This window comes from Sphingosinicella sp., assembly GCF_013911755.1.
Taxonomy (GTDB): Bacteria; Pseudomonadota; Alphaproteobacteria; order Sphingomonadales; family Sphingomonadaceae; genus Sphingosinicella.
The window spans coordinates 57,290-172,632 of the sequence record NZ_JACESP010000003.1; the positions used below are offsets into that span (position 1 = coordinate 57,290).

General features: G+C 64.2%; 103 protein-coding genes, 2 tRNA genes and 1 pseudogene (2 of these 106 running past the window's edge). 61 read left to right on the top strand and 45 right to left on the bottom strand.

All coding sequences use genetic code 11. The features are described 5' to 3' along the window. Positions 1-1,451, top strand: the 3' end of a protein-coding gene (locus H2052_RS03365) for an indolepyruvate ferredoxin oxidoreductase family protein (RefSeq protein ID WP_293778080.1). It extends 2,005 nt beyond the left edge of the window; 1,451 of the gene's 3,456 nt are visible here — the last part of the coding sequence; its start codon lies beyond the left edge, outside the window; it ends in the stop codon at positions 1,449-1,451. Between the two features lie 60 nt (positions 1,452-1,511). On the opposite strand, the gene H2052_RS03370 is transcribed toward H2052_RS03365, so the two are convergent. Further along, complete coding sequence (locus H2052_RS03370; protein WP_293778082.1) at positions 1,512-1,844, bottom strand: hypothetical protein; 333 nt, start codon at positions 1,842-1,844, stop codon at positions 1,512-1,514. Positions 1,845-1,949: 105 nt separating this feature from the next. On the opposite strand from H2052_RS03370, the gene proC reads away from it, so the two are divergent. Then, positions 1,950-2,753 (top strand): pyrroline-5-carboxylate reductase, encoded by an 804-nt coding sequence (gene proC / locus H2052_RS03375; protein ID WP_293778084.1) that lies wholly within the window; start codon positions 1,950-1,952, stop codon positions 2,751-2,753. On the opposite strand, the gene H2052_RS03380 is transcribed toward proC, so the two are convergent. Beyond that, positions 2,750-3,244, bottom strand: a complete 495-nt coding sequence (locus H2052_RS03380; protein ID WP_293778087.1) for a MarR family transcriptional regulator — start codon at positions 3,242-3,244, stop codon at positions 2,750-2,752. The genes proC and H2052_RS03380 overlap by 4 nt on opposite strands. Positions 3,245-3,505: 261 nt before the next feature. On the opposite strand from H2052_RS03380, the gene H2052_RS03385 reads away from it, so the two are divergent. The 3 genes from H2052_RS03385 to H2052_RS03395 all read left to right on the top strand — a co-directional run bounded on the left by H2052_RS03385 (position 3,506) and on the right by H2052_RS03395 (position 7,980). After that, positions 3,506-3,715 (top strand): hypothetical protein, encoded by a 210-nt coding sequence (locus tag H2052_RS03385; protein WP_293778090.1) that lies wholly within the window; start codon positions 3,506-3,508, stop codon positions 3,713-3,715. Between the two features lie 108 nt (positions 3,716-3,823). Next, positions 3,824-6,652, top strand: a complete 2,829-nt coding sequence (locus tag H2052_RS03390; RefSeq protein ID WP_293778093.1) for an SLBB domain-containing protein — start codon at positions 3,824-3,826, stop codon at positions 6,650-6,652. A gap of 50 nt (positions 6,653-6,702) precedes the next feature. Further along, complete coding sequence (locus H2052_RS03395; RefSeq protein WP_293778095.1) at positions 6,703-7,980, top strand: nucleotide sugar dehydrogenase; 1,278 nt, start codon at positions 6,703-6,705, stop codon at positions 7,978-7,980. Here H2052_RS03395 and H2052_RS03400 read toward each other — a convergent pair. Then, positions 7,975-8,712 carry a YdcF family protein gene (locus tag H2052_RS03400; protein ID WP_293778098.1) on the bottom strand — a complete coding sequence of 246 codons (738 nt, stop codon included), beginning with the start codon at positions 8,710-8,712 and terminating at the stop codon, positions 7,975-7,977. The two genes, H2052_RS03395 and H2052_RS03400, sit on opposite strands and share 6 nt — an antisense overlap. 5 nt (positions 8,713-8,717) lie before the next feature. Further along, positions 8,718-9,716, bottom strand: coding sequence for a GDP-mannose 4,6-dehydratase (locus H2052_RS03405; protein WP_293778101.1), 999 nt, complete (start codon positions 9,714-9,716; stop codon positions 8,718-8,720). A gap of 127 nt (positions 9,717-9,843) precedes the next feature. On the opposite strand from H2052_RS03405, the gene H2052_RS03410 reads away from it, so the two are divergent. From H2052_RS03410 to H2052_RS03430, 5 genes are all read left to right on the top strand, one after another. Next, positions 9,844-10,896 (top strand): MraY family glycosyltransferase, encoded by a 1,053-nt coding sequence (locus H2052_RS03410; RefSeq protein ID WP_293778103.1) that lies wholly within the window; start codon positions 9,844-9,846, stop codon positions 10,894-10,896. Positions 10,897-10,985: 89 nt separating this feature from the next. Next, positions 10,986-11,060, top strand: a tRNA-Gln gene (locus H2052_RS03415). Between the two features lie 283 nt (positions 11,061-11,343). Then, positions 11,344-13,497: a TonB-dependent receptor gene (locus H2052_RS03420; protein WP_293778106.1), complete on the top strand. Its 2,154-nt coding sequence runs from the start codon at positions 11,344-11,346 to the stop codon at positions 13,495-13,497. A gap of 12 nt (positions 13,498-13,509) precedes the next feature. Beyond that, entirely contained in the window at positions 13,510-14,334 is an 825-nt protein-coding gene (locus H2052_RS03425; RefSeq protein WP_293778109.1) for a DUF4440 domain-containing protein, read from the top strand. 40 nt (positions 14,335-14,374) lie between these two features. After that, positions 14,375-17,062, top strand: coding sequence for a LuxR C-terminal-related transcriptional regulator (locus H2052_RS03430; protein WP_293778112.1), 2,688 nt, complete (start codon positions 14,375-14,377; stop codon positions 17,060-17,062). A gap of 38 nt (positions 17,063-17,100) precedes the next feature. Here the strand turns inward: H2052_RS03430 and H2052_RS03435 are convergent, their stop codons facing one another. Continuing rightward, positions 17,101-17,808, bottom strand: a complete 708-nt coding sequence (locus H2052_RS03435; protein WP_293778114.1) for a type 1 glutamine amidotransferase domain-containing protein — start codon at positions 17,806-17,808, stop codon at positions 17,101-17,103. A 211-nt stretch (positions 17,809-18,019) separates the two neighbouring features. On the opposite strand from H2052_RS03435, the gene H2052_RS03440 reads away from it, so the two are divergent. From H2052_RS03440 to H2052_RS03460, 5 genes are all read left to right on the top strand, one after another. Then, positions 18,020-19,042, top strand: coding sequence for a Rieske (2Fe-2S) protein (locus tag H2052_RS03440; protein ID WP_293778116.1), 1,023 nt, complete (start codon positions 18,020-18,022; stop codon positions 19,040-19,042). 10 nt (positions 19,043-19,052) lie between these two features. Next, positions 19,053-19,814 carry an FAD binding domain-containing protein gene (locus H2052_RS03445; RefSeq protein WP_293778118.1) on the top strand — a complete coding sequence of 254 codons (762 nt, stop codon included), beginning with the start codon at positions 19,053-19,055 and terminating at the stop codon, positions 19,812-19,814. Next, on the top strand, positions 19,811-20,284 hold the full coding sequence (locus tag H2052_RS03450; RefSeq protein ID WP_293778121.1) for a 2Fe-2S iron-sulfur cluster-binding protein: 474 nt from the start codon (positions 19,811-19,813) through the stop codon (positions 20,282-20,284). Before H2052_RS03445 ends, H2052_RS03450 begins: the two co-directional genes overlap by 4 nt. Next, entirely contained in the window at positions 20,281-22,611 is a 2,331-nt protein-coding gene (locus H2052_RS03455) for a xanthine dehydrogenase family protein molybdopterin-binding subunit (protein ID WP_293778123.1), read from the top strand. The genes H2052_RS03450 and H2052_RS03455 overlap by 4 nt, the downstream gene beginning before the upstream one ends. 65 nt (positions 22,612-22,676) lie before the next feature. Continuing rightward, positions 22,677-24,446 (top strand): CocE/NonD family hydrolase, encoded by a 1,770-nt coding sequence (locus H2052_RS03460; protein WP_293778126.1) that lies wholly within the window; start codon positions 22,677-22,679, stop codon positions 24,444-24,446. Between the two features lie 3 nt (positions 24,447-24,449). Here the strand turns inward: H2052_RS03460 and H2052_RS03465 are convergent, their stop codons facing one another. Further along, entirely contained in the window at positions 24,450-25,586 is a 1,137-nt protein-coding gene (locus tag H2052_RS03465) for an aminotransferase class I/II-fold pyridoxal phosphate-dependent enzyme (RefSeq protein ID WP_293778129.1), read from the bottom strand. Between the two features lie 178 nt (positions 25,587-25,764). Here H2052_RS03465 and H2052_RS03470 point away from each other — a divergent pair, with 178 nt between their 5' ends. Both H2052_RS03470 and ettA read left to right on the top strand, forming a co-directional pair. Continuing rightward, the gene (locus H2052_RS03470; RefSeq protein WP_293778131.1) at positions 25,765-26,775 is read left to right on the top strand and encodes a polysaccharide deacetylase family protein; all 1,011 of its coding nucleotides are present in this window, start codon (positions 25,765-25,767) and stop codon (positions 26,773-26,775) included. Positions 26,776-26,819: 44 nt separating this feature from the next. After that, positions 26,820-28,502, top strand: coding sequence for an energy-dependent translational throttle protein EttA (gene ettA, locus H2052_RS03475; protein WP_293778134.1), 1,683 nt, complete (start codon positions 26,820-26,822; stop codon positions 28,500-28,502). Between the two features lie 9 nt (positions 28,503-28,511). Here the strand turns inward: ettA and H2052_RS03480 are convergent, their stop codons facing one another. Genes H2052_RS03480 through H2052_RS03490 form a run of 3 tightly spaced genes read right to left on the bottom strand, consistent with a single transcriptional unit; the run spans position 28,512 to position 31,641 of the window. Further along, positions 28,512-29,174, bottom strand: coding sequence for a TadE/TadG family type IV pilus assembly protein (locus H2052_RS03480; protein WP_293778137.1), 663 nt, complete (start codon positions 29,172-29,174; stop codon positions 28,512-28,514). Next, positions 29,171-29,779 carry a TadE/TadG family type IV pilus assembly protein gene (locus H2052_RS03485; protein WP_293778139.1) on the bottom strand — a complete coding sequence of 203 codons (609 nt, stop codon included), beginning with the start codon at positions 29,777-29,779 and terminating at the stop codon, positions 29,171-29,173. Before H2052_RS03485 ends, H2052_RS03480 begins: the two co-directional genes overlap by 4 nt. Positions 29,780-29,787: 8 nt before the next feature. Then, positions 29,788-31,641 (bottom strand): pilus assembly protein TadG-related protein, encoded by a 1,854-nt coding sequence (locus H2052_RS03490; RefSeq protein ID WP_366484193.1) that lies wholly within the window; start codon positions 31,639-31,641, stop codon positions 29,788-29,790. A 91-nt stretch (positions 31,642-31,732) separates the two neighbouring features. Between H2052_RS03490 and H2052_RS03495 the strand changes: the two genes are divergently transcribed. After that, positions 31,733-32,371, top strand: a complete 639-nt coding sequence (locus tag H2052_RS03495) for a squalene/phytoene synthase family protein (RefSeq protein WP_293778142.1) — start codon at positions 31,733-31,735, stop codon at positions 32,369-32,371. Positions 32,372-32,434: 63 nt separating this feature from the next. After that, positions 32,435-32,872, top strand: a complete 438-nt coding sequence (locus H2052_RS03500; protein ID WP_293778144.1) for a histidine kinase — start codon at positions 32,435-32,437, stop codon at positions 32,870-32,872. Here H2052_RS03500 and trmFO read toward each other — a convergent pair. Continuing rightward, positions 32,869-34,197 carry a methylenetetrahydrofolate--tRNA-(uracil(54)-C(5))-methyltransferase (FADH(2)-oxidizing) TrmFO gene (gene trmFO, locus H2052_RS03505; RefSeq protein WP_293778446.1) on the bottom strand — a complete coding sequence of 443 codons (1,329 nt, stop codon included), beginning with the start codon at positions 34,195-34,197 and terminating at the stop codon, positions 32,869-32,871. The two genes, H2052_RS03500 and trmFO, sit on opposite strands and share 4 nt — an antisense overlap. Positions 34,198-34,274: 77 nt before the next feature. Here trmFO and H2052_RS03510 point away from each other — a divergent pair, with 77 nt between their 5' ends. From H2052_RS03510 to H2052_RS03530, 5 genes are all read left to right on the top strand, one after another. Beyond that, on the top strand, positions 34,275-35,537 hold the full coding sequence (locus H2052_RS03510; protein WP_293778147.1) for a glycosyltransferase: 1,263 nt from the start codon (positions 34,275-34,277) through the stop codon (positions 35,535-35,537). A 31-nt stretch (positions 35,538-35,568) separates the two neighbouring features. Next, a complete protein-coding gene (locus H2052_RS03515) occupies positions 35,569-35,796 on the top strand; it encodes an AbrB/MazE/SpoVT family DNA-binding domain-containing protein (RefSeq protein WP_293778149.1) in 228 nt (75 codons plus the stop codon). Beyond that, the gene (locus H2052_RS03520) at positions 35,793-36,200 is read left to right on the top strand and encodes a type II toxin-antitoxin system death-on-curing family toxin (RefSeq protein ID WP_293778151.1); all 408 of its coding nucleotides are present in this window, start codon (positions 35,793-35,795) and stop codon (positions 36,198-36,200) included. Before H2052_RS03515 ends, H2052_RS03520 begins: the two co-directional genes overlap by 4 nt. Before the next feature lie 78 nt (positions 36,201-36,278). Then, on the top strand, positions 36,279-38,978 hold the full coding sequence (gyrA, locus tag H2052_RS03525; protein ID WP_293778153.1) for a DNA gyrase subunit A: 2,700 nt from the start codon (positions 36,279-36,281) through the stop codon (positions 38,976-38,978). Further along, entirely contained in the window at positions 38,975-39,343 is a 369-nt protein-coding gene (locus H2052_RS03530; RefSeq protein WP_293778156.1) for a DUF952 domain-containing protein, read from the top strand. The genes gyrA and H2052_RS03530 overlap by 4 nt, the downstream gene beginning before the upstream one ends. On the opposite strand, the gene H2052_RS03535 is transcribed toward H2052_RS03530, so the two are convergent. Beyond that, entirely contained in the window at positions 39,297-39,938 is a 642-nt protein-coding gene (locus tag H2052_RS03535) for a lysoplasmalogenase family protein (RefSeq protein ID WP_293778159.1), read from the bottom strand. The genes H2052_RS03530 and H2052_RS03535 overlap by 47 nt on opposite strands. 217 nt (positions 39,939-40,155) lie before the next feature. Here H2052_RS03535 and H2052_RS03540 point away from each other — a divergent pair, with 217 nt between their 5' ends. The 9 genes from H2052_RS03540 to H2052_RS03580 all read left to right on the top strand — a co-directional run bounded on the left by H2052_RS03540 (position 40,156) and on the right by H2052_RS03580 (position 48,972). Beyond that, a complete protein-coding gene (locus H2052_RS03540) occupies positions 40,156-41,439 on the top strand; it encodes a tetratricopeptide repeat protein (protein WP_293778162.1) in 1,284 nt (427 codons plus the stop codon). Positions 41,440-41,534: 95 nt separating this feature from the next. Then, the gene (gene modA / locus H2052_RS03545) at positions 41,535-42,302 is read left to right on the top strand and encodes a molybdate ABC transporter substrate-binding protein (protein WP_293778165.1); all 768 of its coding nucleotides are present in this window, start codon (positions 41,535-41,537) and stop codon (positions 42,300-42,302) included. After that, the gene (gene modB, locus H2052_RS03550; RefSeq protein WP_293778167.1) at positions 42,302-42,991 is read left to right on the top strand and encodes a molybdate ABC transporter permease subunit; all 690 of its coding nucleotides are present in this window, start codon (positions 42,302-42,304) and stop codon (positions 42,989-42,991) included. The genes modA and modB overlap by 1 nt, the downstream gene beginning before the upstream one ends. Then, the gene (locus H2052_RS03555; protein ID WP_293778170.1) at positions 42,981-43,598 is read left to right on the top strand and encodes an ATP-binding cassette domain-containing protein; all 618 of its coding nucleotides are present in this window, start codon (positions 42,981-42,983) and stop codon (positions 43,596-43,598) included. The genes modB and H2052_RS03555 overlap by 11 nt, the downstream gene beginning before the upstream one ends. 64 nt (positions 43,599-43,662) lie before the next feature. Next, positions 43,663-44,085, top strand: coding sequence for a flagellar biosynthesis repressor FlbT (locus H2052_RS03560; protein ID WP_293778173.1), 423 nt, complete (start codon positions 43,663-43,665; stop codon positions 44,083-44,085). Positions 44,086-44,178: 93 nt separating this feature from the next. Continuing rightward, the gene (locus H2052_RS03565; RefSeq protein WP_293778176.1) at positions 44,179-45,723 is read left to right on the top strand and encodes a M28 family peptidase; all 1,545 of its coding nucleotides are present in this window, start codon (positions 44,179-44,181) and stop codon (positions 45,721-45,723) included. A gap of 61 nt (positions 45,724-45,784) precedes the next feature. Beyond that, positions 45,785-47,257, top strand: a complete 1,473-nt coding sequence (gene guaB / locus H2052_RS03570) for an IMP dehydrogenase (RefSeq protein WP_293778178.1) — start codon at positions 45,785-45,787, stop codon at positions 47,255-47,257. A gap of 9 nt (positions 47,258-47,266) precedes the next feature. After that, positions 47,267-48,433, top strand: a complete 1,167-nt coding sequence (locus H2052_RS03575) for an RsmB/NOP family class I SAM-dependent RNA methyltransferase (protein ID WP_293778181.1) — start codon at positions 47,267-47,269, stop codon at positions 48,431-48,433. 38 nt (positions 48,434-48,471) lie between these two features. Continuing rightward, entirely contained in the window at positions 48,472-48,972 is a 501-nt protein-coding gene (locus H2052_RS03580) for a tetratricopeptide repeat protein (protein WP_293778184.1), read from the top strand. Here H2052_RS03580 and rsmA read toward each other — a convergent pair. The 4 genes from rsmA to lptD form a co-directional block, all read right to left on the bottom strand. Next, complete coding sequence (gene rsmA, locus H2052_RS03585) at positions 48,965-49,816, bottom strand: 16S rRNA (adenine(1518)-N(6)/adenine(1519)-N(6))-dimethyltransferase RsmA (protein ID WP_293778186.1); 852 nt, start codon at positions 49,814-49,816, stop codon at positions 48,965-48,967. The genes H2052_RS03580 and rsmA overlap by 8 nt on opposite strands. After that, on the bottom strand, positions 49,809-50,795 hold the full coding sequence (gene pdxA / locus H2052_RS03590) for a 4-hydroxythreonine-4-phosphate dehydrogenase PdxA (protein WP_293778188.1): 987 nt from the start codon (positions 50,793-50,795) through the stop codon (positions 49,809-49,811). The genes rsmA and pdxA overlap by 8 nt, the downstream gene beginning before the upstream one ends. Before the next feature lie 10 nt (positions 50,796-50,805). Next, positions 50,806-52,128, bottom strand: a complete 1,323-nt coding sequence (locus H2052_RS03595) for a peptidylprolyl isomerase (protein ID WP_293778191.1) — start codon at positions 52,126-52,128, stop codon at positions 50,806-50,808. Between the two features lie 138 nt (positions 52,129-52,266). Next, positions 52,267-54,486: an LPS assembly protein LptD gene (lptD, locus tag H2052_RS03600; RefSeq protein WP_293778193.1), complete on the bottom strand. Its 2,220-nt coding sequence runs from the start codon at positions 54,484-54,486 to the stop codon at positions 52,267-52,269. Positions 54,487-54,637: 151 nt separating this feature from the next. Here lptD and H2052_RS03605 point away from each other — a divergent pair, with 151 nt between their 5' ends. The 5 genes from H2052_RS03605 to ndk all read left to right on the top strand — a co-directional run bounded on the left by H2052_RS03605 (position 54,638) and on the right by ndk (position 60,847). Beyond that, positions 54,638-56,128: a leucyl aminopeptidase gene (locus H2052_RS03605; RefSeq protein WP_293778195.1), complete on the top strand. Its 1,491-nt coding sequence runs from the start codon at positions 54,638-54,640 to the stop codon at positions 56,126-56,128. Further along, positions 56,125-56,580: a DNA polymerase III subunit chi gene (locus tag H2052_RS03610; protein ID WP_293778197.1), complete on the top strand. Its 456-nt coding sequence runs from the start codon at positions 56,125-56,127 to the stop codon at positions 56,578-56,580. Before H2052_RS03605 ends, H2052_RS03610 begins: the two co-directional genes overlap by 4 nt. A gap of 126 nt (positions 56,581-56,706) precedes the next feature. Further along, positions 56,707-58,185: a hypothetical protein gene (locus tag H2052_RS03615; protein WP_293778200.1), complete on the top strand. Its 1,479-nt coding sequence runs from the start codon at positions 56,707-56,709 to the stop codon at positions 58,183-58,185. A gap of 50 nt (positions 58,186-58,235) precedes the next feature. Continuing rightward, positions 58,236-60,290 carry a DUF3857 domain-containing transglutaminase family protein gene (locus tag H2052_RS03620; RefSeq protein ID WP_293778202.1) on the top strand — a complete coding sequence of 685 codons (2,055 nt, stop codon included), beginning with the start codon at positions 58,236-58,238 and terminating at the stop codon, positions 60,288-60,290. A gap of 134 nt (positions 60,291-60,424) precedes the next feature. After that, the gene (gene ndk / locus H2052_RS03625; protein WP_293778204.1) at positions 60,425-60,847 is read left to right on the top strand and encodes a nucleoside-diphosphate kinase; all 423 of its coding nucleotides are present in this window, start codon (positions 60,425-60,427) and stop codon (positions 60,845-60,847) included. Between the two features lie 3 nt (positions 60,848-60,850). Here the strand turns inward: ndk and H2052_RS03630 are convergent, their stop codons facing one another. The 3 genes and pseudogenes from H2052_RS03630 to purM all read right to left on the bottom strand — a co-directional run bounded on the left by H2052_RS03630 (position 60,851) and on the right by purM (position 63,469). Next, a complete protein-coding gene (locus H2052_RS03630; RefSeq protein ID WP_293778206.1) occupies positions 60,851-61,456 on the bottom strand; it encodes a hypothetical protein in 606 nt (201 codons plus the stop codon). After that, positions 61,446-62,382, bottom strand: a pseudogene (gene purN, locus H2052_RS03635) (phosphoribosylglycinamide formyltransferase). Before purN ends, H2052_RS03630 begins: the two are co-directional and overlap by 11 nt. Then, positions 62,375-63,469, bottom strand: a complete 1,095-nt coding sequence (gene purM, locus H2052_RS03640) for a phosphoribosylformylglycinamidine cyclo-ligase (protein WP_293778208.1) — start codon at positions 63,467-63,469, stop codon at positions 62,375-62,377. The pseudogene purN and the gene purM overlap by 8 nt, the downstream one beginning before the upstream one ends. 70 nt (positions 63,470-63,539) lie before the next feature. On the opposite strand from purM, the gene H2052_RS03645 reads away from it, so the two are divergent. Genes H2052_RS03645 through H2052_RS03665 form a run of 5 tightly spaced genes read left to right on the top strand, consistent with a single transcriptional unit; the run spans position 63,540 to position 70,284 of the window. Beyond that, positions 63,540-64,841, top strand: a complete 1,302-nt coding sequence (locus H2052_RS03645; protein WP_293778210.1) for a heavy-metal-associated domain-containing protein — start codon at positions 63,540-63,542, stop codon at positions 64,839-64,841. Continuing rightward, the gene (locus H2052_RS03650; RefSeq protein WP_293778211.1) at positions 64,838-65,932 is read left to right on the top strand and encodes an AI-2E family transporter; all 1,095 of its coding nucleotides are present in this window, start codon (positions 64,838-64,840) and stop codon (positions 65,930-65,932) included. Before H2052_RS03645 ends, H2052_RS03650 begins: the two co-directional genes overlap by 4 nt. Beyond that, a complete protein-coding gene (locus H2052_RS03655) occupies positions 65,929-66,567 on the top strand; it encodes a chromosomal replication initiator DnaA (protein WP_293778214.1) in 639 nt (212 codons plus the stop codon). The genes H2052_RS03650 and H2052_RS03655 overlap by 4 nt, the downstream gene beginning before the upstream one ends. Next, positions 66,551-68,716, top strand: a complete 2,166-nt coding sequence (locus H2052_RS03660; RefSeq protein ID WP_293778216.1) for an RNA degradosome polyphosphate kinase — start codon at positions 66,551-66,553, stop codon at positions 68,714-68,716. Before H2052_RS03655 ends, H2052_RS03660 begins: the two co-directional genes overlap by 17 nt. Positions 68,717-68,772: 56 nt before the next feature. After that, positions 68,773-70,284: a Ppx/GppA family phosphatase gene (locus tag H2052_RS03665; RefSeq protein ID WP_293778218.1), complete on the top strand. Its 1,512-nt coding sequence runs from the start codon at positions 68,773-68,775 to the stop codon at positions 70,282-70,284. Between the two features lie 135 nt (positions 70,285-70,419). Here the strand turns inward: H2052_RS03665 and rnd are convergent, their stop codons facing one another. Continuing rightward, positions 70,420-71,583 (bottom strand): ribonuclease D, encoded by a 1,164-nt coding sequence (gene rnd, locus H2052_RS03670; protein ID WP_293778220.1) that lies wholly within the window; start codon positions 71,581-71,583, stop codon positions 70,420-70,422. 102 nt (positions 71,584-71,685) lie between these two features. Between rnd and aspS the strand changes: the two genes are divergently transcribed. The 3 genes from aspS (at position 71,686) to H2052_RS03685 (ending at position 75,368) form a co-directional block, all read left to right on the top strand. Then, positions 71,686-73,473: an aspartate--tRNA ligase gene (gene aspS / locus H2052_RS03675; protein ID WP_293778223.1), complete on the top strand. Its 1,788-nt coding sequence runs from the start codon at positions 71,686-71,688 to the stop codon at positions 73,471-73,473. A gap of 4 nt (positions 73,474-73,477) precedes the next feature. Beyond that, complete coding sequence (locus H2052_RS03680) at positions 73,478-74,272, top strand: polyphosphate kinase (RefSeq protein ID WP_293778226.1); 795 nt, start codon at positions 73,478-73,480, stop codon at positions 74,270-74,272. 70 nt (positions 74,273-74,342) lie between these two features. Then, positions 74,343-75,368: a hypothetical protein gene (locus H2052_RS03685; protein ID WP_293778229.1), complete on the top strand. Its 1,026-nt coding sequence runs from the start codon at positions 74,343-74,345 to the stop codon at positions 75,366-75,368. 36 nt (positions 75,369-75,404) lie between these two features. Here the strand turns inward: H2052_RS03685 and greB are convergent, their stop codons facing one another. Both greB and H2052_RS03695 read right to left on the bottom strand, forming a co-directional pair. Then, the gene (greB, locus tag H2052_RS03690; protein ID WP_293778232.1) at positions 75,405-75,890 is read right to left on the bottom strand and encodes a transcription elongation factor GreB; all 486 of its coding nucleotides are present in this window, start codon (positions 75,888-75,890) and stop codon (positions 75,405-75,407) included. Positions 75,891-75,894: 4 nt separating this feature from the next. Further along, entirely contained in the window at positions 75,895-77,952 is a 2,058-nt protein-coding gene (locus tag H2052_RS03695; protein WP_293778235.1) for a lytic transglycosylase domain-containing protein, read from the bottom strand. Positions 77,953-78,053: 101 nt separating this feature from the next. Between H2052_RS03695 and dapA the strand changes: the two genes are divergently transcribed. The 7 genes from dapA (at position 78,054) to H2052_RS03730 (ending at position 83,260) form a co-directional block, all read left to right on the top strand. Further along, positions 78,054-78,935, top strand: coding sequence for a 4-hydroxy-tetrahydrodipicolinate synthase (dapA, locus tag H2052_RS03700; protein WP_293778238.1), 882 nt, complete (start codon positions 78,054-78,056; stop codon positions 78,933-78,935). Further along, positions 78,935-79,420, top strand: coding sequence for an SsrA-binding protein SmpB (gene smpB, locus H2052_RS03705; protein ID WP_293778240.1), 486 nt, complete (start codon positions 78,935-78,937; stop codon positions 79,418-79,420). Before dapA ends, smpB begins: the two co-directional genes overlap by 1 nt. 8 nt (positions 79,421-79,428) lie before the next feature. Next, positions 79,429-80,001 (top strand): DUF2062 domain-containing protein, encoded by a 573-nt coding sequence (locus H2052_RS03710; protein ID WP_293778242.1) that lies wholly within the window; start codon positions 79,429-79,431, stop codon positions 79,999-80,001. Next, positions 79,973-80,617, top strand: coding sequence for a sulfite oxidase-like oxidoreductase (locus tag H2052_RS03715; protein WP_293778244.1), 645 nt, complete (start codon positions 79,973-79,975; stop codon positions 80,615-80,617). Before H2052_RS03710 ends, H2052_RS03715 begins: the two co-directional genes overlap by 29 nt. Before the next feature lie 104 nt (positions 80,618-80,721). Beyond that, the gene (locus H2052_RS03720) at positions 80,722-82,755 is read left to right on the top strand and encodes a M13-type metalloendopeptidase (protein WP_293778246.1); all 2,034 of its coding nucleotides are present in this window, start codon (positions 80,722-80,724) and stop codon (positions 82,753-82,755) included. A gap of 47 nt (positions 82,756-82,802) precedes the next feature. Further along, positions 82,803-82,879: transfer RNA gene (locus H2052_RS03725), tRNA-Pro, on the top strand. A gap of 183 nt (positions 82,880-83,062) precedes the next feature. Beyond that, a complete protein-coding gene (locus H2052_RS03730; RefSeq protein WP_293778450.1) occupies positions 83,063-83,260 on the top strand; it encodes a hypothetical protein in 198 nt (65 codons plus the stop codon). Positions 83,261-83,321: 61 nt separating this feature from the next. On the opposite strand, the gene H2052_RS03735 is transcribed toward H2052_RS03730, so the two are convergent. Next, entirely contained in the window at positions 83,322-83,915 is a 594-nt protein-coding gene (locus tag H2052_RS03735) for a PEP-CTERM sorting domain-containing protein (RefSeq protein WP_293778248.1), read from the bottom strand. Positions 83,916-84,106: 191 nt separating this feature from the next. On the opposite strand from H2052_RS03735, the gene H2052_RS03740 reads away from it, so the two are divergent. After that, the gene (locus H2052_RS03740) at positions 84,107-84,265 is read left to right on the top strand and encodes a hypothetical protein (RefSeq protein WP_293778250.1); all 159 of its coding nucleotides are present in this window, start codon (positions 84,107-84,109) and stop codon (positions 84,263-84,265) included. 9 nt (positions 84,266-84,274) lie between these two features. Here H2052_RS03740 and H2052_RS03745 read toward each other — a convergent pair whose 3' ends face one another. From H2052_RS03745 to H2052_RS03765, 5 genes are all read right to left on the bottom strand, one after another. Continuing rightward, positions 84,275-85,126: a restriction endonuclease gene (locus H2052_RS03745; RefSeq protein WP_293778253.1), complete on the bottom strand. Its 852-nt coding sequence runs from the start codon at positions 85,124-85,126 to the stop codon at positions 84,275-84,277. A 76-nt stretch (positions 85,127-85,202) separates the two neighbouring features. Beyond that, positions 85,203-85,379, bottom strand: a complete 177-nt coding sequence (locus H2052_RS03750) for a hypothetical protein (RefSeq protein ID WP_293778256.1) — start codon at positions 85,377-85,379, stop codon at positions 85,203-85,205. A gap of 691 nt (positions 85,380-86,070) precedes the next feature. Beyond that, positions 86,071-86,649: a recombinase family protein gene (locus tag H2052_RS03755; protein WP_293778259.1), complete on the bottom strand. Its 579-nt coding sequence runs from the start codon at positions 86,647-86,649 to the stop codon at positions 86,071-86,073. 273 nt (positions 86,650-86,922) lie between these two features. Continuing rightward, complete coding sequence (locus H2052_RS03760; RefSeq protein WP_293778261.1) at positions 86,923-87,348, bottom strand: hypothetical protein; 426 nt, start codon at positions 87,346-87,348, stop codon at positions 86,923-86,925. A gap of 116 nt (positions 87,349-87,464) precedes the next feature. Beyond that, on the bottom strand, positions 87,465-88,136 hold the full coding sequence (locus tag H2052_RS03765; RefSeq protein WP_293778264.1) for a hypothetical protein: 672 nt from the start codon (positions 88,134-88,136) through the stop codon (positions 87,465-87,467). 83 nt (positions 88,137-88,219) lie between these two features. Here H2052_RS03765 and H2052_RS03770 point away from each other — a divergent pair, with 83 nt between their 5' ends. Next, complete coding sequence (locus tag H2052_RS03770) at positions 88,220-88,411, top strand: hypothetical protein (protein WP_293778267.1); 192 nt, start codon at positions 88,220-88,222, stop codon at positions 88,409-88,411. Here the strand turns inward: H2052_RS03770 and H2052_RS03775 are convergent. From H2052_RS03775 to H2052_RS03815, 9 genes are all read right to left on the bottom strand, one after another. Then, positions 88,408-88,779 (bottom strand): hypothetical protein, encoded by a 372-nt coding sequence (locus H2052_RS03775; protein ID WP_293778269.1) that lies wholly within the window; start codon positions 88,777-88,779, stop codon positions 88,408-88,410. The two genes, H2052_RS03770 and H2052_RS03775, sit on opposite strands and share 4 nt — an antisense overlap. Next, entirely contained in the window at positions 88,769-89,140 is a 372-nt protein-coding gene (locus tag H2052_RS03780; protein ID WP_293778271.1) for a hypothetical protein, read from the bottom strand. The genes H2052_RS03775 and H2052_RS03780 overlap by 11 nt, the downstream gene beginning before the upstream one ends. Beyond that, complete coding sequence (locus H2052_RS03785; RefSeq protein WP_293778273.1) at positions 89,137-90,159, bottom strand: hypothetical protein; 1,023 nt, start codon at positions 90,157-90,159, stop codon at positions 89,137-89,139. The genes H2052_RS03780 and H2052_RS03785 overlap by 4 nt, the downstream gene beginning before the upstream one ends. Continuing rightward, complete coding sequence (locus tag H2052_RS03790; RefSeq protein ID WP_293778274.1) at positions 90,156-90,677, bottom strand: DnaT-like ssDNA-binding protein; 522 nt, start codon at positions 90,675-90,677, stop codon at positions 90,156-90,158. The genes H2052_RS03785 and H2052_RS03790 overlap by 4 nt, the downstream gene beginning before the upstream one ends. Positions 90,678-90,848: 171 nt before the next feature. Next, positions 90,849-91,748 (bottom strand): major capsid protein, encoded by a 900-nt coding sequence (locus H2052_RS03795; RefSeq protein ID WP_293778277.1) that lies wholly within the window; start codon positions 91,746-91,748, stop codon positions 90,849-90,851. Between the two features lie 22 nt (positions 91,749-91,770). Then, the gene (locus H2052_RS03800; RefSeq protein WP_293778280.1) at positions 91,771-92,109 is read right to left on the bottom strand and encodes a hypothetical protein; all 339 of its coding nucleotides are present in this window, start codon (positions 92,107-92,109) and stop codon (positions 91,771-91,773) included. 11 nt (positions 92,110-92,120) lie between these two features. Beyond that, the gene (locus H2052_RS03805) at positions 92,121-93,383 is read right to left on the bottom strand and encodes a hypothetical protein (RefSeq protein ID WP_293778283.1); all 1,263 of its coding nucleotides are present in this window, start codon (positions 93,381-93,383) and stop codon (positions 92,121-92,123) included. A gap of 103 nt (positions 93,384-93,486) precedes the next feature. Continuing rightward, positions 93,487-95,175 (bottom strand): terminase large subunit, encoded by a 1,689-nt coding sequence (locus H2052_RS03810; RefSeq protein WP_293778286.1) that lies wholly within the window; start codon positions 95,173-95,175, stop codon positions 93,487-93,489. 764 nt (positions 95,176-95,939) lie between these two features. After that, positions 95,940-97,706, bottom strand: coding sequence for a DUF6538 domain-containing protein (locus H2052_RS03815; protein WP_293778289.1), 1,767 nt, complete (start codon positions 97,704-97,706; stop codon positions 95,940-95,942). A gap of 253 nt (positions 97,707-97,959) precedes the next feature. Between H2052_RS03815 and H2052_RS03820 the strand changes: the two genes are divergently transcribed. Next, complete coding sequence (locus H2052_RS03820) at positions 97,960-99,441, top strand: serine hydrolase domain-containing protein (RefSeq protein ID WP_293778292.1); 1,482 nt, start codon at positions 97,960-97,962, stop codon at positions 99,439-99,441. A 117-nt stretch (positions 99,442-99,558) separates the two neighbouring features. After that, positions 99,559-100,440, top strand: a complete 882-nt coding sequence (locus tag H2052_RS03825) for a winged helix DNA-binding protein (RefSeq protein ID WP_293778294.1) — start codon at positions 99,559-99,561, stop codon at positions 100,438-100,440. Between the two features lie 12 nt (positions 100,441-100,452). Here the strand turns inward: H2052_RS03825 and H2052_RS03830 are convergent, their stop codons facing one another. Then, positions 100,453-101,217 carry a DUF1134 domain-containing protein gene (locus tag H2052_RS03830; RefSeq protein ID WP_293778452.1) on the bottom strand — a complete coding sequence of 255 codons (765 nt, stop codon included), beginning with the start codon at positions 101,215-101,217 and terminating at the stop codon, positions 100,453-100,455. 229 nt (positions 101,218-101,446) lie between these two features. On the opposite strand from H2052_RS03830, the gene H2052_RS03835 reads away from it, so the two are divergent. Beyond that, entirely contained in the window at positions 101,447-102,217 is a 771-nt protein-coding gene (locus H2052_RS03835; RefSeq protein ID WP_293778296.1) for a helix-turn-helix transcriptional regulator, read from the top strand. Between the two features lie 27 nt (positions 102,218-102,244). Here the strand turns inward: H2052_RS03835 and H2052_RS03840 are convergent, their stop codons facing one another. After that, complete coding sequence (locus H2052_RS03840; RefSeq protein ID WP_293778298.1) at positions 102,245-105,814, bottom strand: hydantoinase B/oxoprolinase family protein; 3,570 nt, start codon at positions 105,812-105,814, stop codon at positions 102,245-102,247. 9 nt (positions 105,815-105,823) lie between these two features. Continuing rightward, complete coding sequence (locus H2052_RS03845; protein WP_293778301.1) at positions 105,824-106,045, bottom strand: hypothetical protein; 222 nt, start codon at positions 106,043-106,045, stop codon at positions 105,824-105,826. A 76-nt stretch (positions 106,046-106,121) separates the two neighbouring features. Here H2052_RS03845 and H2052_RS03850 point away from each other — a divergent pair, with 76 nt between their 5' ends. Next, complete coding sequence (locus tag H2052_RS03850) at positions 106,122-106,463, top strand: ribose-phosphate pyrophosphokinase (RefSeq protein WP_293778304.1); 342 nt, start codon at positions 106,122-106,124, stop codon at positions 106,461-106,463. Position 106,464: 1 nt separating this feature from the next. Here the strand turns inward: H2052_RS03850 and H2052_RS03855 are convergent, their stop codons facing one another. The 4 genes from H2052_RS03855 to H2052_RS03870 are packed head-to-tail and all read right to left on the bottom strand — an operon-like array spanning position 106,465 to position 110,398. Continuing rightward, on the bottom strand, positions 106,465-107,361 hold the full coding sequence (locus tag H2052_RS03855; protein WP_293778307.1) for a neutral zinc metallopeptidase: 897 nt from the start codon (positions 107,359-107,361) through the stop codon (positions 106,465-106,467). Between the two features lie 57 nt (positions 107,362-107,418). Next, positions 107,419-108,663, bottom strand: coding sequence for an adenosylmethionine--8-amino-7-oxononanoate transaminase (locus H2052_RS03860; RefSeq protein ID WP_293778309.1), 1,245 nt, complete (start codon positions 108,661-108,663; stop codon positions 107,419-107,421). After that, positions 108,660-109,277: a dethiobiotin synthase gene (gene bioD, locus H2052_RS03865; protein WP_293778312.1), complete on the bottom strand. Its 618-nt coding sequence runs from the start codon at positions 109,275-109,277 to the stop codon at positions 108,660-108,662. Before bioD ends, H2052_RS03860 begins: the two co-directional genes overlap by 4 nt. Then, positions 109,274-110,398 (bottom strand): 8-amino-7-oxononanoate synthase, encoded by a 1,125-nt coding sequence (locus H2052_RS03870; protein ID WP_293778315.1) that lies wholly within the window; start codon positions 110,396-110,398, stop codon positions 109,274-109,276. The genes bioD and H2052_RS03870 overlap by 4 nt, the downstream gene beginning before the upstream one ends. 416 nt (positions 110,399-110,814) lie before the next feature. On the opposite strand from H2052_RS03870, the gene H2052_RS03875 reads away from it, so the two are divergent. Further along, positions 110,815-111,465: a fasciclin domain-containing protein gene (locus H2052_RS03875; RefSeq protein ID WP_293778317.1), complete on the top strand. Its 651-nt coding sequence runs from the start codon at positions 110,815-110,817 to the stop codon at positions 111,463-111,465. A gap of 670 nt (positions 111,466-112,135) precedes the next feature. Here H2052_RS03875 and H2052_RS03880 read toward each other — a convergent pair. After that, positions 112,136-112,609 (bottom strand): DUF2721 domain-containing protein, encoded by a 474-nt coding sequence (locus H2052_RS03880; protein ID WP_293778319.1) that lies wholly within the window; start codon positions 112,607-112,609, stop codon positions 112,136-112,138. A gap of 139 nt (positions 112,610-112,748) precedes the next feature. Here H2052_RS03880 and H2052_RS03885 point away from each other — a divergent pair, with 139 nt between their 5' ends. Then, a complete protein-coding gene (locus H2052_RS03885) occupies positions 112,749-113,192 on the top strand; it encodes a hypothetical protein (RefSeq protein WP_293778321.1) in 444 nt (147 codons plus the stop codon). 80 nt (positions 113,193-113,272) lie between these two features. On the opposite strand, the gene uvrA is transcribed toward H2052_RS03885, so the two are convergent. Beyond that, positions 113,273-115,343 carry the 3' portion of an excinuclease ABC subunit UvrA gene (gene uvrA, locus H2052_RS03890; RefSeq protein WP_293778323.1) on the bottom strand. Its footprint extends 854 nt past the window's final position, so 2,071 of the gene's 2,925 nt are visible here — the last part of the coding sequence; its start codon lies beyond the right edge, outside the window — the gene reads right to left on this strand; it ends in the stop codon at positions 113,273-113,275.

Genomic DNA, 115,343 nt, shown 5'->3' on the forward strand with positions numbered 1-115,343 from the left:
ATTTCTCCTGCCTCAAGGGCTTCTGCCCCAGCTTCGTCACCGTTGAAGGCGCGCAGATCAAAAAGGCGAAATCGGCAGATGTCGACCTGTCGGACGTGCCGCAGCCGGTGCTGAACGCGCCTGGCCATGGCTACAACATCTTCGTCACGGGCATCGGGGGCACCGGCGTGCTCACCATCTCAGCGCTGCTCGGAATGGCCGCGCACTTGGAAGGCAAGGCATCGACCACCGCGGACATGGCCGGCCTCGCGCAGAAGGGCGGGGCGGTCTACAGCCACGTCCGCCTCGCCGATCGAAACGACCAGCTCCTCAGCCCGCGCATCATCGCGGGTTCGGCGGACCTCGTGCTCGCCTTCGATGCCGTTGTGGCTGCGGACAAGGCTGCGCAGAACCTGATGCTGCCGAACCGCACGGCGGTGGTCGCGAACGCGAACATCTCGCCGGTCAGCGACTTCGTGCGCGACCGCGATCTCGATTTCCAGCACGCCGCCATCGAGCGCGCGATCCGCAAGGCCGCGAACCCGAACGCCACCACCTTCGTGAAGGCGGACGAAATCGCCACCGCGCTGCTCGGCGACGCCATCGGCACCAACATGCTGATGCTCGGCTATGCGTGGCAGCAGGGGCTTGTTCCGCTCGCACTCGCCAGCATTGATGCCGCCATTGATCTCAATGCCGTTGCCGTACCCTTCAACAAGCGTGCTTTTGCGCTCGGGCGGTTGCTCGCGCACCGGCCGGATAAGGTGATGGCGATGGTCGAGGACGCGAAGGGCCCGGCGCCCGAGCCGCTTTCCGAAACGCTGGACGATCTGATCGCCCGCCGCGTGAAAGACCTCACCGCCTACCAGAATGCGGCCTACGCTGATCGCTATGCTGCCCGGATCGCCGCCGTGCGCGCCGCCGAACAGGCTGCGAACCCGGGCTCGGAGTGCCTGACCCAGGCCGCGGCCCGGTCGCTCTACAAGCTGATGGCTTACAAGGATGAGTACGAGGTCGGCCGTCTTTATACCGATGGCCGTTTCGCCGCGGCGATCGGGCAGCAGTTCGGCGGCGACTACAAGATGAAGGTGCAGCTTTCCCCGCCGCTGTTCGCGCGGCCGGATCCGCGTACTGGGCGGCCGAAGAAGTATGAATTCGGCGCGTGGATCATACCGATGTTCAAGGTGCTGGCGAAGCTCAAGGGCCTGCGTGGAACGCCGTTCGACATCTTCGGCTATTCGCAGGAACGCAGGGGCGAGCGCGCGGCGATTCCCGCGTTCGAGGCCGATCTCGATCGCCTGATCGCCGGTCTCCGCGCAGACAACGTCGCGCTCGCCACGTCGATCGCATCGCTGCCGCTCGATGTGCGCGGCTATGGGCCGGTCAAGGAAGACGCGGCGAAGAAGGTTGCGGCGCGCGCCGCCGCACTATGGGCGAAATGGCCGGGCGAGGCGCTTCGGCAGGCGGCCTGAACAAAAAAAGGCCCAGTGCGTCAATGCGCACCAGGCTTTTTCTTGAGGTGAGACCGCAGTTTATTGATCGGCAGCGTCGCGAACGGTATCGGCGTTGTCTTCCATGGCATCGGCCTTGGCTTCACCCTGCTCGCGCACGGCTTCAGCCTGATTCTCCATCGACTGTTCGGTAGTCGAATCGACCCCGTCCAGCGTCGGGTCCATGGTATCGGCGGTGTCTTCCATCTGATCGGCCTGTGCATCCGCGCTGTCGCGCATCGTGTCGGCCTGATCTTCGATGGCGTCGGCGCGGTCTTCCGCCTTCTCCTCTGTCGGGCTGTTGCAGGCGGCTAGTCCGCTGAAAGCCGTCAGTGCCGCAGCCGCGGTGGCGATTCGAAAAACCCTGGATTGCATAGCGATCTCCTTATGCTCGGTCCCCCCATAACAACGCGCTGCCCCGTTGGTTCCGAAAGTCGCGATTGCGGTCGTGGTCCGGCCCGGTTATGGAGCGCATCGACTATGCAGAACGAGAACAAAATTCGAACGCTGTGGTTGATCGGCTGCGGCAACATGGGGAGCGCGCTGCTGGCGCGTTGGATCGGTGCTGCCGAAACGATCGTGGTCGTTGATCCGGGTTCGCCGCAGTTGCCGGAGGGTGTCGAGCATCTTTCCGCCTTGCCTGTGGGGGTGCTGCCGCGCCCCGATATGGTGGTGCTGGCCGTGAAGCCGCAGATCGCGCCGGCCGCACTTGCGGGGCTTCCGGCGCTTGTCGGGCCCGAAACGGTCGTCGTCTCCATCATGGCCGGCACGATGCTCGCCGATCTTGCCGCTTTCACGGGCGAAGCCGTGCCCGTCCGCGCCATGCCCAACACGCCGGCATCCGTCGGCAAAGGGGTGACTGCGCTTTACGCCAATGGGCTTTCCGACGAAGCGCGCGTCGCGGTCGACGCACTCTTCGAACGCACCGGCGCGGTCGTCTGGCTTGAAGCGGAAAACCAGTTCGACGCGGTCACTGCCGTCTCCGGCTCCGGCCCGGCCTACGTCTTCCGTTTCATCGAAGCCCTTGCCGCCGCCGGCGAGGCCGCGGGTCTCCCTTCTGAACTCGCCGAGAAGCTCGCCCGCGCAACAGTCGTGGGCGCAGCCGCTCTTGCCGAAGCTGATCCGCGCAGCCCGCGTGATCTCCGCGCCGCGGTCACTTCGCCGGGTGGCACGACGCAAGCTGGCCTTGAGGCGCTCGATGCTGATCCCGGCCTCCCGGCACTGGTCCGCGCCGCCGTCCGCGCCGCTGCAGGCCGCTCGAAGGAACTTGCGGAAGGGCGTTAATCGTCCTGCTGCAGCTCGGCTACCGCTTCGCGCAGATCAGGCGGCAGTAGCCCGCGTAGAACCGCCCAGAAGCCGCCCACCGCTTGCTGCCCGGCTTCTGCGTAGGCCTCTGCCATGCGCCTGCGAAGAAGATCGAAGAGTTCATGCTCGAACGCCTTGCCCGCATCAGTCAGAAAAAGCCGGCGCTGTCTTCGGTCCCGCTCGCCGACCTTTTGCTCAACAAGTCCGCCATCCTGAAGATCCGTCAGCACCCGCCCAAGCGATTGCTTGGTGATGTCAAGCAGCCGCAACAGCCCCGAAACAGTCAGCCCCGGCTGGCGCGCCACGAAATACAGCGCGCGGTGATGCGCGCGGCCATAGGGCGTACCGGCGAGCTTGTCGTCAGCGCGCTTGATCAAGCTGGAATAGCCGAAATACAGAAGCTCGATGCCGCGGCGAACCTCGGCCTCGCGAAGAAACAGCGGTGACGGCGGCAAAAAAGAGTCAGCCATATTGACGCATCTTGCATGGATCGCGTCTCGGGAGAAGGTGGGAAAACTCAGTACGCACCTGTCATGATCGTGGTGCAAACAACCGGGGGCGTGTGAGCTGAGTCACACTTCAGCCTTAAAACTGAACCTCCAGCCGGAATGATTGTTTAACGACTTGATTTCGTAATACTTGCGCTTTAGTTGGGCCTCGGTTGGGGAATGCAATTCGATAGATAGAGAGAGACCGGGATTATATCTCGGCCCCAAGCGCAGGCATATGGTATGAAATTGCGTGTTCAGGCTCTGACGGCACTCGTTATTTCTGCCGCCTTCATCATCACGCCATCTCCGGTCTCGCAAGGTCAGGCGAGCAGTGCTTCTCAGCGCTATCACGCAGACAAGGGCCTTTATAGTATGGCTCGTGATGAAGTGGACTTGGAGCGCGTCGATGACGAGGCGCTGAAAGCCGTCGAAACCCTTCTTTTGGATTGAGCCGATCCGCGCTAGCGTCTGTCTCGATATGGGACCGGGGCGAGTTGACGGGCATTTCTCGCCTATCTATCAGGCATGATAATCACTTTGATCGGGAGAGGGCTGGGCATGGCAATCGTGCGCGCGGCGTCGAGTGCAATACATGCTTGGGCGGTGGGAGCGGTGCGGCGATCTTTGCCCGCGGCCCTGCTCCTCGGGCTCGCGTTTCCCGCCGCGGCACAGGTTGATCCGCGTGTTATCGAACAGCTGCAGGGGCGGCTGCAGGGCACGCAGGATGCTGGCGCGCAGGTCGATCAGGCGCGCGAACAGAGCGGCCGCATCACATTGCCGTCGAACACGGACCAGACGAGCGAAGAGCGCGAACTCCGCCGCCAGCAATCGCGGATTCAGCTGAATTCCCTCTACCTGCCTTCGCCGGTCGAGCGGCAGTATCGGGAGCGGCTTGGGGACCCGTCGCTTCGGCAGTTCGGCTACGATCTTTTCCGCGTTTCCGAGGGCGGCTCCGGTCCTGTCACCGGCGAGGTATCCGATGGTTACGTGCTGGGGCCGGGCGACGAGTTGGTTGTCACGTTTCAGGGCGCCACCAATGCAAGTCAAAGCGCACGCGTGGCCCGCGATGGCCGGCTGATCGTCGGCAGCCTGCCGCCCATCCGCGCTGCGGGCAGGACGCTGGGTTCGGTGCGCACGTCGCTCTCCGAAGCGACGCGTCAGAACTTGCTCGGCACCGACGTGTTCGTGTCGCTGGGGGGCGTGCGATCAGCGACCGTGCTTATAGGCGGCGAGGTCGAGCGACCCGGCCAGTATCAGGTCACGGCAATGTCAGATGTGGCGAACGCGATCGCGCTCGCGGGCGGCATCCGCAAGGCAGGCAGCCTTCGCAACATCCGTCTCGTCCGGGGCGGCGTGACACGCAGCGTCGATCTCTATGGCCTTCTTGGGATCGGCACTGCATCGCGCATCCGCGTGCAGGACGGCGACCGCATCGTGGTGCCGGTGGTCGGCAACACGGTTGCCGTTACGGGTTCCGTTGCGCGGCCGGGGATTTACGAGCTTCGTGGGTCGGCGAGCGTCAGCGATGTCCTCGCTTATGCTGGCGGCGCACTTTACCCCCGTGGATACCAGATTTCGATCAGTCGCATCGGAGAGGATGGGCGCGAGGTTTTCGTGCGTCCGCAGGGAACGGCCGCCGCGATCTGGTCGGGTGACGGCGTGCAGGTGCAGTCGGGGAGCGCCGGTGCGGCGTTCGACCGGGTCGTGCTGGCAGGCCATGTGCGCAATCCCGGTCCGCGCGCACTTGCCGCCGTTCCGACGCTTGGAGATTTGATCGGGCGGCCCGAGGATTTGCAGCTTGGGACCTACATGCCGATGGCCATCATCGTGCGCCGGAATCCGCTCACGGGTATGCGCAGCTACGAGGCTGCGGACCTTCGTGCGGCGCTCGATCGAAGTCGGCCGGTCGCCCTTCGCGGGGATGATCGGGTTTATGTGTTCAGCGCCGACGACATCGCCTTCCTGAATTCCAGCGCCACACGCCAGATCATTCTGGGCCAGGAAAACCCGAAACCGCAATGCTTCGCGCTGGAAAAGCTCGAGAGTCTTGTAGCGGATACGCAGTCGCCCCGTTTCAACGTGATTACGCGCGGCACGATCACTGTGGAACGCGAAGGGCGCGACGTTGCCGCGAGCGCCGGACGCGCGCTCACGGGTGCCGGCGCGAGCGGGTCTAATGAATCTCTGGAGGTCGTCCGTACCCAGCCCATGCAGGGGTATGAGAGGGCAGACCGCACGGCGCGTGACGAGAACGATCCAAACCAGCGAAACGATCGATACGAAAGCAACGGTCGGAACCAAGGCATTGAGGCGGATTACGACAAGCTCTCGCGCAGGAACCAGGAGTGCCCGCCGATTTTCGAGGAGGTGCCCGAGCTCTTGCCCGTCCTGATCGAGCACAGTGTCAGCGTTGGCGGGGCCGTTCGTCGGCCAGGCGCCTATCCCGTGGCGGAGTCCATCTCCGCCGATGCGCTCGTCTCCGCTTCCGACGGCGTTATGGCAAACGTGCGCGATCCAATGCTGGATATCACGCCGGCGAGCGGGCCGTTCACGCGCTATGAAATGGTACGGGGCCAGGAGGAACGGCTTGCCAACGTTCTCGTAAGCGCCGGCGACGATATTCGCGTGACAGCGAACAATTCGGCTTACGAAGCCGGCGCGGTGTTGCTGACCGGCGAGTTCAACAGCCCTGGTCTTTACACGATCCGAAAGGGCGAGCGGCTTTCCGAGTTGATGGCCCGCGCCGGCGGTCTCACCGATCAGGCCTATCCCTACGGCGGTGTCTTTACGCGCAGGAGCGTTCGCGAACAGCAGCAAGTGGGCTTTCAGCGTACCGCGCGGGAGCTCAACACATCGCTCCTTGCGCTGGCAGCGCAGGAGAACGTGAACGGGCAATCGATCATCGCTGCGGGCGATCTGATCAAGACCCTGTCGGAGACGGAGGCCGTCGGGCGCATGGTCGTCGAGGCCGATCCGCGCGTGCTTGCCCAGCGCCCGGACCTCGACCCCATTCTCGATGGCGGCGATACGCTGCATATCCCGAAGAAACCGACCTATGTGCTTGCTCTCGGCGACGTCTCCAATCCGGGTGCGGTTCAGTTTCAGCCCGGGAAGTCCGTTTCGGACTATGTCGCCGAAGCCGGCGGAACGCAGTCCACAGCCGATGATGGCCGTGTTTTCCTCGTCTTGCCGAATGGCAGCGCGCAGCCGGTCCGGTCCAGCTTCTGGCGGCGGTCCAACGTCGTCGTGCCGCCGGGCAGCACGATCATCGTGCCGAAAAACCTGCAGCCGCTGCGGACTCTCGGCATCGTTCGCGATGTTGCAACCATTTTCGGGCAATTGGCGACAGCCGTCGCCTCCGTCGCGATTCTGGCGGACCGGAACTAACCAGCTGCAGCGGGCGCGTTGCCCGCCGCCGAACCTGTGGGAAAGAATGCATGAGCCTTGATGCTGCAACGAAGGTGGTCGTCGTCGGCCTCGGCTATGTCGGTTTGCCGCTCGCAGTGGCGCTGGCGCGCCACTTCGACACGACGGGTGTCGATATTAACGCCGCCCGCATCGCCGCGCTGAAACAGGGGCATGACGCGACACGCGAGATCGACGGCGACACGCTGAAGGCCAGCAGCCTCAAATATGCCTCCGATATGTCATCCTGCGCGGATGCTGCCTTCATCATCGTGACGGTCCCGACGCCGGTCGATGGCGCCAACCAGCCCGATCTTGGCCCCGTCGAGGGCGCGACGCGCGCGCTTGCGGCGGCGATCGACACCACGTCAAAGCCCGTAATCGTCTACGAAAGCACAGTCTATCCCGGCGTCACCGAAGAGATTTGTGGCCCGCTCATCGAGAAGGTGTCGGGCCTCAAGCAGGGCAAGGATTTCTTCCTCGGCTACTCGCCGGAACGCATCAACCCGGGCGACCGCGAACACACGGTCGACAAGATCATCAAGGTGGTTTCGGGTGAGAGCCCCGAGGTGCTCGACAAGGTGGCGGCGCTCTACAACAAGGTCACGACCGGCGGCGTGTTCCGTGCCGCCTCGATCAAGGCGGCTGAGGCGGCAAAGGTCATTGAAAACGCGCAGCGCGACATCAACATCGCCTTCGTCAACGAGATTACGCAAATCTTCCAGAAGATCGATCTTTCGGTTTATGACGTGCTCGATGCGGCCGGCACCAAGTGGAACTTCCTGCCCTTCCGTCCCGGCCTCGTCGGTGGTCACTGCATCGGTGTCGATCCCTATTACCTCAGCTACAAGGCGCAGCAGCTTGGTCAGCTTCCGCGGGTCATTCTCGCGGGCCGCTCGATCAACGACAGCATGGGTGCCTATGTTGCGGATCAGGTTCATGATCGGCTGCGCAAGGCCGGCGACATTCTCGTGATGGGGCTCACCTTCAAGGAAGACGTTCCCGATCTTCGCAATTCCAAGGTTGTCGATGTCATCGAACGTCTGAAGTGGCTCGGCCACAACGTCACGGTGCACGATCCGCTCGCGGACCCTGCGGAAGCCGTGCACGAATATCACCTGTCGCTTGATCCCGATGCGCTCTCGCGCCGCTACCATGCGGTGGTGCTCGCGGTTCCGCACGCCGAGTATCTGACGATGGACGCTGCTGCGATCGGCGGTCTTGTGAAGGACGGCGGCCTTGTCGCCGACATCAAAGGCGCGTTGCGCGGCAAGGCCTTGCCCGCCGGCGTCGCCCGTTGGCAGCTATAGGCGGCCGCTCAGCCGATACCAGGCGATGCCCACATATTCGTGCAGTGCAAGGTCTACGCGCTCGACATTCTCGATGAACGCGGGCGAGAATTGAAGGTCGCTTGTCTGGCGGTCCACGGCGTAGGCAACTGCATCGACGCCCACGGCTTTCATGCAGGCCATCGCACGCGGCATATGGAAGCCTGATGTGACGAGCAGTACGCGCTGGTCGGGAAGGGCTGCTGCAATCCCGCGCGCATTGGCGCAGGTGTCGAGTGTTCCCGCGATCTTGCCGATGCGCCCCTGTGGCAGACCCGCCCGGCGCCAGTAGTCGGCCGTCCAGTCGACATCGCTGCTGCCGTCGTGGGTTACACCGCCGACGATCCAGATCTTCGCTTGCGGATAGGACTGCGCGAGCGCGAGCGCCTCGCTCACTCTTTCGCCGTGCGAGCCGACTTCCAGCGAGCCCGTCAGCGCCGAGGCGCGCAGCTTTTCCGCGCCGGCGAGCACCGCCACGGCGTCGATCCGGTCGGGAAGAACGGCTGGACGCGGATACGCGGTTTCCAGCCGGCTCATCAGCCAGTTCCCCGTCGGCAGAATGGCGAACAGGATGGTCCAGAGTGCCAGAAGCGTGACCGTGATGCGCGCAGACCGCAACGCGCCGCCAAGCAGAAAGATCGCGGTGAGCAGTGTCAGCCAGACAAACCAAGCTGCGGGGCCGAAAAGCGCCCAAAGCAGGTAGTTCAGCGACACGCCCGTCAGACGCCGTGATACGTACGGAACCAGTCGACGAAGCGGGGTATACCCTCCTCGATCGAGGTCGTCGGATGGAAGCCGAGATCGCGCTCGATCGCGGAAATGTCGGCGAACGTGTCCTTCACGTCGCCCGGCTGCATCGGCTCGAACTGCTTGATCGCGTTCTTGCCGACAGCCTTTTCGAGCACCGCGATCATATGCATCAGCTCTTCGGAGCGGTGGTTGCCGATGTTGTAGACGCGGTGCGGGTTCACCGACCCGCCGGCCTTCACACTGCCGTCGTCGGGCGGCGGATTGTCGAGGCACGCGACGATGCCCGAGACGATGTCGTCGACGTACGTGAAATCGCGGCGCATGTCGCCGCTGTTGAACACCTTGATCGGCTCGCCCTTCAGGATGGCGTCGGTGAACAGCCACATCGCCATGTCCGGCCGGCCCCACGGTCCGTAAACCGTGAAGAAGCGCAGGCCCGTTTGTGGCAGACGGTAGAGATGGCTGTACGTCTCGCTCATCAGCTCATCGGCCTTTTTCGTTGCGGCATAGAGCGAGATCGGCTGGTCGACGCGGTCCTCCACAGAGAACGGCAGCTTCTCGTTCTTGCCGTAAACCGATGATGACGAGGCGTAGACAAGGTGCTCGACACTGTCCGAATGGCGCGCATATTCCATCAGGTTGAGGTGCCCGACGAGGTTCGAATGCACGTAGGCGTGCGGGTTCGTCAGCGAGTATCGGACGCCCGCCTGCGCACCGAGATGGGCGATCCGTTCGACACGGTGCGGCGCAAGCGCGGCTTTCAACCCTTCGAAGTCCGCGAAGTCCTGCTCGACGAAGGTGAAGCCGTTGTGCCGCCGCGCCAGCTCGGCGATGCGGTCGCGCTTCAGCGTCGTGCTGTAATAGTCGTTGACATTGTCGATCCCGATGACCCGCTCGCCGCGCGAAAGCAGCCGTTCCGAAAGGTGATAGCCGATGAAACCTGCGGCTCCGGTCACGAGAAAAGTCATTAATTCATCCTGCGTAAAGGCGAGCCGTTGCACTTCGGGGCTGCATTGAGGGGAGTTAGCGTAGCGCTGGCCAGGCCGCAACGGTAAGGTCGGCGGACGCTGATGAAAAAGGGGTCGGTGCACGGCGATGACTGCGATGACTCTGAATATGCTTTGCGCTGCCTTGGGCGTCGTGATCGCGCTTTTCGTGGGGCAGAATGCGAGCCGTATCGGCGGCCTGCTGGGGCTCCTCGACTATCCCGATCCGTTTGGCGGCCGCAAGCGCCACGCCCGCGTCACACCGCTCGTTGGGGGCCTTGCCGTGGTGCTGGCGTTCGAAGCCTCGGCGCTGCTGCTCTATCACCTTCTCGCTAGGGATTCCGCGCTGCTCGACTGGCAGATTCTATGTTTCGGCTTCGCGGTTGGAGCGATGGCGCTCGTCGGCCTCGCGGACGATCGCATGGGCCTGTCTCCCGTCGTCAGATTGGCGCTGACATCGTTCGTTCTCGTCCTGACGATCCTTGAAGTGCCCGACCTTCGCGTGGATTTCCTGCGCTTCGCCGGGGTCGACCAGCTCATCCTGCTGCCCGCGTGGGCGTCGGTGCTGTTCACGCTCGTCTGCCTCATCGGGCTTCTGAACGCGGTCAACATGGCGGACGGCAAGAACGGCATCGTGCTCACGCTGTCGTTGATTTGGACGGCGGTGCTCTTCGCCCGCAATCCACAGCCCTTCGATCCGCTGCTGTTCGGCATCGCCGGCAGCCTCGTCGTCATGCTCTGGTTCAACATGAAGGGCGCGCTTTTCCTTGGGGATGGCGGCAGCTACGGTATTTCGGCGATTTTCGGACTGCTCGCCATCTATGCCTACAACCACAGCTTCGCGACCTTTGATGCGGGGCAGGTGGCGCTGCTGTTTCTGGTTCCCGTGCTTGATACGGTCCGGCTGATGGCGTGGCGTATTGCACAGGGCCGTAGTCCGTTCTCAGGCGATCGCAACCATCTGCATCACTATCTGCACGCGCGTTGGGGGTGGCCGGTGGGTCTCGCCATCTACGCGGCGTTGGCGGCGCTGCCGAATTTCCTCGGCGTGCTATTTCCGGCCTACAGCCTTGCGCTCCTTGGCCTCGGCGCTGTCATGTATGTGGCGACGCTCTTCGTGTCGACACGCGGCGGCACGGTTCGCAGCGGCGTCAGCGCCTGAAACAAAGCCTCGCGCACCTCTTTCCAAAGCCGAAGCAGCGGCTATAAGAGCGGCCGCACACACGGCATCGGCCGTTTCAAGCGGCGCATTGGGGCGTAGCCAAGCGGTAAGGCAGCGGTTTTTGGTACCGCCATGCGGAGGTTCGAATCCTCCCGCCCCAGCCAAGCGTTTTCAAGCACTTTCGCTAAAGCCGCCCAAGCGATTCCGCGGAAGGGTTCGCGGCACGGATGAACGGGTTTGGGCGGCGATGGTCTCGTGCTCTGCCCACTTTCATCACCTCTCTCCTGCTCCTATCCGTCCGGATAGGCGGGAACCCGTATGATTTGTTCCCAAAAGATAGGATGAGCCTCGCCCCGCCCTCGGGTTAGAACCAAGGTCGCCGAACAGAGGACGCAGAACAGTCCAAGCGATCGGGAGCATCGCCGGCGGATGCGGAGGGGAAGTGGGATGCGGAGCCAATCTAGCCTGAACTATACGTGCGCCTGCCTTTTGGCTGGCGTTTCGACCATCGTCGCCGTGCCGGCGTGGGCGCAGGAAGCAAGCAGCGAAACCGCTGCGCATAGCGGAGAGGTCGAACAGATCGTCGTCACGGCGCGCAAGCGTGAGGAGCGCGTACAGGACGTACCGGATTCGATCAGCGTCTTTACCGCCGCAGCGCTCGAAGCGACGCGCGTCGACAATGTGAAGGACGTGGCGCTTCGCGTGCCCAACCTCTCCATCGTCGAGGCGCAGCAGCCGGGTGTCGCGCTGCTCACGATCCGCGGTGTCGGCCAGGCGCGCAACGGCGAGCCGCCGATCGCGGTCGTTGTCGATGGCGTGCAGCTCAGCAACGCTTACCAAATCACGCAGGACCTGTTCGATATCGAGCGCATCGAGGTTCTGAAGGGGCCGCAGGGCGCGGTTTACGGCCGCAACGCCATCGGCGGCGCGATCAACATCACCACCAAGCAGCCGACGAACGATTTCGAAGGCTTCATCCAGGGCAGCTACGGCACGGGGCAGGACTGGCGCCTTTCCGCCGCGATCAGCGGCCCGATTGTTCCCGATAAATTGCTGTTCCGCCTGGCCGGGTCGCTGCGCGATTTCGATGGCGACATCGAAAGCGTCAACGCGCCGCGTTCCAAGGAAGCGAACTGGGCGAAGGACAAGAACATCCGCGGCAGCCTGCTGTTCACGCCGTCGGATGTCGTCTCGGTCGATCTGCGCTATTCGCGGCTCGAAACCGAAGCGGGCGCGGCGTGGTACGCTTCCGTGCCGCCCGGCGGCGACATTAACGAGCCGCGTCCTTACATCGGCGACTATCCCTCGTGGGCGGAGCGGATACTGAACGATGCCTCCGCGAAGGTGGATATCGATCTCGGTGCTGCAACGCTTACGTCGGTCACGGCCTATTCGAAGGTCTCGTCGTACATCGACGAGGAACTCGATCTCAGCCCGCTTGACGGCATCATCGGGCAGCAGACGCTGAAGACACACAATTTCAGTCAGGAGCTGCGGCTCGCCTCCACGGGCAACACGCGCTTCAAGTGGCTCGCTGGCCTCTACTATCTGAAAACGCGCCAGAAACTCGATACGGAAATTTTCCTCGGCGCGGACTTTCTGCCGCTGTTCGGCCTGCCGCCGGAACTTGCGCCGCTCCTGTTCGCGCAGAGCCGTTCGACCGATCACAACAAGGCATACGCGGCGTTCGGGCAGGTCTCCTACCGCTTCGATATGGGCCTCGAGCTCACCGGCGCGCTGCGCTACGACGTGGACGACAGGAATCAGATCGATCGTGCCGCACCGGGGCTGCCGGAATATGATCGGACGTTCAAATCCCTGCAGCCGAAGGTTTCGGCGACATGGTTCTGGAACGACGATTCGATGGTCTACGCGACCATCGCCAAGGGTTTCCGCAGCGGCGGCTTCAATCCGCTCGATATCATCACGCGCTCCTACGACAAGGAAGAGAACTGGAACTACGAGGTTGGGCTGAAGGCGAGCGCGTTCGATCGCAGGCTGACCCTCACCAGCGCCGTTTTCTACACGCGCATCAAGGATCGTCAGGTCTACACGCTCGACGTCAACAACTCGGCGCAGACGCTCACGAACCCGATTCCGAAGTCGGAAGTCTACGGCTTCGAGGCGGAGGTGATCGCGCGACCGGTGCCCGGCTTCGATCTGTCGGCCTCCATCGGCTACACGGATTCGAAGATCATCAGCTACGACACGTCGGTCTTCGCGGGTCTTCCCTCGGCGGGTGATTACACCGGCAACAAGCTGCCGCAGATGGCGAAGCTCTCTTATGCCTTGGGCGCGCAGTACGAGCACGAGTTCGGCGACGACATGTCGATCACCCCGCGCGTGGAGCTGAACGGCTCCAGCGGCGCTTATTACTGGGAAGTCGACAACACCGACAAGCGCAGCGGCGTCAGTCTCGTGAACGCGCGTCTCACGCTGCGCAAGGGCGGCCTGTCGCTCGCGGGCTTCGTCGAGAACCTGTTCGACGAGGACTATATCATCGAGTTCGTGCCCGTCGAATGGAGCGGCGCGAGCGCGGGCGATCTGTCGGCGGCGGCCCCGGGGCGCCGCTGGGGTGTGCAGGCGAAGCTGCGCTTTTAGGGGAGTTTCGATATGGGCAAGGCACAGGTCGTCCGCCGGTTCAACGTACCGGCGGAAACGCTCTGGAGCTATCTGTCGTGGCGCGGCATGGAAAAGCTCGCGGGCGGCGGTTTCTTCAAGCGCGTCGTGTTCGAAGGCGAGGGCGCGGAGGTTGGCGCCACCAAGTGGATCCATCTGCCCGAAGGCCCGCCCATCCGCGAGCGCCTCGAATGGCTCGACGCGGCCGGCTACGCCTACGGCTACCGCGTCGTCGACAGCGGCCCGCTGCCGATCACCGATTATGTCGGGGAGCTCCGCGTCACGCCGTGCGGTCCGGCGGCCTGCGACGTGGTGATCCGCAACAGCTTCGTCGCCGTCACCACCGACGACGGCTGGGCCAAAGAGTGGGAGACCATCGAGAACAGCCTGCTCGACGAGATCGAAGCCTTCGTCGGCGGCGCGCCTGCGCCCGCTCCGGAAGACGTCGCGGCGGCGATCCGCGCGGCGAGCGACCGTTTCGAGGCGGACTTCAGGAGCGGCGATCCCGAACGCCTCGTTGCGAACTACTATGTCGAAGACCCGCGCATCGCTGTGCCCGACACGCCGCTGCAAAAGGGCCGTGAGGCTGCGATCGCGGTTTTCCGCGGCCTGATGGATGGCTTCTCGGCGTGCGACCTCCGGCAGGTGGAGGTCAGCCACGGTGGCGGCGACATCGCGTTCGAGCTTGGCGAATCCACCGTGCATCCGAAGGCGGCCGGCGAGGCCCCGACGCGCGTGCGCTACACCATTCTCTGGCGCCGCACCGCCAAGGGCTGGCGTGTGGATACGGACTTCTTCGCGTGGGGCGCGCTTTCGTGATAGGCTCCCGGGTTTGATGTGAAGGGGCTGGGAGGGAGCGATGCCGGTCGATCACAGCCTTGAAACCGATACGGCCGCGCTGCCGCACCGCTTCGGCCCCGTGCGCGGCGACGTGCCGCTTGTCCGGCGTCAGCTTTTGCTCCGCGAGTTGACCGAAGCGAGCCTGCTGCGCCAGCTCACCATCGTTCGCGGCCCCGCAGGCTCCGGCAAGACCGTGCTGCTTACGCAGTGGGCCGACCTGCTGCGTGAGATGGAGCGCCCGGCGGCGTGGCTCACGCTCGATGTGTCGGACCGCGCGCCCGCGCTGCTCATCGCCGGGATCGCCGAAGCGCTGTCCCATGCGGGCTACGACGATCTTGCCGAGGCTTTCGCCGAGACCGCGTCCGCCTTCTCTCCGCAAGCGCCGGAGGTCGCGGCGCGCCGGCTTGCGGCCGCCGTCAATCGCGCCGCGCGTAAGCCCATCCTGATCCTCGACGGCTGCGAGGCGATCGACGCGCCCGAAGCCTTTGCGTTCCTCGCGAGCCTGCTCCTCCATTCGCCCGCGCTGCGCTTGGTGCTGTCGTCGCGCCGACGTCCGCAGCTGCCGCTCGGCGCACTCCGCGCGCGGAACCAGTTGCTTGAGATCGGCCCCGGCGATCTTGCGTTCACGCCTGCGGAAATCCACGCGCTGCTCTCGAACCAGGTCCCCGAGCTTTACACGCGCCGCCTCCATGCCAGCACGAGCGGGTCGGCGGTCGCGGTCGCCTTCGCGCGGCGTTCGCTCGATCACACGCCGCGCCCCGGGCATGATTGCGGCACGTGGCAGGATTGGCTCGGCGATTATTTCCGCGACGAAGTGCTGAGCACGCTCGATCCCGATCTTCGCGCCGCGATGAGCCGCCTCGTCGTTGTCGAACGCTTCGACCTTTCGCTTGCCGAGGCACTGGTCGGGAACGTGGCGCTGTCGCTCGTCGAGAAGCTCTATCACGACGAAGGCCTGCTGCTTCGCGATCTTTACACGCAGGAATTCCATTTCCCCGAAATGCTGCGCCGGTTCCTTGATGATCGGCTCGCGCTCATGGACGCGAAGGAGCGCGCGGCGCTCCACGCCCGCGCCGCGGAATGGTTCGCGGATCGGGGCCTGTTTCAGGAAGCGCTTCGCCACGCGATCGAGGCGGGCGAACGCGAGCGGGCGCTCGCGCTCATCGAGCAGGTCGGCGCGACCACCGTCGTCACGCGGCAGGGCATTGCGGCGGCGCGGCTGATGCTCGATTCGATCGGCATCGCCGCCGATCCGCGCTGTCCGAGCGCACAGCTTTCACTGGCCGTCGTCAGCGCCCACGAAGGCCGCATCGTCGACGCGGTTGAGCGCCTCCAGTCGGTGCGGCTCCAGCTCGAAAACGCGGAGACCGGAATCGATACCGCGCTGATCGAACGCCAATTCCTGATCGCCGAAGGCTTCGTCAACGGCTTCCTCGATCAGCGTGCCAGCGCAGAGGATGAAGCCGCGCTCGAACGCTACATCGTGGAAGCCTCACCAAGCGATCATCATGGCCGCGCGCAGGTCCATATCCTCCGCTCGTGGAACAGCTACTGCGGCGGCGACCTCGTCAAGGCGGAGCGCGCGGCCGTGGAAGCCGCGATCGATTACGCGGGCACAGAGAGCGTTTTCGGCGCGCTGTTCATGCATGTACACCGGATGCTCGCGCAGTTCTGGCGCAACGATCTCGAAGGCGCGCTCGCCGAATCCGCGCTCGGCGAGAAGATGGTGCGGCTGTTCTTCCCGGAAGACCAGCGGCTGCGCGTGCTCACGGAGATGCTGCGCACCAGCATCCAGTTCGAACTCGGCAAGCCGGATCTCCACGCCAATCCGCTCGATCTCGCCGCCATGGTCGGCGCGGTGGAGGCGTGGGTGGAGGTGCAGCTCTGGGCGCATCGCTATGCCGCGCGCGCCGCTGCTGCGGCGAACAGGCTCGATGAAGCGCGCGCGATTCTCGCGAACGGGGTCGAGGTGAGCGAACGGCTGCAGACCCCGCGACTTGCATGGAACATGGGTCTCACCGGCGCGCTCATCGAGGCGCGCAGCGGCGCTGTGGACAAGGCATGGCGAGATGTGGAGGCGCTCGGCCTTCCGGGTGGCGCCTTCCTCAGCGGAGCAGGCGTTCCCCTCACATGGCAGGAGCGTATCGGCGGCCTGCTCGCGCTCGCCGAGCTTCAAACCTCGGCGCGCAGTCTCGACGAGGCCGCGCATTGGCTCCGCGTCGCCGAGGAGGAGGTCGGGCGTACCTCGGCGCTACGCTTTGCGACCGAGATCGATATCGCCTGGGCGCGTATCCACCATGCCGAGGCGAAGCCCGCGCTCGTCCGCGCGAAGCTGCAGGCGGCGTGCGGGCACTGCCAGGGGCTGCTACCCGCGCGGCTGTTCGTGGAGGCAGGCGCGGCCCTTCAGCCCTATCTTGCCGAGCTGCCGGGCTGGTCGACGCCCGATCCGCAGCGCGGTGACATTCCGCTCGCGGGCACTGACCCGGCGCTGGCGTCCAGCGATCCGCTTACGGCGCGCGAGCGGCAGATTCTGCATTTCATGGGGGAGGGGCACCCGAACAAGGTCACCGCCCATCGTCTCGGTCTCAGCGAGGCGACGATCAAGTTTCATCTGCGCAATATCTACAGGAAACTGAGCGCACAGAACCGCACGCAGGCGCTGGCGCGCTACCGCGCACTCGTCGGCGCCACACCCGTCGGGGGATAGCAACGCAATCGGGGGCGGCAGCGCCGCCCCCGATCGGTTCAGGCCGCGGCAGCCGCGGCCTTCCGTTCGAGATGATCGATAATCTGCTTCGCCAGCGGTTCGGCGGAGGCCGGGTTCTGACCCGTGAAGAAGGGCGCGTCGCACACGACATGCGCGCCGAAGGGCTGCGCCGCCGAATAGATCGCGCGCAGCTTGCGCAGCATGTCTTCGGGAAGCACGGGCACGATCTTGTCGACACCCATCATCACGTCTTCGGCGTTGCTGATCGAGGTGAGCTTGCGGTTCTTCACCAGTGGCTCGCCGTTCGGGTCGACCGTCTGCACCAGTCCGATCACGCCGTGGCAGATGCCAGCGACGACATCGCCGCGCGCGAACAGCGTTTCGGCGAGGCGCTTGATCACGGGGTTGTGCGGGAAGTCCCACGTCGTCGCTGTACCGCCGACGAGGAAGATGCCGTCCAGTCCCTCGTCGCGGATGCTTTCGAGCGGCTGTGTGCCGTTCAACTTCGCCGACGCTGTTGCATCGGCAAGGAAACGCCGTCCGTTGTCGCTGATCCACGCGTCTTCAAGGCTCATCGGATCGATCGGTGCCTTGCCGCCTTTCGGCGAGGCGATTGCGACGTCGAATCCAGCATCCACGAACTGCCAATAGGGCGTCGCCAGCTCTTCAAGCCAACTGCCGCTGGCGTTGCCGCTCGATCCGAGCTCGCCGTGCGAGGTGACGATAAACAGGATTTTCTTGGCCATGTCGGGCTCCGCTTGCTCGCTTATTGGAATGGGGAGACCATAAGCGGCACAAGGACAAGCACACACACGTCCGATCGGCGAGCCTTGCCCGTCCGTTAGGATAGGGCCGCGCACCGCCGCATTGGCCGTACGTGGGGCTATGCGCTACTGTCTGCTTGACCGATGTTGCAGCCTCATATTCCATTCCAGTGGACCAGGAGGGAGGTCTCGCGTGTCGCTTGATGATGTCAGTAAGCCGCGCCGTCTCGATCAGCCGGTAAAGCGGCCTTTGAGCCAGCCCGTACCGTTCGAAGGTGAAGACGGGCTCTTCACCCAGTCGTGGTATCCGATCTGCCTGTCGAGTGCGGCGACCTCGTCGTTCGTGCGCGGCTTCGATTTCCTCGACGGGCGCGTCATCGTGTTCCGCGACAAGGAAGGTAAGGCGCACGTGATGAGCGCCTATTGTCCGCATCTCGGCGCGGATCTCTCGGTCGGCGACATGGTGGACGGGCAGGTGCGCTGCGTGTTCCACCATTGGCGTTACGGTCCGGACGGTCGCTGCTCGGGAATGCCGAGCAACGATCCGATTCCGCCGACCGCACGCCTGTTCGAATTCCCCACATGCGAGAAATACGGCCTCGTCTGGGCCTACAACGGCACCGACCCGCATTATCAGCTACCCGATTTCCCGTATCCGGACGACGAGCTGGTTTACAAGATCAAGACGTTCGGCGAGGAAATTCCTGCCGATCCTTGGATTCTCTGCGCCAATACGCCGGACATGCAGCACATCCGCTACCTGCACGGCATCGTCATCAACGGCGACAATCCCCATGATGGCGTCGAATGGACCGACCATTCGATGTACTACGAGTTCGAGGGCACGCACGTCACCGGTGATCCGGTCAAACACCGCATCGGCATCGTCGGCACGAGCATGTATTTCCAGAGCACCGATTTCGCAGGGCGCTGGTTCGGCTTCGTGTCGCCGTTCAGCCTCAACCGGCCCGGCCGCTCCACCGTCTTCATCGTCGTCTGCGCGCGCAAGGACATGGGCACGCCCGAGGAGATCGACAAATATCTCGAATTTGTGGCGGAGCTGGAAACGCGTGTCGTTCTGGATGATCTTGTCAACATGCAGACGATTCATTTCAAGCCCGGCACGCTGACGCGCAGCGACACGACGCTCGGGCGTTTCTTCAACTACATGCGCGATTTTCCGCGGGCGCACCCGTCGGCCGAGTTCATCCGCTGATCGGCTGCGCGTGACAGGGGAAAGCGGAGGCTATGCGGCGCCGAACGATCTGGGGGCGCTGCGCGCGTTCCTCGATGCAAATCCCGGCGCCGCGATCCTCGCCGGGGGGCAAAGCCTGCTGCCAAGCTTGCGCGGCAAGGCGCCCCCGCAGTTCGTCGACATCGGCCGCATCGCGGCGCTGAAGGCGATCGAGACCGGGAGCCGCGTGCGGGTCGGCGCGGGCGTCACGCTCGCGGCGCTGGCACGGCATCCCGCTGCCGCAGGCGGAATTGCCGAGGCGATCGGTTTCGTCGGCAACGTCACCATCCGCAACCGCGCCACGGTCGGCGGCTGCCTCGCGTGGGCCGACCCGCGCGGCGAAATACCGCTCATTCTGCTTGCGCTCGGCGGAACGGTGGAGACGGACAGGCGCGAGATTGCCGTGGAAGATTTCATCGCAGGCCCGTTTCTGACCACCCTCGAACCCGGCGAGGTTATTGTGGCCGCGACGTTCGAAGCTGGGCGGAAACTCGCCTTCGAAGAATTGCTGGTGCGGAATTCGACCGGACGCGCCGTGGTGGCAGTGGCCTGCGAACGGGTCGGGGAGGCAGGGCGCTACACGGTTTCCGGCCTCGTCGATCGCCCGGTTCGCAGCACGCCGATCGCGGACGATCCCAGCCCGTGGTTCGATGATCTGCTTCTGCAATTCCCCGTCCTCGCCGATGCAAGCAGCCCGGCCTATCGGTGGCGCGTTCTTCGTGCGCTTGCCCTTCGCGCGCGGGACCGAGCATGACCCGCGTACCCGTCCACTTCCGCATCAATGGCGCAGCCGTCGCGGCACAGGTCGCGCCGGACCTGACGCTCGCGGATTTCCTGCGCGGCGAACAACGCCTCAAGGGCACGCACATCGGCTGCGAGGAGGGCGTTTGCGGAAGCTGCACGGTGATGGCGGATGGGGAGACGCTGCGGTCCTGCCTCACGCTTGCCACGCAAATGGATGGCGCCGACATCACCACCGTCGAAGGTTTCGATGATCCGGCGGGGGAAAGGCTTCGTAAGGCGTTCTCGGAGTATTTCGCGGCCCAGTGCGGTTTCTGTACTGCGGGTATGATGGCGGTGGCGCGCGAATTCCTCGCCGATACGTCGGTCGCCGATCACCGCGACGAGGCGGCGATCCGTTCGCGCCTCGATGCGGTCGTGTGCCGCTGCACAGGCTATCAGGCCATCGTGGCTGCCGTGCGCGCAGCGGCGGGCGCGGAATGAGCGTGATCGGACAATCGGTGCGCCGCGCTGCGCTCGATCGCTTCGCTGCGGGCCGTGGCCGCTACGTGGGCGACATCGATCTACCGGGCATGGCGACGGTCGTCTTCGCGCGCAGTCCCGTGGCGCACGCCGAACTCCTCGGTGTCGATGTCGCCGCCGCGCGGGCGATCCCCGGCGTTCTTGCCGTCATCACGGGCGATGACATCGCGGGTTTCGCGCCGCAGCCGTCGCTCTGGAACCTGCCGGGCCAGAACCATTCGGGGCTAAAGGCGCTGGCAACCGATCGGCTGCGCTACGTGGGCCAGCCGTTCGCTGCCGTGGTCGCCCTCGATCGCCGCACCGCCGAAGCGGCAGCCAGCGCCATCGTCCCCAAGTACCGGGCGCTCCCCGTCATCGCCGACATGGACGCCGCGCTCCGCACCGATGCGCCGCGCCTCTACGATCATTGGTCCGACAACGTCGTCGGCCGCCCCCGCTGGCAGGCAGGCGACATCGTCGCCGCGTTCAACAACGCCGCACTCGTCGTCAGCGACCGCTTCACGACGCAGCGCGTCCATCCCTGTTCGCTCGAACCGCGCGGTGTCGTCGTCGCGCCTGACCTTGATGGCGAAAGCATTACGGTCTGGCTCTCCACCCAGTCGATCCACCAGGTGCGCGCCGGCATCTCCGAATGTCTCGGTCTCCCAGAACACCGCATTCGCGTCATCGCGCCGGACGTAGGCGGATCGTTCGGCATGAAGGCCTGCCTCTACGGCGAAGAAGTGATCCTCGCCTTCCTCACGCACCGTATCGGCCGTCCGCTTCGCTGGATCGAAACCCGCGCCGAAGCCTTCGTCGCCTCCACCCACGGCCGCGACGAACGCGTCGACCTCGCGCTCGCCTTCGATGCGGACGGCCGCATACGCGCCCTCCGTTCCACCATCGTCCTCGACAAGGGTGCCGACCCCTACGCGACCTCGATGGGCACCGCCTGGATCACCGGCGCCGTGATGACCGGCCCATACAGGATCGACACGGTCGACATCGAAGCCATCGCCGTCGTCACCAACAAGACCCCCACCGGCGCCTACCGCGGCTTCGGTCAGCCGGAAGCGAACTTCGCCCTCGAACGCGCGCTCGACATGGCCGCGCCGCGCCTCGGCCTCGATCCGGCGGAGTTTCGCCGCCGCAACCTCGTGGCGCCGTCCGAAATGCCGTACCCCACGCCGACCGGCATCGTGCTCGATAGCGGGCGCTACGCCGATCTCCTCGATGCGACCCTTGAAAGGTTCGGCGATAACGATGCGCCGCCGTCGTCGCGCCGCCGCACCGGCGTCGGCATCGCCTGCTACGCTGAAACCACGAACTTCGGCCCATCGCCGCTCTGCAAGCTGATCGGCGTCGATAGCGGCGGGTTCGATATCACGTCGATCCGCATGGAGCCGAGCGCCCATGTGCGCGTCTTCGTCGGCCAGACGCCGATGGGGCAGGGCATCGAAACTGTGCTTATGCAGGTCGCCGCCGACGAACTCGGGCTCCCGATCGAGGACATCTCCATCGTCCACGGCGACACGGTTTCGTCCGCCTATACCGCGTATGCGAGCGGCGGCAGCCGCGGCGCGGGTGTCGCGGGCGGCTCGACCGCGCTTGCGGCGCGGCGACTGCGGGCGCGCATCCTGCGCTGGGGCGCACATCTTCTGGACGCGCCGCCCGAAAGCGTCCGTTTCGTGCAGGGCGGTGTCGAGGTAACCGACATGCCGACGCGCCGCATCGGCATCGCCGAGATCGCAGCGGCGGCGTACAAGGCGTTCTCAACGCCCGAAGGGCTGGAGCCCGGCCTTGAGGACAGGGCCGCCTACGACCCGCCCGCGCTCGCCATCGCCTACGGCTGCGTCGTGGCGCAGGTCGCCGTCGATCTCGATACGGGCAAGATCACTGTGGAGCGTATCGTCTTCGGGCATGATTGCGGCGTGCAGATCAATCCCGCGATCGTGGAGGGACAGGTGATCGGCGGTCTCGCGCAGGCGCTCGGCGCGACCTTGTTCGAAGAGGTGCGCTACGATGCCGAAGCGCGGCCGCTCACCCTGTCGCTACAGGATTATCTGCTGCCGTTGGCTTCAGACGTGCCGCACGTCGAACTCGTGCATTTCGAAACGCCGACTCCGTTCTCGCCGATCGGCGCCAAGGGGGTCGGCGAAAGCGGCACGATCGGTGTGCCCGCCGCCATCGCCAATGCGGTGCAGAATGCGCTCGGGGCGGCATCGCCGCTCGTGACACTGCCACTCACCGGCGAGCGTGTTTTGGCTGCCCTGTCATGCGACAGCGCGCCCTCGCGCGCTTCCGGTTGACATATCCCGCCTGGAAAATGATGATCCTGATCAGGATTGTTTCTGATGGGTCGGGGAGTCGCGCGATGAAAGCAGCACTGGTTTTGGGCGTGGCGCTTGCCGCCGGTTTCGCGCAGGTCGCCGCTGGGGAGGCGCCGGCCGATGCCAGTAAGGTGGAGATGCGCTGGGGCGAGCGGATACCGTTGCGCGACGGCGTCAAGCTCAGCGCCACCGTCTATCTGCCAAAGGGGCAGGCAGCACCCGCGCCCTGCATCTTCACGCTGACGCCCTACATTGCGCAGAGCTACCACGACCGCGGCGTCTATTTCGCGGCGCATGGCCTGCCGTTCCTCACCGTCGACGTGCGCGGACGCGGCAACTCGGAAGGCGAATTCCGCCCACTGATTCAAGAGGCGAAGGACGGCCACGACGTCGTCGAATGGCTGGCGAAGCAGCCCTATTGCAACGGCAAGGTTTCGATGTGGGGCGGCTCCTACGCCGGGTACAACCAGTGGGCGACGGCGAAGGAAGCGCCGCCGCACCTCGCCACGATCGTGCCCGTCGCCTCGCCCTATCCGGGCGCCGATTTCCCGTCGCGCAACAACATCGCCTACCCCTATCTGATGCAGTGGCTGACCTTCACGGACGGAAAGGCCTCGCAGGGCAACATCTTCGGCGATTCCGCCTTCTGGGCATCGATCGCCCGCGAACGCTTCGAAAAGGGCGAGGCGTTCAGCACACTGCCCCGCATCTTCGGCGGCGAGCAGAAGACACTCGTGGAATGGATTTCGCATCCCGCCGTCGATGCGTGGTACGACAGCTATGCGCCGACGCCCGAACAGTTCCGCGCGCTCGACATGCCGATCCTCACCATCACCGGCAGCTACGATGGCGACCAGCCCGGCGCGTTCGAATTCTACAAGACGCACATGAAGCTCGGTTCCCCGAAGGCGCGCGCGAACCACTATCTGATCGTCGGGCCGTGGGACCATGCCGGCACCCGCACGCCGCAGGCTGAATTCGGCGGACTGAAGTTCGGCCCGGCGAGCCTCGTCGATCTGCCGAAGCTGCATGTCGAGTGGTACAATTGGGCGATGGCGGGCGGCGCGAAGCCGGATTTCCTGAAAAAGCGCGTCGCTTATTATGTGATGGGCGCCGAGCGCTGGCGCTATGCAGACACGCTGGAGGGCGTCACGGCTGAGGAAAAGCCGTTCTTCCTCGATTCCACTGCCAACGCCAACCGGGTGATGGCATCGGGATCGCTCTCGCCGGCATCAGCGGGCAAGGGCAGCGCCGACAGCTATGTCTATGACCCCCGCGACGTGTCGGGCGCCGCGCTCGAAGCCGGCCTGGATCCAAGCCTCTTTACGGACCAGACGCTGGTGCTCGCGGCCGACGGCAAGCAGCTCGTCTATCACACCGCGCCTTTCGACAAGCCCACCGAGGTTTCCGGCTTCTTCCGCCTGTCCGCGTGGATTTCGATCGATCAGCCGGACACGGATTTCCAAGCCTCTGTCTACGAGATCACGCCCGATGGCGGCAGCATCCTGCTGACGAACGACATCCTCCGCGCGCGCTACCGCGACTCGCTGCGCGAAGCGAAGCTCGTCACCTCAAAGGCGCCGCTCCGCTATGATTTCAACCGCTTCACCTTCGTGTCGCGGCAGATCGCGAAGGGCAGCCGCCTTCGCCTCGTCGTCGGGCCGATCAACTCGATCAACACGCAGAAGAACTACAATTCCGGCGGCGTGGTTGCGGACGAAACCATGGCGGATGCCCGGCCGGTGACGGTGAAGCTGCTCCACGACAAGGCGCACCCGAGCGCGCTCTACATCCCCTTCGGTCAGCCGGAGTAGGGGTCAGCGCGCATTCTGCTTGGCAAACCACGGTTCGAGGAGCGCGATTGCGCGCTCCACCCGGTCGGTAGAAACGGCGAAGCTGATGCGCATGAAGTGGTGGCCTTCCACCGGATCGAAATCGATGCCCGGCGCCGTCGCGATGCCGGTGTCTTCAAGGATGCGCATACAGAAGGCCATGCTGTCGTCGGTCAGGTGGCCGATGTCGGCATAGATGTAGAAGGCGCCGTCGGGCGGCGCGATGCGGCGCAGCCCCATTTTCGGCAGCGCTTCCAAAAGAAGCGCGCGGTTGCGGGCGTAAGTGGCGATGTGCCCTTCCAGCTCATCGCGGCACTCGAAGGCGGTGAGCCCCGCGTGCTGTGCGAGCGACGGCGGGGTGAGGAACAGGTTGCCCATGCGCGCGCGCGCCGCGCCGATCAGCTCGGGCGGCACCACCAGCCAGCCGAGCCTCCAGCCCGCCATGCTGAAGTATTTGGAGAAGCTGTTGACCACCAGCGTGTCCCCCGAGAATTCCAGCATCGAATGCGCAGGGCCCACGTAGCTCAGGCCGTGATAGATCTCGTCGGAGATGATGCGGATGCCGCGGCGGCGGCACACTTCGGTGATGGCGGCGAGTTCGTCCTTCGGGATAATCGTGCCGGTGGGATTGGCGGGGCTCGCGACGATCAGGCCTTCGGGCGCAGGTTCCAGCGCCTCAATCGCCGCGGCGGTGATCTGGTAGCGTTCCGCCTCGCCGCAGGGCAGCTCCACCGGCACCATGTGCAGCGCTTTCAGCGTGTTGCGGTAGGCGACATAGCCCGGCCGCGCGAGCGCGACGCGCGCACCGGGCGCGAACAGGCAGGAAAGCGCCATCACGAACGCGGGCGATGCGCCGTTCGTCAGGATGATCTGCTCGGGGTCGAGCGCGATTCCGTAGGTTTCCTGATAGTGGCGGGCGATGCGCGTCTTGAGCGGAATACTCTCCCAATAACCCATGCCGTCCGTATCGAGGATGCGGTGCGCCTCGGCGATGGCCTCGGCCGGCGCGCCGGTCGAAGGCTGGCCGAACTCCATGTGGATGACCTCGCGCCCCTCTGCCGAAAGGCGGTGGGCGAGGCGGCTGATGGCAAGGGCGTGAAAGGGATCGATTTCAGCGGTCATGGCTGCGGGTTAGAGAGGCGCGGAGACACGCGCAAGGGGGAGGGTGCCATGCGTCCGTCACTCCGGCTAAGGTGTTGTTGAGCAATGTACGCCATGAGCCCGGATGGTTATGGCGGAAACGGGAATCGGTGTTGGAAGATCGAATGGCGCGAACCAGCGGTATCGGCGGGGGCAATTCGTGAAGCAGGCTTTGCTCGGGTCCGTCCGCGCGCTTGGCGGTTTTGCGGCGGCGCGCGCGCTGACCGCGGGGAAGCTGCGCATTCTCTGCTACCACGGCCTTTGGACGCTGGACGTCGCGCCGTTCGGGAACCGCCTGTTCATGCCGCATCGCCAGTTCGCCGATCGGATGAAGTGGCTTGCAGCCTCGCCGTATCCGGTGTTGCCGCTCGGCGAAGCGGTGGACATGCTCGCCGAAGACAGGCTGCCGAAGGGCGCCACCGTCATCACCATCGACGACGGCTGGTCCTCCACCTACACGCACATGCTCCCCGCGCTCGAAGCCTGCGGCCTTCCGGCGACCGTCTATGTCTCGACTTACTATGTCGAAAATGATGGCCCGGTGGCGAACGTCGCCGCGAATTATCTCACAGAGCGCGCGCCTGCGGGCACTTACGACCTCGCGGGCGTCCTTCCCGGTCTCGAAGCGCCGCTCGTCCTCGGCGATGCCGCGAGCCGCGACAGGGCAGGGGATCGGCTGCGCACGGCCGTGGACGAGGTGGGTTTCCAGCCGCGCATGGTCGGCCTTGCTGAAGTGGCGAACCGGCTCGGTATGGGTACGGAACCGTGGTGGTCAGGGCGTCAGTTTCACCTGATGCGCCCCGAAGAGGTGGCGGATGCCGCGCGCCGGGGCCTCGACATTCAGCTTCATACGCACCGCCACAAGGGTCTGCATCGCTACATCGACGCCCTGCCGCAGGAGCTCGCCGATAATCGCGCCTCGCTCGGTGCCATGCTCGGCGGCGCGCATCAGGATCATTTCTGCTACCCGAGCGGCGGTTTCGACCCGCGCGGGGAGGCGATGCTCGCCGAAGCCGGCATCAAATCCGCGACGCTCGTCACCGAAGGCTTGAACGCGCCGGGCACGAACCCATATCGCTTGCGGCGGTTCCTGGACGGCCGGACGGTAAGCGAAGCGAGCATCGACGCGTACCTCTCCGGCATCCTCGACATCGCCGAGCGGCTGCGCTAGACGCGCCGCAAATCCGAAAGATCTCGTGAGAAGGCGGCGGCGGCATGGCGTCCTACCAGTATAGTTTTGTGATGAAGGGTCTGACCAAGACCTTCCCCGGCGCGCCGAAGCCGGTTCTGAAGGATATCCACCTGCAGTTCCTGCCGGGCACGAAGATAGCCATCATCGGCGTGAACGGCGCCGGCAAGTCGACCCTGATGAAGATCATGGCCGGCTACGACAAGGATTACCAGGGCGAGGCGTGGGCCGCCGAAGGCGTTCGCGTCGGCTATCTTTCGCAGGAGCCCCAGCTCGATCCGGCAAAGACCGTGAAGGAAAACGTCATGGACGGCGTCCGCCCGGTCGCCGACATGATGGACCGCTTCAACGAAATCTCGACCATCATGGCCGATCCGCCCGAAGACGCGGACTTCGACGCGCTGATGAGCGAGATGGGGGAGCTTCAGGAGAAGATCGACGCCGTCGACGGCTGGACGCTCGACAACCAGCTCGAAATCGCGATGGACGCGCTGCGCTGTCCGCCGGGTGACGCGAGCGTCGAGAACCTCTCGGGCGGTGAAAAGCGCCGCGTCGCGCTCTGCCGCTTGCTCCTTGAAAAGCCCGAAGTGCTGCTGCTCGACGAGCCCACCAACCACCTCGACGCTGAAAGCGTCCAGTGGCTGGAACGGCATCTGATCGACTATGCGGGCAACGTCATCCTCGTCACCCACGATCGCTACTTCCTCGACAATGTCGTGGGCTGGGTCCTGGAACTGGACCGTGGCCGTGGCCTGCCGTTCGAGGGCAACTACTCCAAATGGCTTGAAGCGAAAGCCAAGCGCATGGCGCAGGAGGACCGCGAGGACGAGGGCCGCCAGAAGGCGATCAAGGAAGAGCTGGAGTGGATTCGTCAGTCGCCCAAGGCACGCCAGACGAAGTCCAAGGCGCGTATCAAGGCGTTCGACGAACTCGTCGAAAAGCAGAATGATCGCCGCCCCGGCGCCGCGCAGATCCTCATCCAGGTGCCCGAACGTCTCGGCAGCACGGTGATCGAGGCGAAGGGCCTCACCAAGGCTTACGGCGACAAGCTGCTGTTCGAAAACCTTGAATTCACGTTGCCGCCGGGCGGTATCGTCGGTGTCATCGGCCCGAACGGCGCCGGTAAATCGACGCTGTTCAAGCTCATCACCGGGCAAGAGACGCCCGACAGCGGCTCGATCAAGATCGGCGATACGGTGAAGCTCGGCTATGTCGACCAGAGCCGCGACCACCTCGATCCGAACAAGAACGTCTGGGAAGAGGTCTCGGGGGGCAACGAGCGCTTCTACTTCGGTAAGCACGACATCTCGACGCGCGCCTATGTGGGTGCTTTCAACTTCAAGGGTGTCGATCAGCAGAAGAAGGTCGGCCAGCTCTCAGGCGGTGAGCGCAACCGCGTCCACATGGCGAAGATGCTGCAGAAGGGCGGCAACGTGCTGCTGCTCGACGAGCCCACCAACGACCTCGATGTCGAAACGCTGCGCGCGCTCGAAGAGGCGCTGGAAAACTTCGCTGGCTGCGCCGTGGTCATCAGCCACGACCGCTTCTTTCTCGATCGTCTCGCGACGCACATCCTCGCGTTCGAGGGCGACAGCCACGTCGAATGGTTCGAAGGCAACTTCGAATCCTATGAGGAAGACAAGCGCCGCCGCCTCGGCGACGAAGCCGACCGCCCGCACCGCATGAGCTACAAGAAACTCACGCGGTAAGAGCCGTCGTCAGCCGCAGAGCCTGCGGTCTCCGTCGGAAAGGCCGGTCGTATTGGTGATGTTTCTGAGCGTCAGTTCGCGCGCGATGAACGCTGAGGTATAAGTGATGTCGCGTTCCGTAAAGATCGGCGCGATGCTGCTCAATATGCTGCTTCTCACCGGGAAGAACCAAGGCGTGTAGCGATAGGTCACTTCGGCGACGAGTACGTTGTTCGGGTCCGTGACGACCATGCCGTTCACTTCGTCGATCGTATCGTCGTCCTCACCATCGCCTTCCTCGCCGATTTCGCTGGACCGCGCGAGGGCGCCTTCGCAGCGCTGCCAGCGGATCCAGTGCCCATCGTCGTCGGCATTGCGTGTGATGGAACTAAGGACGATGCGACCGTTCGTGTCGAAATCGTCGAACGATGCCGACATCTGCGAACCCATGAAAAGCGTGTTGACGTCCACTTCGTCGATGCTGGCCCGATATCGTGCGGCAAGATCGGCGGTCGAGGTCGCGATGCGCGAAAGCTGCTGGTGCGTCAGCGCGAGATGGACCAGCTCAAGCCCGCCGAGTAGCGCAACCATCAGGAATGGGAGCGCAAACGCGAACTCCATGAACGCGACACCGGACTCGTTCTCGCGGAGCGATGTCCGAACCTTTAGGAGGCGAACCCGTTTCGTTGTCATGCAGGAATGCACTCCTCCTCGGGGTCGGGCACCTCGATGTTGCTGAACGGCTCGTTCTTAATCACGGCGTTGGCCTCGATCGTCATATCGTTATCGCCGCCGTTGATGACGCTTGAGGTCAGCTTGAAGATCATCGGGTAGGTAACCGTCACGCCGTAATAGAGGATGTCTTCGGCATCGCCGAGATCGTCGCTGCCGCGATCCGCGTCCCATTGCTCGTTCCCGTTGATATCGAGGTAGCAATCGCCGGGCCCCGGCTCGCCGCCCAGCGGCGCGACATCGGATGTGAGCGGTTCCGGCTGACCCACGGCTCCGAAGCTGGAGTAGCTCCTGCGATCGATCTCTGCGTGCGCTCCCTTGATCTGCCCGATTTTCGCGTTGAGGATCGCGTCGAGTTCCTCCGCGGTCGAGCCACCCGTCGCGGCGAGGCGCGAGACTTCACGCAGCGCGCCTTCCACGTTCGATTTTGCGTAGGCGAGATAGCCGAGCTCGATCCCGCCCATCAGCAGTGTCATCATCGGCAGGCTCAGCAAGGCGAACTCGATGATATAGCTGCCGCGCTCGTCCCGGCGGAGACGGCGAAGCGGATTGTGGAGGCGCTTCATTGTCGTGCCTACTTCGACACGCGCAGATAACCGATGTTCTGCGCGATCTTCTGGAAGGCCTCATTCAGATCTTCGGCGGTCTCCGCGACGTAATAATCGTCTTCCGAACTTGCGCAGTCCTGAATCGCGTTCTTGTCCGTCGTGCCGATCGAGGTGGAGAAGGCCACCGTCGAAACCTTGATACCCTGCTTCTTCGCCGCTTCGCAGATCATGCGGAAGCGGGCGCGATGCTCGGCCTTGGGCTCATTGGTGTCGGATTTCGTACGGTGATCCCATTTGTATTGCCCATAGGCCGAATAGCTGGTGCCCGGATCGATTTCGCCGTCGGACATGAAGACGAGATAGCGGTTGACGCCGCGTTCCTCGCCCGTGTGTCCGGGGGCAAGGTAAGTGCTGTCGTTGGGGAACGGCGCGCCGGGGCTGATAAGCGCCAGACCCCAGTACATGCCGAGCTCGTGATACGTGCCGCCGGCAGGCTTGAGGGCGTCGATGTAGCTGCCCAGCGTCGTCACGCCATCCGCATCGATCTGCGTCAGCAGCTTTGCCTCGTTCGGGCAGTTCTTGTTGGGCCCGGTCGTGGCCACGCCGTCCTTGTAGTGGCTTGACGCTGTCAGGCTTGAGTAGGTCGTATCGTAGCGAACAGCCTTGCTTGAGTACGTGTTGCTATCATTCTGCATACGCCAATTGAGGCTGGCCCAGGGTTGCTTCGTAATGTCCATGTACGTCGCGTTTGGCCGATATTTGTTGCCGGTCACGCTGACGCCACCGACCGATGAACTCGTCCACGGCGATGCGAAATAAGGCCGCCATTTCGGCGCGATCTGCCCCTCGACTTCCGTGCCCGGCGCGGCGTCGATAACGTCCCAAGCACCCTCCGGGATGGTTGTGTAGGGTGAGCTCGATGCGTCGATGGTCGTCACCGTGCTGCGGGCCTCGACACAGCCCTTCCACGCATAAGGATTGGCAGGCGTCGTTTCCGCGAGTCCGAGGGAAACGAACTGGTCTAGGTCCAGATTTTCATCGTCGTAAGAGCCCGTTACGGAATAATTCTTCCAGGCGTACTTCCCACTCACCGTCGCCATGTACGGCTCGCCGATATTCGTTGAATACGGCTCACCCGAGTAATCGATGTAGTTGGGGTTTTCCGCATAGAGCAGCTTGCCGACGTTGACGCCCTGCGAATAGGGAACGATACCCACGCGCACACGCAGTCCGCTGGTGCTCAGCTGATCCTGAAGCTCTTTGAGGATCTCGATAAATTTTTTGGAAGCGCTCTGCAGAGCGATCATGCGCTCGTTGTCGCTTCCGCTGTTGGTGTCGACATCCCATGCCATCGATCCGGTCACGTCGACGACGAGAACGACGTCGACATTCACGCCGGAGCGGCGCGCCGAACACTCGGCATTGATGTCCATCGACTGGATGCCCGCGATACGCAGCAACTGCGTCGAGATCGTCGTGGCGAGCGTGATCGTGAGCTCACCATCCTCGTCGACCTGCGCGGTGCGCGTGATCTCGCCTGTGTCGAACTTGCCTTCGGGGAAGTTGTAATCCAGGAACTTCTGGATTTCCTGATCGGCAGTCGAATTGTCGAGTACGGTGCCCCCGCTGTCCGTGTCGTCCTTCGTCATCACCTTGCGCCCGGCGAGCGCGGCCGCGTCGCAGGCTTGCGACAGGCGGGCCTCGGCCATGTAGGCGCGGGTGAGGTCCACGCCGCCGCCGATGGCGCCGACGAGCGGGATGATGGATGCGGCGACCATGGCGAGTGCGTTGCCTTTTTGGTCGCGTCTCAGGCGCGAAAGAAAGGTCGACGACTGCATAGCTTTCATGCGATTGCCCGGCGTATTGCTGCCCAGCGACATAATGTTCACCCCCGTGCACCGCCTGCGAACAGGCGCATGATCAAGGATGCATAACGGGAAATGCCTAAGAAGCCGTTGAGGTGACTGGTTAATGAGAGACGGGATCGGCGGAATTCCGGGCGTTGCCGAAACGATTTCCGAAACGGAAGCAATTGTGCGGGCCGAAGACCGGGATCGTTACGTTGCGACGCTGTTCGCCCCGGCCACCGCGAGGCCGCAACTTTTTGCGCTCCATGCCTTCGATCTTGCGCTTGCCGATGTGGTCCGTACGACCACAGAGCCGCAGATCGGCATGATCCGTCTCGCGTGGTGGCGCGACAGCGTTCAAGATGCGCGCACAAGTGAGCCCGTGCTGGCCGCCGTTGCCGCTGCGGCGCTGGATACCGGAGGGCTCGCGGCGCTCGCGGAGGCGCATATGGACGTGCTCGACGGCGCTGAAATCGGCGAGAGCGGAGCGCAGCTTTTCGGGTGCGCCGCTGTCCTGCTCGGGGCGGAAAGCGGTGCCGAACTTGCCGAGGCCGGCCGCTTCTGGGCGCAGGCGAACGCGCGTCGCTGGGGTGCGGAGGTCGCTGTTTCGAGGCCCGATAAGATGCGCTTCGCGCCCGCTATCCGGCCCGTCACCGCGCTTGCCGCCGTCGCCCGGCGCGACGCTGCAGGCAAGCGGGAGCCGCGCGGGGCGGCTGGCCGGCAGTTCGCGATTCTGCGCCACGTGCTGACAGGGAAAGCGTGACATCGCCGAAACGAACCCGTTAGGCTCCCTGCTTCGAGTCGCATCGAAAGGGCAGGGATGACAATGGTTTGGCGTTGGGCGGTCGGCGGGATTGCGGTAACATTGCTCGCCGCGGCCGCGGTCGTGGTCAGCGTGGACGACGAGCCGGCAACCGCGCCGCTTCCGGAGCCGCCGCCCGTCGCTGCTCCCGCCGCGCTGCCCGAGCCGCCGCAGGCGAGCGAGGCGACGCGCGAGGAAAAGCGTTTCCGCCGCTACGACCGCGATCGCAACGCCAGCGTCAGCCGCGAAGAATATCTGCGCGCGCGTCGGCAATCGTTCGACAGGTTCGATACGGACGGCAACGGCGTGCTCAGCTTCGCGGAATACGCCGTGAAGCAGAATGCACGCTTCGATGATGCCGACGCCGACAGGTCCGGCGAACTCGTCGCCGTGGAGTTCGAAAAGACGCGGACGGTGCGCGCCGCCACGAAGCCCAAATCCGATTGCAGTTGCGCTGATTAACCTGCCAGGGCGGCGATCCAGGCATCGAGATCGGCGAGCGCCCGCTCCGCGTAGGCCGCTTTCCGCGACTTTTTGGGAACCCGCGCGTCGAACGGCGGGAACAGGCCGAAGTTCACATTCATCGGCTGGTAGGTCTCCGCGACCGCCTCGCCCGTGATGTGCGCGAGGAGCGCGCCGAGTGCCGTCGTGCGCGGCGGCAGGTCAGGTGCGGTGCCGTACGCGTCGGCGGCGGCGAAACGGCCGGCGAGGAGCCCCACGGCGGCGCTTTCGATATAGCCTTCACAGCCGGTGATTTGCCCGGCGAAGCGGATGCGCGGGTCGGATTTCAGGCGCAGGCTGCCGTCGAGCAGCACCGGCGATTTGATGAACGTATTGCGGTGCAGCCCGCCCAGCCGCGCGAACTCGGCGTTCTCAAGGCCGGGAATGCTGCGGAAGATGCGCACCTGCTCGGCGTGGCGCAGCTTCGTCTGGAAGCCGACCATGTTCCAGAGCGTGCCGGAGGCATTGTCCTGCCGAAGCTGGACGACGGCATAGGCCTTCTTGCCCGTGCGCGGGTTGGTGAGGCCGACAGGCTTCATCGGCCCGAAGCGCAATGTTTGGGGCCCGCGCTCCGCCATCACCTCGATGGGCATGCAGCCCTCGAAATAGGGGGTGTTCGCCTCCCAGTCCTTGAACACGGTCTTTTCGCCGGTCATCAGCGCATCGATGAACGCGCCGTACTGCGCCTCATCCATGGGGCAGTTGATGTAGTCCTTGCCGTCGCCCTTGTCGTAGCGGGACTGAAACCAGGCGGTATCCATGTCGATGCTGTCGCGGTGGACGATGGGCGCTATGGCGTCGAAGAAGGCCAGGGCGTCCTCGCCCGTCTGCGCGCGGATCGCTTCGGCAAGCGGCGCAGCGGTCAACGGCCCGGTCGCGATGATCGTCTGCCCCCATTCTGGCGGCGGCAGGCCGTCCACGCGCTCGCGGCGGATTTCGATCAGGGGCTCGGCTTCGATCGCAGCGGTAACGCGTGCCGAAAAGTCGTCGCGGTCGACCGCGAGCGCGGAGCCGGCGGGCACGCGCGCGGCATCGCCGCAGGTCAGGATCAGCGATCCGAGACGGCGCATTTCCTCATGCAGCACGCCAACGGCACTCGCATTCGGATCATCCGACCGGAAGCTGTTCGAGCAGACCAGCTCGGCAAGCCCGTCCGTATGGTGCGCGTCCGTCCCCTGCAAGGGTCGCATCTCGTGCAAAACGACAGGAACGCCTGCGCGTGCGAGCTGCCAGGCGGCTTCCGAACCGGCGAGGCCGCCGCCGATGACGTGAACAGGTGTCTTCATGCGCGCGGAGATATGGGGAAGGGGTGCCTGCGTCCAGTGTTGCATGGTGGCGCGCTCTTTGCGATGAGCCTTGCCGAATGTCGCGCCGCATCCTGATCGTCACGGGGCTGTACCCGCCGAACGCCCCCACGGCGACCGTGCGCGCGCCGAAATTCGCGCGCTTCCTCCTGGATCGCGGCCACGACGTTCGGGTGCTTTCGGGGCAGAATCTGCAGTTCCCCGCGGCGGTAGACCCCGAGATTCCCACCGAGCGTATCACCGCCGTGCCCTATGTGCGGCGCGGGCGGGCGGCGCCGATGACGGAGGCCGACCAGCCGAAGCCGGGCGCGAAGGCGAGCGTGGAAACCGCCGCAGAGCCGGGCGGCCTCAGGCGCCTGATCTGGCAGCTTTCCTACCTCCCCGATCCGCACATCACCTGGATCGACCCTGCGGTCGAGGCCGCGCTGGCGTGGGACTGGAAGCCCGATGCGATCTTCTCGACCGGCCCGCCGCATTCGAGCCACATGGCGGCGGCGAAGCTGTCCCGCACGTGGGGTGTGCCGTTCGTGGCCGAACTCCGCGATTTGTGGGCCGACAACATCTACCAGAACGAAAGCCTCATCGCGAATGGCGTCAACCGCTGGATGGAGCGGCGCGCGCTTTCGAAGGCAGCGGCGCTGGTGGCGGTGACGGAAGGCAGCGCCGAAATCCTCGCGCGGCGCTACGGAAAGCCGGTCGTGTGCGCGGCGAACGGCTACGATCCGGCCGATTTCGTCGGCCTGGAAGACGTGCCGGCGCTGGATAGCGAGCGGCTCAGCATCGTGCACGCGGGTTCCACCTACAACGGTGGCCGCTCGCCCGAGCCGTTGCTCGCGGCGCTCGCGCTCCTGAAGCCCGACCCCGCGAAGCTCATCGTGCATTTCTGGGGCGAGGACAGCCACGTGCCGATGGCGATGGCCGAGCGCACGGGCGTTGCCCACCTGGTGCAGGCGCACCCGCCCATCGGGCGCGGCGAGGTGCTGCGCATCGAGCGCGCGGCGGATATCCTGCTTCTCCTCCGCTTCGCCACCGAGGGCGAAAAGCACGTGGTTGCGGGCAAGCTGTACGAATATGTCGGCGCTCGCCGCCCGGTACTGTGCCACGGCCAGCAGGAAGGCGAGGCGGCAGACATCATCCGGCGCACGGGCATTGGCCTTGTCAGCAACGATCCGGCGACGATCGCCGATTGGCTTTCACAAAAGCTCACCGAGCGCGCGAGCGGCCGCCTCCCTGACCTCCCCGCAGGCGCGGCGGACGGGCTGACGCGCGCGGCGCAGTTCGAGAAGGTCGAGGCGGCGCTCGCCGAACTCTTCCCCCGTTGATATTTGCGACCATCGCCGTTATAACATGCGTATGAACGCATCGCTCAAACTCGTGAAGATCGGCAATTCGACAGGCGTGATCCTGCCGAAGGAACTGCTTGCGCGGCTGCGCGTCGAGCTTGGCGATACGCTTTATGCCACGGAATCTCCCGATGGCGTGCGCCTCACGGCTTCCAATCCCGATTTCGAGGTGAAGATGAAGCTCGCCGAGAAGATCATGCGTGAGGATCGCGATATTCTGCGCGTTCTGGCGCAATGACGGTCGACCAGCGGATCGAGCCAAACTGGCTCGATCCAAAGGATGCCATCGCGATTCATGATCGCCAGCTTGCCGAACATGGCGGAGGGGCCGGAGTACGCGATTCCGGGCTTCTGGAATCGGCCTTGGCCCGGCCCGTCAACCGCTGGACCTATGGCGAAGACGATCCCGCCGCGCTTGCCGCCGCCTATGCGTTCAGCATTGCCCGCAATCACCCGTTCATCGACGGCAACAAGCGCACCGCGTGGGTGATCGCGCGCCTGTTCCTTGCACTGAACGGCCATGAATTGCGGTTCAGTGCCGCGGATGCGATCGCCATGATGCTCGATCTGGCGGCGGGCACGCTCCCCGAGGACGCGGCTGCCGACTGGTTCCGTTCGCGGCTCGCCGTCACCCAATCGTAACGCTGGCCTTCACGCGCGCGCGCATGTAGAGACAGCGGTCAAAGCCGACCATAATCCCCAGAGCGTACAGGAAACCGAGTGGACGCCCCAGAGACCAGCGGCGCCGAGCCGTCCGATATCCGCCCCATCTCCATCGTCGAGGAGATGAAGACGAGCTATCTCGATTACGCGATGAGCGTGATCGTGTCGCGTGCGCTGCCTGACGTTCGCGATGGTCTGAAGCCTGTCCACCGCCGCATCCTCTACACGGCCTACGAAAACGGCTTCACCCACAACAAGGCGTATCGCAAGTCGGCCCGCATCGTCGGTGACGTGATGGGTAAATATCACCCTCACGGCGATAGCGCGATCTACGACGCCTTGGTCCGCATGGCGCAGGATTGGTCGATGCGCGTGCCGCTCATCGACGGTCAGGGCAACTTCGGCTCGATGGACCCGGATGCCGCCGCGGCGATGCGCTACACCGAATCGCGCCTCGCCAAGGTCACCGACGAGCTGCTGACCGATCTCGACAAGGATACCGTCGATTTCGTGCCGAACTACGACGGCTCGGAGAGCGAGCCGTCGGTGCTGCCGGCGCGCTTCCCGAACCTGCTCGTGAACGGCGCGGGCGGCATTGCGGTCGGCATGGCGACCAACATTCCGCCGCACAACCTCGGCGAGGTCGTGGCGGCGGCGGTGGCATTCATCGACAATCCGGCGATCACGGTCGAAGAGCTCATGGAGTTCGTGCCCGCGCCGGATTTCCCGACCGGCGCGATGGTGATGGGCAAGGGCGGGCTCCTCAGCGCCTACACCACCGGGCGCGGCTCGGTCATCATGCGCGCGCGCAGCGTCATCGAGGATCGGCGCGGTGATCGTCGTCAGATCGTGCTCACCGAAATTCCCTTCCAGGTCGGCAAGGCGGGCCTCGTCGAGAAAATCGCCGAGGCGGTCAAGGACAAGCGCATCGAGGGCGTGTCCGACATCCGCGACGAATCGAACCGCGAAGGCGTGCGCGTCGTCATCGAGTTGAAGCGCGACGCGACGCCCGAGGTGGTGCTGAACCAAGTCTACCGCTTCACGCCCGCGCAGACGAGCTTTGCCTTCAACATGCTGGCGATCCGCGGCGGCCGCCCGGAGCTCCTGAATCTGCGCGATATCATCGCGGCGTTCATCACCTTCCGCGAGGAAGTGATCACCCGCCGCGCGAAGTTCGAGCTGAACAAGGCGCGCGACCGCGCCCATATCCTGCTCGGCCTCGTCGTCGCCGTGTCGAATCTCGACGAGGTGGTGCGCATCATCCGCGGCAGTTCCAACCCGGCCGAAGCGCGCGAAACACTGATGGCGCGCGAATGGGCGATGGGCGAAATCCGCCCCTATCTTGAACTCGTCGAGGCCGTGGAGGGCGCCGTCTACGGCGACACGTACAAGATGAGCGAGACGCAGGTCCGCGCCATCCTCGACCTCCGCCTCCACCGCCTCACCCAGCTCGGCCGCGAAGAGATCGCCGCCGAACTCAAGGAACTCGCCGTCTCGATCGCCGAGCTGCTCGCCATCCTCGGCGACCGCGCGAAGCTCTACGCGGTGATGCGCGAGGAACTCGTCGCCGTCTCGGAAAGCTACGCGACGCCCCGGCGCACGGAAATCGTGCCCTACCTCGACGATATTGATGATGAAGACCTCATCGAGCGCGAAGAGATGGTCGTCACCGTCACGATGGGCGGCTACATCAAGCGCACGCCGCTCGATAGCTTCCGCGCGCAGCGTCGCGGCGGCAAGGGCCGCTCGGGCATGAACACGAAGGACGAGGACGCGATCACGAACCTGTTCGTGACGCTGACGCACACGCCCGTGCTGTTCTTCTCCACTGCGGGCAAGGTTTACCGCATGAAGGTGTGGAAGCTGCCCGAGGGTGCGCCGCAGGCGCGCGGCCGTGCGATGGCGAACCTGCTGCCGCTTGCCGACGGAGAGGTCATTTCCACCGTGCTGCCGCTCCCCGAGGACGAGGCGGAGTGGGGCAAGCTCCACGTGATGTTCGCGACCGCCAAGGGCACGGTGCGCCGCAATTCGATGGATGCGTTCACCAACGTGCCCTCGAACGGCAAGATCGCGATGCGCTTCGACGAGGGCTCGGATGACCGCCTGATCGGCGTCGCGCTGCTCACCGAGGACGACGATGTGCTGCTCGCCACGCGGCAGGGCAAGGCGATCCGCTTCGAATCGACCGCCGTGCGCGAGTTCCAGAGCCGCACCTCGACCGGCGTGCGCGGCATGACGCTGAAGGGCGATGACGAGGTGATCTCGCTCTCCATCCTGCGCGGCTTCGCGGCAACGCCCGATGAGCGCGAAGCGTACCTCCGCGCTGCGCCGTGGAAGGACAACGAGAACGAACCGACGCTGTCTCCCGAGCGCATGGCCGAGTTCGCCGCTGCCGAGGAGTTCATCCTCACCGTCTGTGCGAACGGCTACGGCAAGCGCACCTCCGCCTACGAGTATCGCCGCACGAATCGCGGCGGGCAGGGCATCGGTAACATCGACAATATCGCCCGCAACGGACCCGTCGTGGCGAGCTTCCCGGCGCACGACGGCGAGCAGCTCATGCTCGTCACCGATCAGGCGAAGATGATCCGCCTCGGCCTCGACACGCTCCGCGTCATCGGCCGCAACAGCGCCGGCGTGCGCCTGTTCAACGTCGCCGACAACGAACACGTCGTCTCCGCCGCCAAGATCGAAACCGACGGCGAGGAAGACGCCGAAGGCGCCGAGGAAGCAGAAGCCGCACCCACCGCGGAATGAGCCCCACCGCCTACAAGATCCTCACGCGCGGCGAGTGGGAAAGCCTGAACGCTGAAGGCACGTTCGCCGGCGCCCCCATTGATCTGGCGGACGGCTACATCCACCTGTCCGCGCCGGATCAGGTCGCGGAAACCGCCGCGAAGCACTTCGCGGGGCGAGACGATCTGGTGCTCGTCGAAGTCGATCTTGCGAAACTGCAAGGCGTGAAGTGGGAACCTTCACGCGGCGGGCAACTGTTTCCCCACGTCTACGGCCCGCTGCCGCTTTCCGCCGTACTGCGAACAGAAGCGCTGCAGGTGGGCGCGGATGGCAATATGCTTACCGCCCCCCCGTCCCCAGTCGTTGCCGAACCCCCACGAAAATGAGGATTTGCCCCGCCGTATAGAGCGGCCAGATGAAGAGCGCGGCTTGCTCCGGGGCCATGCGGCCGCCGAGGCGCGCGAAGATGAAGGCGTCGGAGACGAGGAACAGGATCGCGCCGATCCCGGTGCGATAGCGGGAAAAACGGCTCGTCCAAGCTGCGGCGGCCATCGCGCTCAGCAGGACGCTGTAGAACGCGATCCCCGCGTCCGCGGCCGGCCCCGCGATCAGATAGAGGAGCGGCGCGCAGAGCAGCAGCGCGACCGCTGCCCCGCGCTGGCTCATGGGCATCGGCCCGGCGCGCCGGTTGCGCAGGTAGAGCCAGATCGCGACGACGTGGCCGACAGCAAAAGCGACCGCGCCGACCATCAGGTCGAATTCGAGCAGCATGTCACCGAGCGCGCCGAAGGTCATGACGCCCGCAAGCAGCCACCCGTCGGTGCGGCGCGCGGCCATCGCGGCGGCAATGGCGAGGATCGTGACACACGCGCCTTTCAGCGCGACATGGAGAGCGAAGGGCAGCCCCGCGTTCATCGCGAGGAAGTAGGCAATCGCAGCGATTGCGGCGAGGCTTGCGGCAAGCGCGATGCGTTGAGCCATGGCAGGATCACCCCCGAGGATCGAGTCGTGCTATGGATTTAGCAGATTCTCGAACGCTTACACGCTTGAACGAGGTTCAAGCGCGGTTCACCATCGCTGTGCCATCCATGCATCGCATCAAGGCTTGACGCAGGCCGTCACGGGCGCGACATGCTGCGGCGGCATATTCGGCTTTTCCCGGCGATTTACGGGAACTTGCACTGGGGAGACTGGACGAATGAAGATGGTTTCACGCACGGCGCTCGGCTTCGCGCTTGCACTCGGCATTGCGAGCGGCGCCATGGTTGCGCCCGCGATCGCCAAGGAGAAGGACAAGAAGGAAGCTGCGCCCGAGCAGCGCAAGTTCAAGTTCTCCAAGAAGGCGCAGAAGGCGCTCGGCGAGGCGCAGACCGCGCAGCAGGCCGGCGACAACGACACCGCGCTCGTCAAGATCCGCGAAGCGGAAGCGCTCGCGGAAACGCCTGACGACAAGTACATGGCGAACGCGCTCAAGATCAACGTTGCGCTCGGCAAGCAGGACAACACGCTGCTTGCCGAAGGTCTGCAGGGTTCGATCGACAGCGGCAGCACCACGCCGGAGGAAAAGCTGAAGTTCCAGCGCAGCCTCGCCGCGCTCGCGGTGCAGAAGAACGACGTGCCAGGCGCCATCAAGGTCTATGAGGCGATGGCAGCTGAACATCCGAATGATGGCGACATCATTGTCGGCCTCGGCGAAATGTACAACCGCGCCGGCCGCACGCCGGAAGCTGTTGCCACGATCGACAAGGCGATCAAGGCGAAGCAGGCGGCGGGCCAGCAGGTCGAGGAAAGCTGGTACAAGCGCGCGCTCGCGCTCGCTTACGACGGCAAGCTCGCGAACCAGGTGCTTCCGGCGTCGCTCGCGCTCGTGCAGGCTTATCCGACGACCACGAACTGGCGCGATGTGCTGGTGATCTTCCGCGAAACGTCGGGTCTCGACGATCAGGGCAACCTCGATGTCATGCGCCTGATGCACGACACCAACGCGCTGACCGGCGAACGCGACTACTTCGAGTACGCCGAAACCGCCGACAAGCGTGGTCTCGCGGGTGAAGCCAAGAGCGTGATCGACGCGGGTATGACGAAGGGTGCGCTCTCCACGAGCAAGGCCTACGTAAAGGAGCTCGTGACCATCGTCACGCCGAAGGTGAAGAGCGACCGTGCCTCGCTGCCGGGCCTCGAAAAGGAATCGCGCGCCGACAAGACCGGCCGGCTGGCGAAGGCCACGGGTGACGGCTACCTCGGCTATGGCGAGAACGCCAAGGCAGTGGAGATGTACAAGCTTGCGCTGCAGAAGGGCGGCGTCGACGCTCCCGAAGTCAACACCCGCATCGGCATCGCGCTCGCCCGCAGCGGCGACAAGGCCGGCGCTGAAGCCGCCTTCAATAGCGTCCAGGGCGGCAAGCGTGCCGACATAGCGAAGTTCTGGCTCGCGCACCTCAGCAGCAAGGGTGCCACGCAGACGGCAGCTACCGTGAACTGATCCGCCTGCGGAGAGCTTGAAAAGGGCGGTGCCTCGGCGCCGCCCTTTTTGTTTGTGGCGGCGGTCAGCGCTATATAAGCTGGAATACAGCAAAAATGATCTACGCCCCCCGCACCGTCTTCCTTGTCTTGCTCGCCCTGCTCGGCGCCGACCCGGCGCGCGCGCAAAGCGCCGCGCCCGTCGTCCTCGCGGCGGCCTCGCTTCAGGAGGCGCTCAGCGAGGCGGCGGATGCCTGGGCGCGGCAGCGCCATCCGCGCCCCGTGCTCTCGTTCGCCGGATCCTCGGCGCTCGCGCGGCAGATCGAGGCGGGCGCCCCTGCCGATCTCTTCATCTCGGCCGATGAGGCATGGATGGACCGCCTTGAGCAGCGCAGCCTTCTGGCGCCCGGCAGCCGCCGTGTCATCGCAGGCAACCGGCTGGTGCTGATCGCGCCTTCGGATTCGCCCGTGAAACTCCGGATCGCGAAGGGCTTCCCGCTTGCCCGCGCGCTCGGTTCCGGGCGGCTCGCGATGGCCGATCCAGCCGCCGTGCCCGCCGGGCGCTACGCTCGCGCCGCGCTCGAAGCGCTCGGCGTCTGGGCGGCGGTCGAGCCGCGCGTGGTGCGATCCGAGAACGTGCGCGCCACGCTCGCGCTCGTCGAGCGCGGGGAGGCGCCGCTCGGCATCGTCTACGCCACGGACGCCGCCGCCTCGCGCAAGGTCCGCGTGGTCGGCGTGTTTCCGGCATCGAGTCATCCGCCGATCCGCTACCCAGCCGCGCGGCTGAGGACGGCGAAGGCGAAGGATGCTCCGGCTTTCCTCGCGTTCCTTGGCTCGCGTCAGGCCCGGGTCATTTTCGCTCGGCACGGTTTTTCAGCGCCCTGATGCTTTCGCCCGCCGAGCTTGAGATCCTGCTGCTGACGCTCAAGGTCGGCATCACGGCCGTGCTGGTCACGCTGCCCGTAGCCTTTACGTTCGCGTGGCTGCTCGCCCGCGCGAGCTTCCCGGGCAAGGTGCTGCTTGATGGCCTCGTGCACCTGCCGCTCGTGCTGCCTCCCGTCGTCACCGGCTGGCTTCTGCTCCTCGCGTTCGGGCGCAACGGCCCGGTCGGCGCTTGGCTGGAAGGCTGGTTCGGGATGACGGTGATGTTCCGCTGGACGGGCGCGGCCATCGCCGCTGCGGTGATGGCGCTGCCGCTGATGGTGCGGGCACTGAGGCTCTCCATCGAAAACGTCGATCGCGGCCTCGAAAGCGCCGCGCGCACGCTCGGCGCGAGTCCGTCGCGCGTATTCTTATCGGTCACGCTGCCGCTGTCCCTCCCGGGCGTCCTTGTCGCCTCGGTGCTCGGCTTTGCGCGCTCGATCGGGGAGTTCGGCGCCACGATCACCTTCGTGTCGAACGTGCCGGGCCAGACGCAAACCCTGCCGCTCGCGATCTACAGCGCGCTCCAGCTTCCGGGCGGGGAGGGGCAGGTGCTGCGCCTTGCCGCGATCGCCATCGTGTTGTCGCTCGCGGCGCTCGTCATCTCCGAAATCCTGGCGCGCCGTGCCGCACGGGGGCGCCATGTCCTTTGATGTCGATGTCACACGCCGCGTTGGCGAGACGCAGGTATCCGCCTGCTTTTCGGGAAGCGGCCTCGTCGTGCTCTTCGGCCCGTCGGGCGCGGGCAAGACGTCGGTGCTCAACATGGTGGCCGGCCTGCTCGCGCCCGAGCGGGGCCATGTCCGCATCGGCGCAGAGACGCTCTTCGACGCCGCGGCCATCAATGTCCCGCCGGAGCGCCGCCGGCTGGGCTATGTGTTTCAGGAGTCCCGGCTTTTCCCGCACCTGCGGGTTCGCGAGAACCTGCTCTACGGCCACCGCCTCGCCCGGCCCGAGCACCGCTGGATGGACTACGACGATACGGTTCGGTTGCTCGATATCGCGCATCTGCTGGATAGGTGGCCAAAGGGGCTTTCGGGCGGCGAAGCGCGCCGCGTCGCCATCGGCCGCGCCCTGCTGTCGGGACCGCGCGCGTTGCTGCTGGATGAACCGCTGTCGTTCCTCGATCGCGCCCGCCGTGAGGAGGTGCTCCACGTCGTCGAACGCATCCGCGACACGCTGAAGCTGCCCATCCTTTACGTCACGCACGATGAGCGAGAGGTGGAGCGGCTGGCGACGCAAATCATAGAGATCGGCTGACGCCGTTAAGAAGTTCTTTCCAATATGAAAGTATTGTGCGGCTGATTTTCAGGGGGAATTGGTCGTGGCATTCAGACTGTCGCTCGATCCGGGCGAAAAATTCGCCATCAACGGCGCCGTCATTGTCAATGGTGATCGGCACGCGGTGCTGACGGTGGATAATCAGGCCGGGGTGCTTCGCGACAGCGATGTCATCCGCGAGGATGAAGCCCGCACGCCGGCGACCCGCCTGTATTTCGTCTGTATGCTCTCCTATCTCGATGCCGACGCGGCGGACAGCCACTATCCGCGTTTCAGCGAGCACATGGATGCATTCATGGACGTGGTCGAAAACCCGCGCGTGCGCCTCATCTGCGCGCAGGTCAGCCTCGCGATGATGAACCGCGAATACTACCGCGCGCTCACGGGATGCCGCGAACTCATCGCGTATGAAACGCTGATCCTCGGTGACATCGACGCCGAGCGGCGGCTGCAAAGCCGGGCGTAACACGCCGGCGTCCGTCGACGCCCATCATGCGGTCATGGAAAGCGTGCCGGCGAAGGCTTGGCAGGCAGGGGCGCGGCCTCTAGCGTCGCCGCCATGTCCATATCCCGATTTCCCTTTCCGATGCCGGCCCTTCTGTTGCTCGCAGCGTGCGCGACCGGCGCACGCGATGTGCCCGCCGTTACGCCCGAGGGCATAGCCGCGCACGTCACGGAACTCGCGTCAGACGCCTATGAAGGCCGCGCGCCGGGAACGGCGGGTGAGGTGAAGACGCTCGCCTACATCGAAACGGCGTTTCGTGGCGCCGGGCTGCAGCCGGTTTCGAAGAGAAGCTATCGTTCCCCCGTGCCCTTGCTGAAATCCGAGGCGACTGCCGGCAGCATCGCGGTCGGCTCCGTGATCGTGGAAAACGGCGAAACGGCGGTGGTCCGCGCGCCGGTGACGCAGGCGAGCGCCGCTGCGAAGGGTGATATCGTGTTCGCCGGTTATGGCATCGTGCTTCCCGAACTGGGACGCGACGACTTCGGGGGGCTCGACTTCAAGGGCAAGATCGCGCTGGTTTTTGCGGGCCTCCCCGATGGGACCGTCGAACCGTCGGAAGCCATGCGCCTGCAATCTGCGCGCGCCGCAAAGCTGGAGAACGCTGTGCGTTCCGGCGCGGCCGGAGCCATTCTCGTTTATGATGCACCGCCCGAGGACGAAACCTGGCGGCGCGCGCGCATCGTTGCGGGCCGGGCAGAGATGCAGATCGATGCTCCGACCGTGGCGCAGAATCCCCTTTATGCCGTCGTTGGCCGTGAAGCCGGAAGCGCTTTGGCGCGGGGCCTTGGAACGGACCTCGCGGCGCTGAAAGCCGAAGCAGCAGCGATGAACTTCAAGCCGAGAACGCTCGGCTCCGGCGCGCTTTCCGCCGAAAATCGGGTCACGCGCTTTACCTCATACAATCTGGCCGGCGTGCTTCGCGGCCGCAAGCACCCGAATGAATACATCGTCTATCTCGCCCACTGGGATCACCTCGGCCACTGCGGAACCGGCGCTGACACGATCTGCAACGGCGCGGTCGATAATGCGAGCGGCGTCGGCGGCCTCATCGAACTTGCGGAAGCCTTCGCCAAGGGCAGGCGCCCCGAGCGCTCCGTTCTGTTCCTCGCCACGACCGCCGAGGAAAGCGGGCTGCTCGGCGGCAAGCACTTCGCCGCGTCAGGCCCCATAGACGCAGCGCATATGGTCGCCGCGTTCGGCCTCGATACCATCGCCGCGAACGGCCCTTCCGAGGATGTCATCGTGCTGGGGCAAGGGCTCACCAGCCTCGACGCGCGGCTGGCCGATACCGCGAAAGTGCAGGGCCGCCGGATCATGGCGATGCCCGATGTCCAGAGTTTCTATGCGCGCTCGGACCATTTCGCCTTCGCCGAAGTGGGCGTGCCTGCGGTTATCGCGACGGGCGTTTTCGCGGGCAAGGCGTTCGGCGACTACATGGGCAACCACTATCACCAGCCCACGGACGCGGTGACGCTGCCCATCGATTATCGCGGCGCGGCGGCCGACATGAACCTCCTGCTCGGCGTCGGCCAGGGACTTGCGAACAGCCGCGAATGGCCCACATGGACGAAATCGTCGCCATATCAGCGGCGACCGTAGCAATTCCCGGGAACCGGTGGCATAAGCCCGCCACCTCAAAATCGGCAACAAGGAAAACGGCATGGACATCCGGCTCGGACTCACTTTCGATGATGTCCTGCTGGTGCCCGGCGAGTCCGAAGTGCTGCCGAGCGAAACCGATCTCTCGACGCGCGTGACGCGCGAAATATCCCTGAATATTCCGATACTTTCCTCGGCCATGGACACGGTGACCGAGGCCGACATGGCAATCGTCATGGCGCAGGTCGGCGGGCTTGGCGTGCTTCATCGCAACCTCACGATCGAGGAGCAGGCGCAGGCCGTTCGTCAGGTGAAGCGCTTCGAATCGGGCATGGTGGTGAATCCGGTCACGATGCACGCGGACGAAACCCTCGGGGAGGCGCTCGACCTCATGAAGCGTCACCGGATCAGCGGCATCCCGGTTGTCGAGCGCAGCCCGAGCGGCCAGCCCGGCAAGCTCATCGGTATCGTCACCAACCGCGACGTGCGCTTCGCCGAGCATCCCGAGCAGCCGATCAGCGAACTGATGACGAAGGACAACCTCGCCACGGTGCGCCCCGGCGTGACGCATGAAGAGGCGCGGAGGCTGCTTCACCAGCGCCGCATCGAGAAGCTGCTCGTGGTGGACGACGCCTATCGCTGCATCGGCCTCATCACCGTGAAGGACATCGAGAAGGCCGTGACCTTCCCGACGGCCACCAAGGATGCCGCGGGCCGCCTTCGTGTCGCGGCTGCGACGACCACAGGCGATGCCGGTTTCGAGCGCACCGAGGCGCTGATCGACGCCGAATGCGATCTCATCGTGGTCGATACGGCGCACGGCCACTCGGTGCGCGTCGCCGAGGCGGTGAGCCGCATCCGCAAGCTTTCGAACACCGTCCAGATCATCGCGGGCAACGTCGCGACGGCGGAAGCCACGCGCGCCCTCATCGATGCGGGCGCGGACGGCATCAAGGTCGGCATCGGGCCGGGCTCGATCTGCACCACGCGCGTCGTCGCGGGCGTTGGCGTGCCGCAGTTCACCGCGATTCAGGATGCCGCCGAGGAAGCCATGAAGTCGGGCGTTCCGGTGATCGCGGACGGCGGCCTGCGCACGTCGGGCGACATCGCCAAGGCGATCGCGGGCGGCGCCTCCGCCGTCATGGTCGGCTCGCTGCTGGCAGGCACGCAGGAAGCGCCGGGCGAGACGTTCCTCTACCAGGGCCGCAGCTACAAGGCGTATCGCGGCATGGGCTCGGTCGCGGCGATGGCGCGCGGTTCGGCGGACCGCTATTTCCAGCAGGACATCAAGGACCAGATGAAGCTGGTGCCCGAGGGCATCGAGGGGCAGGTGCCCTACAAGGGTCCCGCGAAGGACATCATCCACCAGCTCGCGGGCGGCCTCAAGGCGGCGATGGGCTACACGGGCGCGCGCACGATCGCGGATCTGCAGAAGCGTGCGCGCTTCGTGCGGATCACCAACGCGGGCCTGCGCGAAAGCCACGTCCACGACGTCACGATCACGCGCGAGGCGCCCAATTATCCGACGCGCTAGGGCACGCCAGTGACGCCCGCCGCGCGCGTCGAAGCGGCGATCGTGCTGCTCGATGAGATCATCGACGCCGCTGCGGGCGGCGGCGCTGCGGCGGACACGCTCATCCAGCGCTATTTCAAGACACGGCGCTACGCGGGCTCGAAGGACCGCCGCGCCGTCCGCGATCTCGTCTATCGCGTCATCCGCGCGCTCGGTGAACGCCCGGAAAGCGGCCGCGCCGCGATGGTCGGTTATGCGCGCGCCGAAGACCCAGAGCTGCTTTCGCATTTCGGCACCGACCCGCACGGTCCCGCGGCTCTCGCTCAGGATGATCCCACCGCCGCGCCGGGTTTGGCGCCCGAATGGCTCACCGCGAAGTTCGCCGCGGAATATGCCGATGCCGAAAGTCTGCTTGCGGTGCTCGCCGAGCGCGCGCCGCTCGACCTGCGCGTCAACCGTCTGAAAACAACACGCGACGCCGTGTTGCCGCTCATTCCGGGCGCCGTGCCGACTACGCGTGCGCAAGACGGCCTTCGCCTCGTGGATGCGCTCAATGTCGAAGATCTGCCCGCCTACAACGACGGCCGCGTCGAGGTGCAGGACGAAGGCAGCCAGCTCATCGCCGCCGCCTGCCGCGCGCAGCCGGGCATGACAGTCGTCGATCTCTGCGCGGGCGCAGGCGGCAAGACGCTCGCGCTGGCGGCGGACATGGAAAACCGTGGGCGCCTTATCGCCTGCGACACCGATCGTTCACGGCTTTCGCGCCTTGCCCCCCGCGCGGCGCGCGCAGGCGCCGCGAACATCGAAACGCGACTTCTCGATCCGGGCCGCGAAGCCGAAGCGCTCGGCGATCTCCTGGGCGCCGCCGACGTGGTGCTGATCGATGCGCCATGCAGCGGCACGGGCACGTGGCGGCGCAATCCGGAGGCGCGCTGGCGTCTCACCCCGCAGCGGCTCGCGCGGCTCACGGCGCTGCAGGCCCATCTCGCCGATCTTGGCGCGCGCCTGCTGAAGCCGGGGGGCAGGCTGGTCTATGCCGTGTGCTCGCTGCTTCCCGAGGAGGGGCGGCTCCAGGCAGAGGCCCTGAGCACGGGGCATCCTGACCTGGCCCTGGATGTCGGCGGCGCGCAAATTCTGCGCCCGGATCGCGACGAAACCGATGGTTTCTTCATCGCAGGTTATGAAAAGTCGTGCTAAAGCGAGCCTCTGGGGGAGTGACGTTGAGGGAAGTGTTCATGCAGTCCAGGATCATGCTCGCCGGAATCGCTGTCGCCATCGCCACGGCGTCGAGCGTTGCCTATTGCAAGACGGCGGAGCCGAGTATCGCGCCGCTTTCGATGCAGCTGACACGCAGCGGTGAAACGCTCCTCAATGGGCACAAGGCGCAGGCCGCGATCGATCAGTTCGAAACCGCGCTCGCCGTCGATCCCCGCAACACGCGCGCCTACATCGGTATCGCGCGCTCTTACGAGATGCTCGGACTTCCCGGCCGCGCCGTGAAATTCTACCGCGAAGCGCTCGCCATCGATCCCAACGACCTCACCGCGCTCTCGGAGCAGGGCGAGGCCTATATGGCGCGCGGTGCGGTTGCGCTCGCGAAGGACAATCTGGCGCGCATCCGAAAGCTCTGCCAAAGCGAATGCCAGAATGCGGTGACACTCGCGGCGGCCATCGAAAAGGGGCCTCCGGCGACGGTAACGGCCGCCGCCGAGAAGCCTGCGCCGAAGATCAATTAAGCGTAGCCCAGCAGCGCGCCAGCGCGACGAATTCACCGACAGTCAGGGTTTCCGCGCGCCGCGCGCCGTCGATGCCGCTTGCGGCAAGCGCATCGAGCCCGCCCGGTAGCGCCTTGAGGCTTGCGCGCAGCATCTTGCGACGCTGACCGAACGCCGCCGCCGTCACGCGCTCCACGGCCTTCACCGGCACGCCCTCCGGCGCCTCGGACGGCACGATGTGCACCACTGCCGAATCCACTTTCGGCGGCGGGATGAACGCGCGCGGCGGCAGCGACAGCGCGATGCGCGGCCGCGAACGCCACTGCGCGAGGACCGAAAGGCGCCCGTAGGCGTCCGTATCCGGCGCCGCGACGATGCGCTCGGCGACCTCCTTCTGGAACATCAGGCTGAGGCTCAGCCACCACGGCGGCCACGGATCGGCGGTAAGCCAGCGGATGAGAAGTGCGGTGCCGACGTTGTAGGGTAGGTTCGCGACGATATGCGCCGGGCCGCCGAGCACGTCCGGCTCGTCGATCCGCATGGCGTCGTTTTCGATAACGGTGAGACGCCCCGCTGCGGCCTCGCCGAGTTCGTCAAGCGCGGGAAGGCAGCGGCGGTCCATCTCCACGGCCGTCACCTCGGCGCCCGCGCGGAGCAGCGCTCGTGTCAGACCGCCGGGTCCGGGCCCAACCTCGTAAACGCGCGCGCCCGAAAGCGGCCCCGGAACCCGCGCGATCTTGTCGAGGAGGTTGGAATCGAACAGAAAATTTTGTCCGAACGCCTTTTTCGCCGAGAGGCCGTGCCGCGCGATGACCTCGCGCAGCGGCGGCAGCGCGGCAAGGCCGGGCGGCAGCGTGTCAGTCAATCGCGCGGTGCACCGCGCACGCGTGCGCGGTTTTGATGGCAGCCGCCATCGCGCGGTGGCTCGCGATCCCCTTGCCGGCAATGTCGAACGCTGTGCCGTGGTCGGGCGCGGTGCGGACGATCGGCAGACCGAGCGTCAGGTTCACACCCTCGTCGAAATGGAGCGTCTTGAGCGGCACGAGCGCCTGGTCGTGATACATGCAGAGTGCGGCGTCATAGGTCTTGCGGGCGTGCTCATGAAACATCGCGTCGGCGGAAAGCGGCCCGAACGCGTCGATGCCCTCCGCCTGCAATTCCGCGATCGCGGGGGCGATCACGTCGATCTCCTCGCGTCCCAGAAGCCCGCTTTCGCCAGCATGAGGATTGAGGCCGGCAACCGCGATACGCGGGTTCTGAATGCCGAAATTCCGGGTCAATCCTTTCGCGGCTGCGCGTCCGCGGCTAACGATAAGGTCGGTGGTCAACCGCTGTGGCACGTCGGCGAGCGCAACGTGGATGGTGACAGGCACGGTGCGCAGCGTCGGGCCGACGAGCATCATCGCAAGATTCGCCGCGAACACGCCGCAGCGCTCACCCACGAATTCCGTTTGCCCCGGATGCGTAAAGCCGATCGCCTGAAGCTGCGCCTTCGAAACCGGCCCCGTCGCCAGCGCACCCGCTGCGCCGCTGCGGGTGAGGCCGGTGGCGATCTCGAGCGCATCAAGCGCGCAGCGCGCACCGATCAGCGTCGGCTTGCCGGGTTCCACCACCTCGCTGTCGGCCACTTCGATGAGCGGCAGCGCGTCGCAGCAGGTGCCGACGTCGTCGGGGTGCTCGATCTGGCAGACCGGGCCTTTCCACACGCCGGCCAGCGAATCGCGGTTGCCCACGCCGAAAAAGGGCGGAAGCCCGAGCGCTTCGCGTTGTTCCCAGCACCGCCCGATGATTTCCGGGCCGATCCCCGCGGGGTCGCCGAGCGTAACGGCAATCGGTGGAATCATCGCGCCCTGATCACCGGTAGTCGATAACGGCGTCGCGGCGAAGGTCGCGCAGGTAGCGGCGTGCCGCCATGGCGACCTTGCTCTCTTCCATCTGCGCATAGAGCTGATCGAAAGAGGGCGCGCCCGCGGCGGGCGGATCTTCGCGGCCGCAGAGCACGAGCACGCGGATACCGTCCTCGCGGGTGCCGAAGGGCGGCGTGCTTTGGCCGATCTGCATCGGCTCCATGATCTGCTGAAGCTGTGGCGGCAGATCGCCCAGACGGACCTGGTCGTTGGCGACGACGTTGCCGCCGAAGCTCTCTGCCAGCGCTTCGGCGCCGCCGCAGCCGCCCATGCCTTGCGTGCCTGCCTGCAGCCGCTGCACGATTCCGGCCGCCTGCTGCTGCGTCGCATCGGCCGCCAGCGGCACCGTGATCTGCTTGACCGCGAGCACGGCATCCTTGGGATCGGCCGCGAGCACCTGCCGCTTGTCGACAAGCGCAATGATCGCGAAGCCGCCAGGAATCTGGATTGGGTTGGAGACGTCGCCGCGCGGCAGGCTCTCGACCACCGGTGCGAGTTCGGGCGAAAGCTGCGCCGGACGCACCCAGCCGAGATCGCCGCCGACGGCCGCAGTCGAGGCTTCGGAGAACTGCCGGGCATACGCGATGAACGAACCGCCCTGCCGCACCTGATCGACGATCCGCTGCGCGTTCTCGCGCACCTGTTCTGCGTTTTCGGTGGTGGCGGTCAGGAAGATTTCGGCGATGCGAAATTCCTCGGTACCCTTGGCGGCGTTCAGCCGGTCGATCAGCGCCTGCACCTCGTCGTCGCCGACGTTCACGAACGGTTCGACTTTGCGCCGCAGCAGGCGGCTCCACGCGAGTTCGGCGTGAATTTGCTGCTTGAGCGAACTCTGCGAGGTGCCGCGCGTCTTCAGGAACGCGTCGAACTGGTCGCTGCTCATGCGGAAGTTGGAGGCGACGCGCGTGAAGGCCTGACTGATTTCTTCCTGCGCGATCGTGACTTCCTGTGCCGTCGCTTCCTGAATCTGGAGCTTTTCATCGATCAGGTTGCGCACGACCTGAAGCCGCAGGCGCGTGCGCTCGTCTTCGGAAATCTGACCCTGGTTCGCGGCAAGCACCAGATTGAGCCGCTGGTCGATGTCGGTATCGGTAATGACGTCGCCGTTGACGATTGCGGTCGCCTTTCGGATCGTCGGATCGACAGGCTGGCCAAGGATCTCGATATCGGGATCGGAGAGGCCGGCGAGCGGGGAATTCTGGGCCAACGTTGACCCTGCAGCAAGAACTGCGACACTGGCAGCAAGCCAGCGCAGCGTCGAAAACCTCATCAATCTCTCCCCCGTCCCGGCGGCGCCGAAGCGGTCTTGTAGCCTCTCAGGTCATGCCGCCTAGCACGCGCGAACATGAATGTCAGCGTATCGTTTACGCTTGGCCGCTGGGCTAGCCCCTCGCGGCTGAACCGCCGATTAGCGGCCAAGGTTCTTGAGACTGATCGAGAACAGGAAGGCGTTGCCGCGCCGGAAGTCGCGATCTTCCACATAGTCGCGCCGCCACGTGACGCCGAACTCGAAGCACTCGTCCTGATAGGCGATACCGAGCCGGTGACGCACCATCTCGAAACCATCGGACGTGTTGAGCGGGTCCTCCGCGCGCGAAGTCAGGTCGACGATCACCGAACCGATCACCGACCAGTAGCGTGCAAAGCTGATACGGCCGCCCGCGCGAACTTCCTCGCGGTCCTCAAGGTCCTCGATATTGATGTCGCGGTCCAGCTTCACATAGCCCACGGTCGCATAGGTGCGCTTGTTGCCAACCGTCACGTCGATCTCGTTGCGGCGCAGCTTCAGGCTGGTCTTGTCGAGGCGGAAGCGATGCGTGATGTCGAAGCCGCTGCCGATGCGCACCGTGTTTCTGCCGACAAAGTCGGAAAAATGGCCGGAAAGGCCGGTGCCCTGCGGAAATGCGCCGGGCGCGTTGTCGAAGCGGTAGCTCTGGCCGAATTCGCTTTCGATCTGCCAGCGCGGGCGATCGAGCCGCCACGTCGCGCCGTACGTCACGCGCTGCCCGCCTTCCCAGCGGTCCGCGCCGGGGAAGCGGTTCAGATCGAAAAGGTTGGTGTCATCGAGGTCGACGGCGCGCGAATCCTCGTTCGGGATGTGGTCGTTCACGTCGCTCGGCGAGATCGAAAACTGCACGCGCGGTGTCAGCGTCTGCGTGCCGCCGAAGGCGGGGCCGGCGAGGGGCCATTCGATGTCGAGCGCGGCGGCGGGCAGGATGCGTCCTTCCCAGCCGTCGCGCCCGGCGTAGATCGGAAGCTCGGCGAAGGCGCTGTCGGTGACGTGGTAGATATCGCCGCGCACGAGAGCCGTCGCGGTCACGCGCTGCCCCCACGGCGTAATCGCACTGCGCTTCCACTCGGCGGAGGCCGACGCACGCTGGGTGTCCATGCCGTCGGTGCGCGTGATCGCCGCCGTGTCGGCCGCCAGCTTCAGCCGGCCGCCGCCGATCGTCTCGCTCGGCGACCACATGTAGTTCATCAGCGGCAGCGCGATCGGGGTCAGCCCCGCGACGTCCGCCTGCCGCAGGCCCTGGAAGGCCCAGCCTTCGATCGCGAAGTAGCTCTCCACGCCGAAGCGCTCGAGCTGGTAGAAGTTCCGCAGCGTGTCGTCGCGCGAGATGTCGTAGCGGCGCAGGAACGTGTCGTCGGTGGCAAGGCGAAGGCCGAACGTCGAACGCCAGTTGCGGCCGTGCTGGAGGCGGCCGTTACCGAAGACATAGCCGCGGAACTGTTTGTTCGGAATGCCGGTCCCTGCGGGGTCGGGGAAGTCCAGCTCCGACGAGTATGTGCCGATGCCGCCGAAGCGCAGCGGGCCCGACGCGGTCTGGTGCCGGTACTCGACCGAAAGCGCCGGATTGACCTCCGTGTAGACGATCGGCGCGATGGTGAGGTCGTTATGGTCGGAAAAGCTCAGAAAATAGGGCAGTTCGAGTGAGACGCCCAGCGACCGGTCGATGGTGACGGACGGGACGAGGATGCCCGTCGCGTTGCGGCCCGGCCCGTCCGGGTGCGACAGGCTCGGCGTGTAGAAGATCGGGATGCCGAGGAATTCGAGGCTCGCATCCTTGTAGTAGACACGTTTGCGACCGGGGTCGTGGCGCACGCGCAGCGCCTTCACCTGCCACAGCGGCTCCTTGGGGCAGCCGTCCACGCCGATGATGTCGCAAGGTGAATACACCGCGCGGTTTACCGTGGTACGGCCCGCCTCGCGCCGGCCATCGCGGGCGGCAAGCCGTCCCCCATCACGAAGCACGAGCAGGATGTTCTCAACCGCACCGTCGCGGAGTGTTTCGTCTAGTTCGACCCGCTCGCCGAAGGCCTCGTTGCCCTCGGGATCGATCACCTTCACCGCGCCGCGCGCCTCGACCTTGCCGGTCTTGCGGTCGTATTCCACCTCGTTCGCGGTGAGGCGGTAGCCGTCGCGCGTCACGACGACGTTGCCGCGCGCCGTCACCAGCTGCGTGTCGTCGTCATATTGCATCGTGTCCGCGGCGAACTCGATCGCATCGCCAGGTTTCAGCACCGGACCGGCATCCACGGCGGCGGCAGCTTCCGTCTGCGCCAACGCAGGCGCGGCGAATCCCGCGAGCGCGGTGGAGAGCAGAAAGGCGGCAAGGCAACGGGACAAGAAAGCGCTCCCCGGACAGGCGGATAGCGCCTCTTACCCGCGCCGCACCCGCGGCGGCAAGGCGCGCGCTTCGATACGCCGTGAATTGCGGTCTGCCTGCCGGGCGGCTAGAACGCCCCCGATCGTTTTTTCTTCCAGGAGAGTTCGTCCGATGCGCATCGAGTTCGGGGTTACGTCGCACACGCCGGGCACTGCCCTTGTGGTTTTCGCGGCGAAGGACGCGGTGCTTTCGGGGGCGGCGCAGGCGCTGGACGCGTCGCTTGGCGGCGCGGTCGCCAATGCCGTGAAGACGGCGCGGTTCGAAGGCGACGTCGCGCAGATCGTGGAGTTGCTTGCCCCCTCGGGTACGGACGCCTCGCGCGTCCTCCTGGTCGGCACCGGCAAACCCGGCCATGCGGACGCCGCCGTGTTCGAGCGGATCGGCGGCGCGCTCGCCGCGCGGCTGCTGACCTCGGGCGAAACGAAGGCCACCGTCGACTTCGGCGGACTCAGCGATCTCGCGCTCGATACGCCCAAGGCCGCAGCACATCTCGCGCTCGGCGCGTCGCTCCGCGCGTGGCGGTTCGATAAGTACCGCACCAAGCTGCCCGAAAAGCAGAAGCCGACGCTCACCGAAATCGCCATCGCCAACGCCGGCAGTGCAGGGCAGGAGTGGGCCCGGCTCGAACCCCTCGTCGAGGCTGTGGGCTTCACGCGCAGCCTCGTCGCCGAGCCCGGAAACGTCATCTATCCTGAAAGCTTCGTCGAACGCTGCCGGCCGCTCGCCGACCTTGGCATCAAGATCGAGGTCCTCGACGAAAGCGAGATGCGCGCCGCAGGCATGGGCGCGCTGCTCGGCGTCGCGCAGGGCTCGGCGAAGCCGCCGCGCCTGCTCGTGATGGAGTGGGACGGCACGGGCGGCAAGGCGAAGACCTCGACGGTGTTCATTGGCAAGGGCGTCACCTTCGACACCGGCGGCATCTCCATAAAGCCCGCCGCGGGCATGGAAGACATGAAGTGGGACATGGGCGGCGCGGGCGCCGTTGCAGGCGCGATGAAGGCGCTTGCGCTCCGCCGCGCCAAAGCGCGCGTCGTCGGCATCTGCGGCCTTGTCGAGAACATGCCCGATGGCAATGCCCAGCGCCCCGGCGACGTGGTGACGACGATGTCGGGCCAGACGGTCGAGGTCATCAACACCGACGCCGAGGGCCGCCTTGTGCTCTGTGACGCGATCACGTGGGCGCAGAAACGCTTCAACCCGGAGGTCATCGTCGATCTCGCGACGCTGACCGGCGCGATCATCATCAGCCTCGGTCATGAATATGCGGGCATCTTCTCGAACAGCGACGAGCTTGCGAAGCAGCTCGTAAGCGCGGGCATCGCGACCGGCGACAAATTATGGCGTTTCCCGCTCGGCAGCGCCTACGACAAGATGATCGACTCGCCGATCGCCGACATGAAGAACGTCGGTTCGCGTGATGCCGGATCGATCACCGCAGCGCAGTTCATCGGCCGGTTCGTGAACGACGGGGTCAAGTGGGCGCACCTCGATATTGCGGGCATGGCGTGGTCCGCGAAGGCGGGCGCGACGTGGGAAAAGGGCGCGACCGGCTACGGCGTGCGCCTGCTCGACCGTTTCGTCGAGGATACGCTGGAAGCGTGAACCCCGCGCCCGTCCCGGTCGGCTTCTATCACTGCACGCGTTCGCGGCCGTTCGACGTCGTCCCCGTTCTCGCGGGCAAGGCGATCGAGGCCGGGCACCGCGTGCTCGTCCATTCGGCGGACGGCGGCGAGCTTGATGCGCTGGACAGCCACCTCTGGACCTACGATCCCAGCAGCTTCCTCCCACATGGGCGTGACAATCCGGCTATGCAGCCCGTGCTGCTCTCGGATGATTTCGCGCCTGCCAACGGCGCGGATTTGCTGATTTCAGTAGGCGGCAAGTTGCCTGGCGACCCGGCAGCGTTCGCGCGCGTGCTCTACCTCTTCGACGGCAACGACGAGGATTCGCTCGCCGCCGCCCGCGCGCACTGGCGGGCGCTCAAGGCACGCGAGGGCGTTCAGCCGGTTTACTGGACGCAGGGCGAGAAGGGCGGCTGGCAGAAGGCGGGGTAGCGCCACCAGTAAATGTCATTGCTTTTCAGAAACACATGAACCCGCTGCCATAGTTCTGAAGCTTTTCTTGTTCGATACTTGCGATAATGTGCCCACGAGTCGAAAAGGGTGGGGGCAAGAATGTGCATGCGTTTCAAAGGTATTGCCCTTCCGGGCGTTTTCATTGCCTTTATGGCAGGAACGTCCGTTGCGGACGAGGCCTCGCTAGTCGAGCGCCTGCAGCTCGCGACTGACAGAGCCGAGCAGGAGAACTGCAAATCGAGCCTTGCCGTGCTGAACGATGTCGTGAGCGAGAAGGCGTTCGCTGCACTTCCGGAAGAAAAGCGGTTAAGCGTGTTCGAATTGGCGAACTGGTGCGCGGCGGAAGCGAACGATAACGGGGCCAAGTATCGCTATGCGCTGGAAGGAACGCGGCTTTCCGGTGCCAGCGAATACATATGGCATACTCGCTTCGCATTAGAAATGAACGACGAGCGCTATGCCGCAGTCGCGGAGACGCTTGAAGCTATGACGCGGGCGAACCGCGCGGCGCTCAACGCGCTGAAAATCGAATGGCTTGCCCGGTTGAATCGGAAGCTCCGGGATAACGGAGATACATTGCTTCAGGCACGCGTTCTCCAGGTGCTCACTGACAACGATTATCGGCCTGCTGATTTCTTGCTGACTGGTGACAACTTCAAGTTGAGCTATGCCGAAATATTGGCAGAACAAGGCAAGACGGCGGAGGCCACTGCGCTTCTGGAGCGGGTCGTGGAGCCGCAGCCGCTGATCGGTGCAAGCGTCGATAGGCGGCTGCGAGCGCTGGTCAAGCCCGATTTCGATGCCCGCGCCATAGTGGAAGCGCGATTGGCGCAGATGCGTGATATTGCCGTCGCTCATCCTGGTTCGATGGCGGCGGTGCTGGAGATGGCCGATTATCTGCGTCAACTGGGACGTCCGGAAGAGACGCTTGCGACGCTTGAAGCCGCACACCCGGATCGTGTCTATGCCGTGACATTCAGCGACCTCGACGACAATCGGAACTGGTGGTGGGACAGCCTTTCCAAGACCTACGCCATGCTCGGGCGTGATGATGAGGCCGTGTCGGCAATGGGCAAGGCCGGCGCGATTTCAGAACGTGGTGAGTTGAATGTGAGCCAAGCGCTCAATCTTGGCCACCTTCAGCTCGAATTGGGGAAGCCCGCGGAAGCACTGGAGACGGTCTCGGTGTTTGACGACGGTAAGCGCACGATGTCACCTTATGGCGAAATGGTGCTTCGGCTTGTGCGCGGCTGCGCACTGCTGGCGCTGGGACGGGCTGAGGTCGCCAAGCCCGATCTCGCCTATGCGGCTTCGCACGAGAAGGATCATCCTTCTGCGGCCATGACCCTACCGCTCTGCGCAGGCGACATGGATGCGGCGGCTGCGGTTCTGATACGTCGCCTCGACAGCCCCGATCAGCATGTCGGGGCCTTGCTGCAGTTCAGCGACTACGATCCGCCGCCGGTCGGTCCGCCGTTCAAAGGGCTTTATGCGCGGCTGCCCGAATTGAAGGCGCGTGCCGATGTTCAGGCGGCCATTGCCCGTGCCGGAGGCGTAAGGCGTTTTCATTTGCAATATCAGTGAAGCTGGAGCGGCGTGTCGGCGCGCGGTAATCAAAGATGAGGGGGCAGGGCGTGTTGCGATTGCTTACGACGTTTGCGGTGCTTCTCGGCACGGGGAGCGCCCTTGCGGTTCCTGAGGCGCCGCACGTGAACTATGCACCGCCCGGCAAATGGGTGCTGACCCCCCCGCGCCCCGCCGACGGCACTTTGCCGCCGGATGCGCCCATCCAGGTAGACTTCATGGATCACCAAGTGCGGATTAGTCCTGCGGGGCAGGAGACGTACTTCGCTTACCGGATGAAACTTCTGACGCCGGAGGCGCTGCCTGCTGGGAATGTGTCCGTCGTCTGGGCGCCGTCAAGTGGAACTGCGACGGTGCATCACCTCCGCATCGTTCGTGACGGTCAGGTGACCGATCTGCTGAAGGATCAAAAATTTCGGGTCATTCAGCGCGAGGGTGGGCTTGAGCAGTCGATGCTCGATGGCTATCTGACCGCGATGCTTCAGGTGCCCGGCTTGCGCGTTGGGGATACGCTCGAGTTTGCATCGACCATCCTTCGGCGCGATCCTACGCTCGGCGACAGTGTTTTCGGCGCTGTCCAGCTTCCGGTGCAAGGGACAGCGGGAGCGTTCCGGCTTCGGATGAGCTGGCCGGAGGACCAGGCACTTTCATGGCGTGCCACACGTGACCTGCCGCAGACCTTGCCGACCAAGGCGGATGGTCAGAGCGTCATCACGTATGAACTGCGCAGCCCAACCAGCTCGATCATCAACGAGGGCGCGCCCGTGCGCTACAACATCCGGCGCGTGTTCGAATATTCGAGTTTCGGGAACTGGGAGGACGTGTCGCGACACTTTTTCCCGTTATATGAAAGCGCTGCAGCGCTTTCCGGCACGTCGGCGCTGCGCGCGGAGGCAGCGAAGATCGTCGGCAGCTCGAAAACCGCGACCGAACGCGCCGAAGCCGCGCTGCGGCTGGTGCAGGACCACGTCCGGTACGTTTACGTCGGGCTTGATGGCGGTAACTTTCGTCCCGCGTCGGCGGACGAGACGTGGCAGCGTCGCTTCGGTGACTGCAAGGCGAAGACCGCGATGCTGCTCGCGCTGTTGCGCGAACTAAAGATTGAGGCCGAGCCGGTGTTCGTCGATATAAACGGCGGCGATGGGTCGGACCTATGGTTGCCAAGGCCCGATGTGTTCAACCATGTCGTCGTTCGCGCGAAGATCGACGGCGAGACCTACTGGCTCGACGGTACGCGGCTTGGCGATCGCTACCTCGACACGCTCCCCCCACCGATTTTCCGCTGGGCACTTCCGGTCAGATCCGGTGGCGGAGCGCTCGAAGCCGTGGCCCCGAAAGCGTTCGCGCGCCCGCAGGCGATCACTGTCCTGGATATCGACGCGAGCAAGGGGTTTGCGAGTCCAGCAAGTGTGCGCGCCCAGCATGTGATGCGTCAGGACGAGGCGTTCACCACACGTGCGCGGCTCGCTGCGCTGTCAGCCGAAGATGCGGACCGCGCTGTCCGCAGCTACTGGCGGCAGCAGGTCCGATGGGCTGAACCGAGTGCCGTTTCGTGGCGCTATGATGAAAGGCACGCGATGCTTGTGCTTACGCTGGAGGGCGAGGGGCGCCCGGAATGGGAAGGCGACGACACGCAGGGCCGCACCCTCGATATCCCGGGCGCGGGTTTCTATGCGCCGGAGGTGCGACGGCGTCCACGTGAGCAGGACCAGAGCGCGCCCTGGCTCACCAACTTTCCGCGCTATCAATGCTACGCGACCAGTATCCGTCTTCCGACGTCAGGCCCGAAATGGCGCTGGGCTTACTACGCCGATCCGATGAACCTTTATCTCGGCGGCACGCGCTATTGGCGGGCATCGGGATTGGCGAACAACGTGGTTCGCACGGTCATGAGCAGTCACATCGATGTTCCCGAGATCAGCGCTGCCGATGCCAAAGCGGCGACCGACGCGATTCCCACGTTCAACAACAAGGTCTCGCGCGTGTATCAGGACGCTGTTTCGCGGCAGCGCAGTGCGAAGCCGCCTTCATCGACGATGCCGTTCGAGGACGGGGCGGAATGGACCGGCGACGCACCCGCCTGCAGCGCTCCGAAGCGGAACTGACACCGAAAGCGATCGCAGGGCTTTGATGCGCCGGGCGTGGCGGGGACCTCAGGCGGCTTGCAATCGGACCCGCGCCCGGATATTGGGCGCGCGACTTCCTGAATTCATACACACGCCCTATCTGGAGACCCTTCATGGCGCTGCAGCGTACCTTTTCGATCATCAAGCCCGACGCGACGCGTCGCAACCTCACGGGCGCCGTCACCAAGATGCTTGAGGAAGCCGGCCTCCGCGTCGTCGCTTCGAAGCGCATCCACATGACCAAGGAGCAGGCCGAGGGCTTCTACGGCGTGCACCGCGAGCGTCCGTTCTTCGGCGACCTTGTTGCGTTCATGACCTCGGGCCCTGTCGTCGTGCAGGTTCTCGAAGGCGAAGACGCTGTCGCGAAGAACCGCGAAGTGATGGGCGCCACGAACCCGGCGAATGCCGAGGACGGCACCATCCGCAAGGCGCTCGCGGAATCGATCGAGGCGAACACGGTGCACGGCTCCGACAGCCTTGAAAACGCGAAGATTGAGATCGACTTCTTCTTCAAGCCCGAAGAGATCGTCGGCTGAGGCCTACGGTTTCCAAAGCTGATCCAGGCGGGCGGCGGCATTGTCGCCCGCCACGCGTTCGCGGCGTACTAGCCCGCGAAGCTTGACCGTGCGGCCCAGAATGACGCGCGGCTCGATGTGATACACGATGTCGTAGATCGCGGTTTCGGTGCGCGGGCCATCTGCCGCTTCGCACCGGCTGGCGATCACGACCGGCAGACGCCCGTCGTGCGCGTCCTTGTCCACCGCTTTCAAGAGCGCGCTTTCGAACCAGTCCGCTTCGATGCGGTGTTCGAGCACGGTGCTTTCCGGCCCCACGCCAAGGGCTGTGGGAAAGCGGATGTCCGTACTTTGCAGCGCGCAGTCCGCCGCCTTGAAGGCAAGGCCGGCACCGCCTGCATCGGTCGCAATCAGCCCGATTGATTTCGGCTGCGCCGTAGCCTTTTCGGCGCGCCGTTCCGCTTCGGCCGATTTGCGCTCGTCGTAGTTGTTCCAGAGCGTCAGCGCCGAAATCACGACGGCAACCACCGCCACCGTTTCACCGAGCGATAGCCAGCGGCGACGGATACGGGCGGTTTCGGCGGCTTTCTCGGCGTGCGTTTCCGGGATTTCCGGTACGTCAGAAGACATCGGCGAGTTTCCTCGGTGCGGACAGGCGCCAGCTTTTCACCAGCCAGTCGTTCACGTGATCCCAGTCCGGCTCTTGCCTGTCGAGCCTGATGCCGATCCAGCCATAGGGGCCGAGATAGGGCGGGCGGTAATAGAGGTCGGGGTCGGCCTCGATCAGCATCGCCTGTTCCTCCAGACCGCTCGTCTTCACCAGTAGCGCGGTGATGCCGCAGCCATGGTGATCGTCGCTGAAATAGGCGAAGAACTTACCCTTTTCGACGTAGAAGCCGGGCGCGCCGTGCGAGAGCTTTTCGGCGGCGGCGGGCAAAGCGAGCGCCCGCGCGCGGACGTTTTCAAGCAGGGCTTCGGGATTGGAGGACATCGGCGGCACACTTCGCAAGCGCTGCGGGATACAGGCGATGTTCCTCTTTCAGCACGCGCTCTGCAAGTGTTTCCGGCGTGTCGCCGGGCAGGATCGGCACGCGCGCCTGTGCCACCACGGGCCCGTCGTCCAGTTCCGGCGTCACGACGTGCACTGAGCAGCCGGCCTCGGCGTCCCCCGCCTCGATCGCCCGCGCGTGGGTGTCGAGCCCCTTGTACTTCGGCAGCAGCGAGGGGTGGATGTTGAGGATGCGGCCCTTCCAGCTATCGACGAATTCGGGCGAAAGCAGGCGCATATAGCCCGCAAGCGCGATCATCTCGACGTTCGCCCCGCGCAACGCCGCATCGATCAGCATGTCGAACTCGGCGCGTTTCATGCCGCGATGATCGTGCGCCCAAACGGGCACGCCGCGCTCATCGGCGATGGCGAGGCCGGTCGCTTCGGGGTTGTTGGAGGCGACGAGGACGACCTCGTAAGGACAGTCTTTCGCCTCTGCGGCGGCAAGGATAGAGGCCATGTTGCTGCCGCGGCCGGAGATCATCACCCCGACGCGCAGCTTAGGCAACATGTATTGCTTCCCACGCCTCGCGGCTGCCCCAAGTTTCCGCGTCGCCGACGACCGTGCAGCCGGTGTCGCCCACATCGATCGCACCGATGACGTATGCGGTCTCCCCAGCGGCGGCGAGCGCCCCGAGCGTGGCTTCAACATCGTGCGACGCGACCACCGCGACCATGCCGATGCCGCAGTTGAAGGTGCGCGCCATTTCGCCGGCGGCGACATTGCCTTCATGCTGGAGCCAGGCAAACGCTGCCGGAAGCATCCACGCACCCGTATCAATGCGGGCGTGCGTGCCCTTGGGCAGTACGCGCGGAACGTTTTCAAGAAGCCCGCCGCCGGTGATGTGCGCGAGCGCCTTGATACGGCCGGCGCGAATTTCGGGAAGCAGCGGCTTCACGTAGATACGCGTCGGCGCCAGCAGCGCCTGCCCGAGTGTCTGCGATGCGTCGAACGGGGCAGGGGCGTCCAGCGCGTGGCCCTTGTCGGCAACGATGCGCCGGACCAGCGAATAGCCGTTCGAGTGGAAACCAGAGGAAGCGATGCCGAGCAGCACGTCGCCGTGCGCGACACGCTCGCCAGTCAGCTGCTGGCCGCGTTCGACAGCGCCGACCGAAAAGCCCGCGAGATCATAGTCGCCTGCGCCGTACATGCCGGGCATTTCGGCAGTCTCACCGCCGATGAGCGCGCAGCCGGCAATGCGGCAGCCTTCGGCGATCCCGGCGACGACGGCGGAAGCGACGCCTTGCTCGAGTTTCCCGGTCGCGAAATAATCAAGAAAGAACAAGGGCTCGGCGCCCTGCACGACGAGGTCATTCACGCACATCGCCACCAGGTCGATGCCGACCGTGTCGTGCTTGCCCGTGTCGATGGCGAGTTTCAGCTTGGTGCCCACACCGTCGGTCGCCGCAACCAGCAGCGGATCCGTGAACCCGGCGGCCTTCGGATCGAAGAACGCGCCAAAGCCGCCGATCTCGGCATCCGCGCCGGGGCGCGCCGTCGCCTTCACCAGCGAGGAGATCGCCTTCACGAAGGTGTTTCCGGCGGCGATGGAGACGCCTGCGTCGGCGTAGCTGTACGATTTGCCCGTGGTCATCGCGCGGCCATAGCGCCGAAGAGAGAAATATTCGACTCCCAATTCGCGCCGCGTTTGGCATAGAGGCGCCGTGACCTTCAAACGCAAGCTCAACGGATGGATGGCGGCCGCGCTTGCGGCGCTTGCGGCGGCCGTCGCGGTGCCGCTGCTGGCGCAGGATGCCGATCGTCCGGAACCGCCCGCTGAGGCGACCGCCGCAGGAGGGAGTGCGTTCCTCGTTAGCGACATCGATGTCGACGTGGTTGCCGGCTCGGCGGAAGCGGCGCGTGTCGCCGCGTTCCGCGAGGCCGCGCGGCAAGCGTGGCCGCAGCTATATGCGCGGATGACGGGCGTCGCCGCCTCGGGTGCGCCGAAGCTCCCCGACAGCGCGATCGAGGGCATGGTGAGCGGCATTGAGGTGCAGGCCGAGCACTTTTCGGACAAGCGCTATGTCGGCAAGCTTGGCGTCGTGTTCGATCGCGTTCGCGCCGGGGAGCGGCTGCCTGCGAATGCACGCGTCCTGCAATCCGCGCCTATGCTGCTGCTGCCGGTACTTGCGGACGGCGGTGTGACCTCGGTTTACGAGGGGCGCTCTCCGTGGTTGCAGGCGTGGTCGCGCTTCGGCACGGATTCGAGCCCGATTTCCTATGTGCGCGCGGGTGGCAGCGCATCCGATGCGCTGTTGCTTACAGGCTGGCAGGCGCGGCGCGACAACCGCGGCCTCTGGCGCTCGATCCTGTCGCGCTATGGCGCGGAGAACGTGCTCGTGGCGGAAGCCTGGCTCGACCGCACCTATCCGGGCGGGCCGATAGTCGGCACCTTCCTTGCCCGGCATGGGCCGGATTCGTCGGTGCTCACGCGGTTCCGCCTACGTGCAGGGGCGGCGGGCGAGCTTGATGCGATGCTCGACACGGCGGTGCGGCGGATCGATTCCGCTTATGCGCGCGCGCTCCAGTCCGGCGTGCTGCGTGCCGACCCGACATTGACGCTGGCTTTGGAGCCGGTGTCGGTGTCTCCGCTGCTCGATCAGGCGGAATCGCTGGGATCGATGGGGACGACAGTGAGCGTCGCGACGCCCGATGCGGCCAGCTGGAACGCGATCGAGGCTGCGCTCGGCGTTGTGCCGGAGGTGGACAGCGTCACGCTGCTCGGGCTTTCGATCGGCGGCATGTCGCAGGTGCGCATCAACCATACCGTCGATTACCCGATGCTCCGCTACGCGCTTGATCAGCGCGGCTGGCGCCTCGATGGCAGCCGGCTTCGCCGCCGCGCGGAGGGCGAGGCGCCGCTGCCGCGCCCGGTGGTCACGCTGCCCTCGCTGCCGATCGCTGACGACGCTGTCACCGAAAGCGGCGGACCGCGCGATCTGATACCCTCCGAGAACGAACGGTGAGCGAGGGGGCCGTCCTCGGCGGCCGGCGCCGCATCCATATCCGCTGGATTCTCGTGGCCGCGATCCTCCTGTGGTTCGCCTATGCGACGCGCGGCGTGCTCGGGCCGTTTGTCGCCGGGCTGGTCATCGCCTATCTCCTCGATCCGGTGGCGGATAGGCTGGAACGGCGCGGCGTGCCGCGCTGGGGAGCGGCCATGCTGATCCTCATTGGTTTCTTTGGCGTGTTTGCGCTGCTGATCCTTGCCATGGCGCCGCTGGTTGTCGCTCAGTTCGAGCAACTTGTGAATAATCTGCCGCAGCTTGTTCAATCTATGAAACCTTTAGTCGAGCGGGCTTCCGACGCCGCGGGCGATGTGGTCGCGCTGGAAACGCTCAGCAACGATTTGATGCACCGCGCGGCGGCATGGTTCAGCACGCTTGCAAGCAGCATTCTCAGCGGCGGTCTTGCGGTCTTCAACCTGCTGGCCCTGTTCGTGATGATGCCTGTGGTCGCCTTTTACGCACTTCGCGACTACGACGTGCTGACGACGCGGATCGATGCGTGGTGGCCGCCGCGCTATGCCCCCACCATCCGCCGTCTGCTCGGCGAATCGGACGCCGCGCTGGCAGGCTTCGTACGCGGTCAGTCGCTGGTTTGCCTGTCGCTCGCGATTTTCTATTCGGTCGGTTGGAGCCTCATCGGACTCAACTATGCGCTGGTGCTCGGAATGCTTGCGGGCGTGCTCGGCTTCGTTCCCTATCTCGGCGTCGTCGTCTCGGTGGGGCTCGGTCTCCTCGTCGGGCTGGGCCAGTGGGGCCCGGATGTGCTGCATCTGGGGTTGATCGTTGGCATCTTTTTCTTCGGGCAAATCCTCGAAAGCATGGTGCTGACGCCGAACCTCATAGGCAACCGCATCGGGCTGCATCCGCTGTGGGTGTTGTTCGCTGTGTTCGCGGGCGGCGAGCTGCTCGGCATCCTCGGTGTGTTTCTGGCCGTCCCGGTCGCTGCCGTGCTCGGCGTCGTCATGCGCTGGCTCCTCGGCGAATATCTGAAGAGTCCCCTCTTTCTCGATGACGAGCCGCCGCCAGAGGACGTGACCGTCTCCGCATGAGCCAGTTCGCGCTGCCGCTCGAGTACCGGTCGGCCGACGGGGAAGCGGATTTCTACATTTCGGAGGCGAACGCCGCAGCGGTGGCGATGCTCGACCGCTGGCCGGATTGGCCGTCGCACACGCTCATCGTCGTCGGCCCGGAAGGCTCGGGCAAGAGCCACCTGCTGCGGCTCTTCGCGAGGCGGCATCCGGGCGCGGTGCGTGTTTTCGACGATGCCGACGTGTCCGGTCATGATGAAACCGCCATGTTTCATGCATGGAACGCGGCGCAGGCGGGTGGCCCGGCGCTGCTCGTCGCGGCGAGGACGCCGTCCGGTGAATGGAATGTGCGGCTGCCTGATCTCGCTTCTCGCCTCGGCGCGGCGGGGATCGTCTATATCGATGCTCCCGACGACGCGCTGCTTGCAGAAATCATTGCAAAATCTTTTCGCGAACGTGGCCTACGCGTTTCACCAATTGTCATAGAGTATATGGTACAACGGATCGAACGCAGCTTTGCCGCCGCCGCATCCGCTGTCGCCGCGCTCGACGCCGCCGCTCTTGCGGGGCAGCGCGCCGTGACCGTGCCGCTGGTGCGCGAGGCGCTGCGATTTGGTGACACGGCGGACGGACAAGAGCGTGGCGAGACGGAATAGCTTCAAGAATATAGGCAACACCAACGCTCGTTATTTCAACCGCGAGCTGTCGTGGCTGGCCTTTAACGCCCGCGTGCTTGAAGAGGCGGAAAACACGCACCATCCGCTGCTCGAGCGCCTGCGCTTCCTGTCCATCTCTGGCGCGAATCTGGACGAGTTCTACATGGTTCGCGTGGCGGGCCTGCACGGGCAGGTGGAGGAGGGGGTCGAGCTTCGTAGCCCCGACGGCGTGACGCCCGCGCAGCAGCTTGTCGCTGTCGCGGAGCGTGCGGACGCGCTGATGCGGCAGCAGCAGAACGTGTGGCGCGCGCTTTCCATCGAGCTTGCCGCTGTCGGTTTCCACGTTCTCAAAGGCCCTGAACTCTCCCCCGAGGACGAGCGCTGGCTCGAAACCTATTTCCGCGAGCAAATCTTCCCGGTGCTGACGCCGCAGGCGATCGACCCGGCGCACCCGTTTCCGTTCATCCCGAACCGTGGTCTCGCGCTCACGATGGAGCTGAAGCGGGAATCGGACGGTGAGGAGCTGCTCGCGCTGGTGATGATACCCGCGCCGCTCGCGCGCTTCGTGCGTTTGCCAGGGCCGCAGGCGCGCTACATTGCGCTCGAAAACGTCGTTCGCATCTTCGCGGACGACCTGTTCCCGAACTTCAAGATCATGGGCGACGGTGTATTCCGCGTCATCCGCGACAGCGACATCGAGGTCGAGGAGGAGGCCGAAGATCTCGTCCGTTTCTTTCAGACCGCGATCAAGCGCCGCCGCCGGGGCCGCGTCATCCGTCTGAAAATCGAGGAGGGGACGCCGCCGCGTCTCCACCAAATGGTGCAGCAGGCGCTCCACATCGACAATAGGGACGTGACGCCGGTGACCGGCATCATCGGCATCGCGGACCTTGCTCAGCTGGTCGAGGAAGACCGGCCGGATCTGAAGTTCGAGCCCTACACGCCGCGCTTCCCGGAGCGCATTCGCGAGTACGGCGGCGATTGCTTCGCGGCGATCCGTGCCAAGGACATCGTCGTCCATCACCCCTACGAGAGCTTCGACGTGGTGCTCGCTTTCCTGCGGCAGGCAGCGGCAGACCCCGATGTCGTAGCGATCAAGCAGACGCTCTACCGCGCGGGCAAGCAGTCCGCCGTGGTGCGCGCGCTTGTCGATGCGGCGGAGGCGGGCAAGTCGGTCACGGCGGTCGTCGAGCTCAAGGCACGCTTCGACGAGGAGCAAAACCTCGTCTGGGCTGCGGCGCTGGAGCGCGCGGGCGTGCAGGTCGTCTACGGCTTTATCGATTGGAAGACGCACGCCAAGATTTCGCTCGTGGTGCGGCGCGAGAATGGCTCCCTGCGGACCTACTGCCACCTCGGCACCGGCAATTATCACCCGGTGACGGCGCGTATTTACACCGATCTCAGCTTCTTCACCGCCGATCCCAAGCTCGGCCGCGACGCTGCGCAAATCTTCAACTACGTGACGAGCTATGTCGAGCCGCGCGGACTGGAAGCGATGACGATCTCTCCGTCGGGCATGCGACAGAAGCTCACCGCGCTCATCGATGCGGAAATCGCGAATGCCGAGGCGGGTCAGCCGAGCGGCATCTGGGCCAAGATGAACTCCCTTGTCGACCCGGCGATCATCGACAAGCTCTACGAGGCGAGCGGGGCGGGCGTGCCCATCGAACTCGTGATCCGCGGAATTTGCTGTCTGCGCCCCGGCGTACGCGGGCTTTCGGAGAACATCCGCGTCCGCTCCATCATTGGGCGTTTTCTCGAACATAGCCGCATCGTCGCGTTCGCGAACGGAAGTCCGCTCCCCTCGCGCAAGGCCAAGCTCTTCACCTCGTCGGCGGACTGGATGCCGCGCAACTTTGATCGCCGTGTCGAGTTGCTCGTACCGATCGAGAATGCCACGGTCCACGCGCAGATTCTCGATCAGGTGATGCTGGCGAACCTGAAGGATACCGAGCAGACGTGGGAACTTCATCCGGATGGGACATATGAACGCATCTCGTCCTCCGGCGAATCGTTCAACCTGCATCGTTATTTCATGACGAATCCTTCGCTTTCGGGCCGCGGCGCCGCCATCAAGGCAGCTGCGCCCGTGCCCCGGCTCTACCTTTCGGACCCCGATACTGGTGTTCCGGCCGCCGCTGCTGAATAGACTCGTTTGAAGCCAGCCGTTATTGCCGGGCGCATGGCGGCGACAAGGGCATGCGAATGGCGCTGAGCGCGACAAATGACCGCCGTCGGGCCGGCGATATTCCGGTCAGCGCCGTCATCGATATCGGTTCGAACTCGATTCGTTTGGTCGCCTTTCGTGGGGATCGGCGCACACCCTTGGTGCTCTTCAACGAAAAGGTCATGGCGGGGCTCGGCCGGGGCGTTGCGGACACCGGCATGATCACCCCTGAGGGGCTTGAGACGGCACGGGCGGCGCTGACTCGCTTCCGCCTTCTGTGCGACGATATGAACGTCGTGCGGATGTACGCCTTCGCGACCGCGGCGGTGCGTGATGCCGGGAATCGCGATGCCTTCCTCGAGATGGCGAAGAAGCGCTGTGCGCTTGACGTGCGCGTGCTGAGCGGTGCGGACGAAGCGCGGCTTGCTGCCTACGGGGTCATAGCGGGCATTCCGGGCGCCGACGGCGTGGTCGGTGATCTCGGCGGCGGCAGCCTGGAACTCGTCCGCGTGAAGAAAGGCAAGCCGCACAGCCATCTGTCGCTGCCCATCGGCGCGCTCAAGCTCGATGCCGCGCGCAAGGTCGGCGGGCGGGCGCTGACCGGACTGGTGAAGAAGGCGCTCGCTGAGTTGAAGTGGGCGGGCCAGGGAAAGGGGCTTCCCTTCTACATGGTCGGCGGCTCATGGCGCGCGCTGGCACAGCTCCACATGCATCTCACCGACTATCCGCTGCCGGTTGTTCACCAGTATGCGATGGATGTTGCTGCGATCGATCACATGGCGCGTGCACTGCCGAACCTCAGCCCCAAGCGGCTGCGCGCGATCCCACGCCTGTCGTCAGCGCGCATCCCGCAGCTTCCCGGCGCCGCGCTGTTGCTGCGCGCGGTCGTGAAGCGGCTGGGCAGTAGCGGCGTCATCGCCTCGTCCTATGGCATTCGCGAAGGCATTCTCTACGCGGATCTTCCGAAGGAGGTTCAGCGCGAAGACCCGCTTGTTTCCGCGGCGCGACAGGAAGGCGCGATCCAGGGCCGGTTTCCGCTTCATGCCGAGGCGCTGATGGAGTGGATGAACGGCATGTTCGCGCCGGAAATGCCCGATCATACGCGGCTGCGACTCGTCGCTTGCGTACTGGCCGACACGGCGTGGCGCGCGCACCCGGATTTCCGCGCCGAACGCGGGCTTGAGCTTGCGCTCCACGGCAACTGGGTTGGAATCGACGGACGCGAGCGCGCGCTGCTCGGCGCGGCGCTGTTCGCGGCCTACGGCGGTTCGGCGAACGATCCCGCGATCGCTGACCTCCCCCGGCTCGCGCCGCGCGACGAGTTGGCCCGCGCCTTCAAGTGGGGTCTTGCGCTGCGTCTTGGTCAGCGCCTGACGGCGGGGACGGCGAGGCCTCTCGAAAAGAGCCGCATATACCGCGAGAACGGCCGCCTCGTTCTTACTCTTACGCCGCGTTATCAGCCGCTCTACGCGGAGGCCGTGGCCAGGCGCCACGAGGCCTTGGCAGCGGCGATGGGTCTGGCACCTGTCTTCGCCATGGAGAAGGCATAGTGGGTCGGGTCATCCTGCTTTCCGAATAGGAAGCGATGTTCGAGTGCTTGCAAAGCTCTTTGAAAGGACCCCCTGCGAGGCCCGCGTGGATGCAAATCCGGTTGGTGCACTGCGGCGCTCGCGGAAAGTCGGCGGTCAGTCGATCTCCGTCATTCGCAACTTGCCGTTCTGCACGGCGAAGCTCAGTCGCCCTTCCACGAGCGCGAGCGCATCGCGGCCGAAGACTTCGTAGCGCCAGCCATTGAGCAGCGGCAGCCCATCCCGGACCCCGGCAGCGAGGGCTTCGAGATGATCCGCCTTGCCGATCAGTTTCGGCGCTACATCAGCCTCTTTGCAGCGAATCTTCAGAAGTAACTTCAACAGATCGGCGACGAGAACCGAATCGGACCCAAGCCTGGGTTTGCCCGCATCGCGCTCGGGCATTTCGCTTTCGGGAAGCGGCACGGCGCTCGCGAGCGCCTCCATCAGCCGGGCACCCATGTCATTATTGACCCACGTCTTGGAAAGCCCGCGAACGCGGCCGAGCGCCTCTTGATCTCCGGGCGGATGCGCCGCGAGGTCGGCGAGCGTTTCGTCCTTCACGATGCGCCCGCGCGGCAGGTCGCGGCGCTGCGCTTCGAGCTCGCGCCACGCGGCGAGCGCCTTCAACCGGCCGAGCGCGTCGGCCTTGCGGCTCGGCAGGCGGATGCGTTGCCAGGCGGTCCACGGATCGTTGACGTAATTCTCCGGCGTCGTCAGTCGCGCCATCTCCTCGTCCAGCCAATCGCCGCGGCCGGTTTTCTTCAGGCGGCCGAGCAGCTTCGGGAAAAGCTGGATGAGGTGGGTGACGTCGCCGATCGCGTAGTCGAGCTGGCGCTTGTCGAGCGGGCGGCGCGCCCAGTCCGTGAAGCGGGCGCCCTTGTCGAGATTGGCGCCGGTGAACGAGGCGACGAGGTTGATGTAGCTGACCTGTTCGCCCATGCCGAGCGCCATTGCCGCCACCTGCGTGTCGAACACGGGCGAGGGGGTTTTGCCGGTCATGTTGTGGATGATCTCAATGTCCTGTCCGCCTGCATGGAAGATTTTCAGGACATCGGCCTCCACGAGAAGGTCGAGCATCGGGGCGAGATCGAGCCCGCTGGCCTTGGGGTCGACCGCGGCAGCCTCGTCGGGCGAGGCCAGCTGGATCAGGCAGAGGTCGGCCCAGTACGTGTTCTCGCGCATGAACTCGGTGTCGACGGCCACATAGTCGGCGGCGGCGAGGCGGGCACAGAAGGCAGCGAGCGTTTCGGTATCGGTAATCAGCGGATGGATTTTCATGGACGGTTCTATTAGGGCGGTCGGCGCTTCCATGCCAGCGCCTTGACAAACAAGTGTGCGGGCATGTGTCTGACCCGCCACAAGCACCGGAATCGAGTAAGAATGCACGTCTATCGCACGCACCATTGCAGCGCCCTCCGCAAGTCGGATGTGGGAAGCACCGCCCGTATCTCGGGATGGGTCCACCGCAAGCGGGACCACGGCGGGCTGCTGTTCGTCGACCTTCGCGACCACTATGGGCTGACGCAGGTGGTGTGCGACACCGACTCGCCGGCATTTTCGGTGCTCGACGGCGCGCGGGCCGAAAGCGTGCTGACCGTGACCGGGAAGGTCGTGGCGCGTTCGGACGCGACGGTAAACCCCAACCTGCCGACCGGCGAGATCGAGCTGTGGGCAGCGGACGTCACGGTGCAGTCCGCCGCCTCCGAGCTGCCGATGCCGGTCGCGGGCGATACCGAGTACCCGGAGGATATCCGCCTCAAGTACCGCTATCTCGACCTGCGCCGCGACCGCCTGCACCGCAACATCGTGCTGCGCTCGAACGTCATCGCGTCGCTCCGCCGCCGCATGATCGAACAGGGCTTCACCGAGTTCCAGACGCCGATCCTGACCGCGTCGTCGCCCGAAGGCGCGCGCGACTTCCTCGTGCCGAGCCGTATGCATCCGGGCAAGTTCTACGCGCTGCCGCAGGCGCCGCAGATGTTCAAGCAGCTGCTGATGGTCGCGGGCTTCGACCGTTACTTCCAGATCGCGCCCTGCTTCCGCGACGAGGACGCGCGCGCTGACCGCTCTCCCGGCGAGTTCTACCAGCTCGACTTCGAGATGAGCTTTGTAACGCAGGACGACGTGTTCAACGCCATCGAGCCCGTGCTTGCCGGTGTGTTCGAGGAGTTCGCGAACGGGAAGTCGGTGACGCCGGCGGGTTCGTTCCCGCGCATTCCTTACCGCGAGTCGATGCTGAAGTATGGCAACGACAAGCCGGACCTTCGGAACCCCATCGAAATAGTCGATGTAACCGAGCACTTCAGGGATTCGGGGTTCGGGATCTTCGCCAAGATGGTGGAAGGCGGAAACTTCGTGCGCGCCATTCCCGCGCCGAAGGCGGGCGAGCGTAGCCGCAAGTTCTTCGACGACATGAACGACTGGGCGCGCAGCGAAGGCTTCGCGGGGCTCGGCTATATCAACATCAAGGACGGCGTGCCTGCAGGCCCCATCGCCAAGAATCATGGCGAGGAAGCCACTGCCAAGTTGATCGCAGCGCTCGGGCTCGGGCCGGACGATGGCGTGTTCTTCGCGGCGGGCAAAGAAGCCGATGCGGCGAAGCTTGCGGGCAAGGCGCGGACCAAGATCGGCGAAGACCTCGGCCTTATCGAGGAAAACGCCTTCAAGTTCTGCTGGATCGTCGACTTCCCGATGTTCGAGTATGACGAGGAGGCCAAGCAGGTCATCTTCTCGCACAACCCGTTCTCGATGCCGCAGGGCGAGCTTGAGGCGCTGGAGACGAAGAACCCGCTCGAAATCCTCGCGTGGCAGTACGACATCGTCTGCAACGGCATAGAGCTGTCGTCGGGCGCGATCCGGAACCACAAGCCGGAGATCATGTACAAGGCGTTCGAGATCGCCGGCTACAGCCAGGAACAGGTCGACACGAACTTCTCGGGCATGATCAACGCCTTCAAGTTCGGCGCCCCCCCGCACGGCGGTTCCGCGCCGGGCGTGGACCGCATCGTCATGCTGCTGGCGGACGAGCCGAACCTGCGCGAGGTGGTGCTGTTCCCGATGAACCAGAAGGCCGAGGATCTGATGATGAACGCGCCGGCCAGCGTCTCCGAGCGGCAGCTGAAGGAGCTTTCGATCAAGCTCGACCTGCCGAAGCCGAAGGCGGGGTAAGCCGATGAAGGCGCCGTCGCTGCACCGCCTGCCGCCGCTCGAAAAGGTTTCGAACGGCGATTACGAAGCGGCGCTGAAGACGGTGCAGGAGCGGCTTGCGGCGGTGCAGGCGAGCTGCATAGGCCGCAGCCGCCGCGCCATCATCGCCGTCGAGGGCCTCGATGCGGCGGGCAAGGGCGGCTTCATCCAACGGCTGACGGCCCCGTGGGACCCGCGATTCTTCGACGTGCAGCCGATCAAGGCGCCGGACGCCGAAGAAAAGGCGCATCACTATCTTTGGCGATTCTGGCAAAGGTTGCCCGCCCAGGGCGAAGTGAACATCTTCGATCGCACCTGGTACGGCCGCGTGCTCGTGGAACGTGTCGAAGGTTTCGCAACCGAAGCCGAATGGCGCCGAGCCTACGACGAGATCAACGCCTTCGAAAAGATGCTGGTCGATGACGGGGCCGTGCTCATCAAGCTGTTCTTCACGGTGAGCCAGAAAGAACAGGACGAGCGGCTGGTCGAGCGGCTGGAAATGCCCGCGAAACGCTGGAAAGTGTCGCCCGAAGACTTCCGCAACCGGCTGAAACGCGATGCCTATGTCGAGGCCGCAGAAGACATGTTCGCCCGCACCCACACGGCCCATGCGCCGTGGACAATCATCGACGGCGAGCACAAGAAGACCGCGCGCATCAAGGCGCTGAACCTTGTTGCGGATCGGCTTTCGGATGGTCTGGACCTGTCACCGCCCGCGCTTTCGCCCGATATTGTGACGCTGGCGAAAGCCGCGTTCGGCAAGAAGCTGAACCTCGGCTAACGCGGGCCTTCAGCAGCGGTTCAACGAGCGAGTCGCAATCTCCATGACACTTGGGTCAGGAGTGCTTGAAATGCGTGTTCACAAGGCAGGTTTGTTGGCGGGTACGCTGGTTGCGGCGATCCTCGCCGGTCCGGCGATGGCGCAGGACCGTGACCGCGACGGGCCTCGCCCGCAGCGCGAACGCGGAATGCAGGTGAATCGCGAGGGGCCGCGTGTGCCAGAGGCAAGGCCGCAGCGGGTCGCCCCGCCCGAACGCGCTCAGGCCCGCCGGATCGAGACGCCGGAACCTCGCCAAGCGCGTGTGGAAACGCCGCGGCAGGCGGAGACCGTGCAGCAGCGCATGATCGGCGTGATCGGCCGCGAGCGCTCCGGCGACAACAACCGCGATAGCCGCCGCGATCAGGGCCACGACTGGAACAACCGCGACCGGGACGGCCGAGACGGTGACCGCCGCGACTGGGACAGGAGCCGCGACCGGAACGACAACCGCAACTGGGATCGCAACCGCGACCGCAAAGAGGATTGGCGCGACCGCGACAAGGATCGGGACCGCGACCGTTGGCGGGACAACGACCGTAATCACGACGGGGACCGCGATCGGTGGCGGGACAATGACCGTCATCACGACAGGGATCGTGATCGCTGGCGGGACAACGACCGCAACCACGACAGGGATCGCGACCGCTGGCGCGACCATAATCGACGCCCCGTCGTGATTGTGCGCCCAAGTCCGACGTATCGATATCGACCGCACTGGTGGGGCCAGAGCTATTTCTCGTTCGATAATCGCTATTACGGCCACTACGACTATGGTTCCTGGTATCGCCCCGGCTATGGCTTTTACGGTTCGCAGTACGGCAGCGGCTGGGCGGTGCTCGATCCGTGGCTCCGGCAAGACCCGGCGGCGAAGCACTGGGTGATGTGGAACTTCGACCGCAACCGCAACGGCCAGCTTTCGAAGGACGAGGCCCGGCGCGCCAACCGCGAGTTCGCCCGGCTGGCGGACCGCAACCGCGACGGATACCTGAACGATGGAGAAATCCGCTTCGGTGTCGAGGAATTGCGGGACGAGTACCGCTACAGCTTCAACTATTAAACCACGATCGTTTCAGGCTTCGTCAGCCTGAAACGATCAGACTCCGGGATAGGCGATCGAGACGACCTCCAGCTCCTGCACGCCCCCCGGCAGGCGGACGCTCCTCAGGTCTCCGATCGCCGCGCCCTTCAGGGCTGTTGCGAGCGGTGCGCGCCAAGAAATGTAGCCCCGGGGCGTATCCGTCTCATCCTCGCCGACGATCGTGATCGTGCGCTGCTGGTCGTCTTCGTCGGCAACGGTTACGGTGGCACCGAAGAACACCCGCGACTTATCGGGCTGCTTCGCTGGATCGACAACGCGGGCGTTTTTCAGCCGCTTCGAAATGCGGGTCAGCTCGCGATCGATCTCGCGAAGCCGCTTGCGACCGTAGATATAGTCGCCGTTTTCAGAGCGGTCGCCATTCCCCGCCGCCCACGAGACGATCTCGACGATCTTGGGCCGCTCGACCTCGAAGAGCGCGCGGTGCGCCTCGATGAGCGCCTTCATGCCTGCGGGCGTGATGTAGTTGGGGGTATCGGCCATCGTCTCAACCTGGGCGATTCTTGCCCATCCACGCCGAGAGCGCGTTGGTGGAGGGCTGGCCCGCGCGCGTCGGATTGAGCCGGTCGTAAACCACCGCGTTTTCCAGCACGGCGCGCACGTAGCCGCGCGTCTCCATGAACGGGATCTCCTCCACCCAGCGCACGGCGTCGACGCTCGGCAGGCGGGGGTCGCCGTTCGCGGCGATCCATTTGCGCACGTTACCCGCACCGGCGTTGTAGGAGGCGATCGCCAGCATGTGGTTGCCGCCCCACTGATCGACGAGGTTCAGGTAGTAAGTCGACCCGAGCTGGACGTTGTAGTTCGGATCGCCGGTCAGTGCTTCGGGACGATAGGTCGTCCCCATCTTGCCTGCCGTCTCGCGCGCCGTGCCCGGCATCAACTGCATCAGGCCGCGCGCGCCGGCGCGGCTGACGGCGGTGGGATCGAAGCGGCTTTCCTGGCGGGTGATCGCGTGGATCATCGTCCAGTTGCTCGTGAGCACGCCGCCGACGGGCAGCTGCGGGTAGGCGAAACGCAGGATCGCGGGAGGCCCGTCCACCAGTTCGCCGCGGCTCGCGATCAGCGCATAATCGGCACGGCCGAGCTGCTGCGCGAGTTCGCTGACGAGGAATTCGCGCGCGGACGTCTTGGCGCCATCCGCGAGCGTTTTCAGGAACAGGGTCTGCTTCGCCCGGTCACCGGCCAAGCCGAGCAGGCGCGCAGCCTCGACGCGGTCGTCCGCTGCGAACGCCTGACGCTCGGATGTCGGCACGGCAGGGTCGGCGGTCGCGGGAATCGAGAGCGGCCGGTTCAGCCGCTCAGCGGCGAGCTGGCCATAGAAGGTGAGGGGGAAACGCGCTGCGGTTTCGAAGTTCCGGTTCGCATCGATGGTGAGCCCGGCCGCTTCCGCTGCCCGACCCGCCCAGTAGTGCCCGCGCGAACGGGTTCCGGCGAACGCCGCCGCGGCGGCGAAGTTTTCGAAGTGGCGGACGGCCTCGCGCGCGCGGTTCAGGTTGTGGAGCGCTGTCCATCCGGCAAGCCATTCGAGGCTGGTGAACGTGTCACGCTCTGCGGCGCTGTAGCTGGTGAGCGCACGGTCAAAGGCAAAGCCGCCATGGTTGTGGGCGATCTCGAAGGCGAGGCTGTGTTGGTTGTCGTTTACCGCGCCGCGCGCTGCCGCCAATACCTCGGTCATCCAGGCGTTACGATCGCCCGCGCTCCCGGGTGTTATCTCGGCGCGTGCCAGAAGCTGACGTGCCGCAAGGCTGTTGCCGCTGGCGCGCAGGAAGGCGCTGCGGTCCGCTATGAGACCGGGATTGTTCTCGAAGCCGGAGCCGAGCTTGCCGAGCGCGAGGTTGGCATCGACCGCGGCCGGAGCCGCCGCCGCACCCCGGGCCGCTGCAGCCTTCTGAAGCGCTATGCGCGCCTCCGCGAGCGTGCGGTCGCTCCCCGACAGGAAGGTCAGCATCCGCGTCGCCGTCGCAAGATCGCCCTGCCAGAGGAGCCGATCCATGCGGAACACGTGGTCGTCGCGGCTGAGGATCCCGCCGAACGCCGCGAGGAACTGGTTTTCAAGCGCGGGGCCGATGCCGCCCATACGCCACGCCTGCTTCGCTTCCGTATTGGCGGCGTTGGTCATGCCCGCCGCCATCAAGGCTTCGGCGTGACGAAAGCGGCCGATGCCGGAAAGCGGCGGCAGCACGCGGAAGAAGGAGAGCCGCGCGGCCATCGGCGTCGTGTCCGTGATCGTACCCTCGGCGCGGCGGCGCAGATCATCCGCGCCAGGCCAGTCCGCATTGGTGCGCAGGAACTCGGAAAACTCTGAGAACGTAGCCGTGTATTCCGGGCGCCGCAGCCGGTCCCACAGCAGCAGCTTTCGCGCGCTCGGCGAGCCGCTGACACCCATCGCGGAGATCGGGCGGAACTCGCGCCGGGCCTGCGCTTCCAGCCCGGCCTTCAATGCGTCCGCGTCAGCGCGGGACTGGGCGACGGCGGGAGGTGCAGCAAGCGCCGCCGCCGAAAGCAGGGCAAATCGCAGAAGAACGCTGGTAACACTGGACACAGACTTTCCGAGCCTCCTATGACGCCACAAACAGGCCTAACGCCGCCAGAGCATGCAAGGGTGCAGCAGCGGCGCGCGTGAAGGCAACGGGCGAGAGTAGCATGACAGCGAGATTCTACGGTTCCATTCCGGCACTTGTCACCCCGTTCCGCGACGGGTCGGTGGATTTTGCCACCTTCGAGGCGTTTGTGGACTGGCAGATCGCCGAAGGCAGCACGGGCCTTGTGCCTTGCGGCACCACTGGCGAATCGGCGACGATGACGATTGATGAGCACAACGCCGTGATTGCCGCGTGTATCAAGGCCGCTGCCGGCCGCGTGCCGGTGATCGCGGGCTGCGGCTCCAACGACACCGCATGCGCCGTTTCGCACGCCCGCCACGCCGAGAAGGCGGGCGCGGACGGGGCGCTGGTCGTCAGCCCCTATTACAACAAGCCGAACCAGGAAGGCCTCTATCAGCACTTCAAGGCGGTCGCCGAGGCGACCAGCCTGCCGATTATCGTCTACAACATCCCGGGACGCAGCGTCGTCGACATCGCGCCTGCGACGATGAAGCGGCTTTCCGAGATTCCCAACATCGTCGGCGTGAAAGACGCGACCGGCGTGATCCAGCGCATTTCGGAACAGCGCCTCTCCTGCGGGCGGGATTTCATTCAGCTTTCGGGCAACGACGACATGACGCTCGGCATCATGGCGTCGGGTGGTCACGGTTGCATCTCGGTGACCGCGAACGTTGCCCCGCGCCTGTGCGCCGAGTTTCAAGCCGCCTGCCTCGAAAAGCGCTGGGACGATGCGCTTGCGCTTCAGGACCGCCTCTTTCCGCTCCACGTGGGCCTCTTCAGCGATGCGAGCCCGGGACCCGCGAAATATGCGCTTTCGAAGCTCGGCAAGCTGCGCGAAGAGCTGCGCTTGCCGATGGTTCCGGCCGGAGAGGCCGCGCGGCGCATTGTGGATGCTGCGATGGCCCATGCCGGGATCGCCTGATGGTGCGCCCGCAACGGGCAGGCAGTTTCAGCAAGGTCAAGACCGTCGCTGAAAACCGCAAGGCCCGCTACGAGTATGCGATAGAAGACGTCTTCGAGGCCGGTATCGCGCTTACCGGCACCGAGGTGAAGTCGCTGCGCTTTGGCGAAGGCACGATTGCGGAGTCCTACGCCGAGGTGAACGGCGAGGAAGTCTGGCTGATCAATGCCAACATCCCTGAGTTCAGCCACGGCAACCGCTTCAATCACGAGCCGCGTCGGCCCCGCAAGCTGCTGCTGCACAGCCGTGAAATCGCCAAGCTGCACGGCGCCGTCGCCCGCCAAGGGATGACATTGGTGCCGCTCTCCATATATTTCAACGAACGGGGTCGTGCGAAGGTCGAGCTGGCGCTCGCCAAAGGCAAGAAGCTGCACGACAAGCGGGCGACCGAGCGCGACCGGGACTGGAAGCGCGATCAGGCGCGCATCCTCAGGGATCGCGGTTAGGGTTTTCGATGCGGCTCATAACGTGGCTGAAGGAAAAGCGCCCCTCGCGCGAGGCGATGCTGGAAAATCGCTGGATGCGGCCATTCGCCAACACGATCGGAAATCCGATCATCTGGCATTTCAACCGCAAGTCGGTGGCGCGCGGCGTCGCGCTCGGCATGTTCTTCGGGCTCTCGATTCCCTTCGCGCAGGCGCCCGCAGCGGCGCTGTTCGCCGTGCCGTGCCGCGCAAACCTGCCGGTGGCGGCCTTTGTCACGTTCATCTCGAACCCGCTTACGACGCCCTTCATCTATCTCGGCGCCTACGAGATCGGGCGCTGGATGCTGCGGATTCAGGATGGCGGCCTCGCCAACATGAATGCCGATCACTGGTTCGAGGAATTGAGTGTGGTGCTCACGAATGCGCCGCTGCCCACCGCGCTCGGCCTGTTCACGATCGCGACGCTGGGGGCGGTCATCGGCTACCTCGGCCTTCATGGTATATGGCGGCTGTGGATCCACCAGCGGCTGGAGGCGCGGCGGAAGCGTGATGCGCGGCGGACGGGAGATAAAGATGGACGGGTTCCGGGAAAAGCTGGTTGAAACCAAGAAGGCCTGGGCACGCGCCGGACGCCTGCTGACGGGCAAGACCGCCGAACACGGCATCGACCGACTGCCGCCGGGGCAGCGGCTCGTGGAAAACTGGCCGGTGCTCGATCTCGGCATCCAGCCCGATGTGCCGAAAGCCGACTGGCGGCTTGTCATCGACGGCGCGGTCGAGAATCCGGTGACGTGGGATTGGGAGGCGTTCCTCGCGCAGCCGCAGGTCGAGGACGTTTCCGATATCCATTGCGTTACGCAGTGGTCGCGCTACGACAATCGCTGGAACGGCGTTTCGACGCGCCACATCGCCGATGCCGTGAAACCGCAGGCGGATGTGAAGCACGTGCTCTTCACCAGCTACGACGGCTACACGACGAACATCGAATTGGCGCACTTCCTCGAAGAGGACTGCCTCGTCGCGCACACGCATGACGGTCAGCCGATCAGCCGCGAACACGGCGGGCCTGCGCGGCTCGTGGTCCCGCGCTACTACTTCTGGAAGAGCCCGAAGTGGGTGAAGCGCATCACCTTCACGACCGAGGACAAGCCGGGCTTCTGGGAAGTGCGCGGCTATCACAATGTCGGCGATCCGTGGCTGGAACAGCGCTACAGTTGAACGTTCGTATAACGGAGTCGGCAGTTCATCGAATCCGCGGGTTCCCCGCGCGCGCGGGGAGGGTAGGTTTCCCGCATGATCATCCGTTGCAGGGACCGCCAATCATGAAGACCATTTTTCTATGCGCTGTCGCGACGACGGCCCTATTTGCCGCGCCTGCCCTGGCCGCTGACAAGCCTGAAATCGCCCCTTGGGGCTTCGATGCGGCGGGTATGGACCGCAGCATCGCGCCGGGTGACGATTTCCTCGGCTATGGCGGTGGCGCCTATCTGCGCCAGCTCGAGATTCCCGCGGATCGCTCGAACTACGGTATGTTCACCAGGCTGCGCGATCTCAGCCAGGAACGCACGCGCGAAATCATTCAGGCTGCAGCGAGCGGCCATGCGGGCAAGGGGTCGGCCGGTCAGAAGGTCGGCGACTACTATGCAAGCTATCTCGACGAGGCCGCGATCGAGGCGAAAGGGCTGAATCCGATCAAGGCCGATCTTGACGCCGTCGCAGCGCTCGGGTCGAAGTCCGCGTTTGCCGCCGCGCTCGGCGACGCGCTCCGCAGCTACGGCCCGTCGCCGTTCCTCTACTACATCAATCAGGACGAAAAGGCGCCGGATCACTACATCCCCGTTTTCTACCAGGGCGGCATCGGCCTTCCCGACCGCGACTATTACCTCGTCGACAATCCGACCTATGTCGACGCACGGGAGAAATACAAGGCGCACATCGCGCGGATGTTCTCGCTTGCGGGCGTGCCTGCGGCGGAGGCTTCCAAGAAGGCAGCCGCAATCTACGAGCTCGAACACAAGTTCGCGGAAGTCCACTGGACGGTCGTCGACAGCCGAGATTCCGACAAGGCGTACAACAAGTGGACGAAGTCGGATTTCGCCGCAAAAGCACCGGGCCTCGACTGGAGCACCTTCTTCGCGGCCGCGGGGCTGGGGAACCAGAACGAATTCATCGTCAGCCAGCCGAGCAGCTTCACGGGCATGGCGAAGGTCATCGCGGGCGCCGACATCGCGACGCTGCGCGACTGGCTGACGTTCAAAACGCTGAAGGACGCCGCGCCGCTGCTGCCCAAGGCCTTTGTCGATGAAAACTTCGCGTTCGAAGGCACGACGCTCTCGGGCACGCCGCAGATTCAGCCGCGCTGGAAGCGTGGTGTCGACTCGGTCAACAGTGCGCTCGGCGAGGCGGTGGGCGAACTCTACGTCGCCAAACACTTCACGCCGGAGGCAAAGGCGCAGGCGGACGAGCTTGTTCGCAACCTCATCGCCGCCATGGATGTGCGCATCGCGAACCTCGCGTGGATGACGCCCGAGACGAAGACGAAGGCGCGCGCCAAGCTCGCGTCCTTCAAGCCGAAGATCGGCTACCCCGTGAAGTGGATCGACTATTCCGCGCTCGAGATCGTGCCGGGCGACGCCTTCGGCAACGCGAAGCGCGCGGCGGCATTCGAATACGACCGCAATCTCGCCAAGCTTGGGAAGCCGATTGATCGCGACGAATGGCTCATGACGCCGCAGACGGTGAACGCCTATGCGAACCCGACGATGAACGAGGTCGTGTTCCCCGCCGCCATCCTGCAGCCGCCGTTCTTCGATCCGAATGCCGATCCGGCGATCAACTATGGCGGCATCGGCGCGGTGATCGGCCACGAGATCACGCACCACTTCGACGATCAGGGCCGCAAGTACGACCCCACCGGCAAGCTTGCCGACTGGTGGACGCCCGAAGACGTGAAGCGCTTCAAGGTCTACACCGATCAGGTGGTCGCGCAGTACGGCGCCTACGAACCGCTCCCCGGCGCGCGCGTGAACGGCGAGCTGACGCTGGGCGAGAACATCGCGGACATCGCGGGCCTCACCGTTGCCTATGATGCCTACAGGAAATCACTCGGCGGCAAGCCCGCGCCCGTGCTCGACGGCTTCACTGGCGATCAGCGCTTCTTCCTCGGCTACTCGCAGATCTGGCGGCAAAAATATCGCGACGCCCAGCTGCAGCAGCAACTCGCGACGGATCCGCACACGCCCGGAAACTGGCGCCCAACCGCCGTGCGTAACCTTGATGCGTGGTATCCCGCGTTCGACGTGAAGCCGGGGCAGAAGCTCTATCTCCCCGAAGATCGGCGCATCCACATCTGGTAAATCCTTGACGCGCGGGAGCCGGCCCGCCATGGACGGCTCCTTCGCGTCGGGGAGTAGCGCAGCCTGGTAGCGCATCTGCTTTGGGAGCAGAGGGTCGCAGGTTCGAATCCTGTCTCCCCGACCACCTCTTAAAAATGGCTGATTTCTGCGGTTTTTAGAGAGCGCTCTGTAGCAAGTTCTGTAGCGACCTCTGTAGCAAATATGAACGGAATTGAGGCGAGCCGTGCCGCGTCGCGCGCTACGTTCTTGAAGAACAAAATAAGAACATTTATCCTCGCGCTGATTCTGTAAGCGCCGAGGTATGACCATGCACCACGACACCGCTTTGCGTGCGGCTGCACGCGCGATCTTCGAGAACGTCTATCCCGGCGATGATTGGTCGCCGGTGACCTTCGATGAGGCGGAACGCTTTCGGACGGTCCACTACCGCAACGCGGTCGAGGCGGCACGCATGGCGCGCGCCTGCTTCACGCCGGAGGGGGCGCGGCAGTTGGCGTTGTTATAGGCAGAAATGAAAGGGGCGATCCGTCAGGATCGCCCCTTCAAGTTCTGAGTGTACGGGATCGCTATGCCATCTTACGGCGACGCGTTATGCCGAGGCCAGCAAGGCCAAGCCCGAACAGCGCTAGCGCGGCGGGTTCAGGGACATCAGTAGAGGATGAGGCTACCTCAAACGTCCACGAATAGTCCCAAGTGGTTGTGTCGTCGCAAGCGCATCCGGTTGCGTAGTGAATCATTGTATACACGCCAGAATCGAGCGGAAGCGTGGACGTGAAGTATTGTACTGGACTCGGTGTCGTCATGAGCGGAAGCCATTGCTCGTCGTCATAAAGTCCGGGCCATTCGCCCAATACTAGCGCATTGTCCCAAGCAAGTCCCCAGCCATTAGCCTTTGTAATAACCCAATCCAAGGTTATTGAAACGAGGGTGTGTCCTGCCGCTATTTCGAACTTGAAGCCATCTAAGTCAGATGGGCCTGATTCGCCGCCAAACGCAGCTGAACCTTTAATGACATTGTTGCCGGAATATAACGTTATCGGCGTGCTCCCATCTGGGTTAGCCGAGAAGTCTCCATTAATGGCTTCATCATAGACAATCGCGGCATTGGCAGAGGTGCTTACGAACGCGATGGCAGCTACTAAATACTTTAACCGAAGCATTATGCCCTCCAAGATAGAAAGACGACGAGAAGCAAAATCAGGGCCAATGGCTTAAAACCGAGCATTGTGAGTGCCAGTCACTTCAAAGTGTAAGGAATTCAAGACAAAAGTCCTTGTGTCATTTGACACACACCGCACCCATGCCTCTATGAGTCGTCCCCGCCGCGATCCATGCGGTAGGAGATACGATCATGCCCACGACCGAAGAGTTACACCGCACCCTGCCGACCATCGCCTTGATGCTCGAATGGGCCGACCACCACGACGAAGCCGACGCGATCTATGCGCGCCTAGAGGCTGAGGGGTGGGTTGATTGGGACGAAAAACCGAATCAGTTGCCGTCAGGTTAGGGATGGAAGTTAAGGCCGCAAATCTTTGAACCTGATCGATCGACTTTTTGTTTGATTAGAAACGGAATATTTTTCGCCATGATTAACAAACAATATTTTTGATAACTCGCCATTATCATCTAATTCTGCCGTTGCAATTCTGGCTAGCAATTTTGAGTTTGTTACATCTACATATTTTTGCATAATTAAAGGAATAGAGTTTATGTCTACCGTATAATGCGAAGTTATTTCAATGGACGTTATTGGTATTTTCTCTCCATTGTTGTCAAATGCCGAAAATTCATCCCCTTTAATTTTGAAGTTAATTTTGAACGATCCAATTTTATGATTTCCTCTATCATTTATTTTTTCTAAAGAGATTTTAGAAAAATCTTCAATAGACGCAACTTTGTTTAGTCTATTAAATATTTTGTAGCTGTCTTTTGAGGGTCCGGAAAAATTTATAATAACATAAGTTCGTGTAAATGAAACTTTTGGCTCGGGTATACTCGTAATCGCCCAGCCATCAATATTGTCTTGTTCTATCGAGAAGCAAAGGATGCCTTTTTTCTCAGCTTTCAGTAATGCGGTTGTATAGAAACCTTTCGAAGATGCAATTATCCCGCTATTGACACCAGTATCATTGCATTTTGTAGAGAATTCTTCTACTTGACCTACGCCAATGGGTCGAGATCGATCTCGACACTCGATCGCGATGATTAAATCGTGATGGCCATTTTTACTAAATATGACAACATCATGCTCTCTCATGCGGCCCGTAATTTTATCTCGAAGGCGATAAGGGGATTCTATTTTTGCTTCGGTTAATTGCTTTTCCAAGAATGCGACCAACCGTTGAAGATTTTCACCCGGCTTTCTCATACCGCCTCCCAATTCGCGGTTTCATTTTTAGGGGTCGGATCGATGTTATCCGGCATGGACTTCAAGAAATCCTTCGCTAGGGGGTGCCCTTCCAGCAAGCGAGCTCAGTTTCGTTACGGAAGTCGGCAACCGCGTTCTCGCGGTTCTCATCGGTTAAAAAGCGCGGCTTTTCGTAGGCGGCGACAATCAATGTCCGCAATAAGCTTTTTAGGTCGGGATCGTCGGTCTGTATCGTGGCGAGTACCTCACTCATGGCAACACCCTGCTGCCGGGCATTCATGATTGATCGGGATAATGATCCGAGAGAGGTGCATAGTTTGTCTTGGCGTTCGTCTGCTTGTGCTGGACTGCCGCACGCGGAGAGGCCCGCGCACGCCACGAGAATAATCAAAAGTCTCATTGAAGCCCCCTATTCAACTGATTACGCTCCAGAATATACTTAACATGCCGCAAATAAAAGGGCGATGGCTAGAGCGTAATCCAAATCCGGAGAGGGTGGGGGGGCGCGTCCGCCTGCGTTTCGAAACGAGGTCGCTTGACTTCTCTAAATCGTTTCGAAGCAGAATCACGATGAAATCAAAGTGATTCGTTTTGACGTTTTGCTATTGACTTCTACGTCGGCGGCATAATTCGATCTCCGCTGTTATGATAACTGTTATCTTGTCATTCTAATCAGCGATCAGTCTTCGCGCTACACGTCCACGCGATCCCCAACGCCGCACGCTACACACGCCGCGCGCACGATCGCCTTAAGCATCCGACTATCGCGCCAGCTGCATCGCGGCGTGTCATCCCAACGCTGCTTGATCGTTCAACGCTGCTTTGCGCGAACTGGTTTTCAGAACGAATTTTCGAATTCAAAATGAAAAATCATTTTCGTTTGTTGTCGCTCATAACCTTGACCACCGGGGGGAGGGGGTGGGGGTATCCCCTGCCGGTGGTGCCTATGCGGCCCGGCGCTCAATGCGCTGGATCGCTGCGCGTGACACTCCATACTCTTTCGCCAGCGTGCCCAAGGATACGCCCTCATTGCGCTTGGCGAGCACTGCACGCTGCTGTTCATCGGTAAGGGCTGATGGCCTGCCGAGTGCCTTGCCTTGGGCCTTGGCGCGGCTCAGGCCCGCTTGCGTGCGCTCTATCAGTAGGTCGCGCTCGAACTCTGCCACGGCAGCAATAACGCCCATCGTCATCTTGCCCGCCGCGCTGGTTAGGTCCACGCCGCCAAGGGCTAGGCAATGCACGCGCACGCCTTCCTTTGCCAGCGTCTCGACTGTTGCCCGCACGTCCATGGCGTTGCGGCCTAAGCGATCCAGCTTTGTCACGATCAGCACGTCACCGCTTTCAAGGCGATCGATCAGCTTCGCGAAGCCCTTGCGTTCCATCGCCGGGGTGGAACCTGAGACGGTTTCCGCAATGATGCGCTTGGCCTCAACCTTGAAGCCAGCGGCTTCGATCTCGCGCGCCTGATTGTCTGTAGTCTGATCGCCGGTGCTGACACGGCAGTATGCGAATGTGCGGGCCATTTGCGAATCCCCTGTATCGAAAGTGTGTATCGATATATCGGGTGTATATAAAGGGTGCAAGGGCTATATTTCGATACAGTATCTATAGGGGTATCTATAAGGGCCGTTTTCGATACAGGGTGGGAAGCAATATAGGATCGAAACGGTCCTATATTATGGGATTCGGCAAGGGCGTGGCAATCGGAACGCCGGAGGGCAGCGGCGGTGTGTTCGGTGGCTCGCGGGTTTCGAGCGCAGCGGACGTGCGGGCGTGGTTGTTTTTTTGCTGAACGCCTACGCTTCTGCTTTCTCCCACTCTAGCTTGATCGTTCCACCCGGATAATACCAGCTGCTAGCGTCCACGGTGCACTCAAGGCCATGTTCATCGCACATTGCCACGATCTCGCGCATTGTCTCCAAAGTGAGGTGGTAAGGGTGCGACACATACGTTTGCTTAGCCCCGTTGACCCAAAGTTCCGTGTGGTCATCGCCGGGAAGTTTGTCTTCTTCGTGTAAGTTGGGCTTCTTTCCGATCAATCCCCGCCAAGACTTCTTGGTCATCGATAGCTTACCAAGGCGCGTTGCAAATGCCGCTTTTAGGTCGGCGGCTATGGATTCTGCCGCTGCCGCCCTTCTTTCTGTTGTAGAAGGCAGCTTTTTAAGTGCGGCCACAGCTGCGGTATATTCAGGGCTTGGCTTCTGATTGAAACGAGGGTTCACTTGATGGGCTCCATGCAGGTGTTCGCGGAGAACTTCGCTTCATTTCTCCTCATAGACAATGGACAAATGGGGTTGGTTAGATTTCGCTAATTTTGGTGCGCGCAAGATTGTTATCGCTATTTTGCGGACGGCTCTTCCAAACGTAAGACCGGAAGGCATACCCCTTCAACCGTTTTAATGGCCGCGTGGATCGCATCGGTGATTTCATCGCCTTTATCAGGAGTTGAGGATAGTTCGTACAGAGCCATGCTTATCTGGCGGCTGAAAGCTACATCGTTCCCGTTGTCGTCAATGTAAGCATCCGCATAGGCTTTGACCGCCCAAAATTGCTGAACAACTGTCTCGATCGCTTTTTCGACCTCTTCGCCGAACAGTGCGCGTGACATCGGGAGGCACCCGTCCAAAAGGGTACGCTCAGCTTCGGTGCTCGCGATCCGGTTGTAGTAACCTTTCGCGACGCAGAGGCGTCTTTGCTTGTCGGCGGTGTTGTACTTCCAATTTTCATGGCCCGAGAGTTGGTCCTCCGCCACACTTAGCTCATGCGCCGACATTAAGGGCGACCGAACACGGCTTAACGCGCGGCGCGCCTTGTAAACCGCCGTCAAGATACGCTCGGCTTGTTCGATATGTCGCTCGGTGATTTTCTGGCGCTTCCATGAATTGAACGTGTTCGCGCCTATCCATGCTGCGGCGAATACAGCAACTGCACCGATTAAAGTGCCCCAGCCTTGAAGCATCGTGCCGGTGGCTGCCCAATCGATGGCAGCACCACATACAGAAATCGCCACTCAATTTCCCCCTACCCGCGCGTTTTCCGAGGGCTATAGATGATAGCGTCGGTGGCGCTGGCATTTCAATAAAGGTGATTGTGATGGATTTTGAATTTAATGAAGCCACGCAGACCGCTTGCTCATTTTCTATAAGAAACAGCGATATACTGACCGTCGAGCAAGCGACAGCGATCAACTCTGAGACAACGTGTGTGCTACTTGCGGAAATCAGCACGAAGCTCGATGAGCTTTTGGAGCTTCTGTACAAAGAGGCGGATAGGAAGCTCGCCTAGCCTTTATTCGCCTCAATGATCGCCGCCCCGAAGGCATCGCCGGGTGTGGCATCTGACTTCGTAATGTCGCGGCTCTTCTTTGCCATGGCCAACTGAATAAGCAGCTGGCGAAGGGCCGCGACGTTCTTGCGGTGGTTTTCGTGATCGATGGCTTTCCCTTCCAATAGGTCCGCCGTTTCCTGTTCAAGCAGCATCGATAAGGTCGCCGCGCTCATAAGCATGATGCGTTCGGCTGCGGTAGGTTCGCGGCCAAGCTGCGTTGTGAGTTCGCTGCCGAGTGCTTTAAACCTGCGCGCGGGCATGGTGCGCTGATCGATCTTGCGGCCCGCGACGACGAGTTCGAACGCCGGTGTGTGTTCATTCGTCATTGGCGGGCTGCCTCTTTGTGTGCTGGTTTCGGTGCTTGCGGAACAGGCTGCTTTTCGGGAACAGGTCGCGCGTGACGGGGCGGTGTCCTTCGAAGAATGCCAGCATTTCCTTGCGGACGTGATCGGGGTTTAGGCCAGCGGCTTCGCATACCGTGCGGAAGTCAGCGCCGCCGCGTTCAAACCATGTGCGTGCGCGCGACTTAACAACGTCGCGGTTCTCTGGACGTTCGGTAGGTAAGCCGATCGCATCGCGGACGGCTTCGCAGATGACCGCGCGGAACAGTCGCTGTTCGGGTGCGAGGTCATCGGCGATCGGTTCGTCATCGGTGGTTATGTGGCGGCGGGAGGCGCTTGCGCTCATGCCTGCGGCTTCCTGACATACACGCGGCAACGGCAGTTGATTTCCAGCGGCGGGATCATCGTGAGGCCGAGGGGTGTGTCGAACGGTTCGTTCAGTGCAACGCCGGATGCATTCATGCGGGGAACCTGCGCGTGGGCATGGCGGACTCGTTCATCGGCAGCGGTGCGCCAGAACCGCTTTGTGCCTACGGGGACCGCGCCAAGGGCTTCGGCGATTTGCCAGCCAATGAGCTTGCCGCCTTCGGTTGCGGTGTGCGTGTGCATGGCGGCGGCAACCTTCATGCGGTGCTTGCGTAGGGCGGTCGCGTGGCGGTCTAGGAGTGCGTCGGCGTGATCGGGTGTGAACTTGCCGGGGTTCGTAAGGGCCGCGAATACCATTTGGCGCTGCGGCGCGGTGACGTGGCCGCGTAGGCGCTGCACGCGGGCGCTTACGGCATCAAGGCGTGCTTGGCCTTTTAGACGCGTGGTGCCCGCCGCGATCTCGTCATGCAGGAAGCGGCGCATTGTATCGAGTTGCTTGGCCTGCGTGGTGGTGAGGCCGACCGATCGCCGGAGTTGGCGGGCGATGGCGGTGGTGGTGCCTGATGAGGTGACGGCGCGTTCGATGGCATCGCGCATGAACATGGAGTCATCGGCATACAGGCGGCGGATTGCATCGCGGGCGTATTCGGTGCGGCCTGCGCGGAACAGCGGGTGATTGTCGAGGAAGGCGCTGCCGAACATTGCGGCGGCAAGGATGGCGACACCGGCGAAGAGTTCGGCGAGGCCGCCGATTGCGCTTGTGGGGCTATCTTCGTCGAGGATGAGGTCGCGCAGCGGTTCGAAGTCGTCGTTATAGAAGCCAAGGGCGGCGGTAAGCTGCGCGGTCGTATGTTCGGCGTCTTCGAAGTTGTTCAAGATCGCTTCGATGGTCTGGGCATCGACAGCCGTGAGGGCGTTTTCAAAGATCGGCAGGATGACCGCGAGCAGTTCGCTTTCGGCGACTTCGGCGAGGCGGTCGATTTCGTTATCGGCGGTCATAGCAGCACCTCCGCCGTGTAGGCGCTTGGCGTGCGTAGATACGGCTCAATGAGGCGGCGGACATGGACGGGGATTTCGTCGGGGGTGTCGGGGAAATACATTTCCATCGCCGGGCCGATCTGGCGCATCTGCACGCGCAGGTCTGCGGGCTCGGGATTGGCGAGTAGGTGAAAGGCAAGTTCGGCGGTCGCGATTGCAAGCGCCGGTGGCGTGGTCGGCGTTGCGAAGAGGCTGAGTGTTCGGAGACTGCGATCGTTCGGGATCACGCCGGTGCGTGGCCATACCAGCGGTTGCGTGGTGGTCGCAGGCTGGCCTAGCCACTTCATGCGGTCGAGTAGGGCGGTCGCGTGGATCAGCGCACGCGCGCACGTGGTGGCGTCGGTTGCGGTCCAAGCGGCGGAGGTAAGGCGCTGCTCGGCAAGCTCGCCTGCATCCTCAACGCTGATGTAGGAGTTTTCGCCGACGATCGCGGCGGTGACTTCATATTCGTATTCGTCGGTTTCGGTATCGTCTGACATGGGCCTTGCCTTCGGGAATAAAGGCCGGTCGCGCGGCTAGGATAGGTCCGCCACCGGCTGTCAGTGTTTTTTCAGATACGGGCACTTACTGACTTGCCCGCCGCCGAAGTGAAGAACGCTCCGGCGATGCCTCGTGCCCGCGCCACGTGGCACGCGGGCACCGAGTATCGGTTAGATGGCGCGAACACCCTTGAGGCGTGCGGCGGCGCGCGGGTGCTTGATGACCACGCCGGAATACCATTCGATGCGGGTACGCAGCGCGGGCTTGTCATCGACTTCGCCAAGATCCCGCACGCTGATCGGTGCGGTCTGGATGCCGTGGAAGGTGTCCGCGCCGAAACGCACCGCGTAGATCGAAGAGGTGACGTTGGACGAACCCTGCGTTTCGTCGAACGCAAGGATTTCAGCGCCGGTTTCGTCCTCTTCGACGATGCCGAAGGGAACGCCCGCGTAGCCGTCGAGTTCGCGGCCCAGCTGATCGGTCGTGATCGTGAGTGCGTTCACGCTGCGGGCCAGCTGGCGAGCCTTGCGGCGAAGCCCCTTGTTCATAAGCAGCATGGAAGGCGTACCGCGCACGGCATCGCAAAGATCGTCCAGCATTTCGAGCGTAAGCACCGCGCCGTTCGTGCCAGCGCTGAGTACCTGGCTTCCCGTGAGGCGGACATTGAGACCATCGAACGCCTTGGGGTTCGCGGTGCTGTCGCCGTCGAAGAACGTCCGCAGCCACGTGAGCGTTGCCGCCTTGGCCTTCATTGAATCGTGGACCGCTCTTGTATTATTATCGCCGGTCTGCATGGCAATCTGCGCAACGTCGAAGTCGGAGTCACCGCCAAGGATGGTGAGGGACTCGGTCAGCGGATTGATGACGCCCGTCGACTCCTCGTAACCTTCATTGAAGCCACGAAAGGCGACACCCGGCAGAGTCTGCTCGCGGTTGTAGCGGAAGGCGCTGCCCGCGACGTTGATAAACGGTAGCGCGGCGAGAACGGGATTTTCAGCGGCGAAGATTTCCACAACGCCGGAGGCGAGGGGCGTGGGATTTAGCTTGGCCCACTCGGTGATCGTCAACATTGTTCAACTCACTTTCTATTGATTATTTGCGGTAGCCAGCGGCCATGCGGGCGAACACCGGCAGGGTCGTGGGGTCGGGGGTCACCGGGGCAATAGTCGGCTTGCCGGTGTCGGTGGTGGGAACGGCGGGCCGCTCCCAGATTGCTGTCGCGCGGCACTGCGCAATCCAATCAGCGAGTTCGCGACCGCTGAGGCTTGGCGGCACGATCGCTTTCAGGTGATCGGGAACGCTGGCGCGCAGTGCGTCGGTTGCGGCCGCGAGGTCGGCTTTCAGCGCGTCGGCGTTATCATTCGCGGGTGTAGGCGTCGGCGTCGGCGTGATCGGCGCGGCGTTGTCGTCGGGTTTGGGTTCGTCACTCATTGTTTCGACTTTCAAAGGGGGAGGGCGAGGTCTGCCGTCTCGTCGCGGCGGCGTGCGAGTTCGGCGAAGGCGGCGGCACGGTCGGGGAAGGAGTCCGGCGACAAGGCCATGATCGCGTCGGCAGGCGACCAAATGCCGAGTTCGATTTTCGTGCGCGCGTTATCGAGGGCTTCGGCTTCGGTCAGCTGGTCTTGAAGTTCGGCAAAGTCGATCGCGACCGTGGCGGACTCGGGGATCGCGCCGGGCGTGTGCGTGTTGACCACGCGCTTGACGACTTCGAACAGCCGGTGTTCGTAAGTGCGCCAGAGGGCGATATCGTCTAGGCGCGCTTCCTTAAGCGCTATGCGTTCGGCGTGCTTGGCACTGCCGGACTCCGCCGTCTTGCTAAGGTCGAATACGTCCGCGCCGACGTCATAGATCGCCGCGATCTGGCGAATGACGAACTCAATGGCGGAGAGGATTTCCGCGATCGGGGCGTTGGGGCTGGCGAAGCCGAATTGTGAGTTGGCCGGAAGTGCAATCGCGCGATCAGGGCCGAAGTTCAGCACCTCGTTTGCGCGCAGGCCGTTCGCCCATGCTTGGCCGTGACTCTGGAGTTCCACGGCGCGCCAGAGGTTCGTAAGTGCCACATTGATCGCGTCTTGCGCTTCGATCAGGTCGCGACCGCCGGGAATGAAGAACTCGGCATCAGGGAGGCGGTCGAACAAGGGAACGAACGGCAGCAGCCCATACGGGTTGACGCCGTCGGGGTTGCCTTCGATCGGCAGGCGCGCGCCACGATGATTGAGGCGGCGGAACTCGCCAGCGGTCCACTCGGAATAAGATACGTCTTCGGCGCGGGTGGCGGTGTGCGTGACAATCATGCGCGCGGGGCGTTCAGGATCGCCGGGGTGTTCAACGTCGAGAATATTGGGCGTGAGGACGTTCAGCGTTGGGCTGGCACTGTCTTCGTTCCAGCCGACTTGCAGCGCGGCGGTCTTTGTGAGCTTCAGGAGCTTGCTGGATTTCTTCAGGACCGCGTCGGCGTTCATCGCGCGGTACAGCGCGTCCCCGATTTCCTGATCGATCCCCGTGAACATGCGGCGCGGCGCAATGCGGTAGGTGCTGGCGCGCTTGTCGGTGATCGCGCGCACCACGTTCAGCGAGAAGAAACGGAAGCGCTCGGGGTTAGACCATCGCTTGGCGACAAGACGGTACGTGTAATCTGACTGATTATCGAAATAATAGTCGAGACGTTTAGCGATTTCTGCCTTGCGTTCAGTGCTCGATTGCACTACACGAAGAATATCTGATTTCCAGAACAACTGAACATGCTTTCAAAAACACACAAATAGGGCATAAGTTTAGTTCATTTCGTGATCGGAGTCACGAAGAAAATCATCTGGGCATTGTATGTGCCCCCACATTTTTCACTTTTTCCATCACGAATGTTTCGAAGGTCAGCGGTGACACCGTCTTTCTGCTTCGATAGCCTTCGAACAGTCGGTGAACTTCGCGCATCGAACGGCATGACGTGGCGCATAGCGGCGTGACGCCGCCGCCATTCAGAACGCACATGGCAACGTCCGCGCCGCGACCATTGCAATTCACGCTTTCGATTTCATACGGATTCAGCGAGACGTGCCGCAGGCCGTACGCGGCCCAGCAAAGCGCGTGCAAGAAGTCGTCATGCGCGCCGCGCGGATGCGTGAACTTCGGAATTGCGGCCTCGCCGTCCGTGGCCTTGCCGTCCGATAGGACTTCAAAGACTTTCATCTCCGCGATCAGCTCTTTGAACTTCGGATGGATATGCAGGCGCTGCTCGGCAGCGGCTTGATAGAGCGTGGTGAAGGCGGCGTACTTCGTGCGGCGGGAAGGGTGGACCACGTCAACGTCGTCTGAATAGGGGCGCGTTGCTGCCCAATCGGCGACGTCTTGAGCACCATAGCTTTCCAGCGTCAGGCGAGTCATGTCGTGCTCTTTGTGGTAGCCGTCGAAACGGCTCTTGATGCCGCCCAATCGGCCAAGGAACACCGCGTCAGCATCGAGCACATAAATATGCTCTTCGTCGTCCAGGACGATCTTTGCCACGCAGGCGGTCACGGTTGCGTCACCATGCTTGGACCCGCCGAACGCGCGGTCGAGGCCACCGCCGACAATGTAGGCGGAACCGTTCGTGAGGGCTTTCAGGTCGAGGGGGTATTCTTCGATGCACGCCGCGAGGATGTCGGGCGGGAATAGCGCGGAGGTCGCATCCTGCCAGCGGTTGAGATGATAAAGCGCGAAGTCATGCGGCAGCATCTGGCGCGACAGCGAACGCAGCTTCGTTTCGCTGATCCACGGCGGCGCGTTACGGCAGGCGTCTTCAAGGTCGGCGTATTCGATATGACTGAACGCAATCGAGGGGTCGGGGTCGGTCTCATGCGTTGCGGCTTGGTATAGCTCGTACAGCTTGGATGACTTCGGAGAGACCGTGCTGTCGATCAGCATCAGGCTTCCCGCCGTGTCGAGCAATGAACCGGCGAGGGCTGCGAATACCGCATCGCCATTTGGGGCTGCATGAAGTTCGCTGATTTGGGCGCATGACAATTTCTTGCCCCACAACGCCGCTGGGTTCGCGCTGAATGCTTGAATGGTGCTGCCAGTCGCCGCGAGGTCGATGCGATCTTGAAGCACGTTGACCGTGCCAGCATTGACGAGGCGTTTCAGGAAAGGGGTTTGTTCGAAGGTCTCGCGGATCGTGCGGAACGCGGTGTCAACAACCTGTCGTTCGCTGTTCGCCACCACGGCAACCTGTTCGGTCTGACGCGTGAGGAAGCGCCACACAATGACCATTGCCGAAGTAACGGACTTGCCGTGTCGGCGCGGCCAGCAGAACACCGCGACCGATATGTCTTTGCCGTCGAGGGCCTTGGTGATTTCAGCTGCTTCGCGAGGGCCGGGAACGAAGGGTGTGAACCCACCCGTGTGACTGCGAACGCGCGGTTGCACGTCGTCGAGGAACTTGAAGAACCCCGAACTGCCATCACGCCATGCTGCGATCTGTGCAGCAAGGCTGGGCGAACTGTTCCGACTTGCGGAAGGCACGCAATAAACTCCGTCTCAATTTCATCTGGATTTCCCCACTGCCTAGGGGAGACGGGCGCTTTTGCGCGTGCTGGCAAGCCAGCGAGGGTCTATCTCGACGCCGTGAAGGCGAAGGCCCCGATTTGTAAGCCTATCGAGGAGGCTGCCGACGCCGAAGCGTGCGACCGATTTCGTTCTGCTCGACGTTAAGGCGTCAGCGGCCACTCCGGTCCGTTCCCTCTGAGAACGCCGGGCGGGCTGTTTAACCGCAAACCACGCGGTGCCGTTATCGACGGCAAGTCGAAAGTTTCACCATGATAACGAAATGGGACTGAAAAGGGAAGGGGGGATTTCGTGGAGAACACCGACGAGGTTAAAAACATATACAAAAAACGGGCGCAGCCTGTTTTCGAAGAAAACAAAAATCAGATAATTTTTTGAATCTTAGATTCTGATTCTGAATCTTGAATCTGATTCTGAATCCTAGAGTTATATATATATATTTATATAAATATCACGCGGGCGCGCGGGAAAGGAAAAACACTCCGAAAATGAGGGCATTGTATCCTCGCCGGAGTTGGAGGATATTCCATCGGCGGAGTTCGATAGATCGCGGCGTTGATGCTGGATCGTTTAATTTCCCGGCGAGCGCGAATCGCCCCGATAATGCAATCTCAATACGTCAAATTTTGCCCGGCAAGGCCCCGCCACGCGTCGATGTTAATGCGTCGGCTGCCTGACAGCAGAATTTTATTATCGATGCGTGGCGGTATCTTAAAACCCGCCTAATGCGATGTCGGTTTTTCGGCAGGAATGAGGTGTTCAAACTCGACGCCTTCGAATTTCACGGACGAAATCATTTCGAGAATCATCTGCGCAGTGCCCTCGCGGAGTTGGCCATAACCGCTCGTCACGGTCTTGTTCGAATGGCCGAGGATCAGCGCGCCGATTTCATCGTCTCGATAATTTGCTTTGCGGAGTTCGTCGGCCATTGTGTGACGAAACGAATGCGTGCCGATACCGTCCGCGCCGCGCTTGGCCCCGATCGCCGCGAGGTAGTCACGCCAGAAGCGCGAGGGTGTCGCGCCGACTTGGCCGCGCTTGTCCGGCTTGATCTCTGGAAATAGAGGGCGATCCTGCTCTCCATTCAGATTCAGAATTGCGCGTTCGTTGTTCACGAACTCGACAAAGCCGAGTTTTTCTAACGTCGGATGAACCGCCACGTGCCGTCCCTGCTTGGATTTCGTCCGCTGATTGGTTTTCTCGTCCTCCTTGATGAAGATGAAATATGCGTCCTGCACCTTCCGCACGTCATTCACGAGAAGCTGCGCAATCTCGCCGATGCGCGCGCCGGTGAACAGGCAAACGAGTGGTATCCAATAGCGCCAGTCGTCGGCGTGCTTGTTTCCTGCGCGGTGTTCCTCCCCATGAGCAAGGAAGCCAGTGAATAGCGGAGATTTCAGAATGGTGTTGAGCTGATCCTTATCGAGCGGCGGGCGTGGATTCTTTCCCTTGATTTTCTTTGTATTGATGGTCAGCCCGGCGAACGGAAACGACGATATCTTGTTTTTGTTGTTCAGCCATTTGAAGAACGGCGAGACGGTCGAAAGGTAGCGCGCTTGCGTGATCGTCGAAAGCCGATTGGCGTTCAGACGGTCGGCCTTCTCGATTGCTTGGTGAATGTTTAGACCGCGATAGTCCTTCTTTTTCGAATAGCTCGTCGGGATGCGGGGAAGGGCGTCGCGATACGCTACCGCATCGTCGCGTGTGATGCTGCTCGGTGCGCGGTCCTTGCCGACGAACTCCGCGAATTGCGCGATGACGACGCGGTCCGGTGCAATGCCGTCGGCGCGCTTGTCGCCCTCGCTGACACATTCGCGCGCGTATTGTTCGAACAGCTCCATGATAGCCTCGCCGGGCTTGGCCTTGGCTGCTGTGCGCTTCTTGACTTCCTGCACGAGTGGCGAAGCTGGGGCGGCGTCATACTGGCCTTCGATTTCGGCGGCGGTGACGCGGTGCGCGTCGAGACTTGCCGTCGCGAGGTGGCGGCAGAACAAGCCGAAGTCGTCGGAGTTGGTCGAGATTTCCCAGCCGAGGCGATCGGCGATACGCCTTGCCGTAGGCGCAATCTGCGAAAAGTCGCCAGTGGCGACCTGTTGCGCACGTAACGCTAGCTTCGCTTTGCGCTCGGTTACGTGTTCGGCCCACTTGTCCGGCGAGACGCCGCGTAGCTGCTTTCTGCTGCGCGCAATGAAATCGGTGTACTGATCGTAACCCCATTCCACTGCCGCCTGCTCAATCTCAGCGACCGAAGGCATGTGCTTCGTGATCGCCGGTGTCGCCGGTGTGTTCTCTCGGTCGCCTGCATCCCATTCGGCTCGCCACGCCGCGATGATGGGGAGGGCTTTGCGCTCGGCAAGCTGGCGATCGGTCGTGCCAAGTGACTTGATGCGCTCGCGTGGACCGCCAAGGGTTTGCCGCTGGCGTGGGACAGCAATGCGCACATGCCACGTTCCCCTTTTGCCACGCTGAAACAGGTGCTGCGAAATCATACCTACGCCCCTTGCTCTGTAGCAAGTTCTGTAGCAAGTCGTGTAGCGGGTGTCATTATAAGTCTTTGAAAACGCGCGACTCATTGCGATTCCTGTGTCAAGGGGCTTGTTGGATTCGCATCCTGTCTCCCCGACCATTCTCCAATGATCACATATTGTCTGTAGCGAACCCCGTTCGCTTTCGCATTTTCTCCTTTTTTCTTCCATTTTTTCAATTATTGAAAATAGAGGCATATTGGGAGAAGGCGAGGCGATGGGGTTTAGGTTCACGCGCGGGTTGTGGTGTGCACTCGCTTTTCTTTGCGTCGCGGTGCCTGCGCAGGCTGACCGGTTCGATCCTGTTCGTGCGGCGATCCGGGAGCAACTGGTTGAGAATGGCGTGCCCTCCATCGCGGTTGCCGTCATGCAGGATGGCAAGATCGTCTGGGAGGAAGGCTTCGGCTGGGCCGACCGGGAGAAGCGGATCGCGGCGGACGCGCATACGATGTATTCGCTCGCTTCCATTTCCAAGCCGATCACGACCACCGGGCTGATGACACTGGTGCAGAGCGGCAAGATCGATCTCGACCGCCCGATCGATGACTATCTCGGTAGCGCAAAGCTTACCGCGCGCGTGGGTGACGCGCGCGGGGCGACGGTTCGGCGCATTGCGGGGCACACGGCCGGACTGCCGCTGCACTATCAGTTCTTTTACGAGGACGAGACTGTTGCCCGGCCGCCGATGGGGGAGACCATTCAGCGCTATGCAAACCTCGTAAGCGCCCCCGGCGAGCGGTTTCAGTATTCCAATCTCGGCTTCGGCATTCTCGACGAGATTATCAGCCGCACCTCTGGGCTCAGCTATGCGGACTTTATGCGCCGCGAGGTTTTTCTCCCGCTTGGGCTTACGCATACGTCTGTCGATATTGGCCCCGGCCTCGAAGCGTTCGCAGCCATGCGCTATGGCCGGAATGGAGAGCGGGTCCCGTTCTACACGTTCGATCACCCGGGCGCGTCCGCGGTCTTTTCCAGCGCGCACGACCTCGTCCGTTTCGCCGGCTTCCACCTCAAGACCCGGCTTCCGGGCCAAAAGCCGATCCTCACTGCGGCGATGATTGACGAGATGCACCGCCCGGTCGACCCGCAGGCTGCGCGCGATGAGGGCAGCGGCTATGGCATCGGCTTCAACGTGCGAACGAAGGACGGCTACCGCGTCGTTTCGCATTCGGGTGGCATGGCAGGCGTCGCCACGATCATGCAGTTGTTCCCCGATCGCAATATCGCCCTCGTCGTGCTCACCAATTCCAGCAGCCCGGCGCCGCGGATCATTGCCGACAAGATCGCTGCGATCATGCTGCCGGGCTGGAAGCCGTCGCCCGCGCCGTCGGAGCCGCCACTTCCGCCATTCGCACCGACCCCTGAACTTGCGGGAACGTGGAAGGGGACGCTGTCGACACCTGAGACGGAGATGCCTGTCGAACTCGTTTTTCAAAACGACGGGTTGATCCGCGCGACCTTCGGCGACCAGTTGCCGACGCTCGTTTCGAAGGCGCGGTTCGACAAGGGACTCTTCGACGGTGACCTCAACGCGCACATTCCGAACGCCGATGCGCGGCGCTACAGCTATTTCGTGCACCTCGCGCTCAAGCTGGACGGTACGACGCTGCGCGGGGCCGCCACGGCGGTCGGGGACGCCGACAATGCCCGCGTGCGGAACGCGCTCTCCCATTGGGTGTGGCTGACGAAGCAGCCCTGAACCTGCCCGGTCAATTCGCGATTTCCTTGCACGCTTCCGGCTGGTATCAGCGCCGCTGGTCAGGTTCGGAAATATGAGGGGCGAAAACAGCGCTCCGCGTCGTGTTATGGGAAGCGTATGGCCGAAACCTTTTCCGTGGCGGGACCAGCGCGTATCCAGTTGGCGCTGCCGCAAGCCCTGGAGACAGCGCTCCGCACGACCCTCGATGCCGCCGGTATCGGCCACGCGCGGATCGATACCGCCGCGCTCTTCGCGGAGCCGCCTGCACCGCTGGCAAAGCTGCCGCTGGTCGTGGCGGCACGGGACGGCCTCGTCGCCGGCACGGAGCGGCCTTTGGCGGAGGCAGGAATTCTGTCCAAAACTGCACCAGTTATAGTCATTCTGGACGACGATGCATTGGACGGCGCGATATCCATTATGGATATTGAAGGTGTCGAACTGGCCGCATGGCCGCTGGGGGCCGAGGACATCTTGAGCATTCTCGAACGCATCGACATCGGGCAGGGTTACGCGGCGGGCGTCCGTGAAAAAGGGCCGGACGCCTTCGTCCAGATCGGTATGCTGAGCGACGAAGTCAGCCGTATTGCCGATCAGCTCGCGCGCCTTGCGAGCATGAAGGATGGCCCCGTGCTGCCCGCGGCTGTGACGGACCGCAGCGCCGCTGAAACCGCGCGGAGTATCCGGGAGATCATCCGCAAACGACAGGCGCGCAAGCAGTTCTTTCCGGCCGAACTCTTCGCGGATCCGGCCTGGGACATCATGCTCGACCTCGCGGCGGCGCGCCTGGAGGGCAAGCAGGTCAGCGTGTCCAGCCTCTGCATCGCCGCCGACGTGCCGACGACGACGGCGCTCCGCTGGATCAAGGGCATGACCGACGCGGGGATGCTGGCGCGGCGAAGCGATCCCGAGGACGGACGCCGGAGCTTCATCGACCTGTCGGACAAGGCGGCGGAGGCGATGGACCGCTACATCGCGCTCGTCGACAGCGGCGCGATCTGAAATGCACCGAAGCTAGAAGGGCAGAAAGCTCTTCTTCTTGGAAAAGCGCAGGTACCCGGCGTTGACGCCGAGCCGCCAGCCGACGCCGAGCTTGATCGGCACGATCACCACATCGCCGCGCTGCACATACTGCGCGGAAAGGCCGCCGATGATGTAGGCCTTGCCCTCTGCCGCCGGATAGGCGCGGAACAGCTCCTGCGTGTCGTAGAGCTTGTAAATGAGAATGAACGTCTTGCTGCCGTCGGCGCCGACATCGAAGCCGATCGACGGGCCGCGCCAGTAGATCGGCATTTCGCCCTCCACCTTGTGGTAGAGCTTGCCCTCGCCGTAGCGGACGCCGACGCCGATGGCGCCGCCGCCTTCACGGCCTGCGACATAGGCATTGGGCTGGCCGAGATCCTTGAAGACCGTTTCGATCATGCGCGCGAGGCCTTCCGCGCCGCGCCCGAAGACGTTCTCGGCGGCGGTCAGCACTTCGCTCTGGCTGAACACGGGCTGCAGGTCGCCATCGCCGACCGCACCGGGCGCGGCAGTGGTGGCGGGGGCCGCGGGCACGCCACTTTGCGCGGAGGGCTCTGACGGGGGCGGAGGCGGTGGCGCCGCCGGCGTTTGAGCCACGGGCGCGGTCGACGGCGGCACCTCGGCCGACATCGTGCCGTAGGCGGCTTCGCTGCCCGGAACCGGTGCCAGATCGGCATTGGCATCCTGCGCGCGCGCCGTCGCCGCGAGGAGCATCAACGAGAACACTGCCAATCCGGCCCTGCCCATGCGAAACATCAACGTGTGTCTCCCGCTTCATTGTCGGTTTCGGGCAGACCATGCGACGGGGAGTCCCCGAAATCAATGGCGCCTGCCGCAGCGTTACTTGAAAGCCGCACGGCTGAACCCGGCTTGAACCGCAGATACTTAGAATGCGTCACACTCTTGTCACCCGGTCCGTGGCATGTTGAAATATGCCTCAAATGAGTCCGACTCGGCAGCGGACGACCATACTGGGGAGAGAAACGTGACGTTGCAGGATGATATTGCACGCGTTTCGGTACGCACCATGAGCGACATCCGTCCCGCTTCGGAAGCGCTGCGCGACATGGTGGAACGCAACGCGCCCAGCTTCCGGATCGCGATTACCGACAATATCTGCTCGAAGCGGCCAATGGTGGACGACGAAGGGAACACGCTCTCTTCGGAAGTTTTCGGCTTCGTGAGCGACGAAGAGCGGCAGTGGAGCGAGCACCGCGTCGCACTCAGCTCTCCGCTGTTGCGCGCCTGCCGCTATGAGAGCGAGCCGTTCTGGGCGAACGAGGAAGGCTTCCGCACGCAGCAGCCGAACCCGTACCTCGACGGTATCGACCTTTCGAACTTCGACAAAAGGGCGATGTGCCATGCCGCCGTGGTGATCCCGGTGCACCTGCCGTTCGGCCAGATCGGCGTCGCGGTGATCGGATCGGCGCGGAATCTGAGCGACCTTTCAGAGGTCTACGAGAATTTCGCTGATGAATGGGCCGTATGGGTCCACCGTTTCCTCGCGGGTTACGTGAAATTGATGCGGACGCGGAAATGGCTGCCGATGGACTGCCAGCTGACCAAGCGCGAGGTCGAATGCCTGCGCTGGGCGGCGGTGGGCAAGACCGACAAGGAAATCAGCCTGATCCTCGCGCGGAGCCACGCCACGGTGCGCTTCCACATCCAGAACGCGGGCGAGAAGCTGGACGCGGTGAACCGCAGCCAGACGATTTTCAAGGCCGCGCAATTGGGGTACCTCGGCCTCGCGGCTTAGGCCGATCCACTTCGCGGATGGAGAGCGCTACACGCGCCCGAAGCCGCCGCCGCCGGGGGTTTCGATTTCCACGGCATCGCCTGACTGAACCTCTGCGCGCGCTGTAGCGGCGAGGGAGTCGATCGCTCCATTCGCGCGGATGACACGGCCTGCGCCGGGCTTCGCGTCCGCGCCGCCGGAGAGGCCGAAGGGCGCGACGCGGCGGCGGTTGGCGAGGAGGCTGACGGTCATCGGTTCGAGGAATTTGAGACGGCGGATGACACCGTCGCCGCCCTTGTACCGGCCCGCGCCGCCTGAGCCGTGCCGGACGGCGAAGTTTTCGACGCGGACGGGAAAGCGGAGTTCGAGCACTTCGGGGTCGGTGAGGCGGCTGTTGGTCATGTGTGTCTGCACGGCGTCGGCGCCCTCGAAATCCGGGCCTGCGCCGGAGCCGCCCGCGATCGTTTCGTAATATTGATGCCGGGCATTGCCGAAGGTGAGGTTGTTCATCGTGCCCTGCGCGGTGGCCATGACACCGAGCGCGCCGTAGAGCGCATCGCAGATCACCTGGCTGGTTTCCACATTGCCCGCGACGACGGCGGCGCCTGCGCCGGGATTGAGCATCGAGCCTTCGGGAACGATGAGCGTGATCGGGCGCAGGCAGCCCTCGTTCATCGGGATGTCGTCGTCGACGAGCGTGCGGAACACGTAGAGGACGGCGGCGCGGCAGACGGACAGCGGTGCGTTGAAATTGTCGGGAAGCTGCGCGCTGGTGCCGGTGAAATCCACCGTCGCGGCACGGTTTTCGTGATCGACGGTGACGCGGACCTCGACCGCCGCGCCGTTATCCATTTCGTAGCGGAAGTGGCCGTCTGCCAGCGCGCCGATTGCCTGGCGTACGGCGGCCTCGGCATTGTCCTGCACGTGGCGCGTGTAGGCTTCGACCGTATCAAGGCCGAATTCGGCGATCATGGCGCGCAGCGCGTCGCCGCCGCGCGTGCAGGCGGCGACTTGGGCTTTCAGATCAGCGATGTTCTGGGCAGGATTTCGCGCCGGATAGCGGCCGGATGAGAGGATGGCACGCGTCTCTGTTTCGCAAAACGCACCGGCCGATACGAGAAGCTGGCTGTCGAAGAGGACGCCTTCCTCCTCGAGCGTCTTCGAATCCGGCGGCATCGAACCGGGGGTGAGCCCGCCGATATCAGCCTGATGGCCGCGCGCCGCCGTATAGAACAGGATGTCGCCGCCGTCCGCGCGGGCGAACACGGGGGCAACGACGGTGACGTCCGGCAGGTGTGTGCCGCCGTTCATGGGATTGTTGAGCGCGAAGGCGTCTCCGGGGCACATCCGGCCGCCGTGCGCGCGGATGACGGCGCGGACGCTGTCGCCCATCGAGCCGAGATGTACGGGCATGTGCGGCGCGTTGGCGATGAGGCCGCCTTCGAGATCGAAGAGCGCACAGGAGAAATCCAGCCGTTCCTTGATGTTCACCGAATGCGCGGTGGTCTGGAGCGCGATGCCCATTTCCTCGGCAATGGCCATGAAGCGGTTGTTGAAGATTTCGACCATCACGGGATCGGCGTCGGTGCCGAGCGCGCGCTGCGCGGGGAGGGGGACGACGCGGCGGAGGATGAGGTCGGCGCCGGGGGAAACCTCGCCGCGCCAGCCTGCGTCGATCACCGTTGTGGCGCCGTCTTCGAGGATGACGGCGGGGCCGTTTATCGCCTCGCCGGGCACGAGGGCGCCGCGCGCGAGGACGGGAGCTTCAATGGCGCCGCCGTCCACGATCATCGTGCAGGCGGAGGCGGCGTGTACCGCGCTTTCCACGCGGATCGGCGGCGCAGGCCAATGGCCGACCGCTTCCACGCTCACCGCCTCAATGACCAGCGCGCCGCCGGGCATCACGTAGCCAAAGCGGGCGCGGTGCTCCGCCTCGAAGGCGGCGCGCATGGCATCGGGCGGGGCGAGGGAGAGCGAGAGGCCGCTGTCGGCGCCCGCATAGCGAAGCTCCGCACGGCGGGTGACGGAAACGCCCGCGAGGTCGCTTGCCTGCGCGGCGAGTGCGGCGCGGGCGTCGGCTTCGAGCGTGTCGGCGAGGGCTTCGGCGGAGGCGATACCTTTGTCGAGCGGCGCGCCGAGCGTGCGTTCGCGCAAGGCGGTGAGATCGGCAAGGCCCATGCCGAGCGCGGAGAGCAGCCCGGCGAGCGGATGCACATAGACCTCACCTATGCCGAGCGCGTCCGCGACCTTGCAGGCGTGCTGGCCGCCCGCACCGCCGAAGCTGGAGAGCGTGCAGGTGGTGACGTTGTGGCCGCGCTGGATGGAGATTTGCCGCACGGCCTTGGCCATGTCGTCTACGGCGATGGCGATGAAGCCTTCCGCGAGCGCCGCGCCGGTGATGGGGCGGCGGGTGGCGGCAAAGACCTCGGCGGCGAGGGCGTCCACGTGGCGGATGACGGTGTCGCGGTCGAGCGGCTGATCGCCTGCGGGGCCGAAGATCGCCGGGAAATGCGCGGGCTGGATGCGGCCGAGATAGACGTTGCAATCGGTAATGGTGAGCGGCCCGCCGCGCCGGTAGCTCATCGGGCCGGGGTTCGCGCCCGCCGATTCCGGCCCGACGCGCAGCCGGGTGCCGTCGAAACGGCAGATCGAGCCGCCGCCCGCCGCGACGGTGTGGATGGCGAGCATCGAGGCGCGGATGCGTGTGCCGGCCACAACGGTTTCGTGCGTGCGGTCGAAGCTGCCCGTGTAGAGCGAGACATCGGTGGAGGTGCCGCCCATGTCGAAGCCGACGACGCGCGCGATGCCCGCCGCCCCGGCGGTCTTCGCCATACCAACGATGCCGCCTGCCGGGCCGGAGAGGATGGCGTTCGCGCCGGTGAAGGCGCCTTCGCCCGCAAGCCCGCCGCTCGACTGCATGAACATGAGGCGTGTCGCGGGATCGAGCTTGCTGGTCACTTGCCGCACGTAGCGGCGCAGCGCGGGGGAGAGGTAGGCGTCGGCCACGGTGGTGTCGCCGCGCCCGACGAGCTTGATGAGCGGGGCGATCTCGTGGCTGACAGAAATCTGCGTGAAACCAGCGACTTCGGCGAGCTTCCTCAGACATCGCTCATGGTCCGGGAAGCGGTAGCCGTGCATCAGGACGATGGCGACGGCGTTGATGCCGCGTGCGCGGGCGGCGGTGAAACCTGCGGCGGCTTGTGTTTCGTCGAGGGGTTCGACGATCTCGCCGTCCGCGCCCACGCGCTCGCCGACCTCCAGCACGTCGGCATAGAGCGGCGCGGGTTTGGCGATGGCGCGGGTGAACAGCTTCGGGCGGGCCTGATAGCCGATGGCGAGCGCATCGGCGAAGCCGCGCGTGATCGCGAGCAGCGTCGGTTCGCCCTTGCGTTCGAGGAGCGCGTTGGTCGCGACGGTGGTGCCCATCTTCACCGACGCGACATTTGCATCGGGCGCATGGCCGAGCAGGCGGGTGATGCCTTCGATCGCCGCGTCCGTATACTGCTCCGGGTTTTCGGAAAGCAGCTTGGCCGTTTTCAGCGTGCCTTCAGGCGCGCGCGCCACGATATCCGTGAACGTGCCGCCGCGATCGATCCAGAATTGCCAGCCCTGCGCCATGCAGCCGGGTTACAGGATGCCGCCGCCGATCGAAAGACGGACCGCGGCGAGAATCAGCACGAAGATGTTGAGGTTCCGGCCGCCGTTGCTGTCCGACAGGACGCCGATGCCCGCGCCGAGCGCCGCGATCGGCAAGGCCAGCCAGTTGATGATGCCGATGAACGGAAACAGCCCGACGATGCCGACGATCAGCGCGACAAGGCCGATCAGGATGGAGATGAGGTTCAGCATTGCGGGTTCCAGTGTATCGTTTGACTATAACACCAATTTAGGTTGTCGTGGCGACTTGGCAAGATGCGCAGCAGACATGATCGACCCGATGGACCTCCGCGAGCTTCTGCTTGCCCATGCCCGCGCGCGGGAAAGCGTGACCTATGCCGAGGCGCTGGCGGCGTTCGGGTACAGCTTCTCGCGGCCGAAGATGCGCGCGCTGTGCGTGATCCTCGGCGATGTGGACGCCCATGCACGCGGGCGGGGTGAGCCGGAGATGGCGGTGCTGGTGGTGCGCCAGTCCGACAGGCTACCCGGGCAGGGCTGGTGGGTGGCGGGCGGCGCGGAAGGGTACAAGGGCGTGTGGGAAGGCCCCGACGCGCGGCGGCATGTGGCGAAACTGCAGAAGCGCGTGTTCGATTACTGGGCGGGCCGGTAGCTCAGAGCTTCCGCGCCGAGAACGTGTCGCACTGGTTCGGATCGCCGGTATCGTAGCCGCGCTTGAACCACGCCATGCGCTGCGCGGACGTGCCGTGCGTGAAGCTGTCGGGCACCACGTAGCCCTGCGACTGGCGTTGCAGGCGGTCGTCGCCGATGGCGTTCGCGGCGGTGAGGGCTTCCTCGATGTCGCCGGGTTCGAGCTGCTGCTGGACGGTGCGTGCCCAGAGGCCGGCGTAGCAATCGGCCTGTAGCTCCATCTTCACCTGGAGAGCGTTGCCTTCGGCCTTGCTGACGCGCGCCTGCTGCTGGCGAAGATCGTTCGAGAGGCCGGTGATCGTTTGGACGTGGTGGCCGACTTCGTGCGCGATCACGTAGGCCTGCGCGAAGTCGCCGCCCGCGCCGAGCTGCTTTTCGAGCTGATCGAAGAAGCTGGTGTCGATGTAGATCTTCTGGTCGGCGGGGCAATAGAACGGCCCGGTCGCGGACTGCGCCGCGCCACAGCCTGAGTGGCCCTGGCCTGCGTAGAAGACGAGCGTCGGCTCCGGATAATCCTGGCCCGATTGCTGGAAAATGCGGTTCCACGTGTCTTCGGTGTCTGCAAGGACGGTGCAGGAGAAGCGGTGGAGATCGCTGCGCTCGCAGCCCTGGCCCTCGCCGGGTGTGGCGGGGGCTTGCTGCTGCGTGGGAACGCCGCCCTGCTGCGACAAGCCGCCGAGAAGCTGCATCGGATCGACGCCGAAAACGAGCGCCAGCACGATGACGATGACGAGACCGCCGCACCCGAGGCCGCCCTTGCCGCCGATCGGAAGCCTTCCGCCGCCCATCGGGAAGCCCATGCCGCCGCGCCCGGTCTGGTCCTCGACGTTGTCGCTCATTCTGCGGCCGCGCCAGCGCATGGATGGTCTCCCCGGTTGTTGGGCGATGAAGGTATCGGGTTGCCGCGCGGGCGTAAACTACTCGGCGATGGCCTCTTCGATCACGGCGTAGATGCGGCCGAGGTCCGTGTCGTTGGTGCAATAGGGCGGCATCAGGTAGACGGTGTTGCCGAGCGGGCGGAGCAGCACGTCGCGTTCGCGGAATGCCGCGAGGAGGCGTGGCCCGAGCGGAGAGAGATAATTGCCGGCCGTGTCCTCAACCTCGACCGCGGTGATCGTGCCGATCTGGCGGGCGTTCTTAATGCGGGGGTGAGCGGAGAGGTTCGCGAGGTGCGCGCTCTGGCGGCGGGCGAGATCGCCGATGCGGTCCAGCACCGGCTCCTCGCGCCAGATCGCGACGTTGGCGACAGCGGCGGCGCAGGAGAGCGGGTTCGCGGTGAAGCTGGACGAATGGTAGAAGAGCTTTGCGCGGTCCTGCGACAGGTGCGCCTCGAAGATCGGCGGGGTTGCGAGTGTGACGGCAAGCGGCACCGCGCCGCCGGTGAGGCCCTTCGCAAGGCAGAGAATGTCGGGGACGATGCCGGCCTGCTCGCAGGCGAGCAGCGTGCCGGTGCGGCCCCAGCCGGTCATCACCTCGTCGGCGATGAAGAGGACGCCGTGGCGGCGGCAGATCGCGTGCATCTCGCGGAGCGTGTCCGCGCCGTAGATCATCATGCCGCCCGCGCCGAGGACGAGCGGCTCGACGATAAAGGCGGCGGGGCTTTGCGTGCGGCAGAGGTGTTCGAGTGCGTCGAGCGTTTCCTGCTCGCGCCCTGCGGCGGGGAAGGGGACGGTGCCGACATCGAAGAGGAGCGGCGCGTAGGCGGCATTGTAGACGCCGCGTTCGCCCACCGACATCGTGCCGATGGTGTCGCCGTGGTAGCTGTGCTCCATCACGAGGATGCGGTGGCGCCCGCCGCGATCGCGCCAGTAGCCGAGCGCCATCTTGAGCGCGACCTCAACCGCTGTGGAGCCGCTATCCGAGAAGAAGACGTGCGCGAGCGGGGCGGGGAGCATTTCGACGAGCGCGGCGGCGAGGGTTTCGGCGGGCTCGTGCGTCCAGCCCGCGAAGATCATCTGGTCGAGCTTGCCCGCCTGATCGGCGATGGCGGCCATGATGCGCAGGTTGCAGTGGCCGTGCGTCGTCACCCACCACGAGGAGATCGCATCGATGATGCGGCGGCCATCGTCCGTGTAGAGCGCGCAGCCTTCGGCGCGGACGATGCGGGGGATGGGCTCGCCGAGGCCGTGCTGGGTGAAGGGGTGCCAGACGGGCGAGGTCATCGGAAATCCTCCAGCCGGAAGGCGGACGCGAAGGCTGACGACAGCGACGGCGCGGTGAGCGGAACGCGGGGGAGGCGGCCGAGACGCCTGGCCTTGCCGATGGTGCAGATCGTGGCTTCGCTGTCCTCGTTGGCGTCGCCCGAGAAGGCGATGCCGAGGATGGGGACGCCGCGTGATCGCAGGGCTTCGAGCGTGAGCAGGCTGTGGTTGATGGTGCCGAGCTCGGTGCGGGCGACGATCACCACGGGGAGGCCCCAGCGGGCGAACATGTCGGCGTAGAGAGTCTGGCGCGTGACGGGCACGAGCGCGCCGCCTGCGCCTTCGACGACGAGCGGATCGTGCGCGGGGAGCGCAAGGCGCGCGGGATCGATCTCGATGCCGTCCAGTTCGGCGGCGCGGTGCGGGGAGCAGGGCGTCGTGAGGCGGTAGGCTTCGGGGAGGATGTGATCCGCTGGAAGACCGCACAGCGCGGCAACACTCTCGGCATCGCTGCCGTCTTCAAGGCCCGCCTGCACCGGCTTCCAGTAATGCGCGCCAAGCGCTCCGGTGAGCGCGGCGGCGAACACCGTCTTGCCGACGCCGGTGTCGGTGCCGGTGACGACGATGCGGCTCATGCAAGCACCTCCCCAAGCACGGCGGCGAGGGCCGAAACATCATCTTGTGTGGCGTTCAGGGTGAGCGAGATGCGCAGGCGCGACGTGCCGGCAGGCACCGTGGGCGGGCGGATGCCGCGCACGTCGAACCCGGCGGCCTGCACAGCCTCGGCAGCGCGCATGGTACGCGCGTCGTCCCCGAGGATGACGGGCATCACCTGCGACCCCGAGATGAGCGCCCCGTGCGGGCCAAGCACACGCTCCGCATGGGCGATCAGCGCGGCGAGCTTCGCGCGGCGGTCGTCGGCGGTTTCGATGATGCGCAGCGCAGCGCGCACCGCCGCGGCCATCAGCGGCGAGGGCGCGGTCGAAAAAATGAACCCGCGGCCACGATTGACGAGGAAGTCGTTGACGACGGCGGGCGCGCAGACGAGTGCGCCTTCGCAGCCGAGCGCCTTGCCGCAGGTGTGCAGCGTGATGACGTTGTCGCGGCCTTCGAGCGCCGCGGCGAGCCCGCGTCCGCCCGCACCGAAGACGCCCGTCGCGTGCGCCTCGTCGATGATGAGCACGCCGTCGTGCGTATCCGCGAGCGCCGCAAGGTCGGCGAGCGGGGCGCGGTCACCGTCCATGCTGTAAAGGCTTTCGACCGCGATCCAGACGCGGCCCTTGCCGCCGCGCCCGCGCCAGGCGGCGATGATATCGGCGAATGCTTCGACGTTGTTGTGGCGCGCGGGCGCTGTTTCGGCGCGGGTCAGCCGCAGCCCTTCGTGGACGCTGGCATGGATGAGTTCGTCATAGACGATGAGATCGCCGCGCTGCGGCAACGTTGAGACGATCGCGGAATTGGCCGTGTAACCGGTCGCGAACCAGAGCGCGCTTTCCGCCCCGAAGAAGCGTGCCGCTTCGGCCTCCAGCGCTTCATGCTCCGGATGATTGCCGCGCAGCAGGCGGGAGCCGCCCGATCCGGCGGGAACGCCGCGTGCCACAGCCTCTCCAACGGCGGCAGTGAGCGCCGCGTCGCGCGCAAGCGCGAGATAGTCGTTCGACGAGAAATCCGTGCCGGTGCGCGGCATCAGCCGCCTGCGGCGCGTGGCGGCGCCGAGCCGCTGGAGATCGTTGGCGAGGGCTTCGAAAACCGACATGGCGCGCTGCCTAGACCAAGACGGGGCGGAGGAACACGCCTTTTTGAGGCTTGCAGGATCGCGGTTTTGCCCCCATCTTTCGAATCGAGTTCAACAAACGCGAAAGGAGGTGACCGATGTCTCATGGTTCAGCGATGGGGTCGGTTCAGCTCGTTCGGGGATGTCGCGCCTGAGGCCAAGGCCAACGGATTAGACGGGTTCCCGGGCCGGAGTACCGGCCGCTGACCCATGCGAAAGGCCGCGTCGGAGATATCCGGCGCGGCCTTTTTCTTTTTTGCTGCGACGCAACAATTCGCGACGAGTCGAGCCCATACCGGGATGGGCGGCTCTTCGCGCCGGTTTCGTGCGGAACCTTCGGGCTATGCTGCGGTTGCTATTGCGAGGGCGTTGTTCCGCCCAAACCGAGAGGGAGAAGAATGAAGTATTCCAAGTTTCTGAAGGTCGCCGCTGTTTCGGTTCTGTTTGCCGCACCCGTTACCGCGCAGGTCACGGATCCTGCTGCCACGCCCGCGCCCGCTGCGCCGGCTGCGCCCGCTGCGCCGACCGATCCCGCGGCGCCGGCAAACCCCGCCGCCGCCGCTGCCGCGGCGCCTGTCGCTGCTATTGCGGTTGATCCAACGTCGGTTGTCGGCAACGTGCTCGCGACGCCCGAACTGAGCACGCTCGCGCAGGCGGTGAAGGCCGCTGAGCTTGTCGACGACCTCTCGCAGCCGGGGCCGTTCACGGTTTTCGCGCCCAACAATGATGCGTTCGCACGGCTCGGCGCGGGCACGATGCAGCAGCTGATGCAGCCGGCCGCCAAGGATCAGCTGTCCGGCCTGATCAACTATCTCGTGATCCCCGGCAAGATGACGCAGGCCGATGTCGTGGCTGCGATCGAGGCGGGCGGTGGCAAGGCCGAGGTGAAGACCGTGCAGGGCAGCGTGCTGACCGCGACGCTGGACGCCGGCATCGTCAAGCTCACCGACAGTCAGGGCAATGCAACGTACATTACCAAGGCCGATGTTCAGGCCTCGAATGGTGTCGTTCACGTCGTCAACGGCATTGTGGTTCCAGCGCAGGGCTAATCAGCCGAACAGCTGACAATCGCGTCACATTCAAGGCTTTACAGGAACGCCCTGCGCCCCTATGCGGCGTGGGGCGTTTCCATTTTGGGCGAATCTGCCCTCTTATCCCCGATATCCCCGTTATCCACAGGCTGGCGAAGTCATTTTTCGCTTTGGCGACTCAGTGATTCGTGAGACCTTGGCTTCGTGGTCAGAAGGCGGCGGAAGCCCGGAAACGGGCGGAAACTCCCGGAAACCACCGGGGTCACGGTTCCATTCCCTGTATGCGGCGCGAGAGCGAAGCCCACAGGAAATACCGATGGTCCTCGATACCGGAAACCCCGGCCCAAAGCCCGCAGGTGCGAAGCACAGGCGACGCGAACGGACCCCGGCGGACGGCATCGAAATGCGAAACCGGTCGATCCCCCCGGGACCGCCGGAGACGCAAGCCCCGAAGCCTGAACATGGGTCAGATGGCCTATGATTAAGGACCAACGGAGCGAGTGGGGGCTGGCCGAAAGGTCAGCCCCCGTTTGCTTTGGACGGTGATTTCGCCTAGGCCGGGCTGCAAAGGGCGGCTTTCTGCGCTTCCGGTGCTCACGTACCTTTAGTACGCTCCGCTCCGGTTCTCGAAATCCACACTTTTCGCCGCGCCTGAGCGAAATCCCTTCGTCCAAAGCGCGCTTTCAGATCATTCCGCTTTGCGTTTCAGCACTTCCTGACGGACGCGGACGGAGCGGGTGGCGATGCCGGTTTCGATGAGGAAAAGAACGAGGCCGGCCACGATGAGCGCCATGGCGGCGAGGAAAAGCGTGGCAACGATCGTGCCGACCGACGCATCGGCAAGATCGCCGACGAACAGCACCCCGATGACGAGGCAGACGGCGAGCGCACTCGCTACGCAGGCGTAGATCGCCCAGTGAACAAGCACCATGCGGCGATCGAGCACGACAAGCTCGGCCATCGCCCGGCTGCGCATCGTTTCGTCGTAGCCGGTGATGTCCCGTTCGAGCGCGCGGGCGCGGTCCACCACGCGGCCCAGCCGGTTCGCCATCACGTTGAGCAGCGCGCCGATACCCGCGATAAGAAACACGGGCGCGATCGCGAGTTGAACGGCATGGCCGATGTCAGCGATTTGTACGGCGGAAAAGGGCGATGGGTTCATGCCCCTTCTTGCCACAGGGGCCGTGCCGCAGGGAAGGCTCGGCGTGTCCCGTCGGCCCGGCGTCTTTATCTTTCAGAGGAACCTTCTCGCTGCCGATGCGTGGGTCAATTATTCCACCAATCACGCAAGGAGACCAAAAATGGCGAAATCCGACACCGACACCCGTGCGCCGAAGCTTCCCAAACGCGTGGCCGGCGTAAAGCTTTCGAAGCGCACGCGCGAACGCGGCGGGCAGATCGTTGCACTCATGAAGCACCCGATCGTCGCTCCGCTGGCGCTGGCGACCGTTGCGGCAGGCTTTGCCGCCATGAAGGACGCGCGCGTGCGCGCAGCGGCAGACCGGGCGCGCACGAAAGCCGGGGAAGCGGCTTCGAACCTCAGCCACGGTGCGGCCGTGGTCGGGTCCGCGATCGCCGCAAAAGCGAGCGAGGGCAAGCGCCGCGTGGGCGACGCCTATCGGCACGCGAGCGAAGCCTATGATGCCGCGCACACGAACGGCACCGGAAACGGCAGCAAGCGCACGACCGCGACACGGCGCAGCCCTGCCAAGGGTCCCGTGAAGGAAACGGCCCCGACGCAATGAGCCTGAGGGTCATCCGCCCTGGGCGAAAATCGGCCGTGGCTCAGGGCCGTTGGAACAAGCACAGCAAGGCGGCGGAAAGGCTACTCCGCCGCCTCGTCCTCCAGCGCCAGTTCGGCGGCTTTTGATTTTCGTTTCGCTTTGGGTTTCGGCATGCTCATCGGCACGGCGCCGGGCTTCTTTTCGAGGAGGGGCTTCAGATAGCGGGCTGTATAGCTTTCCACGACGTGCGCGACCGTTTCGGGCGTGCCTTCGGCGACAACATTGCCGCCCGCATTGCCGCCTTCCGGGCCGAGATCGATGATCCAGTCGGCCGTCTTGATGACCTCCAGATTATGTTCGATGACGACGATGCTGTTGCCCTGTTCGACGAGCGCATGGAGCACTTCGAGGAGCTTGCGCACGTCCTCGAAGTGAAGTCCCGTGGTGGGCTCGTCGAGGATGTAGAGCGTCTTTCCCGTCGAGCGGCGTGAGAGTTCCTTGGCGAGCTTCACGCGCTGCGCTTCGCCGCCCGAAAGCGTCGTGGCCTGCTGGCCGACGTGGATGTAGCCTAACCCGACTTCGACGAGCATGTTCATCTTGTCGCGGATCGCGGGGACGGCCTTGAAGAACTCGGCGGCGTCTTCCACCGTCATGTCGAGCACGTCGGCGATCGACTTGCCCTTGAACTTCACCTCCAGCGTTTCGCGGTTGTAGCGCTTGCCCTTGCAGACGTCGCAGGTGACGTAGACGTCGGGCAGGAAGTGCATCTCGATCTTGAGCATGCCGTCGCCCTTGCACGCCTCGCAGCGGCCGCCCTTCACATTGAAGCTGAAGCGACCTGCCTTGTAGCCGCGCGCCTTCGATTCCGGAAGTTCTGCGAACCAGTCCCGGATGTTGGTGAAAGCGCCGGTGTACGTCGCGGGGTTGGAGCGAGGCGTGCGGCCGATCGGCGACTGGTCGATGTCGATGACCTTGTCGAGATGTTCGAGGCCCTTCACATCGTCTACCTGCGCGGAGAGGACGCGCGCGCCATTGAGCGCCCGCGCGGCGGCGGCATAAAGCGTGTCGATCGTGAAGGTGGATTTGCCCGAACCCGAAACGCCGGTGATGCAGGTGAACGTGCCCAGCGGAATCGAGACGCTGATATCCTTCAGGTTGTTCGCGCGCGCGCCTTTCACGGTCAGCTTCTTGCCGTTCCCTTTGCGACGCACCTCCGGCACCGGCACCGAGCGGCGGCCGGAGAGATAATCGCCGGTGAGGCTGTTCGGGTTGGCGAGGATGTCGGCAAGCGTGCCCTCCGCGACAACCTGGCCGCCGTGCGCGCCCGCGCCGGGCCCCATGTCGATGACATGGTCGGCGGTGCGGATGGCGTCTTCATCATGCTCCACGACGAGGACGGTGTTGCCGAGATCGCGCAGTCGCTTTAGCGTTTCGAGCAGGCGATCGTTGTCGCGCTGGTGGAGGCCGATCGAGGGTTCGTCGAGGACGTAGAGCACGCCCGAAAGGCCGCTGCCGATCTGGCTGGCGAGGCGGATGCGCTGCGACTCGCCGCCCGAGAGTGTGCCCGACTTGCGATCGAGGTTCAGATACTCGAGGCCGACGTTGTCGAGGAAGCCGAGGCGCTCGACGATCTCTTTCAGGATGCGTTCGGCGATCTGGTTCTGCTGGTCGCCGAGCTTGGCGGGGAGCGCCTTCGCCCAGCGAAAGGCGTCGCCGACCGGGCGGCGCACGGCGTCGGCGATCGTCTCGCCTGCGATCTTCACGGCAAGCGCTTCGGGTTTCAGGCGGGCGCCGTTGCACGTTTCGCAGGGCGCGGCGGACTGGAAACGCGAAAGCTCGTCGCGCATCCACTGGCTGTCGGTGTCGCGCCAGCGGCGGTCGAGATTGTTGATGACGCCTTCGAAGGGCTTCTTCACCTCGTAGGTCTTGCGGCCGTCTTCGAAGCGCAGCGTGATCGGGATGCCGCCAGTGCCGGTGAGCACGACGTCGCGGATTTCCTCCGGCAGTTCGTTCCACGGCGTACGCAGCGAGAAATCATAGGCGCGGGCGACCGAACGCAGCACCTGCATGTAATAGGGCGAGGGTGGGTTGGACTTCGCCCACGGCACCACGGCGCCCTTCTCGATGCTGAGGTTCTGGTTCGGCACGACGAGCTCGGGATCGAAATAGAGC

Coding starts and splice junctions, on each gene's coding strand:
- H2052_RS03370 (WP_293778082.1), bottom strand. CDS start 1,844: ATGCAATCCAGGGTTTTTCGAATCGCCACCGCGGCTGCGGCACTGACG.
- proC (WP_293778084.1), top strand. CDS start 1,950: ATGCAGAACGAGAACAAAATTCGAACGCTGTGGTTGATCGGCTGCGGC.
- H2052_RS03380 (WP_293778087.1), bottom strand. CDS start 3,244: ATGGCTGACTCTTTTTTGCCGCCGTCACCGCTGTTTCTTCGCGAGGCC.
- H2052_RS03385 (WP_293778090.1), top strand. CDS start 3,506: ATGAAATTGCGTGTTCAGGCTCTGACGGCACTCGTTATTTCTGCCGCC.
- H2052_RS03390 (WP_293778093.1), top strand. CDS start 3,824: ATGGCAATCGTGCGCGCGGCGTCGAGTGCAATACATGCTTGGGCGGTG.
- H2052_RS03395 (WP_293778095.1), top strand. CDS start 6,703: ATGAGCCTTGATGCTGCAACGAAGGTGGTCGTCGTCGGCCTCGGCTAT.
- H2052_RS03405 (WP_293778101.1), bottom strand. CDS start 9,716: ATGACTTTTCTCGTGACCGGAGCCGCAGGTTTCATCGGCTATCACCTT.
- H2052_RS03410 (WP_293778103.1), top strand. CDS start 9,844: ATGACTGCGATGACTCTGAATATGCTTTGCGCTGCCTTGGGCGTCGTG.
- H2052_RS03420 (WP_293778106.1), top strand. CDS start 11,344: ATGCGGAGCCAATCTAGCCTGAACTATACGTGCGCCTGCCTTTTGGCT.
- H2052_RS03425 (WP_293778109.1), top strand. CDS start 13,510: ATGGGCAAGGCACAGGTCGTCCGCCGGTTCAACGTACCGGCGGAAACG.
- H2052_RS03430 (WP_293778112.1), top strand. CDS start 14,375: ATGCCGGTCGATCACAGCCTTGAAACCGATACGGCCGCGCTGCCGCAC.
- H2052_RS03435 (WP_293778114.1), bottom strand. CDS start 17,808: ATGGCCAAGAAAATCCTGTTTATCGTCACCTCGCACGGCGAGCTCGGA.
- H2052_RS03450 (WP_293778121.1), top strand. CDS start 19,811: ATGACCCGCGTACCCGTCCACTTCCGCATCAATGGCGCAGCCGTCGCG.
- H2052_RS03455 (WP_293778123.1), top strand. CDS start 20,281: ATGAGCGTGATCGGACAATCGGTGCGCCGCGCTGCGCTCGATCGCTTC.
- H2052_RS03460 (WP_293778126.1), top strand. CDS start 22,677: ATGAAAGCAGCACTGGTTTTGGGCGTGGCGCTTGCCGCCGGTTTCGCG.
- H2052_RS03465 (WP_293778129.1), bottom strand. CDS start 25,586: ATGACCGCTGAAATCGATCCCTTTCACGCCCTTGCCATCAGCCGCCTC.
- ettA (WP_293778134.1), top strand. CDS start 26,820: ATGGCGTCCTACCAGTATAGTTTTGTGATGAAGGGTCTGACCAAGACC.
- H2052_RS03480 (WP_293778137.1), bottom strand. CDS start 29,174: ATGACAACGAAACGGGTTCGCCTCCTAAAGGTTCGGACATCGCTCCGC.
- H2052_RS03485 (WP_293778139.1), bottom strand. CDS start 29,779: ATGAAGCGCCTCCACAATCCGCTTCGCCGTCTCCGCCGGGACGAGCGC.
- H2052_RS03490 (WP_366484193.1), bottom strand. CDS start 31,641: ATGTCGCTGGGCAGCAATACGCCGGGCAATCGCATGAAAGCTATGCAG.
- H2052_RS03495 (WP_293778142.1), top strand. CDS start 31,733: ATGAGAGACGGGATCGGCGGAATTCCGGGCGTTGCCGAAACGATTTCC.
- H2052_RS03500 (WP_293778144.1), top strand. CDS start 32,435: ATGGTTTGGCGTTGGGCGGTCGGCGGGATTGCGGTAACATTGCTCGCC.
- trmFO (WP_293778446.1), bottom strand. CDS start 34,197: ATGAAGACACCTGTTCACGTCATCGGCGGCGGCCTCGCCGGTTCGGAA.
- H2052_RS03510 (WP_293778147.1), top strand. CDS start 34,275: ATGTCGCGCCGCATCCTGATCGTCACGGGGCTGTACCCGCCGAACGCC.
- H2052_RS03515 (WP_293778149.1), top strand. CDS start 35,569: ATGAACGCATCGCTCAAACTCGTGAAGATCGGCAATTCGACAGGCGTG.
- H2052_RS03520 (WP_293778151.1), top strand. CDS start 35,793: ATGACGGTCGACCAGCGGATCGAGCCAAACTGGCTCGATCCAAAGGAT.
- H2052_RS03530 (WP_293778156.1), top strand. CDS start 38,975: ATGAGCCCCACCGCCTACAAGATCCTCACGCGCGGCGAGTGGGAAAGC.
- H2052_RS03535 (WP_293778159.1), bottom strand. CDS start 39,938: ATGGCTCAACGCATCGCGCTTGCCGCAAGCCTCGCCGCAATCGCTGCG.
- H2052_RS03540 (WP_293778162.1), top strand. CDS start 40,156: ATGAAGATGGTTTCACGCACGGCGCTCGGCTTCGCGCTTGCACTCGGC.
- modA (WP_293778165.1), top strand. CDS start 41,535: ATGATCTACGCCCCCCGCACCGTCTTCCTTGTCTTGCTCGCCCTGCTC.
- modB (WP_293778167.1), top strand. CDS start 42,302: ATGCTTTCGCCCGCCGAGCTTGAGATCCTGCTGCTGACGCTCAAGGTC.
- H2052_RS03555 (WP_293778170.1), top strand. CDS start 42,981: ATGTCCTTTGATGTCGATGTCACACGCCGCGTTGGCGAGACGCAGGTA.
- H2052_RS03565 (WP_293778176.1), top strand. CDS start 44,179: ATGTCCATATCCCGATTTCCCTTTCCGATGCCGGCCCTTCTGTTGCTC.
- guaB (WP_293778178.1), top strand. CDS start 45,785: ATGGACATCCGGCTCGGACTCACTTTCGATGATGTCCTGCTGGTGCCC.
- H2052_RS03580 (WP_293778184.1), top strand. CDS start 48,472: ATGCAGTCCAGGATCATGCTCGCCGGAATCGCTGTCGCCATCGCCACG.
- pdxA (WP_293778188.1), bottom strand. CDS start 50,795: ATGATTCCACCGATTGCCGTTACGCTCGGCGACCCCGCGGGGATCGGC.
- H2052_RS03595 (WP_293778191.1), bottom strand. CDS start 52,128: ATGAGGTTTTCGACGCTGCGCTGGCTTGCTGCCAGTGTCGCAGTTCTT.
- H2052_RS03605 (WP_293778195.1), top strand. CDS start 54,638: ATGCGCATCGAGTTCGGGGTTACGTCGCACACGCCGGGCACTGCCCTT.
- H2052_RS03615 (WP_293778200.1), top strand. CDS start 56,707: ATGCGTTTCAAAGGTATTGCCCTTCCGGGCGTTTTCATTGCCTTTATG.
- ndk (WP_293778204.1), top strand. CDS start 60,425: ATGGCGCTGCAGCGTACCTTTTCGATCATCAAGCCCGACGCGACGCGT.
- H2052_RS03630 (WP_293778206.1), bottom strand. CDS start 61,456: ATGTCTTCTGACGTACCGGAAATCCCGGAAACGCACGCCGAGAAAGCC.
- purM (WP_293778208.1), bottom strand. CDS start 63,469: ATGACCACGGGCAAATCGTACAGCTACGCCGACGCAGGCGTCTCCATC.
- H2052_RS03655 (WP_293778214.1), top strand. CDS start 65,929: ATGAGCCAGTTCGCGCTGCCGCTCGAGTACCGGTCGGCCGACGGGGAA.
- H2052_RS03665 (WP_293778218.1), top strand. CDS start 68,773: ATGGCGCTGAGCGCGACAAATGACCGCCGTCGGGCCGGCGATATTCCG.
- rnd (WP_293778220.1), bottom strand. CDS start 71,583: ATGAAAATCCATCCGCTGATTACCGATACCGAAACGCTCGCTGCCTTC.
- aspS (WP_293778223.1), top strand. CDS start 71,686: ATGCACGTCTATCGCACGCACCATTGCAGCGCCCTCCGCAAGTCGGAT.
- H2052_RS03680 (WP_293778226.1), top strand. CDS start 73,478: ATGAAGGCGCCGTCGCTGCACCGCCTGCCGCCGCTCGAAAAGGTTTCG.
- H2052_RS03685 (WP_293778229.1), top strand. CDS start 74,343: ATGCGTGTTCACAAGGCAGGTTTGTTGGCGGGTACGCTGGTTGCGGCG.
- greB (WP_293778232.1), bottom strand. CDS start 75,890: ATGGCCGATACCCCCAACTACATCACGCCCGCAGGCATGAAGGCGCTC.
- dapA (WP_293778238.1), top strand. CDS start 78,054: ATGACAGCGAGATTCTACGGTTCCATTCCGGCACTTGTCACCCCGTTC.
- smpB (WP_293778240.1), top strand. CDS start 78,935: ATGGTGCGCCCGCAACGGGCAGGCAGTTTCAGCAAGGTCAAGACCGTC.
- H2052_RS03710 (WP_293778242.1), top strand. CDS start 79,429: ATGCGGCTCATAACGTGGCTGAAGGAAAAGCGCCCCTCGCGCGAGGCG.
- H2052_RS03715 (WP_293778244.1), top strand. CDS start 79,973: ATGGACGGGTTCCGGGAAAAGCTGGTTGAAACCAAGAAGGCCTGGGCA.
- H2052_RS03720 (WP_293778246.1), top strand. CDS start 80,722: ATGAAGACCATTTTTCTATGCGCTGTCGCGACGACGGCCCTATTTGCC.
- H2052_RS03730 (WP_293778450.1), top strand. CDS start 83,063: ATGCACCACGACACCGCTTTGCGTGCGGCTGCACGCGCGATCTTCGAG.
- H2052_RS03735 (WP_293778248.1), bottom strand. CDS start 83,915: ATGCTTCGGTTAAAGTATTTAGTAGCTGCCATCGCGTTCGTAAGCACC.
- H2052_RS03740 (WP_293778250.1), top strand. CDS start 84,107: ATGCCCACGACCGAAGAGTTACACCGCACCCTGCCGACCATCGCCTTG.
- H2052_RS03745 (WP_293778253.1), bottom strand. CDS start 85,126: ATGAGAAAGCCGGGTGAAAATCTTCAACGGTTGGTCGCATTCTTGGAA.
- H2052_RS03750 (WP_293778256.1), bottom strand. CDS start 85,379: ATGAGTGAGGTACTCGCCACGATACAGACCGACGATCCCGACCTAAAA.
- H2052_RS03755 (WP_293778259.1), bottom strand. CDS start 86,649: ATGGCCCGCACATTCGCATACTGCCGTGTCAGCACCGGCGATCAGACT.
- H2052_RS03770 (WP_293778267.1), top strand. CDS start 88,220: ATGGATTTTGAATTTAATGAAGCCACGCAGACCGCTTGCTCATTTTCT.
- H2052_RS03775 (WP_293778269.1), bottom strand. CDS start 88,779: ATGACGAATGAACACACACCGGCGTTCGAACTCGTCGTCGCGGGCCGC.
- H2052_RS03780 (WP_293778271.1), bottom strand. CDS start 89,140: ATGAGCGCAAGCGCCTCCCGCCGCCACATAACCACCGATGACGAACCG.
- H2052_RS03785 (WP_293778273.1), bottom strand. CDS start 90,159: ATGACCGCCGATAACGAAATCGACCGCCTCGCCGAAGTCGCCGAAAGC.
- H2052_RS03790 (WP_293778274.1), bottom strand. CDS start 90,677: ATGTCAGACGATACCGAAACCGACGAATACGAATATGAAGTCACCGCC.
- H2052_RS03795 (WP_293778277.1), bottom strand. CDS start 91,748: ATGTTGACGATCACCGAGTGGGCCAAGCTAAATCCCACGCCCCTCGCC.
- H2052_RS03800 (WP_293778280.1), bottom strand. CDS start 92,109: ATGAGTGACGAACCCAAACCCGACGACAACGCCGCGCCGATCACGCCG.
- H2052_RS03815 (WP_293778289.1), bottom strand. CDS start 97,706: ATGATTTCGCAGCACCTGTTTCAGCGTGGCAAAAGGGGAACGTGGCAT.
- H2052_RS03820 (WP_293778292.1), top strand. CDS start 97,960: ATGGGGTTTAGGTTCACGCGCGGGTTGTGGTGTGCACTCGCTTTTCTT.
- H2052_RS03825 (WP_293778294.1), top strand. CDS start 99,559: ATGGCCGAAACCTTTTCCGTGGCGGGACCAGCGCGTATCCAGTTGGCG.
- H2052_RS03830 (WP_293778452.1), bottom strand. CDS start 101,217: ATGTTTCGCATGGGCAGGGCCGGATTGGCAGTGTTCTCGTTGATGCTC.
- H2052_RS03840 (WP_293778298.1), bottom strand. CDS start 105,814: ATGGCGCAGGGCTGGCAATTCTGGATCGATCGCGGCGGCACGTTCACG.
- H2052_RS03845 (WP_293778301.1), bottom strand. CDS start 106,045: ATGCTGAACCTCATCTCCATCCTGATCGGCCTTGTCGCGCTGATCGTC.
- H2052_RS03850 (WP_293778304.1), top strand. CDS start 106,122: ATGATCGACCCGATGGACCTCCGCGAGCTTCTGCTTGCCCATGCCCGC.
- H2052_RS03855 (WP_293778307.1), bottom strand. CDS start 107,361: ATGCGCTGGCGCGGCCGCAGAATGAGCGACAACGTCGAGGACCAGACC.
- H2052_RS03860 (WP_293778309.1), bottom strand. CDS start 108,663: ATGACCTCGCCCGTCTGGCACCCCTTCACCCAGCACGGCCTCGGCGAG.
- bioD (WP_293778312.1), bottom strand. CDS start 109,277: ATGAGCCGCATCGTCGTCACCGGCACCGACACCGGCGTCGGCAAGACG.
- H2052_RS03870 (WP_293778315.1), bottom strand. CDS start 110,398: ATGTCGGTTTTCGAAGCCCTCGCCAACGATCTCCAGCGGCTCGGCGCC.
- H2052_RS03875 (WP_293778317.1), top strand. CDS start 110,815: ATGAAGTATTCCAAGTTTCTGAAGGTCGCCGCTGTTTCGGTTCTGTTT.
- H2052_RS03880 (WP_293778319.1), bottom strand. CDS start 112,609: ATGAACCCATCGCCCTTTTCCGCCGTACAAATCGCTGACATCGGCCAT.
- H2052_RS03885 (WP_293778321.1), top strand. CDS start 112,749: ATGGCGAAATCCGACACCGACACCCGTGCGCCGAAGCTTCCCAAACGC.